Here is a 113,128-nt window from a genome sequence, read left to right as displayed (position 1 = left end):
CGAGCAAGTTCATCCATAGATTCTTTGTAGAGGTTAAAAAGCCTGAGGAGAACAAACTTCATGACAAGGCTCCTTTCACTGAGAGATATGGCATCGATTACGCACACGAATACGTTATCTGTGCAGAAAAATTGCTCGAGAGAGTTGAGAAAAGCATTTTAAAGGAGGGGGAAGAATATACGTATGCAGAGAGGGCCAGATTTTGCACTAAGGATCCCATAAAGGTTGATCAGCTATTTGAAGCCATAAGAAAGCTTAAGGAGGACAAATGCAGAAGAGATTGCTACGTTGGAATTTCAAGACCATGGGATCTGCTTAGCAACGACCCACCATGCCTTAGAGGTTATCAGTTTCTAAACAATAGAGGAAAACTTAGAGGAGTCTTTTACATGCGATCAAACGACGCTTATGGAGCGATGCACGCAAACATGTTTGGATTTGCTCTGCTTACAAAATACGTCGCCGAACTGACAGGTTTTAGCGATTACAGCTATGCTCACTTTGCAGTTGATGCCCACATTTACTCGGGATTCCTCGACTCTGTAAAAGAGATCCTTTATCCTGAGATGAAAAAGAAGGACAGAAAATTTTAGCTTCCAGCCTTTTTTGAAGCTTCCTCTACTTTCTTAAAGAAGTTGAGTAGAATTTTGCTCCTGACATCTGTCATCTCGCTTATATCGCTCTCAAAGATCCCGTGGACTATGAAGTAGTTTTCCTTCTGAAAAACGCCTACCTCAACAACCTTATGCCCTTCCTCTTCGATTGCTTTCCGCATTAGCTCAATACATGAGGGGTTAAATCTCTTGGCTTCTATGTAGGCAACGACTTCGTCTGTGATCGTTTCCCCATAGATCACGAGGGGATTGTTAAATAGGAAGAAGTTTGGAAGCTTCAGAATTCTACCAGTATGAACACTTGGAAGCCTTTCCCCATCGCCAACTTCTCTCAAAGTTGTTCTAAACCAGCCAATGTCAACAACGTCTCCCTTTATCACCGGGTTCACCATCACCTTTATTCTCGTATTTGGTCTTATGTGCTTCACTTTTCTGAAGATGAGTCCAGCGATAGCACTCGCTACATAGTCCTTAAGGACAAACGAGACTCCTAAAGCACTTACCAGCGTTACGAGGAGCTGGAAACTGTAGATATCTGGAGTTGTCACAAAGATAAAATTGCTGTGAATGCATAAAGAAGTTTTGGGCACCTTTAATACTATCAATTTATCCATTCAGCGGGATTCTTAAATCCACCATTGCGTTTGCTATAAGTTCCGCTAAGCCACATTCATGAATACGACACTTCTCTTCCACATTATATTTTTCAAATAGATCCCTCAGAGTTGATCTGCAGTTACTGCATGGAGCACATACGAACTTATTCACGTCAGAATTAATGGAATCTTCAAAAGCCCTGAGTATCTGGGAAAACTTAACTCTGGAAGAAATTTTGGTTCTAAATTCCGGAAAGTTTAGGGAATTTATTACGGCTAGTCCCCCACCACCACCACAACAGTAATTATAAATTCCGCTTGGCTCCATCTCTCTAAATTGTGGACAAATTTTTTGCAGAATTTTTCTCTGTGGTTCTACTATTCCCAAATTCCTAACAATGTTGCATGGGTCGTGCAAAGTGACAGGAAAATTGTTTTTTGTTGGATCAAGATTTAATTTTTTCTTTACCAGGTCCCACAATAGGGGGATACAGCTTTCTCGCGGTATTCTATAGTCTCGAGGTAGCATTCTATCTGCAAAAGCCATCAATGCCTTATGGGCGTGTCCACATTCACCAATGACGATTTTTTTGACTTCGAGTTTCATTGCTATTTCTGCATGTCTAAGTGCAATTCTTCCAAGCTGAATATCATCATACCATGCCCCATAGTTTACAGCATCGTAGCCAACCGATTCACTGCTCAGCGTCCATTCTAAACCTGCTTCTTCAAATATTACTGCAAAGGCCATTATGTTTTCAGTTCTGCTCAGATAATTGCCAGCATTGTGTATAAGCAGTATTTCAGATCCTTTTTCATCAACAGGTATTTTTATTCTTTTTCCTGTTACCTCAAAAATTTCATCCTCTATGAATTTAATAATGTCCCTGAATCCATCAGAAGTAAGTCCGGTCGAAGATCCATTTCGCAAATGCTTTACCGAGCCATGAGAATGCAATGCCTTTGGGGCAATTCCAAGCTCCTGGGCAAAAATCTTTCTTATTTCTCTCGCTATTAGTCCATTATCGATTCCAATCGGACAAAATTGCGTACAACGTCTGCAGAGATTGCACCTATATGCAAGTTCTGCCAACCTCAATAGGGTCTTTGCGTTAATTTCTATACCGCCAAAGAATTTCGATTTCAGCTTTCCCCTATAGCTATTTACAATTCTCCTGAAAACTTCGGAACGATAGGTTGGACGATAAATTTCATTCTTACCAGAAGCAAGATAGACGTGACAGGCTGATGAGCAGGATTTGCATCGAGTGCAGTATTCGAGTGAGAGAATAAGCGGGTAAAGAAAAGTCCAGTTTGCTTCCTTATCTAAAAGTTTTTGCAATCCATTCTTAAATTTTAAGATCAGTTCTCCCTCCTCTAATTCGTTTTTGGGTCTCCATTCAAGATCAATTGCAACGAAACCGTCGAGATCAAAGGCGTAATCCTTAGTTGTCAATGGTGAGCTCAAGCTTTCTGATATTGAATCGTAGGGCTTTGGAAGCTCAATTAATTCCTCAGGACTTAATTCAATTAGCAACCCCGCCCTCTTTGCGATATCAGAAATTCTAACTTCTTTTTTCATTTTCCCACTTTAAAGTTCGTCCATTTTAATTCCTCTTCCCAGCTTATATCAGGATTTAGATGATCTGCACACCACTTAACTCGAGACCTCTTTAGAGTTTCGCTTAGCCTTGGTTCGAGTCTTTCTGCAGATCTATTATCCCAGAGAACAAGATGAGTAAACCACACTGCAATGTAGTGAGTAATCCTTGTAAATGGTAGAATTAGAATGAGAATTGAAAAAGAAAGAAGGTGCAAAAATTCCAGCGGTGGGATTTCAGGGAGAGGGGATTGAGTTAACAACGCTTTTAGCACTGTTGCCATGTGGTCTAAGTCAACTTCAAAAAATGCCAAGATTCCAGAACTCGACATCAATATAACAAGAAAAAGAATGGTATAGTCTTCCATTGGAACGTAATTTCGAATTGGAGCTCGAAGCTTCCTTATTAGCAGATAATTGGCAAAAAAAGACATCAAAACCAATCCAAGAAAGCCCAAGATCGAAAAGATGAAAAAGCCCTCAAAGATTATCAGATTTCCTGTAAATACATAAAGACCTAATATAAAAATCCAAAGGATGTGAAGAAATATGCCCAAATGGAATACAAATGTTACAAACCAGTGTTTTGGCTGAAGCGACATTTTTTTTCTATTAAGAATAGCTATAGAAGCTATTGCTCTTAGAATTATAAAAAATCGCTTTCTATCTTTAATTTCTCCGCAATCTCGATGACTATGGAAATAAAAAGGATTCGGATAAAGTTCGCATCGCACATGAGTTCGATCCAAAAGTTTGGCAATTCGGTAAAATACTCCAATTATGAACACCAAACAGGAAATTGATACCAGTAGAGACAAAAACATCATCCTTTCCAATGAAAGGAGGTATAAAAATTTTTGTGAAATAGATTAACTGCCGAATTCATTCACAGACTGAATTATTAAAAAGAAAAATCTTAAATAGATGCTACTGTTTAAATTTAACGGGGAGGTTGATATAGATGAAAATACTGCACGAGTTTGTTCCAACAAGAAAATTTTTGAAGCTTGCAGAAGAAACTAAAGACCTTGTCGATGGCTGGAATGTAACTGACAGCGCTGCAGGAATGCCTGCACCAAGCGGAATTGCTGTTGGATGTGTTTTAAAGACGAAATATCCTGAAAAAATAGTTATACCTATATTCATTCTGCACTACAAAGGCCCTGTGGAAGTTGGAGGACTGGCATTGGCATCTGAGGCGGTAGGATTGGATGGAATTGTTTTGACCATGGGGGACATTCCCAAGTATGGTGAGCCAATAAAAATGCTCAAATCTTCAGAAGAGGCAAGAGATTTCCTGAGAAATACTGTGAAAATTAAGAATCTAAAGCTTGGATGTCTGATCTCCGCAAGAAAATCTGCCGATGAGCTTATAGAGCGAGTTAGAGCGCCATGGGATTTTATATTCTTCATGAGAACAGAAGAAAAAGTTTTACCTATGCTTGAAGAAGTTTCAAAAGAGTGCAGAAAATTGAAGAAGCCATTATATGCCTATTTCCTTGTCGGAACACCTAAAAATGCAGAGATTCTCAAGGTTATTGGCTGGCCAGTTACTGCAAAAATGGAAGATGTAGAGAAAGTTGCTGAAAAGCTGGATGGATTGGTGGACGGAATAATCGCAACTTGTGCAGGGGATGCTCAGGGAGACATCGAATTACTCAAGAAACTGCAAAAGTTTAGAGACTAATTTATTTTTAAAAATTTATTTAAATTAAGCATATAGAGGTTATCTGTGAAAGTTTTTAGTGAATTGGAAACTGATGATCTTAAGCTAAAAAATAGAATCGTTCGCTCAGCAACAGCGGAAGCTATGGCTGAAAACAGGTTCGTAACTCAGGAACTCATAGATCTCTACAAAAAACTGGCTGAAGGCGGAACAGGAATGATTATCACTGGTTTCATGTTTGTAAGCGATAATGGAAAAGCGATGCCAAAAATGACTGGAATTAGCAGGGATGAGTTTATAGAAGGTCTTAAAAGACTTGTATTCGAGGTAAAAAGAGTTGATAAGGACGTGTGCTTTGTGGCTCAAATAGCCCACGCAGGAAGGCAGACACTTATATCTCCCCCAGTTGCCCCATCCGCAGTTTACGATCCATCAATCGATGTGATGCCAAGAGAACTTACAAAAGAGGAAATCGAAAAAATAATAGAGGATTTCAAAAATGCCGTGCTCAGGGCTGAGAGGGCGGGATTTGATGCTGTTCAGCTACATTGCGCTCATGGTTATCTACTGAGTGAATTTCTATCGCCCCACACAAATAGAAGGAAAGACGAATATGGTGATGGAGTTAGAGTTGTCCTTGAAATTATCGAAAGAGTTAGAGAGAAAAGTAAAATCCCAATACTTGTTAAAATGAATGCACATGACTTCGTTCCTGGAGGTCTTGAGCTTCAAGATTCGATAAAGATTGCAAAAAGATTGAACGACTTTGTCAGCGCAATAGAGGTTAGTGGAGGTATGTATGAGTCTACTTACCATTACAGATACAATGTGGTTAGCCAGAAGGTGCAAAAAAGTGGTGAAGCATATTTTGCAAAGTTTGCAATTGAGATTAAAAAAGAAGTTTCTGTGCCTGTGATCGCTGTAGGCGGAATAAGGAGTATTGAAGTTGCTGAAAAGCTTCTCGAAAGCGTAGATTTGATTGCAATGTCGAGACCTCTGATTCGGGACCCTTATCTTCCAAGACACTGGATAAGGAGCGACTGTGTTTCATGCAATCGATGCCTAAACGCAGTTGCAATCGGTGAAAAATTGAGATGCTATAAAAATTATAATTTTTAAACATATATGTATAAATAAAAAAATTTTTATTTTCTTCTGCTCTGAATTTTTTGTGAAAGTTGTGCTCGGTGGAACGTTCGAACCTCTGCATGAAGGTCACAAAAAGCTCATCGACTGCGCAGTCCAGCTTGGTGGAAAAGATGTGGTCATCGGCATTACAAGTGATGAAATGGCAAGAAAAAGAGTTCGATGTGTTCTTCCCTTTGAAATAAGAGCCGAAAACGTGAGACAGTTTATTGTCAGAAAATATGGTTTTGAGCCAGAGATAGTCATGATATCCAATCCATTCGGAAAAACACTCGATAACGACTTCGAAGTGATTGTGGTTTCTCCAGAAACGCTTGAAATGGCTTTGAAAATAAATGAAAAGCGATTAGAGATGGGAAAAAAGGAAATAAAGATCATTAAAGTCGATTGGGTTCTTGCAGAAGACGGAAAGCCGATTTCAGCAACAAGAATAAAAAGAGGAGAAATCGACAGATACGGTAGAATGATCTGAGACCGAAAATTTATTTATTCCAATGTTAACGCGTATTATGCTGAAGTTTATTGGATCTAAAAAGTATTCAGTAATCACCGTATTTTCGTTGTGGATTTTAACCTTAATTTTCTCCCTACTCATCCTCTTTAGTTATACAGCTGCAAAAAACGCTTTTCAGACTGGATTCTACTTTTTGCCGTTTTTGTTGACTCTTGTGATGATTGTTGGGATCATTTTGATATCCAAACTCGATGTAGCCTCCAAAATGCATCCAGTATTGTGGATAATCCTTTTTCTGACCCTTTTTGGGATTTCCTGGTATTTTGCAGTAAACCGAAAACTTTTAGCTTCGGAAGAGATTGAATTCATCTTCAAATTCTCCCTCTTGTTTTCCACAATTCTAACAATTGCGACCTCTTTAATCGCATTGCTTATGAAAAAGCGAGTGAAAAACGCTTACGATTTACTCCAAGAACTTAAAAATAGAACCTGAATTAATCAAGGTTCAGAAAACTCGAATTTTTCCATCGGGAAATACTCCGTGATGTTAATCAGAATTTCCCCTTTGTGAATTATATGGTAGTTTCTTACTAAGAACATTGGTTTTGAAACTCCAAATTCCTTAGCGAGTTCGTTGTCAAAAATAATCTTTCCCCAGTTTATCTCTCGCCTAGCCTCAATGTTATGTTTCTTCAGGATTTTGCCTATTGGAATATCAGCACGCATTAGGTCTTCTCTAAAACTATTTTCGAGTCTTTTTAATGGTGTATATGAGATCGCTTTTGCATAAATTTCTCCATCTGCCTTCAGGTAAACAACTCTGTAATTAACATCGTCTCCTTCAGAAATTTTAAGAGATCTGGCAATATCAGCATTTGCAGGAATTATTTTCTGTTCAACGGTTTCAATTTCAACGTTTTTCTGCGTAAAGGCTTCGATTATCGTTGTAACGGACCCATCAGTTGTTAGCAGAATTCGGTGTATGGGATTCATAGCTCCTCTATTTCTTTTACTGGTTTCCCGTCTTTTGTTTCTGGAGCTAAATAATCAAGAAATCTCTGAAAAGACGTCCCTATCAGTCTAAAAGTTACCCGAATAGGCGAAAGAACTGCATTTTCTTCACAGAAATTTATTTTTGAAACTGTTGCTGTTTGTTTGTTCAGATATATTACTACTCTATTGCCCGACCTATTTTTTAGTAGCTCTGCTCTTGCGGTATCAAGTATTTTCTGTCTTCTTAAGAGGTCTCTAAACCTACCCAAATCTCTTGCAATCGCAAATAGTTTTCCATTCTCGATTCTAATCTTCGCATCCGGAAATAGTTTTTTAATCGCATTAACAACTTTCTCATCTTCTTCTGTTGGATGTATCTCCGTCTCTATTTCCACCTCCACACTGAGAAGTTTCTTTAAGATAGCTCTAACCTTCTCTTTAAATTCTTCAATGTCTCGGGTGTTCTCAATCGTAAAATCTGCTACTTCCATCGCTTCTCTCAGCCCCCAAGCCTCCTCTCTTCTATCTCTCTCTATTAGGTCCTCTATTTTAAAGACGTCATCGCTTCTCCCTCTTTGTAATGCTCTCCCAAATCTAATTTCCAATGGACACTCAATTGCTATTAAAATAAAGTCATCAAAAGCTCTCTTGAACGTCTCAACCTCTGCAATACCCCTTATACCATCTACAAGAACTACAGGACCAAGAGCCTTAATTTTAGGAATACATCTCTTTGCTATAGCATCCATTCCCTCTCTCTCCCTCAACTCACTCGCTATTTTTCCAAGATTTTTTGAATTCGGCTCTAATCCTCGATTAATGGCTTCCTCTCTTACCACATCTCCCATGGTTACTACGGGAATTCCAAATTCCTTTGCAACTTCTCCGGCTGTGCTTTTACCTGAGAGAGGATACCCAACAAAGGCTATGATCATAGCAAGGAAAGAAAATTGATAAGATATTTAAAACATCTTTTTTGAAACATCGCTACTTAGCCAATTGCAGAAGTTTTTTTATACCTGTGAAAGTAAAACTGAGCCGTGAAGGAAATCATAATGAAATACATTGCCATAAATTCTGCAAAATACGGAAAACCCGATGAAAAGGCTGTCATAGGCAAGGTAATCGCTGAAAATCCGGAGTTAAAATTAAAGATTAAGGAAGTGATTCAATTAGTAAAGGATTGCATAAGAGAGTTTGAGAGTTTAAGCGAGTTAGAAAGAAAAGAACTTATAAGCAAGTATTCTTCTGAGGAGAAGAAAAAAGAGGAAAAAGAACTGAAATTGCCTCCATTGCCAGAAGCGGAGGTTGGAAAAGTTGTAATGAGATTTGCTCCAAATCCCAACGGCCCACCCACACTTGGTTCTGCAAGAGGAATAATCATAAACGGGGAATACTGTAAGGAATACCGCGGCAAATACATATTGAGATTCGACGACACCGATCCAAAGACTAAAAGACCAATTTTGGAAGCATATGATTGGTATATAGAAGATTTTGAATGGCTTGGTTATAAACCGGATGAGATAATTTACGCATCAAAGCGAATATCTCTCTATTACGAGTATGCAAAAAAGCTGATTGAGCTGGGTGGAGCTTATACTTGTTTCTGCAAAAAAGAAGAATTCAAGAAATATCGCGATAATGGAATCCCCTGCCCTCACAGAAATTCAGCAGTCGAAGACAATTTGGAGGTCTGGGAAAAAATGCTTGAAGGTGCTTACAAAGAAGGAGAAGTCGTATTGAGAATCAAAACAGACATAACACATAAAGATCCTGCAGTAAGGGATTGGGTTGCTTTCAGGATCATTTATACACCCCACCCTTTAGTTGGAGATAAATACTGTGTTTATCCGATGCTTGACTTTGAATCAGCGATAGAGGACTATCTCTGCAAAACAACCCATATACTGAGAGGAAAGGATTTGCGCGATTCAGAGCTAAGACAGCGATATATTTATGAATACTTTGGCTGGAAGTATCCGATTACGATTCACTGGGGAAGGGTGAACGTTTTAGAGTTTGGAAAGTTATCAACTTCGCTTATAAGAAGAGAAATAGAAGCAGGGAATTACAGCGGATGGGATGATCCAAGATTGCCAACTGTAAGAGCTTTAAGGAGGCGTGGAATTACTGCAGAAGCTATAAGAAGATTCTATTTAGCTCTCGGGCTTAGCGAGAGTGAAGTAAATGTAAGTATGAGAAGTCTATATGCAGAAAACAGAAAAATCATAGACCCAATTGCGAATCGATATTTCTTTGTCTCAGAACCAGTTGAAATAGAAATTAGTGGGCTACCTGAAGAGAGAGTCGTTGAAATACCACTAAACCCAAATTCAAAAGAGAAAAGAAGGTTAATGGGTGAAAAGAGAGTTTTCATTGCCAAAGAAGACTTCGAAAAACTCAAAGGCGAAAATGTTAGATTAAAAGACTTTTGCAACGTTATTTTAAACGAAAAAGCTGAATTCGTCAGTTATGAACTTTTGGAAGCTAAAAAAGGAAAAAATATAATTCACTGGCTTCCAAAAAGTCAAACAAAGAAATGTAAGGTTATTGGAGAGAGAACATGGGAAGGATATGTCGAAAAAGGTGTGGAAAAGGAGTTGGGCAAGGTAGTGCAGTTCGAAAGATTTGGTTTCTGCAAAATCGAAAAGGTTAACGAAGAGGTAATTGCGATCTATACTCATGAGTGATGTCATTAGAGGATTTGCAAAAATTTAAAAATCTTCAGCCTTAATGGCTTCAAGCCCGGGTGGTGTAGTCCGGCCCAACATGTGGGCCTGTCGAGCCCACGCCCCGGGTTCAAATCCCGGCCCGGGCGCTATTAATAAAATTGAACACAAAAAGGCTTTTGATGTATTGGGCACAGCCATTTATTTTAATCGCCATCTTATGAGCCCCTATGAGAAAATTACACCGATACAGAGCTTTTACGACTTTAATACCTTCTTTAAGGCTTCAAGTCTTTTTATAGCATCATTTCACTCGCCTCTCCTTAGTAATCTGTATCTTATTACATTTTCATGAGAGTCTCAAGCTTTTTCTATTGACTTCAAAAACTCAAGACTTTTCTCGAGATCTTTAGAATCTGCAAAGTTCATGCTGAACTTCATGTTCTTCCAGAAGATCTCCAAGAGAGCGAATTTCGGTTTTAGCTTTTCAATTAGCCATTTAAGTAAGTTGGCATCGAGTTCACCAGTGCCCAAAGGTAAATGGTCTGACATCGTAGCAAAGCTGAAGTCGTGAACATGCAAGGCGATTATTCTGCTTCTGTATTTCTCTGCGAAATTCCTTAGGGCTTCTCTGTAGTCCTGCCCAAGACGATGGGAGTCGATTGCAAAGTGTCCGATGTCAAGGGTTAGCTTAACGTCTCCAAGCACGAATTCCTCCATGAAAAACTGATCGTTTTCCAAGCAAACCTCGAAACCCGCATTCTTGCTGTATTCGACGGCGAAATTTATCGCCTTTTCAATGTTTCTGATCCCGTCTTTGCGAACTTCTGGAAAGATGAAAGTTGGTGAGAAGTGCATCGCATGAAAGTTGAAATAAAGAGTTTCAAATTTCTCTGCAAATTTCAAGCAATTTTCAAGCACCTTCATCGATGCTCTAAATACTTCATCCCTCGGACAAGCGAGAAGCATGTCAAGGGGAGCATGGAAAGCGGGTTGAACTCCATAATCCTTTAAAGCCTTCTCAAGTTCATCTGCCCTTTCTGGAAATGGATAATCGAGGGATATTTCAAAGTAATCAAATCCCATATTAAGCAGTTCTTCAAATTTGGCTTCAAAAGGTCGATGCCCGAACCAGACAGAAGTGCCTATTTTCATCTATTCCCATACAGAAGTGATGTATATAGGTTTTTATTCGGTTTGTTCTTAAGTTAAGCTCAACTTAGTTAGCAAGGTTTTAATCAAGCTCATGGAAATTATTATGTATTTATATGTTTCCATTTATTTTATAAAATTTTTAACTTTTTCAGACTCGGCCCAAACCCTATCAAGTCTTGAAATAACCTCATCTATTCTCAAAACCTGTTTATGAACTTTCTCTCTAAGCTTATCGTCTGCAGAAAGTTCCATATAGGCGAAAATAGCTGCCAGTGGATTTCTTATTCCGTCAACGAGATATGCTATCTCATTTATGTTTCTTTGGAGCTGTTCTAATAGCCTTGTTTTTTCATCTTCAAGTCTTAACTTCTCTTTTACAAACTCAATGTCGCCCATTAGGGTTTTAATCAGCTCAAATTCACTCTCTCGAAGCCTTTCAGTGATAAAAAACAAGGCTCCAACTTCTGAGTTGATCTGAATAGGGTATACTATCACTTGCTTTTCCTTATGCTCCTGATAAAATCTGCAATCCTCAGAATGCTCTCTTACAATCTCTTTTCTCTCAATAGCTTTCCTGACGCATTCTCGATCTTTATCAAGTGTAAAAAAGCACTCTCCCAATTTATTCAATTCTCTAACTACATCTGAAATTACTTCTCCGAAATCTTTTCTCCTTACCATCTGCCTGTTAACTCTGTATATAACTCTCAAAAGCTCATTAAGCCTTGAAACTTCAGAAAATAAAGATCTTATCTCTTTTTCAGCTTCTCTTAACGGTGTTACATCGACTGCAATGTGGATGATCTTCTTCAGCTTACCATCTTCGAAAATTGGTGTAGTGGTGACAACAAAGCTCCCACCAAGAATGGGGACTTCCATTTCCCTTGTTTCTGTTTTTCCACTTTTTAGCATCGCATTCACTGGACAAAATTCTACTGGCTCATCTTTTCCGTGGAATACCTTATGGCATTTCAATCCCACGGGATCACTTATCCCGATTGCTTCAAGAAGCTCCTTTGTTTTTCTATTAGCGTAGATTATCTCAAAATTTGGAGATAAAACCAAAACAGGATTTCCTATAGACTCAAAGAGAACCCCAAGCTCGAGCTCAAGCATTTTTGAATGTTTTTCCAGCTCTATAGCCTGCATTCTTGTCCTTAAGAGGGCTTCAACCCTTTTCAGGAGTTCAGACTTCTGGATTGGGATCCTTATAACCTCATCTACAAGTCCCCAAACCTCTTCCTCAACTCTCTCCTTTGCTACGAGTAAAACTGGATGAAAAGTCCCAGAACGTATTTTTTCAACCTCTTCCATCTTCATTTTCAGCGTAAGTTCATCAATGATTAGCAGATCAAATTCTGCTTCGGAGATTTCATACTTTTCAGATAGAAATTCCTCCAAAAGCTTTCTATTTGCCTTACCAAAGATTTCAATTCTTATTTTTGGTTTCATTCCCTAAAATAAACATATTTTTATTCCTTCCTCCCCTATCTCCATCCTGTGCCAGCCAGGAACGAAATCACTGCCCCTTGTTTTCCTAACTGCAATTTTCAGTCCTTCTTCGTCTCTCTTTAACTCAACGATCCCATCCGCAATGAATTCCAGATCCTGATCTGGTGTCTCCTGAGTCGTTTCGGAGGTGAAAAGCACCGTCGCGCCGATGGAATTCAGAAATTTTATGAATGAAATGACCTGCCTTTTATGAACGAAGGCATTGGGCACGAGTCTTCTGAACTCCGATATTGAGTCTATGAATACCCTTTGAGGCTTTATTTCTTCCACTTTTCTCGTGGTCTCTTCAAAAATTCTCTCCCTCTCTACTTCGCCGGGATGAAATATGTCGTATGCACTTCTGTAATATTCAGAACTTGGAGTCAAATCCAGAAAGTCGATGCCCTCGATCTCGAGGAACAAATTTTTTGAGTTCTCCTTTATATATTCTGCACTCTCCGTAAGGGTTATGAAAAGAACCCTTTCACCTTTCTTTGCCCCCTCAATAAGGAATTGAAGCCCCAGAGTTGTTCTGCCAGTTCCACTTTCCCCTTTGATATAGTAAGCTCTTCCCTTGAGGAAACCGCCCATCATTAGTTTGTCAAGTCCTTCTATTCCCGTCGAAATTTTCATCATTTAATAATTGGAATAACTACTTAAAAAGATGTCGCAAAAATTTAAGTGGCTAATTCAACCCATTTTTAAATTATCTCGTCCCTATAACCGCCGCTCCAAGGGCTCCGATGATCTGCGGTTCTTCTGGAACTATAACTACCACACCAAGCTTTTCTTCAATTGCTCTCCTCACACCCAAATTCTTGGCAACACCGCCAGTGAGAACAACTTCTTTTCTGAGTCCAACTCTATTGACCATCGCCACAATTCTGCTCGCAATTGCATCGCAAACACCAGCGATTATGTTTTCAAGTTTCTCTCCAGCTGAAAGATAGCTTATAACCTCCGATTCTGCAAAAACGGTGCAAGTCGAGGATATCCGAACCTTATTCGTTGCTTTTAAGGCAAGACTGCCAATTTCTTCAATTTTCAACCCCAAAGCATTTGCCATCACTTCCACAAATCTCCCCGTTCCTGCAGCACATTTGTCGTTCATCACAAAATCCAAAACCTTTCCATTCTCAACTGCGATTACCTTGCTGTCCTGCCCGCCTATGTCTATCACGGTGCCTGTTTGTGGAATCAAAAAGCTTGCTCCAACTGCATGACAGCTGATCTCTGTGATCTTTTTGTCTGCAAAGCTTACCATGTTTCTGCCATATCCAGTTGCTACAATTCTGCTAATCTCGTCCTTTTTAACTCCTGCAGATCTCAGCGTTTCTTCAAAAATTTCCTTTGCGGTAGCTTCAAGATTTGGTTTTACCTTCATAATTTTGTAGCTCAAAATTTTGCTGTTGTTCAAAATGACACATTTCGCAGTAATCGAGCCAAGATCTATTCCTGCGGAAATCATAGCATCTCAAGAAAAGCCTCAAGTCTCGTCACAACTTGAGCCTCGCTGAAAACTCTCTCATCGACCATGTCCGCTTCAATGATCACCGATGGAACACTAAGCTTTTTCTGGATTTCATACTGCCCAAAAGAATAAGGCTTACAACTTCTGTTCGAGTGCATTACAACCCCGTCAACATCGTAAATCTCTATAAGGCGATTTATGATATCGACCATCATATCCATGCCGATGTTTAGATAAGAGACTGTGTAAACTTCTGCAATTCCAGAAATAACATCGCTACCCCTTACAACCTTAAATCCAGACCACGCATTTGTGTATGTATCTGCAACGAGACAGGCATTTCTTTTCTCAAAAAACTCTCCGAACCATTTAAGCCTATACCACACCGGAATATTGTCCCAAAGAAGCCTGATTTCTTCGTTATCAATTGCAGAAATTCCCTTCTTAACTCTTTCTTCAAGTTCTTGCTTCATTTCCTTATAAAAAGCGACTGCATGATCTGTTCCACGCAAACAAACGATTGGAGCCATATTCACGAATGCGTCAAAACAAGTCATTGGCGATGGTCTATTGCTTGCCATTCTAAGACATTCCGAATAAAGCTCAACCGCTTCCATTGATTTCAAAACTACATCTCTTAGCTTCGCATCATCAAGCTTTCTATCTGTTATCTTTTCCACAAATTTTATAAAATCGTATAGCTGCTCCTCAACGTATCTCAAATGATGTTCCTTTAGCTCCTTTCTGATAAAGGGCATGTCCAGAACGAATAATGGGACCTTGAAGATTCTGCTAAGCACCTGATACCACTTAACGACGGTATTGCAGATGTTATTGCAGGCAAATAGAAATGTGGGCTTTGGCAATCCGCCAATTGGACTTGTGCCAGCAAAAACACAACCAATGTCGCATCTCGCATAGGAGCAAAGATCCCTCGAAAATCCCTTTTTTTCTGCGAACTCGCAGTAATATCCACCGAATTTTGTCGCACCTATTAATGCACCGTGGTTTTCAGGATAAACTGGATAAACGTCAAAGGCATGCAACAATTCTACAGGGGCACCGCTCGTGATCCAAGCGTTGCAATCTGCCTGCATACCTGCCATGTAGTAGCCAGTCATCAGTTCCCGCATTTTTTCTGAGATCTCGAGCCTTCTCAATCAGATCACCTCCCTGAGAGCTTCTATTCTCGTGCGTATTTGCTCAGTCGAGACAACTGGAAATTCAAGCTCGATTAAAGCAACCTTTTTTCCCATTTGCTCCAGTTTTTCTTTAAGCTGTGGATAATCAAAGAAATGTGGTTCGCAGAACTTTACAAGCAAAAATACAACCGCATCGCAATCCTCAGCAAGCTTTAAAACGTAATCGAATCTTCTGTCGTTCGAGTAGTGCTTTGTCGGGCATGGAGACTTGTAGAAGTATTTTTCCGCAATGAACCTCAAAGCACTATCAAGATCTTCGGGTTCAAAGCTCGGATAATTGAATTCAAAAAATCTACTTCCTGTGCAAATGTCATCTTTTATGGAAAAACCCGCTTCCCGGAACAAATCGTAAACCTTTAGGTATGGACAAACACTACCAGTTATCAGGACTTTAGGCTTATTCCCCCATTTTTTGGCAGACTTCAATTTTTCGTCTACAAGCTTTATTGCATCTTTAACGTCGATCTGCTGAACTTTTATTACTGTCTCGTAATCGGGTGCCAATGTAAAAAGCTTTTTAAGTTTCTCTTCAAGCTCTCGATAAAGTTTGATGCTCTCCAGAAGACTCTCAAAGCTCACATCCCCTCCCCATTCCTTCAAAACTGCGAGGAATTCTTTTAGCTCTTTAACGTAATAATCAATATTTCCAATCTTAGTGGGAAACTCTATGTTATGAACTCTCTTCCCGACGAATTCAAAAATGTCTGTTAATCTCATGAGAGTGTCGCAACACCTTGTAAAAACGAATGCGTAAAAATCACCGTTCAAAGCGCACTCAAGTGCCCCTCTTGCCTGCGAGCAAGCATAGCTTTGAATGTATCCTGAGGCCAGTGTTATTGGACTTTCAGTGGCAAAAACTCGATATGGCAGGAATCCTGCTGAATGTATGATCTCCTTTGGAGTAAACGTGCAGAGATATCCGACCTTCACAGCAACGATTTATTTGAAAAATTTAAAAAATTTTCTACTTGCAAATTGTAATCTCAATTGTAGAAACGTTCATTTTCTTTCCATCTTGAGATTCAAGTTCCTCCGTGTCAATCTTGATCCCCTTAATCTTAAGTCCAGGAACGAATCTGTTCCTAACTATCTCCGCAACATCTACCGCCCTGCTTATCGCCCTACCACGAGCCTTAATAACAACCTCCTTCGCCCCTTCATTGAGCTGAGTTATTGTTGCAAGCACATAGTTCATCACTGGCTTTTTGCCTACCAAGACGACATTCTCAGCCATTCGATCACCCCCTAACGCAATGGACTCTCAAGATTTAAATCTTGCTCGAAAATAAATTTAAGTAATAAACATTAACAACTATTTTTTAACAACTGGAAAGCTCCTAAGCCAGTTTATGTCCGGCAAATACAATTTTCTAAGATCTTTTAGACCAATTCTAAGCATTGCAAGCCTACCAATTCCAAGACCCCATGCAAGCACTTTGCCTTTGATACCCAGTGGTTCTGTGACCTCTTTTCGGAAAACTCCTGCTCCGCCAAGCTCAATCCAGCCAAGTCCCTCCACGTAGACTTCGGGCTCAACGCTTGGCTCTGTGTACGGGAAATATCCTGGGCGGAAGCGAACGTCTTCGAAGCCCATCTTTGTAAAGAAAGTCTTAAGTAAGCCCAAGAGATGCTTGAAGCCAACATCTCTGTCAAGCACAACTCCTTCGAGTTGGTCAAATTCTGGAAGATGCGTTGCGTCAATGCTCTCTCTGCGATAAACCCTGTCGATGCAGAAAGCCTTTTGCGGTGGCTCTGGATTTTTTGCCAAGTATTTTATAGTTACTGCGGTCGTATGCGTTCTCAAAACCAACTGCTGAGCCTTCTTCAAATCCCAAACCCCTTTCCAGCCAGTAGATCCCGTGATCCAGCCATTCTCGTGGGTTTCCTTCACATTTGAAACTTTTTCGTAGTCAATTTCCTCATATCTGTCCAAGTAAAATGTATCCTGCATGTCCCTTGCGGGATGATCCTGGGGCTGGAAAAGGGCGTCGAAGTTCCAGAAGGCAAGCTGAACGTAATTGCCCTTGATCTCTTTGAACCCCATGTCTAAAAAGATCTTTCTGCACTCCCTGATAATTCTTTCGTAAGGATGGCTCTTACCACCATAGATTTCTGCAGAGGGGATTTTAATGTCGTATCTAATGAATTTCTTACTTCTCCAACTTCCAGTAATTATTTGCTCTGGTGTTAGATCAGAAATTGTCTCTTTAAAGTCGAATTCAACTTTTTTGAGAATTTTAACCTGAAAAGTCTTCTCTTCAACCTTTTCGATAAGCTTTCGCCTTTCAAGAAGTTTAAGCAATTCTCTGTCGATTTCCTCTCCTTTATCAACTCTCTCCAACGCCCTTTTTTCAGCCAATTCTGGCTTGCTAATTAGTCTTATTTTACCTCCTTTTAGTTCTAAAACATTCCTCCTTTTCAGCCATCCAACTGCGATCTGAAATTCATCCCCAAGTGCCGACTTCAGTCTTTCGACTTCATCGGTCTCAGAAAGCAATTTCAAAAGCTTCTCTTCTGGAAAACCCTCTTTGAGATACCTTCTTCCTTCTTCAGTAATTTTATATCTGATCTTTTTCACTTCAGATACTTCCAAAAATCCTTTTTCCTGCAAAAGAAAAACCGCCTTCATCACTGCATCTCTACTCATCTTTGTAAGGCTTGCAAGCTCATCTAAGCTGTAAACCTTTCCCACTTCCGCATTGCGCAGAACTTCTGCCTCGATCTTTGAAAGCATACTTGCAGTTTGCGAAAAGTTTTAAAGTATTTCTACTCAATTATTGAAGGTGATGTTATGGAAACTATTCCTGAATTGATTGAAAAGCTTAAAGGTGGAGAAATAAAAGCTTCTGAGCTCGTTGAAATCTATTTTGAAAAAATTAAGGAATTGAATCCGAAAATAAACGCATTTGTGACTTTAAATCCAAAAGCAGTTGAAGAAGCCAAAATGGCAAAAGATAAGCCTTTGGCGGGTTTGCCAATTGCTGTAAAGGACAACACGGACACTAAGGGAATAAGAACAACTTACGGCTCAAAACTGCTCGAGAACTATGTGCCAAAGGAAGATGCGGTTTTCGTAGAAAGACTGAAAAAAGCGGGGGCGGTTGTGATTGGCAAAACCAACATGCCTGAATTCGGGCTTATAGCCTACACCGACAACCCGCTATTTGGTGCAACAAGAAACCCATGGGATCTAAATAGGACAGTTGGCGGTTCAAGCGGTGGCAGTGCTGCTGCGGTTGCTGCGGGCATGGTTCCAGTTGCAACTGGGAACGATGGTGGAGGAAGCATAAGGATTCCTGCATCTTTCTGCTCTCTCTATGGGCTGAAGCCGACCACAGGCAGAATTCCATGGTATCCTCAAATGCCAGTGTTCGTTGGAATGGTAAGCGAGGGTTTTCTGACAAATTTTGTCGAAGATACTGCCTTTCTGCTCGATTTTGTCAAAGGCTTCGATCTGCGTGATGTTAACTCATTGCCCGATGATGGAAAAAGCTACTTTAAGAGCTTAAGCGATCCTGTGGATGGCGTTAGAATAGCTTTTTCACCGAATTTGGGCTACGCAACAGTTGATCCTGAAGTTGAGGAGGTTGTAAGGAAAGCGGTTTTCAAGCTTGAAAAGGTTGGAGAAGTTGAAGAAGTTGAAGTTAACACACCATGCCTCGAAATGGAGTTAACTTTGAAAGTCGTGCTCGAATTCACTTCATTTCTGGCGGATAAGATTGAAGAATGGAAAAAGGTCGCGTTTCCACCATATCTTGGATTTCTCGATATTGCACAATCTTTTAGCTATAGAGACTACATAAAAATCGAAGAAAGAAAAATGGAACTTTGGAAAGCTTTGCGTGAGATTTTCGAAAAATACGACTACCTTGTTACACCAACCACCGCAGTAAAGCCATTTGAACTCGGAAGGTTGAATCCAGAGGACATTGCTGGGCAACCCACAACCCCGATAGGCTGGATGCCCTTCACGTATCCATTCAACTTCACTGGGCTTCCAGCGGCATCAATTCCAGCGGGATTCAGCAAAGATGGTTTACCAATCGGAATGCAGATCATTGGCAGAAAATTCGACGACTTGGGTGTCCTCAGGATCTCGAAAGCTTTCCAAGATATAGCACCGTGGCAGAAAGTTAAGCCAAAGATCACCTGAGTTGGAGACGCATATCGTATTCGTAATAGGGAGCTACGATCTCAAATCCAAGCTTTCTGTATACGTGAATTGCTCTTTCATTTTTTCTTTCCGTCACGAGTGTGATCGCATTGAAACCTGCTTTCTTGCAAAACTCTATTATCAACTTCATCATCTCTTGTCCCAGCCCACGATTTTGATAATCCTGATGAATGAAAATCGTTAAATCAACCTCATTCTTTTCCGATGGAACTATTACGAGATGTCCAACAATCTTTCCATTTTTTTCAGCAACGATCGCAAATCCATTAGTTCCCAAATAATCTACCCAGCTTTTTATTGCCTCCTTATTTATGGGTGGCAATCCCAAACAGCGAAATTGAGGGTCATAGTTCAGATACATTTCAAGGAGTTTATCCCGATCCATAGAATGGTCATACTGTCTGATCGTGATTTCTTCGCCTTTTCGATCCTTCACCACTACGGTTTCAAATTTGGGTAGCTGAATTGTGAGTGCCACATATAAACTCTGTCAGCTTACTTATAATTTTTTCTAAAAATATTAATTCAAGTAGAATGATACAGTCCATTTGGTTACCGAAAAATTTAATTCTCCCCCTCAAAAATGTTCGCAATGTTCAAGTGTCATCTCTACAACTGGAATGATATTTGCCAGCTTTGCAAACAACTTGCAAAAAAGATCAGAGCGAATGGATACAAAGTTGACGTAATAGTCGCGGTTGCTCGTGGTGGTTGGGTTCCTGCAAGGATTCTTGCTGATCTTTTAGAAGTGAGAGAGTTATACAGTGTAAAGACGGAGCACTGGGGAATGGTTGCTACTATAACCGGCGAAGCGAAAATCACTCAACCACTTAATGTCAATCTCGAAGGAAAAAATGTTTTGATCGTTGACGACGTTGCAGACACAGGTGAGACGATAAAGATTGTAAAAGATCATGTAAAGAGTTTGCTGCCAAAAGAGATCAGAATAGCCGTAATTGATTATAAAAAGACTTCTAAGTTCATTCCCGATTATTATGCATCCGAAATGGAAGGGTGGAAATGGATTGTTTATCCTTGGAGTTTAAAAGAGGACGTTAAGGGATTAATTTCTGGAAAAGCAAAAAGTTTAGAGGAAGCTATTCGCATCCTTGAGGATTACGGCTTAAAGCTTAGCTATGAGGAGGTCAGAGAAATTATCGAAGAATGAAATAAAAAGAATAGTAAAGGTTGCAAAGGGTGAAGAAAAGGCGGATCTTGTTATAAAATCTGCCGAAATTGTAAATGTTCTAACTGAAGAGATCTACAACTCGGACATAGCAATCTGTGGTGACAGGATTGCTGGAATTGGAAAATACGATGGTTTAAGAGAAATCGATGCTAAGGGACTTTATGCAATTCCTGGACTGATAGATGCCCACACTCACATCGAGATGAGCCTTTTAACACTCTCGGAATTTGCAAGACTTGTTGTTCCACGCGGAAATACTTGCATTGTGGCAGATCCTCATGAAATTGCAAACGTTCTTGGAAAAAAGGGGATCGTTTATCTTCTTGAAGAAGCAAAAAACACTCCGATAAGATTCTACTGCATGATACCATCCTGTGTGCCTTCTTCACCACTTGAGACTCCTGGAGGCACTATTACGGCAGAAGACGTGGAAGAGCTTCTCAAGCTCGATAAAGTAATAGGACTTGCAGAGGTGATGAACTATCCCGGAGTTTTGAATTGCGAAGACGAATTGCTCGAGAAGATAGAGAGAGCAGAAATTGTTGATGGACACTGTCCAAAATTATCGGATAAGGCTCTAAATGCCTATGTCTCTGCCGGGATCATGTCAGACCATGAAAGCACTACTTTAGAAGAGGCAAAGGAAAAATTAAGACTTGGAATGAGAGTTATGGTAAGGGAAGGGTCTGCTGCGAAAAATCTCAGAAATTTGAAGACTATTCTTGGAAATAGAGCAGTAATGCTTGTCACCGATGGCGACAGAAGTGTTTTGGATTTGCTAAGCGAGGGATATCTCGACAGTGCCCTAAGGAAGGCTATTGCAGAAGGAGTTGATGAATTCAAGGCTCTTCAAGCTGTAACCATAAATCCTGCAGAGTATTTTGGCATAAATGCTGGTCTAATTGCTCCGGGGAGGTTTGCTGATATTGCTCTGGTTAAGGATCTGCGAAGACTTGAAGTGAAGAAGGTCTTTGTTGGGGGGAAAGAACCAGTATTCACAAGATTTGAGTATCCCGAAGATGCAAAGAAAACTGTAAAAGCCAAAAAGATCTCTGAATCAGACATAGCAATTCCCAACGGTTTGGCAAGGATCATAGAGATCATAGATGGCGAGATCATAACAGGAGAGGGCGTTGAGAACGTTGATGGGATCGAAGTGAGCAAAGATATTCTAAAGGCGGTAGTTGTTGAAAGGCACAGAGGAACAGGAAACGTTGGAAAAGCCTATGTCAGGGGTTTTGGATTGAAAAAGGGTGCTTTAGCTCAAAGCATTGCCCACGATGCCCACAACATCGTCGCAATCGGAGCGAGCGATGTGGAGATCTGCAAAGCGGTCAATAGGCTCATCGAAATTGGTGGGGGTATAGTTGTTTATGATAATGAATTTTACGAGTTACCTTTGAAAATTGCCGGGATTATGAGCGACGAAAAGGCTGAAATTGTTGCTGAAAGACTCAAAGAAATCGAAAAGAAATTGAGAAAATTGGGCTGTAAGCTAAAATCACCGATAATTACGCTGTCGTTTATAGCTTTACCAGTCATTCCGAAGCTTAAGCTCACAGATCTTGGGCTTGTTGATGTGGAGAAATTTGCAGTCGTGGAGCCAGTGATCAGGTCTTGAGATCTTTGTTCTTTCCGACCATCAGGGCCATTTTCTGATCAAAGGTCTCTTTTTCGGCCTTATAAAACACTCCCAGCGGGATTCGATCCACTTCTTTCATTCTTTGGAGTAGCTCAGATTCATTAGGAGGCGATTCAAGATAATAAATACGCTTCTCGAACCATTCCCTTGTCATCAAATCGTTGTAGGTAACGCATGGCTGTAAGATATCGACCACCGCAGAGCCCCTATGCAGGATTGCTTCCTTTATAATCTCTTTGAGTTCTTTCACATGGTAGGCAAAAGCTCTTGCTATGAATGCATAACCTGAGGCAAGCGCTAAAAGCAAAGGGTTGACAGCTTCATGAATATTTGCATAGTTCATGGCTCTCAATTTAACCCCTGAAGGTAAAGTTGGCCCGGCCTGTCCTTTTGTAAGCCCGTAAACTGCATTATCGTGAATTAAAACCTTAAGATCGATATTTCTCCTGCCCAAAGCAACAAAGTGCCCCGCTCCTATGCCAAGAATATCTCCGTCTCCTCCAGCTACTAAAACTGTAAGCCCGGGATTTGCAAGCTTTATCCCAGAAGCCACGGGAATTGCTCTACCATGGACTGTGTGAACATTACTACCACGAATATAATATACGATTCTCGAAGAACAACCAATTCCGCTGACAATTACGAGCTTCTTTGGATCTATTTTAAGCTCTGCCAAAGCTTTTCTCAATGCACTTAGAACACCATAATTCCCACAACCAGGACACCACTGAACCCATGCGTCTGTTTTGTAATCATACTCCTTCACTCATTATCACCTCTTTCTTTCCACTTAAGAAATCCTTGACTGCTTTTACGACTTCGTTCACGTAAATCGGTCTTGCATTTAGCTTTCTGACAATGCCATCTACTCTGCCCCTTAGCAGAAAAGAGAGCTGTCCGGCATTTGATTCGATACAGATTACTTTTCCGACCATCTCTTTAGAGAGATCTGGAAATGGATTTAGAATTCTGAGCTGGATAAATTTTGTAGAAACATCGAGCTCTTCAATTGCCTCCAATATCGCGTTCTTAGTTGAACCAAAGGAGACTAAAGTTATTTCTGCTTCTTTTTCTCCATAAACACAATAACTTTCTTTAGAAACGCTTTTTGCAAGCTTTTCAAACTTCCTAATTCTCTTTAGCATCATCTTTTCCCGATCAACAGGATCTTCGGTTGCAAATCCATATTCATCGTGCTCGAGACTACTAACAATCATCGTTGCTCTTCCAACTGGTAAAAATGGGCTTATCCCGTCTTCTGTAAGTTTGTAACGAAGATAACCTTCAGATTCTCCATTAAATTTTCTATTTGGCAAATTCCTGAAAGCGGTTTTATCAATCGCGGTTATGCTTGAAGCGATGAACTTGTCAAGCAAATGAATTACAGGAATCTGAAATTCCTCTGCAAGCTCAAAAGCTTTTATAGTGTCTTCAATAGCCTCCCTGTGATCTCCCGATGCGATGACCACTTTCTGAGTATCCCCATGCCCGGAAAAAATTGAATGAAGCAGATCCTGTTGAGATGTTCGAGTTGCAATTCCTGTGCTTGGCGAAGCCCTCATCCAGAGGGTTATGACTATTGGAATCTCTGCTTGGACTGCAAAACTTATCATTTCATTCATAAGGCTAAATCCTGGGCCACTGGTTGAAGTTGAAGCTCTTAAACCAGCAAGACTTGCTCCCAATGCCATGGCTATGGCAGAGATCTCGTCTTCAGCCTGAATCGTTATTGCTTTGCCATTTTTTTCGATATAAAGAGATTCGTCAGTCGCGGGAGTTATAGGGTAAAAGCTCAAAAACTCAAGCCCGGAAGAAATTTTTGCCATTGCAACCGCTTCATTTCCACTCAAAATTAGCTTATCCTCCTTTTTACCATCAGGCAACTCCTTTCTATCTAATTCTTCAACCTCTTTGATTGCCATCTCCATTGCCCTCAGATTAGTCTGAGAGTCAGTAAATTGCTTCTCTATAGCTTTTTTTATCGTTTCCTTGTCCAAGCCAAGAAGATAAAGCCCAACAGAAGTTCCCATTACATTCAGAACCCTTGATATTGACAAAGATTGCCCTCCAGCGATCAATTCTTTCAGCAAATCCTTCATCGAAATGGCAACTACTCTGATTTTGTAATTTGCCAAGATTTTTTCAAGAGTGAGATCGCCATGGGCTTGCTCAATTCTCTTCTTTAAACTTCTACTCATCGAAGGAATTTCTGAAACTTTCGTTTTCAGGCTGTGTTCGTCACAAACCAATAAAGCTCCATCTCCCAAATTTTGAAGGTGAGTAAAAATGCTCTCCGCATCGAGTGCAATGAGTGCATTCAGCGGCAATTTCAAAGCCTTGCCACCAACTCTTATGTGAAAATAGCTGTGAGCTCCAATAATGTTACTATGGAACTCTCTGCTACCGAAAACTTCGTAACCTTTTAAAACAAAAGCCCTTAAAGCAATCTGTCCTGCAGACTCGATTCCGCCTCCTTGAAAACCGCCGATTGCGAAGCTTAGATCAACCTTCATAGATTTCCTCTCTGTAGTCCTGATCAAGGAATGTCTTCCTGAAAATGCTGTGTTCCTTGCTTATGTGCTCTTTAACGTCTTCAAACTCAACGATGCTCCTACAAGTCTTACACCAATAGAATCCCTCTTCAAGTTTAAGCTCAACGAAGAGTCCACAAAAAGACTCGAAGAGACTCATTTCTTTCTTTTCGTAGCAGTAACCAACAAAAGAGTAAAAACTGTGCGGCGACCATTTGTTACAGTTAGCACATCTCTTCTCCTTCATAAACTAAAAGTTTCTTTTTATCTTAAAAGATTTATCCTGAAATCATTCATTCAGAAAACTGCGTAATTGTCCCTCTTCTTCTTGCCCTATCCAATGCCCAGACGAGGACTAAAAACAGGAAGAACAGAAGCAAGAAACTTAGGAGAAAACCAAAAAATGCTGGACTGCTTGAACTCGGTGGAAAGTTGTAAAAGCTTCTATAAAACTCCAAGAAATGCGTAAGTGGGATCATGTAGGCTACTTCTCGCACTCCGGGAGGCAACAAAGCTACTGGATAGTAAATTCCGCAGAGAAGCATGAAGATTGCCGTTAAAGTCCATGCAGCTACCTCTGCTCTATAACCAAATATCAAAAGTAAGGAGCAGGTTAAAGTCCCGATAATCATCGCACTCAAAAAGATCCCAAAAAGGAATAAAAGAACTCCTGCTGGCTGGATTAGCAAGTTAAGACCAAAAAGCAATTCGCTACAAATAACGAGTATCAGAAATGCAATAAATCCTCTCAGAACTCCGAATAGCCAAGCACCAAATAACATGTTAAAGATCGATATTGGTGTAACGAAGGTATAACGCAGACTTTTGCTCCATATGTCAAAAAGAAGAACATAGGCCACATCAAGCTGTGAAACCTGAAGAACGCTAAGCGTTACTGCACCAATCAGAATGAATGCCAAGTAATTCTCTTCAAGGTTCAGGTAGGCACCCATTAATCCTACGGACAGCAAGCCTATTACTGGCCAGAATAAAGTCTCAAAGAGAGTAAAGAAATTCCGTTTGGTTATTATAAAGTTTCGATATGTAAATCCCAAAGTCTTGTAAATTTCATTTCGCAAGTTCATTGAAGACATCCTCAAGATCGACTTCCTTTACTGATATGTTCTTTATCCTGCCAAACTTAGCAACCTCGCTTGCAATATCCCAGAGTCTGCTTTCAGCAGAATCAACATAGAAAGAGATTAGATTTCCATCCCTTTCAACCATGAAAACACCGTCAAGCTTTATCTCGGGCACTTTTGCATCGACTTCTATCGTTATTTTGTCCTTCATTTTCAGCATTCTTTTAAGCTCCTCCTTGGTTCCCTCAGCAACAATTTTTCCCCTATTTATGAAAGCAATTCGATCGCAAAGCATTTCCGCTTCGGACATGTAATGCGTTGTTAAAACAATTGTTATCCCAAGGTCTCTTTGCAGAGATTGTATTTTTTCTCTTAGCCTCTTTGCTACAGGCGGGTCAAGTCCCTTTGTTGGCTCGTCAAGAAAAACAAGCTCAGGATCATTCACAAAAGCTCTTGCTAAAATCAATTTTTGCTTGTTTCCCGTTGAGAGCCTGTTGAATTCCACATTCCTAAACTCCTCAAGCTCAAATTCTTTAATCAGTTGCTCAATTGCTTTTTTATCATTCAAGCCATATAAAAGTGAATAATACCTCAAATTCTCGTAAACCGTAAGACTCCAAATAAGGTTTGGATTTCCACTTGCAACATTGATTCTCTTTCTTATTTCTTTGAAATCCTTTACTGTGTCGTATCCGAGAACCTCAATTCTTCCCCTTGTTTGTCTAAGCAGAGTAGCCATTAAAGATATCAACGTTGTTTTACCAGCGCCATTTGGACCAAGAAGACCAAAAATCCTATTTTTTGGAATTTTAAGATTAATCCCACTCAGCGCAATTTTCTCGGAGAACAATGATCGATATACCATCCACACGTCCTCGCATACAATCGCATGCACATCAAAAAATTGCGAAAAGGGTTTAAATTTTTTGCAATCAGGCGATATCTCTCGATGTGTCCACCTGAACACCTTCTTCCACGTAAAATCTGAAGAACTCGTTTATCGGTTTTCCGCCTCTTATCTTTGGTAACGCAAATTTGGAAACTATCCTTTCTCCAATCCTCTCCGATTCAACATTTATGACGACATCAGAAAGGTCCAACACCTTGTAAACCACGGGAAGAGGATGCACATTTTTTATAAGGTAAACATAGACGACTTTTTCTGAATCCTTTGATATCGTGTAGAGCTTGTTAAGCAACCAGTCCTTTAATCCCCACTCAACATCCAAATTCAGGAAAAAAGATATGGAGTCCACTATTATTGCGGCATTCTTATCGCTACCATGATTCAGACTTTCAGAAACGAAGTCGAAAATTTCCTTGTTTCTATATCTGTCCTCCACTATGAACTGTCCATACTCGTTAAGGTAGTATTGCGAGAAAACATCTATAAAGCGAACATTTTTAGTGTCAAGTCTCATCAACTGCATATCTCTGAGGATAAATTTGGCCGGGCGATTCGTTGTGAGATATATACTATTGTTAACAGAAGCAAATTGATAAAGAAAAGCTTCAGGCATCGCAATTGGGTCTGCGTAAAGACACACAAAGCTTCCAGCGGGTAACCCGCCATCTAATCTCTTATCCAGAAGAGCTATACCTGTTGGAACAGCATTCTTTTTGAGGAGTAACTTCTGCTCCATCATTACTATCACTATTATATCATACCAGCTCCTGGTATTTAATTTTAACTGTTTTCAGATAATTTAATTGTATCGGTGCAGTTTATAGCAAATCTCTGCTGAAAATCTTTTAAATTATCCCGCTACATGAGTTTCATGAAAATAGCAGTAATTGGCGCTGGGCTTACAGGCTTAAGAGTTGCAAACGAGCTAAAGGAGTATGCAAAAATCAAAGTTTTTGAAAAAAATGAAATTGGGGGACTTTTATCGAGTTTTTGTAATGGTTACTGTATTGAGAAGTTTTACCACCACCTTTTTAGATCCGATTCGGAGCTTTTGAGAGTAATAAAAAAACTCGGACTAAGTTCAAAGCTCACATGGAAGACTGTAAAGGTCGGTTTTGCTGTTCATGACCGAATTTATTCGCTCAGCACCCCTCTTGAGATCCTGAAATATCCTCATATGTCTCTCTTGGACAAGCTCAGGCTTGCAATGTTCACAATGAGGAGTAAAAAACTAAATTATGAGGATTTTGACGACATTTCAGTTATCTCAGCTCTAAAGAAGAAATTTAGTGCTAATCTTTTAAATAATTTTTTTATGCCTATGCTAAAAGCCAAGTTTGGAGATAATGCTGAAAAAGTGAGCTACGCATGGCTTCTTGCAAGAGTTGCTATAAGGAGTAACAGAAAGCTCAAAGGAGAAGAAATTGGCTATCTAAGACATGGATTCTATCAGCTTATAGAAAAAATGACTGAGGATTTGGAAATCGTGACGGAAGCGAGTAAAATAAAGCTCGAAAGCAAATGGAATGTGAATGGTGAAGATTTTGATGCAGTTATTTTTACTGCACCACTCCCAGAGCTTGGTGAGTTTACAAAAAAGTTTGGATTGTCAGAAATAAGTTATCAGAGCTCTGTTTGCGCATTATTGTCTTTGAAAAGGAGTCTCTCGGATATTTATTGGGTTAACGTCGATAAGGCTAATTTTGGGGCAATAATTGAACACACCAACTTCATGCCATTTGAAGATTATGGTGAAAATCTAATCTATTTGGCAAGCTATTCCACACCAGATGGCTGGCTCTTTACTAAATCGGATTCTGAAATTCAGAAACTATTTTTTGGGGACTTAAGAAGATTTGGAATCACAGAAAGAGACGTCAATTGGATCAGAGTATTCAAAGCGAAATACAGCTCTCCCATTTACGAAAAAGGCTTTATCAGGAAAATTACTCCATATAGGGTTTACGATGGATTTTACATAGCTGGAATGACTTCAAAACCAAACTATCCAGAAAGAAGCATGAATGGAAGCCTTAAAGCAGGAAAAGAAGTTGCAGAACAGATAAAGAAGGATTTTGGGTTTGAAAAATCATAAAAACCTGGGTTTTAACTTGAGATATGAAACTTAGATTCAGGTTTGAAAGTGTGGAATGCACTGCAGAGCTCTACGAAGGTTTGGCTCCGGAAACAATCAAAGCAATAGCCAAGGTTCTACCCCTTGTAGCGTTCGCACATCGGTGGGGGGATGAGATCTACTTTGAAACCGGGATTGAGTGTAAAGTTGCAGAAAACAGCAGAGAAATAGTGGAAGTTGGTGATGTGGCTTATTGGATCCCCGGAAAAGCAATTTGTTTGTTCTTTGGAAAAACTCCAATTAGCGATGATAAAATCCGTCCTGCAAGTGCTGTAAACGTGATAGGCAAAATTCTCGAAGACTCCAGCAGATTGAAGAGGGTAAAAGAGGGAGAAAAAGTTTTTGTAGATATAATAAAATAAAAAATTAAAATTTATCTACCCTTGAACTTTGGCTTTTCTTTGCTGAAGAACGCAGATATACCCTCTTTCATGTCATCCGTTGCAAATGCAACACCGCAGGCTGTGCACTCCCATTCCATACCCACATCCATTGGGACTTCAGCACCCTTGTTGATGAGCCTCTTTATGAGTGCCATCGAAATCGGAGCACATCTCTCGACAATGTTCTTAGCATACTTCAGAACTTCTTCTTCGAACTTATCATCATCGAAGACTTTGTTTACGATGCCCCATCTTTCAGCTTCTTCAGCCGTGATCCTCTCACCAGTTAAAGCCAACTGCATTGCCCTGCTGATTCCTACAAGCTTCGCCAGTCTCTGAGTCCCGCTCCATCCGGGGATTATGCCCAGTCCCACTTCAGGCAATCCAAGAATTGCGGATCTCTTTGCAAGCCTGATATCGCAGTTCATTGCAATTTCAAATCCACCACCAAGTGCATAGCCATTGATTGCAGCAATTACAGGCTTTGGAATTTCTCCAAGCTTTCTGAATATTCTTTCGCCTTTTCTGTTGTGCTCCACGAAGTCGAACGGATGGAATATCGGAGACGACAAATCCGCTCCAGCAGAGAATGCCTTTGTTCCGGCACCCGTTAAGATGATTACTCTTGTCTGCTCATCGTTCCAGAGCATGGAGATTGCCTTATCAAGTTCTTCCAATAGTTCAACTGAAATCGTATTCAATCGCTCCGGTCTGTTCAATATCAGCTTCGTTATTCCGTCTCCGAGTCTCTCTATTTTTATCGTCTTAAACTCCCCAACCTGCTCAGTTTTTTCTTCTTTCTCCACCATCTGCTTCACCCTCTTCTCTTTTATTGTTTGTGCAGGCTCAAATATTTTCTTCCCAAACATGTTTGCAAGCTCATTTAGCCTATTTAACAGCTGATCCTCATCAAGCGATTTAACCAGCTCAAATGGTCCAAATGGACGATTTAAACCCAATTTCATGGCTTTATCAATATCTTCTGGGTCTGCAACACCCATCTCGACCAGCTTAACAGCCTCATTTATCTCAACCATTGTAAAGTCGAGTGGGCTGATCTTATCAGTTGCCTTGCTCAAATCTATCTCTGGCCTACCCTTACTCCAGTCATACCAGCCTACTCCAGTCTTCTTTCCAAGTTTGTTAGCTTTTACCATCTCTTCGAGGATTTTTGGTGGCTCATAATCGGGGCTGATAGTCCTCGCATAATACTTGCTTGCATGATAGAACACATCGACACCGGTGAAGTCCATCAATTCGAATGGACCCATTGGCAGACCCATTCTCTTAACTGCAGCGTCAACTTCCTCCGGTGTAGCGATTCCTTTTTCGATAATTGACATCAACAACGCTCCAGCAGGAGCTTGAACCCTGTTTACTATGAAGCCCGGAACGTCTTTGCGGACAATCACAGGCTCCTTTCCAATTTTCTTAACATATTCCACGCAGATTTTTACAGTTTCATCACTTGTCTTCTCTCCTTTTATGACTTCAACAAGTTTCATTAGAACTACCGGGTTAAAGAAGTGAAGTCCTATGAACTTGTCCTCCCTCTTTGTGGCTTTTGCAAGGTCCGTTATCCTCATTGTTGAAGTGTTGCTCGCAAATATGCACTCTGGCTTTGCAAGTTTGTCGCATTCAGCGAAAACCTGTGTTTTGATCTCAAAGACCTCTGGAACAGCTTCGATCACAAGATCTGCATCTCTTACCGCTTCAGCCAGATCCAGGGTAGGATGAATTCTTGCCAAAACGCTTTCTGCACTTTCAATCTTGCCCTTCTCTTGGAGTTTTGCGAGGCTCTGTTTAATTCTTTCCATCCCTCTATCGATGAACTCTTTCTTTATGTCCCTCATCCACACTTCATAGCCTGCTATTGCGCTAACTTCAGCAATTCCGTGGCCCATGTCCCCTGCACCAAGAACAGCTATCTTTTTGATTTCCATCCTACCACCGATATGAAACCAATAAGTCAATTAAAAAATCTTTCTATTCCTATCAATCCTATTGAATTTTTGCAAGAAAATTCTTTACGTTCTCCTCTACCTTTGAGTAATCATAACTGCACACAGCAACATTGCCTACCGGTGTTCCTTTAAGTTTCAAAGGATTGAAAGGCTCCCTTCCATTGTAAAATATGAGCGTATCACATTTGTATTCCTCTCCATTTACCTTAATCGAATTGATTCTTTCTGTTCCCATAATTTCGAGATCCTCCCCTGCCTCAACAAAATCAAATTCGTATCCCATCTCTTCGAGTTGCATTTCCATTAAATCAACAATAGCTTCCCGTTTACCTGCAATCAGAATCTTTTCTCCAAGTTTTTTATCTTCTGCAAGAATTCGAAGCGACTGGTCAAGTGTATAAATCCCGGACATTTTCTTCCTTAAAACATTTAGTCGAACCGGTGCTGAATCAACCGCCCCACTACAAAGAATTGCTCTTCTCGCTTCAAAACGTTTAAGCCCATTCTTTGAGTTAACAATCACGGGCTTTGATTTAATGACAGTTCCAAAGTCAACACTTATCTCTTTCTTTAATTCATTTATTTCCTCAATATATTTTGAATATCTCTCCGCAAAGCTACTAAGCCTTGAAAAAACCTCGAGTTCCCCACCAGGGCAACGCATATCAAATACAAGTATCTCAAATCCCTTTTCAAGGAGTTTCTTTGCACAGTGAAGTCCTGCGTATCCGGCGCCAATTACAACATAGTCTACAGAGACCATTTCTGATCACTCTATCAAAATATAGATTATCTCTGTATAAAATTATTTTGTCCGCAGAGATCAAAACTTATTAACTGCTCTCAGAAGCAGTAATGATGAAATTCATAACTTCAAACGAAGGTAAATTTAGAGAAGCAAAAAGCCTTGCCGAGAAGTTTTCAATTGAGATAGAATGGCTTAAAATGGAGTATGAAGAACCTCAGGGTTTAGAACTTGAGATAATAGCAAAAAGAAGTGCAGAACAGCTTGCAAAAGAGATAAAAGAGCCCTTCTTCATTGAGGACAGCGGACTTTTTATAGAAGCTCTTAATGGATTCCCCGGGCCATATTCAAGCTATGTTTTCAAAACAATCGGCAATAAGGGAATATTAAAGCTAATGACTGGAATTCCAAACAGAAAAGCATACTTTAAAGCAGTCGTTGCTTACTTTGACGGGACAAAAGTAATGACTTTTGAAGGAATTGTCGAAGGAGAGATAGCGACAGAAATTAGAGGCGATAAAGGCTTTGGATTTGATCCAATTTTTCTTTACGGCAATAAAACGTTTGCAGAAATGGGAGAAGAAAAAAATCTGGTATCTCACAGAAGAAGAGCACTCGAAAAGTTTTTTAGAACACTTAAAGGAATTTGATAAAAATTTTTAAAAAAGTCGTTTAAACGTTCAGTCCTCAGAAGAGGATTCAGACTCCTCTTCTTCTTCGCTCTTACTGCTCTCTCCAGTGCCCGTCTTGCTCTCTGTGCCCTTAGATGCAATTACATCGTCAATCCTCAGGATCATGATCGCAACTTCAGTAGCACCGCTGATTGCCTGCTTCTTGACCTTCAGCGGTTCCACAACGCCTGCTTCGAACATATCTGCCGGTTTTCCTTTGAATACGTCAACGCCATATCTGACTTTTCCTGCCTCATGCAATTTTCTAAGTTCTACAAGCATGTCAATGGGATCCAAACCTGCATTTTCTGCAAGAGACCTTGGAATTACTTCCAGCGCGGTTGCAAATGCCTCAATTGCGAGCTGTTCTCTACCGCCAATGCTTGGAGCCCACTGTTTGAGTCTAAGGCTTAGCTCCATTTCTGGTGCTCCACCACCAGCAACGATCTTACCACTCTCAACTGCAGCCTTTGTAACCTTTACAGCATCGGTCATGCTCCTCTCGACTTCATCCACAACGTGCTCGGTTCCACCTCTGATCAATATCGTTACAGCCTTTGGATTCTTGCAACCCTCAATGAAGACCATTTTCTCGTCGCCAACCTTTCTCTCCTCGACAAGCTCAGCTTCACCAAGATCTGCCGGGCTTATCTCTCTCAGATCTGTGAGAATCTTTGCTCCAGTTGCTTTTGCAATCTTTTCTATATCGCTCTGCTTCACTCTCCTTACTGCAAGAATTCCGGCCTTTGCCAGATAATACTGGGCAAGATCATCTATACCCTTCTGGCAGAACACAACATTTGCTCCCGCGTTTGCAATCTTGTCTACCATGTCTTTGAGCATCTTCTCCTCCTGTTCAATGAATCTCTGCAACTGTTCAGGATCAGTAATTCGGATTTCTGCGTCAGTTTCGGTCTCTTTTACTTCTAAGGAGGCTTTAAGGACTGCAATCTTTGCGTTCTTCACCCTCTTGGGCATTCCTGGATGAACTACTTCTTTGTCGATTACAATGCCTTCAATGAGCTGGGTGTCTTTAACGCTACCACCATAGCGTTTCTCGAGCTTTATATTGTCTTCATCAACCTTATAACCTGTCTCAGTCTTCTCAGCAACTCTCCTTATAGCTTTGACCACAAGATTTGCAAGATGATCCACCGCAACTTCTGCATGTTTGCCTGTTATTGCAGTCTTTGCAACTTTCTTTAGAATTTCTTCATCTTCAACATTTATCTGGATTGCAATATTTTCAAGCAGTTCCATTGCCTTGTTTGCAGCCATTCTGTATCCCCTTGCAATCACAGTCGGATGAATCTCCTGATCAAGAAGCTCTTCAGCCTTCTTCAGCAGTTCTCCCGCGATAACCACTGCAGTTGTTGTTCCATCTCCGACTTCGTTGTCCTGAGTCTTGGCGACTTCGATCACCATCTTTGCTGCTGGATGCTCTACGTCCATTTCCTTGAGGATTGTGACTCCGTCGTTTGTGATTGTTATATCTCCAAGGCTGTCAACCAGCATTTTATCCATTCCCTTTGGACCGAGAGTGCTTCTAACGGCTTCAGCAATTATTCTCGCAGCCGTAATGTTCATTCTCTGTGCATCTCTACCAACTGTTCTTTGAGTCCCCTCTTTAAGTATAAGCACGGGTGTTCCCTGAAGCACAGCCATTCAACCACCTCCTTACAGACTTTGGTGGATAGGTATTTCTATATAAAGTTTTCGGTTAGGTTTGTTAATGTAAATAAAAAACACAACATATATCAGAAGGATTATAGAAGCCACTAAGAGTGGTAGATCCGGACTTAAAACTGCCAAGTGGCTTCCTATAAATTTTCCTAACCCTGTAAAAACTTCCCAACCAATTTGAAAAGCTGATACGTAAAAACTCTTTTTATTACTTGAGTCGATCAATAAAGTTTCCAAACTGGAATCAGCAAATACTGCCACTGCATCACGAATTGTGTAAATTATCACAGCAATCCAAATCGCTGAGGCCATAGCAATCGATGTAAATAGAACGATCTGAACTAATATGGTCACCGTATGGAGTATTTTAGGATCTGTTCTCACAAATTTCAAAATGCTTAAGGTAGTAAGAGCGCTCATAAGCGAAGCCATGGAGAACATCATAGCCACATCTTTTTCTGATGCATTGTATTTCAGTATTAAATAAAAGTCGATATTATATGCCGACATCCCAATTGCGACGCCGAAGAAGAGTAAAGATTACTATGTTCAAATAAAGACTTGGAACACCTTTTACTTCAGAATTTATAGCAATTTTATTGGATTGAGAAATAAATTTCGGGTATATTATTCCTGCAAGAACTATTGCTAATACCAGTGGAATTAAAAAAACTCCTGTGAGTGTTAAAAAGACCAATAAAGATCCAATCGAAAACCCCAAAAGGTGAGAAGAATGGACTGCTGAGTATCTCCTGTAGTCTCCATCCAAGTTACTTGCTGCGAGCACTGAACTAACTCCATGTATGCCCGCGGATAACCCGAGAAGTAATGAAATTAACAAGAAGTCAGCGTGAGATAATGTCAATAAGGCAGTTGAGAGTGAAATAGCGGCGATGGGCATTAAAAGTTTTCCTCCACTATGGTTGTATAAAATACCTGAGATAAAGATTGACAAAACAGATGCCAAACTCGTAATCAGGGCTAATATGCCATATACTTCCTCGAGATCTCTTAAGATGATATGATAGGCATAGAGACTAATCATTATTCCCCAGCCGATTCCGAGGAGTATCTCAAATATGGAGAGAGTGACAACGTTTAGCATAAAAATCACCTCCCAATTTTGAAATGGCTTAAAATCTTCTACTAACTATCAAATTCCTCAGGATATATATACTTTATGGTATGAATAAAAATTGAAAAACCTTCAAAAAGCGTCTAAAATTCTATTTTAGCCCAATATTATCTTTTACGCTGGCAACTCCATTTAAAGCAATCTCGAAAAACCTCTCAAGAGGTAGTATTTTCTCGATCAGCTTAATACGGGATCTATCACAGCCCGCTGCAAAGCTTTTCTCCTTAAACTTCTTTTTTATCGTTTTAGTTGTTACTTCGGTAACCTTGCCATTCTTGACGAGAGCACAGGCAATTATGAGCCCAGATATGCTGTCGGAAGCTTGCAAAGCTATCTCAATCGGCTTCTCATAGTTTCCAAAAAGCATGTGGTTATGCCTTTTAACAATCTCAGCTATTTCGAAAATACCCTCCTTTTTAAGGATTTCCTCAGCTAAAATACCATGTTTGCTCATGTCTCCGTTGCATAGCTCGTAATCTATGTCGTGTAGCAATCCCACTTTCCACCACAGCTCCTGATCCTCTTTAAGCTCTTTTGCAACCTCTTGCATTATTCCAGCAACAGCAATACAATGCTTTATCAAATTTTCGTCTTTAACGTATTTCTTCAAAACATCGAGCATACTCAAATAGCGGTGATTATTTATATTTTCTTTAGCTCAACTACCATGCATTTTAAATCGAGAATTGCAAATCTACCCCAGTTCACGGGGCCGGGGTTTACAACGATTGGCTTATCGCTGTAGACACCAAAGCTTTCATGTACATGTCCAGTTAGTGCAATCTGAAAACGGTTTAGATGATTTCTGATTGCCTCGCTTCCAATATTTTCTCCGTAGTTTGTTCTGTCGAGAATTCCCTTTGCTGGGGAGTGTGAAACAAGAATGTTGAAATCTGAAAACTTGAAGCCTTTTATGATCTCCTCGTAGTCCTTTTCAGTGTATTCCGAGGGAGTGCCGAAGGGCGTTTTTAATGAACCCCCAATCCCGTGAATCGTAAAGTCATCTAAGCTCAAACTTTTGCCATGAATGAAATTTATTGCATTTAGCTCATAGCTCAGCATCTCTCGATGGTCGCAATTTCCATGGACTGCATAGCATTCTGGAGTGTATTTTGAGATTATTTCGTCTATCGCTACAACGTCTTGCTTTCTGAAGTGCGTTAAGTCTCCCGCTATAAGCAAAAAATCAAAATCCGTCTTTTTAAGGATCTCCTCGAGGTTCTTTGCGTTGGAGTGAATATCCGATAGTAATAGGAACTTCATACGACGAATACTTCGCCGTTCTTAGGAGCAAATGCGTCTACACCAATATTCTGCCTAATCCACTCCGTAAATTCTTCACACTTTTCGCCATGCATCGTGAATACAATCTCGGCTCCTTTGTCCACGGCAGCCTTTACGAATTCCTTAAGCTGTTTGTCATCCGCGTGAGCGGAGAAGTCATACTGCTCTACTTTCATTTTCAGCTTGACAATTCTCGTCCCCAGATTGATCATTCCATGCTTTAGAGCCATGTCCCCATTTGTACCCTCTACTTGATAGCCTGTTATGAGCAAACGAGACTTTGGATCATCGTAAATTCTTGAGATGTAGAAGATTGCTGGCCCGCCATTTAGCATTCCAGCAGTTGTCACAATCACTGCTGGCTCACGCAAAATGTCTTCTCTTTTTCTCCATTCGACCCATTCAGCATTCTTAAAAGCCTTTCTCAAAGCTTTAGGATCTTTTATATAATCCGGATATCTCTCCAACAGCTTAAAGACTTCCTTTCCAAGTCCATCTACGTAAGGAGTTATTCCATAACTTTCCAAGATCATTAGAACTTCCTGTGTTCTTCCAACTGCAAAGGCTGGAATAATTGCATGGCCTCCATGCTCAATAGTCTCCAAAACGCTTTCCACGAATTTTCTTTCAAGCTCTTTCCTATTTGGGTGCTCTACCCCATAATAAGTGCTTTCCACTATTAGGATATCGGTCTCTGGAAAGCTAAGATCTGCCTTCTCAAGTAGTCTCGTATCCTCGAGTTTTATGTCTCCAGAGTAAAGAATGCTGACGTCATCTCTGATATGAATTATAGCACTTCCCGGCACGTGCCCGGCGTTAAAGAATTCTACCTCAAAGCCGGAGACTTCAAAAGGTTCATTTAACCCTACCTCCACACAATTACTCTCAAACTGCCTCAATTCTTTTTTGGAGAAAGGAGGGGGTTGCATTACATTTATAGAGTCATGAAGCAGAACACTCGCCAGATCAACCGATGGTGGAGTTAAATAAACCCCTGGGTCATAATACATTAAATTCGGAGCAAATCCAACGTGATCTAAATGAGCATGAGAAACGAGAATTGCCTTCGGCGAGAATTCAAGCGGGTATTCTGGTGGGGAAGAGGGTTTTATTCCATAATCCAAGACTATAGAATCCACTGCCACAGCTGATCTTCCTACTTCTCCGCATCCACCTAGAAACTTAATCGTAGACACTCTATTTAATAGGCTGATTTGTAATATATCTCTTTCGTTTAATGTTGCTACCCCATTTTAAAATATTGCTAAGATGGAAAACTTTTTATATTGGATACAATATTAATTTTGTAAGCCAGAGGTGGTGGAATGAGAGAGAGTTGGGCTTCACGTGCGGGATTTGTTCTCGCTGCGATCGGCTCAGCTATAGGTCTTGGCAATATATGGCGTTTCAGCTATCTCGCACATGCAAACGGTGGAGGAGCATTTTTGATTCCATACTTCATAGCTCTCTTTGTTACAGGGATCAGCTTGCTGATGGTCGAATTTGCTCTCGGGCACAAGTTCAAGGCAAGTGCTCCAATGGCAATGAGGCAGATTGGAAGAAAATTCGAATGGATTGGCTGGTGGGCGGTGCTTTCAGCGTTCATAATCACAACCTATTACGTTGTCGTTATCGGCTGGGCTCTCGTATATTTCACGAAGTCCTTTACGCTCGCTTGGGGTGCGGATACAAAATCTTACTTCTTTGGGAACGTTTTACAGCTTTCAGACTCCCCATGGGTTATAAGCGGGTTTGCAATTGAAGTTCTTGTAGCAGTTGTGATTATCTGGCTCATTAACTGGTTCGTGGTATTCAGAGGGGTAAAGAAGGGCATAGAAAAGGCAAATCTGATCATGATGCCCCTGCTTTGGATCCTTGCAATAATCCTCGTGATCAGAGCCATAACGCTTCCGGGCGCTCTTGATGGCTTGGAATGGTATCTGAGACCTGACTTCTCAAAAATAGGAGACTACAAAATCTGGATCGCTGCATTCGGTCAGATCTTCTTCTCTCTAAGCCTTGCAATGGGTATAATGATTGCCTACGGTAGCTATTTGCCAGAAAAGAGCGATATTGCAAACAACTCGTTCATCGTGGGCTTGGCAGACAGTGCTTTTAGCTTCCTGATCGGCTTTGCGGTCTTTGGAACTCTCGGCTACATGGCATTCGCAACGCAGACGAGCGTTCAGGAAGTCGTAGCTGGAGGCGTTGGACTTGCTTTCATCGTGTTCCCGCAGGCTTTGAACCTCATTCCCGGATTGCCCCAGTTGGTTGCTGCGATCTTCTTCTTAACGCTGATTGTCGCTGGGCTGTCTTCTTCAATCTCACTCGTGGAATCGATTACTTCTTCACTTATAGACAAATTCAAGCTCAGCAGAACAAAAGCTGTAAACACAGTCTTTGTGCTTGGCTTTCTGGGTAGCCTGATTTTTACAACTACCGCTGGACTTTACTGGCTTGACATAATAGACCACTTCATAAACTACTACGGACTCGTGCTTGTAGCCTTACTTGAAGTCGTTGCTGTGGCTTGGTTCTTCAAGCTCTCTTCGCTAAGAGAGCACATAAACGCAATCTCCGACATAAAGATCGGGAGATGGTGGGACTGGGCTCTGAAATATGCTACAGTGCTCGTTCTTGCGGTGCTATTGATCTTGGACATCTGGGGCAATTTGCAGAAACCTTACGGCGACTACTCGATCGATGCTCTTACCGCAGGCATAGCGGTTATAATCGTTGGAATGCTCGTTTCAGCGTTGCTCACGCTAAGGAGGGGTAAAGATGTCGCTTGAAGCAATCGCCTTCGCAATCTTTGGCTTCCTCGTGCTCTACGGGGGGCTTGCTTACTTCCTCTATCGAGCTATGAAGTCCAAATCTAAAAGTTCTTAATTTTTTTAATTTAGGCTAAAAACTGCGATCTGGCATCGAGCCCAGCTCGAACCAAAGAACTTCGCAAAGCACTTCCAAACTGGTTTCCCAGTTTGGTAAGCTTTTAACTTAGCTCTTTAGCCTTTTGCCGGACTCGATCTTGCCTCGCAATATTATTGTAATCATCAAACTATATAAATCTTATGCTCAGCAGAATATTTGAAAAATTAAAGAGAAAGCAGTTCTTGGGCTACGTAGTAAGCTTTCGAATGCTTACAGCTTGGACATTCTTCTGGGGGTTCTTTGCCAATATGCACGTATCCGCATTCCAAACAAACCCAAACAGTGTCTTTTTCTCTCTTAAAAAACGTTCCTTTTTCAATTTCATTTAAAATTCTCTGGTATCTTTTCTCATGGTGCTCTTCCGCCTTGGCTATAGCCCTTAAGTTCTCGGCTATATCTTTATACCCCTCTTTTTCTGCTTCTTCCGCAAATTTGGGATACATTTCCGAATTTTCGTAGTGTTCCCCGCTTATGGCTGATCTTAAATTCTCCACAGTATTGCCGAGTGTTAAGTCCGCTTCCGCTTTGACTTCGATTGAGCTGGATTTTTTAAGCTTTTGAATGAGCTTGAAAAGCTGGCTCGCATGCTCCCGCTCATTTTCAGCAGTTTCCAAGAAAACTCTCTGCAGAAAAACGTAGCCTTCTTCCTTTGCGATTTTAGCATAGAATGTATAGCGGTTTCTTGCCATGCTTTCTCCGATGAAAGCCTTAACCAAATTCTCAATCGTAGCCATGATCAATCACTTTGCCATAATCCGTGAAGGTTGCAATACTCTCTGGCGGAAATTTTCTCCGCTTTGACACAGAACTCCGCTATAGGCTTATCCCCGGGCTTAAGATGCTTTCTGTAAACAAAACCGTCAGCGATTAGCTCGATCCACTCAATATAGTGCTTTTCCTCCATCGGATGTAAAACACTCCCCACTTTAACCGTGATCTTGTCTCCCGTTCTCTCAACAACGGGTAAATGCTTTTCTCTGCCCTCTTCAGCTTTCTTAACTTCTATGAGTTTCATTGGTCTTCCACAGCAAACAAGCTGTCCTTTTCCAGCGTGAACAAGCTCTACAATGTTTCCGCAAATTTCACACTTATAGATCTGGAGCAATTCAGTCATAAAGGATCACCAAAAATTAAATTAAAGCTTTTTGAAAGCAAACCACCAGTCGTAGCCTTCGATTTCGCCCTTCTTTATTTTCTCAAGCCTGTCCATTGCATCTTTGACGGTTCTCGCGGGAGGAATTATAACCTTGTCGCCTATTAGCTCATTGTTCGGCCAGTTAGCTGGGACAGCAACTTTGTTTGCGTCGCTGACCTGCAAAGCCTTCACCGCCCTGAGGATCTCATCCATGTTTCTGCCGATCTCCTGCGGATAGTAGATTATTAGCCTTACAACGCCGTTGGGATCAACAACGAAGACAGACCGAACCGTGTTCGTGCCCTTTGCTGAATGTATTAAGCCAAGTAGCTTCGAAACTTCGCCAACATCATCTGCGATGATCGGAAATTCTATGCTTACACCAAGCTTCTCCTTGATCCACTCAACCCACTTTATGTGGCTGAATGTCTGATCTATGCTTAACCCAATAAGCTCGCAGTTCAGCTTTCTGAACTGGTCATATCTCTTCTGAAATGCCACAAATTCGGTTGTGCAAACTGGTGTAAAGTCCGCTGGATGTGCAAACAAAACAAACCACTTTCCCTTATAGTTTTCAGGCAATTTCATGTCCCCATGGGTTGTTTTAACCACAACTTCTGGGAACTTCTCTCCTAACAAGATCATTCTCTCACCCAATAATTTGTGTATATTCTCAATATATAACTTTTTCTTTCGAATTTCGAACCATAACTTATTAAGTTATAGATCTAAAATTTTGATATGGACAGAAAAGATAAAGAAATCATTTTCAGCCTGTTAAAAGATGCAAGAATGCCGAAATTGAAGATTGCAGAAAAATTAGGCGTAAGTGAGACCGCAATAAGAAAGAGAATTGAGAGGCTTGAAAACCAGAGAATACTTATTGGCTATCGTGCTCTGGTAGATTACAAAAAAACTGGACTGCTTGCATCTTTTACAGGCATTGATGTTGAACCAGAACAAATGTGGAAAGTCATGAACACACTTAAGGATTTTGAAGAAATATTCAATCTATACCTAACTTCTGGTGATCACACAATTCTTGCGGAAATAATAACCGACTCCCTCGATAAAATGAACGAACTTCATGAAAGAATTGCTAAAATCAGTGGTGTAAAGAGGGTTTGCCCTGCAGTGATTCTCGAAGTCGTTAAGTAATTAAGTAAATACTTCATTTCTCTCAAGACATCTGGATAACTTTTGGCATAAAGAGACTAAATTCTCCTGCTTTTTTTCAAACTCTCTCAGGAGTCTTTCTCCCAAGCTACCATTTTCGATTCTATCGTTAACTATCTTTAGATATTTTCTCTCTTCCTCTTCAGCGTTCTCCCAAGCTTTTTTAAATAAAATCTTTAATTCATCCTTCAGTTCCGCTGTTCCGTAAGCTATTGCAGAATTTAGCCGACTTATAAGTTCTTCTCTAGGTATTTCCTCTATTTCAGCTCTCAAAACACCCATTATAAATGCTGAAAGTGCTACGTCACTTTTTATACACTCCTGCTCGTCCATAATCTTTATTTCGAGACAATTTCTTGAAAATCTAAAAATAACTCCTCTTGAATTCACCCATTCCCTGCAAAGCACGTAAGCGTCTCTTTTAGCAAGTTCTGCATAGATCCTCTTTAGTATTTGCTTATACTCTTTCAGACTGCTCACCTTTTCTGGAATCACTTCGTTGCAGATCAGCGGGATCTCCTTCTGGTTCAGTCGGTAGAAATGAACTCTTGTGTCAATAAAATAGTGCTTTCCTTCACAAAAAGGCGAAGCGGAGGCGATTGCAGTTAAATAAGGCAAAAGAATCCGTAGTTTGTTGTGCAGATCTATTGCCTCTTTTTCGTTGCTAAACGAGATATTTAGCTGGAAGCTCTGAATGTTGAGCCAGCCATGTTGTCTAATGTTAAAAATGCGATCATAGGTTTCATAAAGCCGTTTATCTCTATGATCCCACACCTTTGCCTCTTTCAAATTTAAAAGAGGATGCATTCCCAAACCAAGAAGTCTGTAGTTGTCAAGATAACTCAAAAGCTCCTCTAAGCCGTTTTGCATCACTTCTTCAAATTCTGACAAACTTTCGAACGGTTCATCAGCGCGAAGTTCTATTACGTGCTTCTGCAGTTCCTTTCCAACAAAAACATTGCCTATTTTTACCTCATTAACAATTCTGCCAGCGATCTTCTTTATGATCTGATCACTTATTGGCAGTGCATTGAAATTCTCGTCGTTTATGGAGAATTCGTGCTCTGGACCAATCATAGGTAGTAAAGCATAAGAGTCCCGATTATAACGGTTACGAATGTCAGTGGAACACCAACTTTAAGGTATTCTCCGAAGCTCAGATTTATGCCATATCTCTGTGCAATTTCAGCGACGATCAGATTTGCAACGCTTCCGAGCAAAGTCAGATTGCCCGCGAAGGTTGAAGCCATTGCAAGAATCAGCCAGAATTCGCCATCGAGCTTTGCAACTGGCAGAGCCATCATCACAAACGGCACATTGCTCACGAGATTGCTACCCGCTACCGTAACAAAACTTGCAAGGAAGTATGAAGCAAGATCCTTTTCTAAAGCCAGTGCTGAAACCAAATAGTGCCCGTAGTCTCGCTCGAATGCATGCATAATTATAAAGAGGTTGCAGAAAAATAAAAGAAGCCCGCCATCTACTTTTGCCAGCGCCTTTCGCGGATCGATTCCGCCAAACAGGAAGATCAATGCCGCTCCGAGTAATGCGGAGATCGAGATCGGATATACTTCCAGAATGAAGAGAATTAGAACAAAAATGAAAACTGCAAGGGTTTTATATGCCAATTTTCTGTCTAACTGGGTCTCTGTTCTCGTAACTTTGAAGTTTCTGAAATCTTTGCGGTAGATCAAGTAGATCAGCAAAAAGTTCGGAATCAAGCATATAGCACTGATCGGAGCAATGTTCTTGGCAAATTCAATAAAGCTCATTTTGGAGCTCATGCCAATCAGCATGTTTTGAGGATTTCCAACTATTGTTGAAGCACTCCCGATGTTTGCAGAAGTTGCAAGTGCAATTAGCAATGGTATTGGGTTAAGATTTGAAGCCATCGCTATTCTTACAACAACTGGAGTCATGAAAACACAGATCGTGTCATTAACGAAGAGAGCGGAAAGAAATGCGGAAGAGATGATCAGAATCGCAAGAAGTCTTTTACTGTTTTTCGAAACTGTAAGGATACGCATCGCAAGATAATCGAAGAAACCAGAGATGCCAAGGTAGGCAGTGAGAACCATCATTCCAAAAAGCAAAACGATCGTGTGGAAGTCTATTGCTCTTATAGCTTCATCAAAACTCATAAGTTCGAAAGCGAGGATCAGAGCAACGCCAATGGTTGAAGCTGCTGGACGAGAAAGGCTAAACCTCCCTATGTTCTGAATCGCTATGAGCACATACGTGAGCACGAAGATCAGCAGTGTTAGCAGTGGGTGGTCACCCTTTAAGTAAAAATGAACAGAATATATAAAAATATTTGCAATATATAATCATTATAATGCCGACTTGGGAAAGCTTCTTAAATTGTCAATACAACACAGAATACCGATGAGAAAACCGAGGGCCCTGACCAGCCGCGGGATGGAGCTCTCGCACATGCGAGCGATGACTATCCTTTCGCTCCCGCAGGGTACAATAGATTTTTTATCCACTAACTTTAAATTTTGCTGTGAAAGTTGCTGTAACCGGTAAACCAGGAATCGGAAAAACTACTCTCTGTCTAAAGGTTTACGAAACTCTAAAGGAGAAGTTCAGAATTTCTGGTTTTTTAACACAAGAAGAGAGAGTCGGAGGGGTAAGAACTGGTTTTAAGTTGATGGATCTCTCGAGTAAATCCGAGGCAAGACTTGCAAAAGTTGGAAAAGGAGAGATAACAGTAGGAAAATACGTAGTCCTGTTAGAAGAGTTTGAAAGTTTTCTCGAGAACCTCGATTTAAGTGGAGATTTAGTGATAATTGACGAAGTAGGGCCTATGGAATTGAAAAGCTCGAAATTTATTTTTATGATTCAGAACCTAATGAATAGAGAAAATCTTCTTTTTACTGTCCATTACAAATCAAACCACTGGCTCATTGAAAGAATAAAAAAGGAGTTTAGACTTTATACGATTGACGAGGCAAACAGAAATTTTGTCACGCAAGAAATCGTGAAGCTCTATGATCGTTGAAGGAAAAGCCAGAATAATAACCGATGGTATATTCTACAACCCAAGAATGAAGCTCTGCAGAGACATAGACATGCTTATTTTTTCGGAACTTAAAAAACATACAATTCTTGATGCTTTTTCTGCAACCGGAGTTCGGGGAATAAGAGCTATGCTTGAAGCTGAATGCGAAGTGGTTTTTAACGATGCAAATCCTAAGGCTGTAGAAATAATCCGAAAAAATCTCGAGCTAAATGGTTTATCAGCGGAAGTAAATTGTAAAGATGCCTGTATTTTAATGCGAGAGAAAAATTTCAGGCACATAGATATTGATCCATTCGGTAGCCCAGCAAACTACATTGAATCTGCCTGCATTTATGCAGAATTTCTGAGTGTCACTGCTACCGATCTTGAGGCTTTATGCTGTAAGAATTCCGCAGGACTTAGGAAGTATTCTGCATTTGTCTCAAAAACTGATACACCTCACGAAATCGGGCTTCGTGTTCTGCTGGGATACATAGCGAGGACTTCTGCAAGATACGAGAAGAGTATTGAACCGCTTATTGCATGGACAAAGGAGCACTACTACAGGGTTCATGTTAGACTCAAACGCTCAACCTCAGAATCGCTAAAAATGTTTGATAAAATTGGATTCATCGTTTTCTGTCCAAAGTGCCTGCGTAAAAGCGTTGTTGTGTTTAAAGAATTGCCAGATAAGAAATGCAAATGTGGAACAAAGGTATTTGCTCTCGGTCCTCTTTGGATTGGGGAATTAAAGAACCAAGACTTTGTTAATAAACTTGCAAACAAAGCAGACGGAGAGGCAAAAAAGCTTCTTGTTAAAATTGCGGAAGAAGAAGACATACCGTTATCCTACGATTTGCAGAAAATCTGCAGTAAACTGAAAAAATCAGTCCCCCCAACAAAAGATTTTGTTGCAAAGCTAAGGTCAGCAGGGTTTAAGGCATCGATGGCTCATTATTGTGGCCACTGTATAAAAACCAATGCAGAATTAGAAGAGTTGGAAAGCTTGCTCAACTACTAACTACAAAGATTTTTTATATCTTTTAGTTGTAAGGATTTCGATGATTGGTGTTGATATAGGTGGCTGTAACTTGGTTTCTGCGATTGTTTCCGATGAGATCTCGATATTTAAAAAACCCGCAAACTTAGGAATTGAAAGTTTACTCAAAGAAATAAAAGATCATCTTGGTAAGGAAAAAGTCGTTGTGGCGACTTCCTTGCCGATCAATTTGCTGGTATCAAGATATGAGGAGATGAAAACTCTTGTTCTACTTATTCCCGGGCCCGGTTTGAACTACTCCCAATACGGTTTCGTGTTGAAGGGTTACGTCAACCACAGAGGAGACGTGGTCGAAAAGATCGATGAGGCAGAAGTGAGGAGAATCCTCGAAAGGGAAAAGTTCCAGAACGTTGCAATAGCATCCAAGTTCTCGGTAAGAAATCCAGTGCTGGAAGAAGAAGTTAGAAAAATTGTTAGAGAAAAAGTTAGCGATAAGAGAATAGCGCTGAGCTATTTTGTTGGGGGCTTGAATTATCCCGCAAGGATTAACACCACGGTGATCAATGCAAAAATTAAGGAAATGGTGTGGGATTTAAGCGAGAGTATAAAAAAGATTTTAGGTGACTTTTATTACCTCAAGGGAGATGGGGCGATCTCAGGTTATCAGATGGTCGTGGAGAATCCATCAGAATTGTATGGCTCCACAGCAGTTGCCTCTGCATTCGGAGCAATGTTTTTGACTGGGGAGAAGAATGCGGTTGTTGTGAATATCGGTGGTATTTCAACTTCTCTCGTTAGAATTGAAAACGGCAATCCAATAATAATTGAAGGAGTTGAGATAGGTGGAAGAAAAACGCTGATAAGATGTGTCGATTCAATCTCTATTCCTTTAGGCGGAAATTCTATTGTTCAGAATGGAAAGCTAAAGCCAGAATGTGCTACTCCTTTGGCTTTTGGTGGAAGCAGCTTTACTCTTACAGATGCTCTCAACTGTGTTGGTTTTGAAATTGGTGAAAGCAGACGTTCAAAAGAAGCTGGAAAGGCCTTTATTTCTGAAGCGGTTGTTGAAAGCTTCGTTTCGATGGTTGCTGACAACATTAGAGCTATGGAGTGCAATAAAATAATCGGTGCCGGTTATCTCGCTCCCTATCTGATTCCAGAGATTGCAAAGAGGGCTCAAGTTGATTATGTTGTTCCAGAGCACAGTGAGGCGGTTTGTGCAATTGGTTCTGCAATTACTAAGGTTAGCTTAACGCTTCATGCAAGGTATGACACAGAAAAGGGTATTGCGATCTACAACGGAGTTCCAGAAAAATGCCCCTTCAGAACTGGTAGCATTCCGAAGGACGATGATTTAATTGAAACTGCAAGAAAAAAGGTTTTGGAAATTGCCAAAAGCCTTGGAGAAGAAGATGTCGGAGAGATAAAGCTCTTAGACTTTAACTCTTTTACCGTCGTTAAAGGTGGTATGAAAAGGGGAGTTATTGCGGACTTAACTTTACAAATCGAACCGGGAATAAAGTATGGAAGAGCTAAAGGAATTCTTTGATGCAATAGAGGAGCTTAAGGCGCTTTCTAAAGATGGGTGGGTCGTGGTTGTTGAGGGGATTAAAGACGTCAAATCTTTGCGTGAGATCGGAGTTGAGGGTGAAATTGTGATCTTCTCTGGATTTTCAAGCACAGCTGAGAGATTGAATGGCAAAAAGGTGATAATACTCACCGACTACGATTCTAAGGGATTTGACATCGAGAAAGGGCTTTTGAGAGCACTTTCAAGCTATGGGAACAAGCCAAATGTTGAACTTAAAAAGAAGATCTTTCGTTGCATCAAAAAGGACGTTACAAAGGTTGAGGAGCTGAACAATTTCATTAGGAGGGAGAGAAATGAACTATGAAGAAGTTATGAATGCGGTTATGGAAATCATAGTTAAAGCTCAGACTGAACTGCCTTCGGATGTAGTAAGTGCACTAAAAAAGGCTTATGAGTCTGAAGAGAGCGAAATTGCAAAAAGAAATCTTGAAGTGATCCTTGAGAACATCGAAATAGCAAAAAAATCGAAGCTTCCTATTTGCCAAGATACAGGAATTCCATTTTTCTTTGTTGAAATTGGCAGAGAGCTAAGCTTGGACTTTGATATCAAAAAAGCTATAGCAAATGCGGTTCGAAAGCTAACTCCAACTATTCTTCGCCCAAATGCTGTCCATCCGCTTACAAGAAAAAATTCAGGCGATAATACTGGCATCGGAGTTCCTGTTGTCAATCTTGACATTGTCGAAGGGGACAGACTTCGGATCGCTTACATGCCAAAGGGAGCAGGGAGTGAGAACATGTCCCAGCTTAGAATGTTCTTGCCAATGGAAGCGGATAAGATAAAGAAATTCGTTCTTGAAACCGTCGCAAGAGCTATGGGGATGCCGTGTCCACCAATAATCATCGGTTTGGGAATTGGAGGAAGCTTTGACGTTTCAGCAAAACTCGCAAAAAAAGCCTTGCTAAGAAGTCTTGACAGCATGAATGAATTTGAGCTTGAGATTCTCGAAGCGGTCAATTCCTTAGGAATAGGTCCTATGGGTCTTGGGGGGAAAACAACCGCTTTGGCTGTGCTTTCAGAACTGAACCACTGTCATACTGCTTCTCTGCCAGTCGCTGTTAACATCCAGTGCTGGGCAAATCGCAGGGCGGAGGTGATTCTGTGATCATTTCTACGGTTGACGAGAGCATACTGAAGCTTAAGGCTGGAGATATTGTTTATGTAAATGGTGAAATCTTAACTGCAAGAGATAAGGCCCATGCAAGAGCGGTTGAGATGCTTAAATCTAAGCAAGAGTTGCCCTTCAGCTTTAATCGCTCCATTGTTTACCATTGTGGTCCAATAATAAGCGGAAATCGAGTTATCTCCGCTGGACCAACTACTTCAGAAAGAATGAGCCCCTACGCTCCCAAAATCCTTGAGAGTGTTGATTTAATGGTAATGATCGGAAAAGGAGGTATGAGCAAAGAAGTCGTGAATGTGATGAAAGGCAAGGCGGTTTATCTTGCATTCACTGGAGGAGCGGGTGCTTTTGCGGCGAGCAAGATAAAGAAAATCAAAGGAGTTTTCTGGGAAGACTTAGGCATGGCTGAAGCGGTCTGGGTTTTCGAGGTTGAGAACTTCGGGCCGTGCGTTGTTGCAATAGATTCTAATGGCAACAATCTTTATGAGGAAGTTGAAAGAGAAGTTAAGTCAAGGTTATGATAATTTTGCATATTTCAGGGCACTGCATTGAGACTTCCGCAAAGAAAAAATACGAGGAACTGCTTTCTCATCTGCTCAGGCACGAAGATGAAGAAAAGGAAAAAGAGCTGGAATTTTTGATTGATTTTCTTAGGAATGCAGATTTTTCGGAGCTTAGGCGAAAAGGATTCGACGGCAGAGAAGAGATGACTGTGAGAGTAAAAAAAGAGAAGGGAAAATTTGTCGTTGAAAGGCTAAGTTAAAGCATAGGCGTAAACCTTAGAATATGCAACGTTGTTTGAATTGTCCACAGCAGCTATGTAGAATTCCACAGACTTCTTTACTTTAAGCTTTGCAACGTAAAGCTCTTCTGAGAGTCCGTAGCCACCTATGGGCTCTCTAACGTATCTTCTTCCAAGTTCCATGTCCTTATAGTTCCATTTTCCACTATCTTCTGAATATACGATCAATGCTCTGTGAATTGCGCTTCCTGAATCTTTTATTGTGGCAGACACGCTTATTTCATCCCCTTCAGTCTTAATATCGATAGAAATTATCTCGGGTGCTTTTGAATCGCCTAAGACATATAGCTTCTGGGAGCTTCTGTTGTCCGAGAAAATAGCGTAAATTGTGCCTTTTGAAACCGCTACCTTTGGTGTGAACACCTCGCTACCTTCGTGCTTTATTTCGAACAGTTTTTCAAGTCCACGCCACAATATGTAGATCTTGCCGTAGCTTTCAGTTTTAACTGGCAGAATTACGATGTTATCAGAAACAACAGGAAATCCCGGAAATTCCTTTGAACTGAGATTAAATGTTCCAATTAGATTTCCATCGAAATCAACGATCTGCAAATCGAAGGGCTCTTTTCCAATCGTTCTCGGGATATAGAGCGCGTAATCGCTTGCCGAGATTAGGGGGTTATAGTTGAGATCTTCTCCAGAACCAAAGTATTTCTTCCAGAGCTCTTTTCCCTCTTCAGAGAACGCATAAACGTAGCCCTGTTTTGAAACGAAGATCATTCCGTTTTTGTAAAGCGGTGCAGAATAGCCTTTCTCAATTTCCCAAAGAAGCTTCCCGTTCTGAAGCTCAAAGGCGTAAAGCTTGTTTGCAGAAACGAAAAGCTTTCCATTTCCAACTGCAAAGCCGTTAACCGTGCCATCTATTTTGGCTCTCCATTTCAGTTCTCCTTGCTGAGTAAAGCACATTACCCAAGGATCCAAGTAATCCGTTCCAATGCATACGAGATCGCTAACGATTAAGGCTGAAACGCTCCCTGCGATGTTGATTTCTTTATGCCATGCAATCTTGCCAGTTTCCTTTTCAAAGGCTATCAGCGAGAAGCCCTTTTTACCCGAAGTAGTTCCGACAAACAGGTAATCTCCAACCCCATAGGCTTTTATGTCCTTTTCGAGGGATTCATAGACATTGTAGCTCCAGACGAGCTCATCAGAGTAGGCGTAGACTCTATAGTTATCAACAAGGAAAACTAACTCCTCAACTACTGGAGTTGCAAGATCTCCTCGCAGGTTTGCACTGACATTAATGAGCTTTGCTACAGAAGGCTTTCTTGGGATTTCTGTAGTGTAGAAATCGCTTTTTTCTGTTCCCTTTACAAGTCTCCAAGGTTTAAGTTGGAGTAAATACTCACTTGGTATCTTTTCAATCTCCTTTAATGGCACAGTCTCTTTAAGCTTTTTTTCGGAAGGTGTCATCTCCGGAGTTGTCATCGGAGTTGTTGAAATCGGAGTCTCAGGGGTTTGGACTGGAGTTTCTGGTTTTGTTCCTTCCTGAACACAGCATGAAAGCAGAATCAAGATTGCTACAAGCAAAAACCATCGCATATGGCACATAGTTTATTTGTTATAAAAACTTTCTCATGAGCTCTGAATGCGTAAAGTTTAACATTAGCATTAAGACTGGATTTATGCTAACTCTAATTGGCTTAGGACTTTGCGATTACAAAGACGTTACATTCCGTGGCTACGAAGCAGTAAGAACTGCGGAAGAAGTCTATATAGACAGTTACACTTCAAAAATTTCTTCTTCGCTCGAAGAACTGCAGAGATTTTTTGGTAAGGAGATAAAGGAAGCCAAGAGAAGCGATTTAGAGGAGAAAAGTGGGTTAATAATTGAGAAAGCTAAGCAAAAAGATATTGCGATCCTCGTGCCTGGTGATCCGACAATTGCCACAACGCATATCTCGCTCGTGCTCGAAGCAAAGAAAGCGGGAGTTAAAACGAGAATCATAAACAATGCAAGCATTATTAATGCTGTTTGCTCGCTTACTGGGCTGCAGAATTATCGATTTGGCAAATCAGCTACGATAAGCTGGCAAAAATCCAGAGCTTTTATAGACACGATAAAGGCAAATCTAAGTATAGAAGCTCACACTTTGCTTTTTCTTGACTTAAATCCTCCAATGACGATAAAAGAAGCTGTGAATAGAATTTTAAGTTTTGAAAAAAGCTTTGAAGAGCACTTTGCTGTAGGCATTGCAAGAGCGGGAAGCGAAAATGCGGTCGTGAAGTGCGATTGCCTGAAAAAACTGCCCGAATTTGACTTTGGAGAACCGCTACACTCAATAGTTGTGCTCGCAAGGACACTTCACTTCATGGAATACGAATGCCTGAGACTCTTCGCTTCAGCTCCAGAAGAACTTAAAGAGTGGGTAAAATGAGGGAAAGAATTGGAATTTTAATGCTCCTTCTTGGGCTAATTTCGACGTTTTGGCTATGGTGGTATTATGGATAGGCTCAAGGAGATCAGGGAAAGATTTGGAGAGTTATTAGATGATGAAACTGCTGAAGAACTTGCAAAGTATTCTCCGAATGGACAGGAGTTTACAAAGATTGCGGAAATAACTCCCGGGAGGGTTAATATAAAAGGCAGAGTCAGTGGGATTGGGGATCCAGAGCTCGCTAACGAGCTCTATGTCTCAGACGACAGTGGAAGGGTTAGAGTTATGGTATGGGACAAAGAGATTTATTACAAAGCAGAAATTGGAATGAAAATCGAAATATACAACGGATACGCCAAAGAAGGAAAGAAGGGCATTGAGGTTCACGTGAACAAGTATTCGATTGTCAAATTTTTGGAATAAAAAAGGTGGGAATAGCAGTCACAATCGGAGCACCCGAATCTCTTAATCGGGAACAATTTAACCTTTTTAGCAAGCTCACACTCTTCAAGGTTAACAAGGATTGCTCCAATGACTTCGAAGACTTCTGATATGTAGTCTATATGCCATTTCTTCGTCTTCTTGCCAAAATGTCTCCTGACTCTGCTGATTCTCTCCGCACTGCCGACGTAGTAGTAGTATCCGGGCTCGAAATCAAAAAAGCCGAGCTTGCCAACTTCAATTCTCTGCCTACAGTGATTGTAGAGAATCACAATGTAGGATGCCACAAAAAAGGTTTAATAAAAAAATAAAAAATTTACTGCTTCTTCTTCTCCTCCTTCGGGGCAACTTCGAGCATCTTGTTGTAAATTTCGTCCTGTTGCTTCTCAAGCTGATCCAGAAGCTTCTTGAAGTTGTCGAAAACCTTCGCCTGAGAGTCCATGTAAAGCTGGATTGCCTTCTTCACACTTTCAAAGCTCTCTCCTGGCAGAAATTGTCGAAGATAGAACTCATACATGCTCACGTAGTTGTCCATGCTCACCTTTAGCAAATCCAGCGTTGTCTTTGCAATTCCGAAACCCATCTTGTAGAAACCCCTACCCGCTTCCATTAACTCCTTCATTTCCATACTTTTCACCTCCTTCTTTTACGATAATTACCTTTACAACATCTCCATCCTGAAGCCTGAGAGCGATTTTTTCCGCTTCAGGAATCGAAATTCTTCCGCCAGCCTGAATCTTAGCCCTGAAAACCGCGATATCTTTGCTCATTATGCTAAATCCTGAAATGAGTTTTATAGCTGAAGAGAGAGACTCGATGAATTCTCTTTGCCATTTCAGTGCATCTTCCCAGAATTTCTGAAAGTCTCCGAAACTCGGAACCATCTATTGGTATTTGCTACCAAAACTATATATAGTTTTCGGTAAAAAGTGGAAAAGTCTTTATAAGCATTTTTAAACCTTAAAATCCGCTTTTTGCATCTATGTAGCTTTTCAGATTCACTGAAGACGTCTAATCGCAATTTACAAAAATTAACACAACCTCTTAGCTCTTCTTTTTTGCAAATCTTTTCAAATCTGAAATTTCGATAAGTCATCTTCAAAGCCTCCAAACCAAAAAGCAGATAAAACGAATGTATAACTTATCTCAAGCGGGGGTTGCCGAGTGGCCAAAGGCGTGAGACTCAAGATCTCATCCCGTAGGGGTTCGAGGGTTCGAATCCCTCCCCCCGCATTATTGTTCAAAGTAAGACTTTTGAATTCCAAATGCAAAAGATGAAAGTTCTAAAATCCATAAATTCGAGATTGAAGGCCATTAGATCTCATTGAGATTGCAATTAAGGATTTTTCATTAGTTATTGCTAGATTGAAGGTTTTTGTTGCGTTCTTCGATCATTAAAGCCTTTGGAGTAGTTTGAACTTCTTGTTTGTATAGCTAAAGATTTGCCTGCGATAGTCTTACCCATGTAACTTTAATCTTTTTAAATTTAAAAAGTCTGCTGAAATAAATACCTACTTCATCAAAAGGATGATTCCTTAAAAAATACATTACATTAGATTAAATAAATTAATTAAATTTTTAATATTTCCTGAATCCCTTTCCCAGTAAGATAACTACCAATGAGAACCATAAAGAAGATAAAGAGCATTTTAATCAAAATTAAATACACTTCTGGATCAAACTCAGAACTTAAAATATTATTTGCTGTATTAAAGGAGAGAATGAGTATCACCACCCCTATAGGGATTGTCAAAAGACCACATAGCTCTGGATAATCCACTAAACTGACCCCTTTACTAGTTAGATAACCTCCTATCGCAAGCATTAGAATAAAAACCAGGATATTGGTAAAAAAGAAGTCAGCAAAGTCTATTGTGTTAGAAAAATCTGAATTAATTATGTTCTCAGCTCTCAAATATGATAAGATAAGTATAAAAAGTCCAGAAACGAGGAATATCCCCCCAATCACTCTTTGCTCCTTTCTGACCTCTCTCTTATGCTGAACTTTAATCCTCTCCCGACTTATAAGGCTAACTCCTTTGTTTGTTAAATAGCTACTAATACCAAACATAAAAACGAAAGCAAAAAATTTGGGCCAAGTTTTTTTTGCTTCTTGAAGAAAGACCTCATTCACTTTGACGAGTGAATGAATGAGTAGTAATACCCCAATTATTGCTATTAGTGCTCCAATAATGTCACGAAGGTTGATTTGTGCCTTTTCAAATTCTCTATGCTCTATTTCTTCAAACTTCTTAGTTTTGATCCTCTCATGTCTCCCCTTTTTGTAAACGCTAAAACCAAACACAAACGCTATCGCAACAATTAGCCCACACAGGGTTATGTAAACCAGCATAGGGGCATTTTTTCTAGAATACCAAGAAGAGTAGAGTTCATTGGACATCTTATTGGCATAATTAGTAACTTTGGATAGCTTGGAGCTTTGTTCAGAGAGCTCTCTAGAAAAAGATAAAGCCTGACCTTTGAGCGATTTTAGATAGTCGTTTAGATTTGCAATACGATTTGCAAATTCAGAAATTATACTACCAAGAACTGGAACATCAGAAGCAGATCTAACCGAATTCTCAGCTTTTGACAATAAGTCTATTAAGCTAGAAAGTTTTTTCGAAGTCTCCTCGGTTTTAGTTTTAAGTTCGCTAAATGCACTCAAACTTTTTCGAATGTCTGCCTGCAATTCGGGGGACAATTCACCTCCTGCTCTCAGAGTTTCAATACTACTTATAACTCTCGGAAGTGAAGTCTCAACGTCAGCCGATGCCTTTTTCCACGCGTTCAGCTCGCTGTTCAAAGATACAATAGCTTTTTCAAATGTTGAGATTTCTGGATAAGAGGACTTTATAACGTCCCAAGCGCATTTTTTACCAATCAAAAGTGTATCCACACAATAACTTTTTAAGGTATCTATAAAATTGACAATGGAGTTTGTTACTGAAGAAACAGGGGTAACAGCACTGTTTATTCTTCTTGATGTGCTCAAAATCTCATTTAGGGTGTCAATGTCAGAGGGTGAGAGTAGCAAGGCAGCATTTTTCCATGCAACTTGAGTTAGAATTGCTCTTGCAAGTTTTGAATCCTCCACCAGTTCTCCATTTAAAGAAATTATCTCGAGACCGCTTGCAAATGGAAGAAGATTATTAAATTTGATAACCTGATAATCTTGACCTTGGTAACTTACAGTGTCCACAACTTCTGTGCTAAGGTCTAATGGAATTCGATAACGCTCAACAACATCGGATCCCCACTGAGCGCTTGTAACACCTGTAACACCTAAGAGAAAATATAATAAAACCAAAATTCGCAGAGATTTCGAAAAAGACATTGATAAGGGCTTATTTACATGTTTAAATAGAGGTGCAAATTTCAATGCTACCACCTCTCCCCTTATTATTTCTTAAATAAATGTGGTTTATTAACTTTTCTAATTTTTAGAAAAAATTAACAAAACAAATTTTTCAGTATTTATCGACTTTTTCATTTAAAGTTAAAGCATAAAAACTTTTGAACTGAACACACATCACTTATACTACTCTACCAAGAGCTTTCTCAATCCTACTGACGATCTCTTCAAACGCCTTCGCAGTCTTGGAGCTAAAGTCAACAACGAAAGGCATTCCGCTGTCTGCTTCCTTCGCTATTTTCGGATCCATCGGTATTTCGCCAAGCAATGGAATTCCGAAGCTTTTAGCAATTCTTTTACCCGCTCCACCATTAAAAACTTCAATCCGTTCTCCGCATTTCGGACAGCTCAGATAGCTCATGTTCTCAACTATTCCAATAATCCGCATCTTTAGAAGCTCTGCAAACTTCACGGATTTCTTAACGACTTGCTCTGAAACTTCTGATGGAATTGTCACTATTATAACTCCATCCATGTCAGGCAAAAGCTGTGCAATGCTCAATGGCTCATCTCCAGTGCCCGGTGGTAGATCGATAAGCAGATAATCCAGTTCTCCCCAGTCAACTTCGCCAAGTAGCTGTCTTATTGCGGACATCTTTAGCGGACCTCTCCAGACAACTGGCGCCTCATCTGCGGGTAGCAAAAAGTCCATCGAAACGACCTTGATGTTCATCGGTCCAAGAACTGGAATGATCTCACCTTTTTCAGAAACCTGAAGTCTTCTTCCTTTAAGCCCGAGCATCTTCGGCACGCTTGGTCCGTGAACATCTGCATCAAGAATTCCTACTGAGTAGCCTTTCATTGCAAAAGCCATTGCAAGGTTAACAGTTACCGTGCTTTTTCCAACACCGCCCTTGCCACTTATCACCGCAATTTTATGCTTAATTTTGCCCATCCGCTCCTTTATCCTTTTATCCTGTTCTTCCATGAGCTTTCTTATGTCTTCCATGTTATCCATCCTTCTCTCTCAGTTCTTTAATCCTTCTCTCCACCCATAACAATTGTCCACGAAAGCTTGGAGAATCCAGAAGAAAAATTCTAAAATTAAATTCTTTCGAGAATCATTGCCATTCCCATTCCACCGCCAACGCAAAGCGTTGCCAATCCGTAGTCAACCGCTCTGCGTTGCATTTCGTTGATCAGAGTTGTAACGATTCTCGCCCCAGTTGCGCCGATCGGATGCCCTAAGGAGATCCCGCTTCCATTCACATTCGTTATACCCCAGTCGAGCTCGAGCTCCTTTATGCAAGCCAAAGCCTGTGCTGCAAAGGCTTCATTAAGCTCTACAAGCCCGATATCACTTAGCTTCATGTTTGCCTTTGCAAGGACTTTTCGCACCGCAACAATCGGTCCAAGACCCATATATGCGGGATCAATCGCAGCTGAGGCATAGGCAACGATTCTTGCCTTTGGCTCAAGTCCAAGAGCTTTTGCGGACTTCTCCTCAGCTATAAGCAAAGCTGAAGCCCCGTCGTTCACACCACTTGCATTTCCCGCTGTTACAGTTCCATTTTTCTTGAAAACTGGTGGAAGAGTTGCGAGTTTCTCAATGCTCGTGTCCCTCCTCGGATGCTCATCGATCTCGTGCCTGATTACTTCTTTCTTTTGCTTGATCTCAACAGGGACTATTTCATCCTTAAACTTACCTTCATCTATTGCCTTCACCGCCCTCATGTGGCTTTCGTAGGCAAGTCTGTCCTGTTCTTCCCTGCTTATTTCATAAAGCTCAGCGATGTTCTCAGCGGTGAAGCCCATGTGGTAGCCATAGAACTTCTCCCAGAGACCGTCGAATACCATCAGATCAAGGATCTCATCAACAGCATTTACAGACATCCTGTAGCCCCACCGAGCCTTTCGCAAAGCGTAAGGAGCGTTGCTCATGCTTTCCATTCCGCCAGCGATAACAAACTTCGCATTTCCAGAGTCGACGCTCTGTGAAGCCAAAGCGATCGCTTTAAGACCGCTCGCACACACCTTGTTCACAGTAAAAGCGGGCACTTCCTTTGGAACTCCAGCGTAGATCATTGCCTGCCTTGCAGGATTCTGCCCTTGTGATGCTTGCAAAACGTTCCCCATAATTACCTCGTCTATAGCCACTTCGATTCCATCGTAATCGAACGCCTTTTCAAGCTCTATTCTGCCCTTTGGAAGCTTATTCGGATAGAACTCAACCGATTCTTTTGTTGGAACTGGTTTAATTCCGAGCTTCTTCAGCAAACCCTTAATCGCAATTGCTCCCAGTTCGTAGGCTTGGAAGTCCTTTAGAATTCCACCAAATCTGCCTACGGGAGTTCTTACACCCCCGATGATAACTGCCATACTCAGTATTTATTTTGGAAGTTAAAAACTTTGTCATTCTTACCATTTTTCATGCTTAATCCTTTTTCTGACTTCGATAAGTTTAAAAATTAGCTAAGAAAGCGAAGATGTGCAGAGAAACATCGCAATCTATGGAAAAGGAGGAATAGGCAAGTCAACTGTTGCAAGTCATCTTGCGGTCTATTGGGGTCTCAAGGGCTATAGGGTAGCCCTTATTGGCTGTGATCCAAAAAGAGACACCACTCTGCTTTTGACTGGAAACAAAAGGGTGAAACCAGTTCTGCAGGCTTTAAAAAATAATGAAGCGGTTGAGCAATGTTTCGAAAAAGGCTACGCAGATGTCCTGTGCTTAGAGATTGGCGGTCCGGAGCCGGGTGTGGGTTGTGCGGGTAGAGGGCTTCTTTTGGCTTTCGAGCTCATCGACAGGCTTGGAGTTATAAGAGATGCTGAAATCGTGATCTACGATGTGCCCGGAGATGTTGTGTGCGGGGGCTTTGTTGTGCCAATGAAGCGTGGAAGCGAAGTCTACGTTGTGACTTCTGGCGAATATCTCTCGCTTTACGCAGCAAACAACATCTGCAATGGCACAAAAAATGCGGGAGCCAAATTTGGGGGTATAATTCTGAATTCAAAGTTCGATCTGGATTTTGAGAGCAGAATAGTCGAAGAATTTGCCAAAGCTGTAGGAACGAAGATAATAGGAGTCATTCCTTATCTTAGAAGGCTCAAAGAGTGTGAAATTGCAGGAAAAACCGTATTTCAGCTCCAAGGGAATTCTAAAGAAGCGGAAATCTTCCAAAATGTTGCCGAAAGAATCCTAAAGAATGAACCATCTGCGAAAATTTCAGGGCTTGAAGACGAGGATTTGATTGCAATTTTTGAGAAATTTTACCCCTCTTCGAGCTTTTCACAAACACAGAACTCACAGAAAGAGTAGGGGTTTTCTTGCTTTTCTTTTGCAGGGCAGTAGTATTTATTTCCAATCTGCTTAATCCTTAATCCCCCTGGAAAAATTATATTCGGTGAATGCACAGGCTTTTGTGCAATGAATATAAGATACGGCACAACAACCCTTGAGACTTTCAGAAATGCCTTTTCGTATTCATTTTCTGGAGATTTGTTAAGCCTTTCCATCAATTTTCTGTATTTGTCCTGGTCAATTTCCCCCTCAACCTCAGCAATTCTTATGAGCTCATAGAGATTTTCTGCAAAGTATCTAAATATCTCGTCTAACCAAGGCTTTCTATAACTGTCGGGAACAAATTTGAACTCCTCTTCCAAGTACTTCTTTCCAAGGACAAGATCGAGGTAAGAAATTGCCAAAGCTTCCTTTTTTAATGCATTTAGCAGTTCACTTTTTTGCACAAAACGGGTTTTAAAAAAGTATAAAAAATTTAGTGCGGTGGAATTACCGCATCTCTCTCGCCGTCTGGCATGAACTCTCTCAGAGCACCCTTTGCAATCATCTTCCTCGGCTCAGTCCAGTCGAACTTCAGCGAAGGATCTGCGAATGCAACCTTAACCAGTGGATTCACGCACCATGCATGCCTGCAGGCTGCGTGAGCAGCTGCGACGATACCTGCATATTCTCCGGTGTGCCCAACGTTCATTGCATAGTTTGGATAGTTCGGACCTCTAAGCTCCAATGGCAAGCCCTCGTCGCTTCTGTATGAGAAGCTGTTTGAAGCACCCATCTGATCCTGGGCATCGTAGCCGTAGAAGCCAAGTCTGCCCATGTGCTCCTTATGCAAGATCATTGACAGATACCAGCCATTAACTCCCGCTTGAGCATCTCCAGTTGCGATTGCAGCTCCAACGCCAGATGCTGCTGCAAGAACTGAAGCTCTCTGCGAACCACCGAAGTGTGTCTCCATGAGAGCTGGGAATCTCTCATACTGTTCAAGTCCATAGAGCGTAGCTTCGGTTGCAACATCCAAGATTGTGTCCATCGTCCTTGGAGCTTTTGCAAATCCTCCAAATTTCTTCTTTACATAGTCCGCGATGTAGTAGCAGAAGTCGTCGAGGATATCATCTGTATAAACGGCTGTTGCATACTGGGTGAATCCTACGCCTCCAGACATGTATATTCCGAACCAGAGCTGATCAAAGATCACTGAACCGATTGCGAGAGTTTCGAGAGCAACTCTAACTGGATCGTCGGGATACTTTCTGTTTGTCTGCACTATGTCTGCCAAGTAGCCAAATGGTAGTCCACCAGGCTCATTTGGACCTCTTGCCCTCCTCCATGGTGTCAGAGAAGACATCTGAATAACTTCGGCATGCTTTGCAGCATATGCGAACTCAGCAATCGCAGCTTCACCAGCCATCAACTTGTAAGATGCTATCATTGCCATGCTGATCTGCATCGCAGACCATCTCGAGATTGTGCCTCCATCAGCAGCTCTGCCAACGATGATTGGCACTCTCGTTACCTGATACAAAGACTTGCCAATTGCCTTCTTCAAAGCCTCAGCCTGTTCAGCTGGGAAAAGCTTATTGATGTCGATCAGGAATTTCTTGTCGATTTGATCCGCAAGCTCGTCATTGCCAGTGAATACCTTCACGTATGAGTCAGAAACAAGTGCAGGATGAATTTCGACCATGTGCTCCTGAACAACCGCACCTCCGGGCAATGCATGGTTAACAACTTCGAGATACTGGTTAATCGTTTCGGGAGTTACTTCCTTACCCAATCTCTTTTCAAGCAAGGCATGTGGGGCATCGAGACCGACGATCACAGTTCTCCTTATATCATCCCAGGCCTGCTGCATCGCAGCATTGTTTATGTAGTGCAGATCGTCGCCTTCACAGTATACATCAGTGCTTGAGATCTTATAGGGCATCAAAACTCTTTGCCCCACAGGAATTCCGCCAAGATGCATTTCTGGATTATAACCAGGAATTCCCCTCTCTTTTGCAATTTTTTGAGCCCACTCTACAAATTCCCTCTTTCTTGCGGACTGCTTCCAGCCATCGTAGATGTAAAATCTTGTGTGCTTCTCAGTTGGTTCTTCCTTGAATTTCTTTTTCAGAGCATCAATAAACAACTTCTTTTCAGCCATCTAAATCACCTCACACCTTTTCAGCTTTTTCAAGCTTAAATCCCGCAAAAGTTCTCAGCAAGTGGATCCTCTTTACCCAGTTGAGCAGTTCTGGATCATTTCTGGTTGAAACTCCGTCCACTCTGTAGATCGTTGTCATCTTCTTTAACTCCTCTTCTGGCAATGGCTTTCCTACCCTTACTGGAGTCTCCAATGGGACTCCAACCTGGTCTTTAACGTAGACCACTTCGCCAGTATTCTTGTCAAAGGTATACCTTCTGAGTGCATCAAACATCAATCCATTCTCATCAAGTCTGAGCGAATGGCCATGGACTGTAGCGCCTCTAACTCCAACTCTTGCTGGATCGAATACTTCAGTTTCAAGCAATTCCTTTGCAACAAGCTCGAGATCGCGTTCTCTCATTTCAAGTGGGGCTCTGCCTGAGAGTGTTCCGGGATCAACGCCTCTGTATCTCCAGAAGGCCATCCAGCTCCTCACGTATGGAGCAAGCGGTGCAAAGTAGACGGAGTCCGTGAACTGAATGTATCTGATTCTGTCTCCCGCCTTCGCTCCAGGAGTTGGCTCTACAAGCTCCCTAATTGGGCAAGCGGGTTCACCAAGTTCTTCAAGTGGTGGATGCACAGACTTATAAGCTTCTCCCGGCACCCTATGCCCAAGAAGTCTCACGACGTCCTCGTCAGAGATCGATCTCAGTTTTTTAAGCTCGTATCCGGGGTCCAAATATTTTCTTCTGTTCTCCGCAACGATTGTTTGCCCCGGATATGCGGGCTTATACTTTCCAGCCTTAACTTTTATCTCGCTCATACATTCACCTCTAAATGCGACTTAACTTTCATACAAATCTCATCGATTTTTTTTGGCGGGCAATTTTGCCCCCTAACAACGTCGGTAACTATCTCAACAACCTCTCCCAAGGTTTCGGGTTTTTCAGGGCTAATGACTCGCGTCTTCACACCCGCTTTCGCGAAATCTTCAAAGGTTACGGGACACTGGCACACAACGACAGCCTTAATTGGAACATACCTCAGTATTGCTTTCGCCTTTCCGACAACATGATGCTTGACATTTCCCAGATGGATTATTGCCAATTTATGCTTCGAAATCCTGTCGATTTCCTCGATTTTTAACCCGAAATGTGAACCATATCCCCCTCTCGACGCTGAAGCTCCTGGAGGGGCACTTGAGCCTGCATCGAGCACGAGAACACTGGGATTTATTCCCTCCCTTCTTAATCCAGCCGTGATCTCGCAAACAGGCTTTGTTACGTGTCTTGTGGAAGGAGACATCGATATAACGATCACATCGGATTTCTTTTCACCACAGTAACCCTCTGAAATTGTTCCGCGCTGAGCCAATCCGCCTCCTAAACCGATCCCCATCGCCTCTCTGCAATCAACAAACTGCGTCTGTCTGCCGATTTTCATTCTTCATCCTCTCTGCTTTCTCTCATCTGCATTATGTATGCCATCTTGTAGTCATGTAGTGTGGGCTGATCCTTTGTGAATTTGCCTATTCTTATTGAATACCCGAAAGGAAGCAAATTCTTGCAGATTTCATTGAGTTTATCTACAACTTTGTCAGGATCTTTCGCGCGAAGTATTAGTCTACTTATTGCCACAGATAGCTCCATCTCTTCGCCTTTAATTACAATTTTTTCTTTTACATCGCTTTTTACTCTTGGACCCTGAATGAGCACACCTTCAACTTCTTCTATTTCGGAAATTTTACTGAGCAGAGTTTCAGCTGTTTTTGTCCCCAAAAGTCTGTAAGGAAATATTTCTACCTCTTCCTTGGGAGAGGGTTGCATGATAGTTACACCGTCTTCTTAACCTCCGCAGCACCCTTTGCGACGTGCACTATTGGCTCCCTTAGCGCTGGGATTGTGCTGAAGACACGTCCAATGATACCAGCGATTCTGTCCGGGCTGTAGTAGACTGTTCCAGCATCTAATGCTATTGCAGCTGCGATTGCAGGAGCAACGAATCCCTTGCTGTGCCTCGTAACTATGTGGTTGCCATGGAACACTACTGGGCTTCCACCACCATAGATCGAGTGGCTGAAGAACGAGAACTCGACACCCAAACCAAGTGCCCTACCAAAGTCCACGGACGGCAATCCGGTTTGCCTCTCAAGCAGATCGTTGTAGTAGATCGTAACACCAGATATGCTTTGCATTGCTCTCTGGGCACCGCAGTTCACCATTGTCGCTGCAAGGAATCCAGCTGCAGCATAAGCATTCCACAAGGCGATATCATCGGTAGTATAAGTCACGTAGCCAGATGCACCCTTGCCATTGGGCTTAATGACCTTATCTTCAACAGCTCTCTCTACAAGGCTTGCAACAACAGTTCCAACTGATCCATTCTTTCCATTTGCCTTAACAAGCTCGTATACGAGATTGTTAGCGTTTAATCCCTGATAGGCAAGTCCAAGGAGATGCAATCTCTCAAAGGAGCCAATCGCATCGCCCATCTCGATCATTGCGGTCTGTTCAAAGATCGATGCCAAGCTTGCTGCATTCATTGCATTCTTTCTTGCAATTGTCGCTATATACGAAACTGGCACATTTCTCAATGCATACCCCAAGCCTTCATTCTGCTGGGGCACGGAAAGCAAAGACTGCACATTTGCACCCATCAGATCCATTGTTTGCGGATACCTGCCCCAGACTGCTGCCTTTACCATTGGTGCATCGAACATGTCTACCTTGAATATGTCGATGATTGCTTCAGTCACGGCAGCTGCGGTTGCTGTAATTGGTGCAGTATATTCGACTGCTTTCAGAACTCTTATTGTTGGAACTTTCACAAGGAGACTTCTGCCCTCGTCAAGGATCTGCACTTCGGTATCGTCGTCTTTCTTAACCTGCAATATGCTCTTTATCTTGTCTGCAATTGCTCCAGCATTGCCAACAACATCAAGCTTCAAAGACTTCCCAGGGATTATGCACTTCTCTCCACCTACCGCTCCAGTTTCCAAGGCCTTCTGAATTCCCTGCAAGTTCACCGCTACGGATCTCTGCACTGTCTTAATGATCCCTTCTATGGCAGGGTTCAGCAAGGGGCTAATCGCTTCGAGTGGCACTCCCGATTCAAGCAATTTCCCTTTGTCGTCATAAAGGTCTATTTTGTCCTTATATTTCATAAATCCACCCCCTTTTTTTCGATTTCACAACTCTTACTGCATTTCTAAAAATGCACACAAGTTTAAATATTTTCTCATTTTTTCCAGCCTTTAAATAGACTTTCATGTAAAATCGGGATTATTGTAATTTTATTTCAGTTTTAAATTTTAACAAGTCATTAACACCGAGATTTCAATTTTAAACTGCACCAAATATCCATGAAACCGAGATTTTTCCAAAAACCTTTTTAAGCTAAACCAGAATTTAAGCCAATGGCAACACCAAATCTCGATCAAATAATCTCTGAAGTAAGAAATTGGCCAGGATTAACGAGAAAAAAATTTGCAGGAAAGCTTGCTGAGCTCGTTGATGAATTCTTTGGAGAAGATGCTGGTTATTTCACTCTCGATGACTGGGAAATTGTATTTACAGTTGACGGTATCTGGCATAGAGTTCTCGAAGAAGACCTCTACTGGGGCGGATTCATCTCGATCCTCGTGAACGTGCACGATGTATACGCAATGGGCGCAAGAGCAAAGTATGCAGTCAATGTGCTCTCAGTTAGAGATCCCGCTTGCTTGGACAAAATAAAGAAAGGGATGTTTGATGCAGCAAAGAAGTATGACATCAAAATTTTAAAGGGACACGTTCATCCTGACGCACCATCTAATTCTGTAGAAGTTGCAATGATCGGTTTTGCGAAAAAAGGAACACTGATCAAATCAAATACTGCAAAAGAAGGAGACAGTATTATTGTGGCTGTTGATACTATTGGAGAACCACACAGAAAGCTGATTTACAACTTTGATTCCACGAAAAAAGATGCTAAGACAATAAGAAGACAGCTTGAATCGATGGTTTATCTCGCAGAAAAAAAGCTCGTAAATGCGGGTAAAGATCTCAGCAATGCGGGAATAATTGGCACTATTGCAATGATGTTGGAAGTTAGCAAAAAAGGTGCCGTGATCGATGTAGAGAGAATCCCAAAACCAGAAAACGTTGAAATAATTCAGTGGCTGAAAAGTTATCCTGCATGTGGTTTTTGTGTGACTTCTGATCGTCCTGAAGAGGTCATAGAGGTATTTAGATCACATGGTTTAAATGCTGGAGTTGTTGGAGAAGTTGACTCAAGCAGAGTCGTAAAATTGGCTTATAAAGGAGATCAAAAGACCTTCTTCGATTTCAGAAAGGAGAGCATTCTTGGGTTGATTTAATTCATTTTCTTTTATAATTCTTACACATTTCCAAGAATCTTCGAGGCATTCTTGGGTCGGAAAACAGCACATGCATGTAGCTCGCAAGACAGTTGTGTAGGATGATGCCATCTCTTTTTCCATCTATCCCATAACCTCTTTCAAGTTCATAAGCGTATTTCAAATCCTCTGCCGGATCAAGGTAGGAATAATGAAACTCATGACCAAGAATCGTGTCGTTTTTAAGTGAGACTACATTATCCCGTAAAACTTTTGCTCGAGTGTAACCCAGAAATCTTTTTGAAACGTCCAAAACCACATCTGCGGAGACTAAACCCACTCCTTCAAATTCTCTCCCATAGGCAATGATTCTACTACACAAAAACATAAGTCCTCCACATTCCGCATAACATGGACATTCATCTTCTATTTTCTTTTTTAAAGACCTCATAGTTGCTTTGTTAAACTCTCCTCCGTATATCTCGGGATACCCGCCACCAATCATGAAGCCGTCGATGTCTTCAAATGACTCGCTCTCGAGAGGACTAAAAAACTTCAGATTCGCTCCAAAAGATTTCAGATAGTTCAGATTCTGCGCATAATAGAAGTTAAAGCACTTATCAAATGCAATTGCCACATTTACATCAAATTCCTCATTCTTAGCTTCTTCATCGACTTCTGATAATTCTTCAGCTTCTTCAGCTATTCTTAAAAGTTCTTCAAGTTCCAATTTCTCCTCTACAACTTCAGACCACTTTTCTATCCTATTTTCAACTTCTTTTTCGATTTCTTTAACCGTAATAAGTCCAAGATGCCTCATTCCGATTTCGAGCTCCTTTTTTCTTGGAATGACACCCAAAACCTTTATCTTTGCTAGCTCTTCGACTGCTTTTTTTGCCTTTAACTCATGACTTTCACTTCTTGCTGAGTTCAATATAACTCCTTTAATGTTGGCATTAAAAAGCGAGACGAAACCTTTTGCAATTGCTGCTGAACCCATGTTTAATCCCCGAATGTCTATCGTGAGCAATATTGGAGCTTTCAGTATATTCGCCACAGAATAAGTGCTACCTTTCAGACTCAAAGGATCCGAAGAATCGTATAAACTTCTCACACCCTCTATTATTGCTATATCTGCCTCATTACAGTATTTCTCAAAGTCTCTCAAAATCGCTTCCTCGCTCATTAGCCAAGAATCAAGATTTACAGCCTTTCTGCCAGAAGCAAGACTTAGATACTGGGGATCTATAAAGTCTGGCCCTACTTTAAAAGTCTGAACTTTGTAACCCCTCTTCCTGAGTGCTCTTGAGATTCCGCATGTTAACATTGTTTTTCCACTGCTGCTGTTTGAAGCCGAGATTACTATTCTAGGGATCCGCATAATGCTCTTATTGCATTTCCCAAATGAGATTGCACAATCTCTCTCTTGCCAAGAACGTTTATGTGAGCGCCCTCCTCATTGACAGTTCTTTTATATCCCAGTTCTCTAAGCCTTGTCATTGTTCTCTCTCCAGAAGATACACCGACTGAATATTCAAATTTTGTTGGTTTTAAAGCTTGGGGTATTCCGAGAACAATTGCCGAAGTATAATCAAAGCTATCTGCTAATTCAAGCGCTTTGTCTGCGGAGTATGCGTATTCATCGAGAGATCCGCTGAAATAGTCAATCTCTACACCATTTTCGTTTAGTTGTTTTAGAATATTCTTCGCATCCTCTCTTACCTTTGGCAACCCTCTGCTGTCTTCAAGATTTGCTATCACGCCAAATTCTCCTCCAAACCTTTTTCTGGCACTGTTGATTGCAAGAATAATGTCCGCATATAGGTATGCTGTTTCTTTTTTTGCGTTAAGTATGACGAGCAAACCTTCCCTTAGTTTTTCAAGGATCTCACCAGCAACCTCTTTTACTTCATCACCTGAAGTGGGAGCAATATATCCGGGAATAGCAACACCACGTTCTTTTTCGACTTTGCTCGCCATTTTAAGGATTCTAATTTGCCTTTCAAGTTCCTCTTTGTCTATTATACCAAGCTTAAATGCGGATTCAACCACCCTTATCGCCCCTTCAGTGTTATCCCCGCATCCTGAAACGTTTGCACAAACAACCTTCGCCGGTATTCCTGCTTCAGACACCTCTGCTTCGATGTCTTCGCCTATGATTGTCGTGCAACAAGTTCCTACAACGCCGATTATCTCTGGCTTAAAATCGCTGTAAACCGCATCAAGCACTTCTAAAAGTTTCTGCTTTCCCCCGAGCACGACATCGAAATCGTTCATTGATGTTGTAAAGATCTTTACTCCATCTCTTTCAAGCAATCTCAAAGCCCTGAAATTGCATCCTGAAGGCCCATGCAAGATTATGTGCCTGCAATTAAGGTCTCTGAGTGTGTAGAGAGCCGCAGCTATCGGATTTGGCCTCGGATGGACTGCATATGGTAGGCTTTTAAGCTTCATTACTGAAAAATAAGATTATGGGATTATTAAACCTTGCTGAAAGCTTTTCTACCTCATTTTTACTTAATTTTTCAAAGAAAAGGCCATTGACCCCAAGTTCTATAAGCTTCTTCCCCAAGGCTCCACAAAGCAAGATCAAATCAATTTTTCTACTTTTTAGCTCATTTGATAGCCTATTTGTGTCTATTATTTCGCAAGTTGCCTTTTCAGATCCAGAAAGAACAACAACTAACGCATCAAAATATTTGCCTCGTTGAGATAGGGCTTGCTCTACTGCTGTCAATATCGCTGGCGCATTAATACCTCTATTGGAACAATCTACCAAAATTCCCCTCTCAGCCCTTTCTACAATTGCTCTTCCCTTTACTCCTTTAAACCCCATTAAAGACTTGCATACCTCATCAATTTCTAACTCCAAAGAAGCTGCCGCAGTTAAAGCAGCGAGAGCGTTGAGTATATGAAATCTACCAAAAAGAGAATCTTGAAGTCTAAATTCAAAAGATGAAGTTATTTTTTTACCAGAGATTGTTGAAAGACCATCTATCACACCTTCTACTTTATCACCGAGCTTTTCCACCCTAACCTCTTGTCCTCTTTCGATACCATAAATATTGGATGGGCCAAAAAATGCGTGAGAAAATTTTCTTGTCAGGTTATCCCCGTTCAACACAAGGATTCCGTTTTTCATGTTTATAGCCATTTGCAGTTTGCTGTTAAACGCATTTCTAAAAAAAGATGCTCTGTAATTTTCATAAATCCCTGTTAGAATTCCTATGTCCCCCGCTCCAGTCCCTCCAAGGGATATTTCAAAGATAGCGCTGTCAAAATCAAATTCCTGAGCAATTCTGTAAGCTCTCAAAGCATTTGCCGGGGTTATACTAAGACCTTTTGCGAGTGATTTCTCTCCTGAACTGTTAACAATCCTCGTGCTTAGACTGTCGTGGATTAGAACGGTTTTTCCGGAATCGGATAATATTTTTGAGAGCATGTTCGCAGTTGTGGTTTTCCCATTCGTCCCAGTTATTTCAATAATCCTAACTGAGCCCTTCAACTCTGAAAGTATTATCCCGACAGTTCTTGCATGGCTAATAACAGGAATTCCAAGCTCGAGTGCGGTTTTAAAAATCCTCATTTCAGGATCAGCATGCTGAACAACAATGACGTCAAAATCCTCTACATTTAGTTCTTTTTCTTCAGAAAAAACCTTAACTCCGATCGAGATCAATTTTTCAACTTCATCTTTTTTCAAAGTCCTGTGATTATCAAAAGCATAAACCTCACAGTCTCTTTTGATCAATTCTTCGCATATCACTTTTCCCCCATGGGTCATGTCTACAACAAGAGTTTTGCAATTAGTTAGAGGGCGCATGGAATGGCTAATCGCATAGAAATAAAAGATTTCTGATTTAGTCTAAATTAACCCTGAATTAGCTTGAAAATTCTTGCCCTTAGATTAATAAATTCCTTCGAAAATCTGTCACGCGGTCTTTCAATGTCTACATCAACTAAGTCGAGAAGTTTTGCTGGTCTTTTTGAAAGCACAGCTATTCTGTCCGCCATGTATACTGCCTCCTCGATGTTATGGGTTACATAAATAATCGTCTTTTTTGTTTCCTGCCATATTCTAACAAGCTCTGTTTGCATCAGGTTCCTTGTTTGTGCGTCGAGAGCACTTAAAGGCTCATCCATAAGCAGTATGTCTGGTTCACAGACAAGGGCTCTTGCAAGAGCGACTCTTTGCCTCATACCACCAGAAAGCTCATGCGGATATGAGTTCTCAAAGCCTTCAAGCCCTACCAACTTTATGAATTTCTTAGCTTTTTCTAAAGCCTCTTTCTTTGGAGTTTTTCTTATTTCAAGTCCAAACAAGATATTTCCAAGAACTGTTCTCCATGGGAATAAAGCATAATCCTGAAAAACCATTGCACGATCCTGTCCCGGGCCCGTGATACTTTTTCCCCGAAGCAGAATTTCTCCCTCATCCTGCTTTTCCAATCCAGCAATGATCCTAAGTAAAGTAGTTTTCCCACATCCACTTGGGCCAAGAATGCTTATAAACTCACCTTCTTTAACATCAAAGCTAACTCCGTCTATCACCAATAGCTTTTTTTCCTGACTGTTGAACCATTTCCTTATGTTTTTGATCTGTAGCAAGATCTCACTCAACCACGAATCCCCTCCTCCAACTCAGCAACCGATCTTCTGCAAGTCTGTAAATTCTGTCGAGTATTAAGCCGATAATCCCTATGGCAAGCATATAGGAAATCACGACATCAGGGGAATGGTAAAGTCTTGCAAGCTGTATTTTGTAGCCCAAACCAAATTGCGAGACACCAAAGAGCTCTGCTGCAACAACACACATCCATGCAACCCCAGAACCAACTCTTAATCCATTGAAGAATGCTGGCATCGAAGCGGGAATAATCACCTTTCTGAGCATTGTGCTGGTTTTCGTAGCTCCAAGCGTTAAAGCAGCTTCCACGTATTTTTTCTCCACCGAAGACACACCATACTTGGTGTTAAGCAATATTGGAAATACTGCCCCTATGAAGATTATGAATGCCGCAGCTGTGTGTGTTAGCTTGAGAAGCAATATGGCTATCGGAATCCAAGCTATGGGTGGTATCGGGCGAATAAGCTCTACGATCGGATAAATTAGTTTCTCCACAGTCTTGGACCACCCCGCAATAAGCCCAATGGAAAATCCAACAATAATAGCGGAAGCAAATCCGAGAGCATAGTGATAAATGCTGTATGCCATGTCTGTAAGCATTTGAAATCCACTATCCGCAAATTTCGGGTCTCCAAGGGTTAATTGGATAAAAGTTACAATAACCTTAGAAGGTGGAGCCAAGACAAATGGGTTGCTGATAAAGATCCAGTAGTAAGCTTCCCAAAGCACCAAAAAAATCCCAATTGAGAAAAAGAAAATAAAAAAGTCTTTGACCCTCATCAACTTAACCCTAATTCATTTTTCAGCTTTGGCACCAATTTCAAAGCCTCTTCGTAAAGGCTTGGATCCACAACATTTTCTGGAGTGACTCTGGCAGGGTTTCCAGAAGCGTCCTTCGTAATCTTGAGTTCATATTGGGCTTCACAAAGCATATCAAGACCCTTTATCCACTCTTTATTCCTCGGATCGGTTTGCAGATTTGTGCTCCCTGGGAAAGTATCCGCAACACGTTCATTTACATTCAGCCACTTTATAAGTATTTTCTTTATTTCCTCCTTGTTCTTTGGATCCTTCGCATACTCACTTGCAACAATGTGCAGAGCTAAAAACTTTACAGCAACTTCTCTATTTTCCCTCATGAAGTCCCCGCGCATTAAGACAACACAGCATGGGTGATTTGGCACTATTTCTGGTGAAGTTGCCACGATCTTTCCGTAACCCTCAATTTCTGCCACATAACCACTTGGATCTGGAGCAAATCCAAAATCTACTGCTTTAGCCTTTAGAGCCTCTCTTATTTCTTCAGGACCTCCAGATTTAACTTCCACTTTTGAGATTTCGACTCCACTGTCTTTTAGCCATTTCATGAGCATGGTATGCTGAATTGAACCTGGTGGAAATGTCATTACTTTCTTTCCCTCGAGAGACTTTGCACCTCTGTATTCTGCTTCAGGAATAATTGCAATTAGTGAAGAACCTTCTGTGTTTGCAACCGCAACGATTTTCGCATCAAAGCCTTTGGATAGCAACGAAAGAGGTGGTGCAGCACCAACATAAGCTACTGTATGCTCACCTGCAGCAAATGCTTCCATCTGTGGTGGTCCAGATGGAAATGGGGTTGTTTTAATTTTTGCTCCGAGCACTTTTTCGTCCCAACCCTTCTCAACGATAACAAACAAAGCTACATGATGCCAACTTGGCTGATAACTCACCTTTATTTCCTGTAATTTAGTTTCAGCTGGCTTTTGCTCCTGAGTTAGGCAAAAGGCAAATAACGCCAGAAAGGCCACTGTTGCAAACAGCAAATAAGTCCCCGCCTTCATCTCCATCACCTCTAAATAGAGCGGAAAAAGTCAATTTAACTTTTTCCATTTTAACCATATGTTTATCCTATTTAGGCTAATTTAAGTAATCAATGTTCCCTTTTGTGTAAATTTTAAGGATAAAAGAGAAAATTTTCCTAAAGAGGAAAAATTTTTAGTTTGTAACCCAGGAGTGTATTCGTGAATGTGGATGCTCTGATATCTTCGCTTATCATGAGCGAAAATTTTGGGGAAAAGCTTGAGGAAATAGTGAAGAAAAAATTAAAAATGAATATAAGGGAGTTTGCTAAAGAAGCTGGAATTCCACAAAGCACTCTTTATAAGCTTCTTTCAGGCGATAGAGAGCCTAATTTGACCACGTTGAGAAAAATTGTAAAAACAATAATGAAAATTTCGAAAGAGTCTGAGGACTTCATAGCTGTTATAGCCTCCAGATCCGCCCTGAATCAATTAACGAGCTATGAAGTTGAGATTGGAGCCAAAAAGGTAAAAGTAAGGGAATATCCCGCAAACTCATTTGACGAAGCGGTAGCTTCCGCAGTTAAAGCAGAAAGAGATGGTGCAAAATCGGTTGTTTGTGCACCAATATTGAGCCCAATTCTCGAGAAAATCCTGAGCGTTCCAATTGTTACTATTATCCCAAAAAACGATCTGATTGAGTCAATCAAAATCGCTGCAAAAAAGGGATTTTCACAAACTTAACCGACTCCACAACCGCCCCTATCTGCCTTTTCTATCATGCCCTCTTCTTCTGTTGTTGAACTAACTTCAATAGTTCCCGCAAATCTAAGCTCTAAATCAATTAGCCTCTTGATCATGTCCTCAGGAGAACCTATCCCCTCAAGCTTACCATTAAGCATTATCGCAACTCTATCGCATGTCAGCTTTGTGAACTGCATATCATGGGAGATTATTACTATGGTTGTCTTGAAGTCCCTCCTAACCCTATTGAGTGTCTTCGCAACCTCAACCTTTGTAAGAGGATCCATTGTTCCCGAAGGCTCATCCAAGATCAGAATTCTTGGCTCCCGAATCATCACCTGTGCCAGAGCTACTCTATGTCTCTGCCCCTCGCTAAGTTCGTCTGGAAACTTTGCGAGTATTGATTCCGCCTCTTCTTCCCTAAATCCAATGTTGGTAAGAATATCAAGAGCCCTTATTCTTGCAAACTCAGATGGTAAATCCAGGCTTATGCAATCTGTAAGATTATCAAGCACTGTTCTGTGAGGATAAAGACTGTATTCCTGATGCAACAAACCTATATAAGGAGTTGCTCTACCCCTGCCTGTAATTCCAGGAGTTCGCATGTCTACCCATTCATCGCCAATTCTAACGTAAACTTCACCACCAGTAACATCTACAATTCCTGCAATGATTCGGGAGAGCGTTGTTTTACCTGAACCGCTAGGACCAAGAATTCCAAATATTTCACCTTCTTTTACTTCGAAAGAGACGCCGTCCACAGCTTTAACCACTCCTCTGCTCACAGAGTAATAATATTTCCTAACATCCTTTAGCTTAAGAATGCTCTCTTCCAATTTGAATTGAGGCTTAAGCTCCTCGACACTTACCTGGGCAAGGAATTTCTGAATGAGCTCTTTTGGCTCTCCCTCTGCAATAATTTCACCATTTTGAAGCCAGACCACTCTATCGGAAAGCTCTTGTATGACTTCAGGAATGTGAGAAGTCAGGATAAGTGTTTTTTTAGCATTCTTAATGTATTTCCTTAATGCCTCGAGTATGATTCTCGTGTTTTCAGGGTCAAGAGTCCCTGTGGGTTCGTCTGCCAACAATATAACCGGGTCTATGGCTATTTGTCTTGCAAGTATTACCCTTTGTTTTTCTCCACCACTGAGATCTCTTGCAATCGTTAAAAGTCTGTGTCCAAGATTTACTGCTTTAAGAAATTCCATAGCTTTGTTTACAGCGTTGTTAGAATACCCTGCCTTTTCAATTATTTCAAGTCTCCTCGTTGCGCCAAATGGCATTTTTGACTCGCTTTCTGAGCTGATTATTGCCTCCATTACGTTTTCTAGTGCAGATTTTTCGCTAAAAAGGGCAAAAGTTCGTTGTAGCATAATTCCAACTCTTTTTCTAATAGCAGAAGCGAGTTCTTTGTCTTCAAGTTTCCAAATGTCTATCTCCTCTTTTTTCAACTTCCCTCCACATCTCGGACAACTCTGGCCATTCTTACTTGGCAGATCTACCCAGTAGCAATTATAACATACAGATAATATGTAAATAACCCTACCTTGTGTTGGCTGATAGTCCTTGTATCCTCTAATAAGATGAATAAGAACAGATTTTCCGCTACCGCTCACCCCAATAACGCCAAGAGTCTCTCCTTCTTTAATACTCAGATTGATATTTTTGAGAACAAAATTATCGTCAAATTTTTTTGAAACATCTTCAAGTCTGACAATTTCTTCAGCCAATTTTCTTCACCCCCAGTGCCAGGCTCAATTCACGTGGAAGTATTTATCTTTTGCTAAATTTTTACAGTCGCTTAAGTTATCGAAATTTAAAAGAGAGGGAAACAATCGAATGGGTTAAATACCAAGTTACAAAGATTCTGGAGATGAAAGTAAAAGTTAACGGCAAAGAAGTTGAAGTATCCCAAAATGCAACCGTTAAAGATGTGTTGGGCGACGAAGCACATCTTGTGGTTATAGTCAGAAAGATAAAGGATTACGAGAAACATTTCGACACCTTCAAGCTCAAGATTGGTAAGGAGAGTATAACTATCAAAATAGAGAATCAGGAACTATGGGAAGCAATTAAAGAGAAGCTTTCCGGAGTGGAAATTGTATGGAGAACTAAAAGGCTCCTTGCTTTTGGTCCTTTTTCTTGTGATCTTAAATGTTCTCAAGTTCAGCACGATTACGAGCCGGGAGAAGTTATTCTTAGCTTCGCCGGCGGAAATGCAGAGAGTGCGTATTTGATTTTCGCAATCACTCGCTATACTCTCAACCACTTTACAATAGGAGATGGAGTGATTGCAAGAGTTATAGAAGGATTTAAGGCACTCCGACTTCTTGAAATTGGTGAAAAAATAGAAAAAATTGAGCCTGTAGCTGGAAAAGAGGGTTTCAAGGGAATCAGAATTAGGGCCACCTTGGATCATCCGTTGATGGATGGCGACGAAATATACTCCCATGTAATGGTGAATTTGCTGAGCTCGACTCCTTATGCTTCTGAATATTCAATGAAAGTTTTTGAGAGAAATTCTTGGGTAGAAGAGGTTACAAACACGTATGTCAGATTTAAAGGCATAAAAGGTTTAAGTATCACTGAGGAAAACAACGAGAAGAGGTTGAGAGGTTCGGTAACTGTTAGGAGAAATGGAAAAAATGCCGGTTCAGTTTATGTTTATTTGAAAGATAGAATGCCGCATAAAGACCACTGTATAGTTGGTTTTGTCAACAATGGGCTTGAGCTTTTGGATGTAGCCCAAAAAGGAGACAGAGTAAAGATTATCACCAACCCCGTGAGAATCGATGTAGTTGGGTTGACACAGAAAGAAGCAGAATGTTTACTTGCACAGAAGGGTTTTAAACATATAAGGGAAGGAGATATAGAAGACGAAGCCATCGTTGTCTCCCAGATTCCAGAAACGACTTTTGAAGTTTTTTCGAGGGGAGAAGTCGTTACTTTCGGAGTTAAATCAAATAAAATAGTAAAAGTAAAAATTTTTGACGAATCAGCTCCAAAGACAGCACTTTATTTTAGAATTGCTACAGGCCTTATTAGTAAAAAGGTTGGAAAAATTCCCGTGTATTTTAAAACCAGAGATCTCGTTATTTTCAAACCAACAATCTCGTTTGAGGAACCCCTGATCCCTGAGAATTTACCAAGGGATTTGGTCAAGGCTGGAGAGATCGGGGTTACAAATATGTCAAGAAAGCATGCCGGACTGATTGGTGTTAGGTTTAGCGATAGCAAGGAGTTTGGACCTACTGCAGAACGTTTTGAGTCGACAAATCTCGTTGGTAAAATAGTGGAAAATTTTGAAGTCATAAAAGAATCCAAAGAAGGTTCAGAAATCTATATCATGGAGGTGCAAGAATGAAAGTTCGGTATCTCGTTTTATCTCCCCATGCTGGTATGAACCCCGAAGAACTCGTTTTCAGGATACTCGATTTGAATTTCGATGGAACAGTCAAGGAGACATGCTTTGGAGCAATTGTTGAGGGAGAGGAGAGAGAAGTTGATAGAATTGCTGAGACATTAAGAAAAGAATATTACTACATCTTTTCCAAGGAGAGAGGTTATCCCATAGGCGATAAAAGAATCTGCAGAGCCCAACGCGGAGGGGGAGCGAGAACAGGTTTTTATCAGATTGAATACGAGTTGGAGTTTTTACCGCTCATATCGGAAGCTATAAAGGATCTTAAATTCGAGAAAGCTAAAAAACCGAAGAATGTTATAGTGCATCCTATAAACAGCCTGATTTTAGCGGATCTAATTGAGAGATGTGGACACAAGCCCTTAACGATGATGTCAGAAATCGGAAAGCTCGTAAGGAACCCAGAGATCGATGCACCACCGAGAAACATAACCACAGATCACGTGGTTAAAGGTCTAAAGTATGCATCTATAGAAATGCCTTCTGGCATAAGGGGAAGGCTTGGAGTATGGGATGAGCTTATCGAGAATGCTGAGGCAGGTATAATTGCCAACTACGAATACGCATTCGGCTGTGCTGGCTGCACACATAATGATGTTCTGATCTACTTAATAAAAGCAAAGAAAATTCCTTATGTATGGCTTAACCTTCCAAAGACCCACGAAGAGGCAAAGGAATTTGTTGGCAAGATCTATGAATTTTTAAGCACTTTGGGGTGATGAGATGGTAAAAGTTGCTTTAATTTCATGCGGCGCGGAATACAGCGGTGTATACCATGAGATTGAAAGGGCAATTGAAATGGTTGGCGGAGAAGTCGTTATCCCGGAGACAGATCTTCAGGATGTTAAGGAAGTTGACGAGGAATTTGGGATTATTGTGAAAGGTGGGGATTTAAAGCTGATGATGGCAAGGGCAAAGTCGGTTGCTGAAGATCGATGTGATGCGGATGCGGCGTTTGTTGCAACATGCTTTAGATGCGCTGAAGGGGCTCTTGTTAGAAACGCGGTTAGGAAATATCTTCAGGATGCTCGAATTCCTGTTGTTGCATATTCCTTTACTGAGAGAAGCAAGGCTGGAAATTTCCTGCTCAGAATGGAAGCTCTTGTAAATATTGTCAGAAGAAAGCACTTGCTTGCGAGAACAAAACATGAAGGGCTAACTGTTGGTGTCGATTCAGGATCAACGACGACGAAGGTTGTGGTAATGAGAGATAATGAAATCATTGGTGCCGCTTGGCGTCCTACGGTTGACATAATAGAGACCGCAGACAAAGTGCTCGAAGAAGCTCTAAGAATGGCAGGGGTTAAGCTTTCAGAAGTTGAAGTTATTGGAACTTCTGGTTATGGCAGATTTTTGATAGGAAAGCATCTAAATGCAGGTATAATCCAAGATGAGATAACTGTGGGAGCAAAGGGTGCAACATTCCTTGCAGGTAAGCAGAAGGGCGATGCAACGATCCTTGACATCGGTGGGATGGATAACAAGGCAATCACTGCTCATGACAGCCTGCCAGACAGCTTTACTCTCGGTGGAATCTGTGCAGGCTCATCTGGAAGATTTTTGGAGACAACTGCAAGAAGACTTGGTGTCGATATTATGGAATTCGGTGAGATGGCAACAAGAGGAGATTACAGAAAAATAAAGATGAACTCCTACTGCATAGTCTTCGGAATGCAAGATCTTACCACTGCACTTGCAGGAGGAGCTAAGGCTGAAGACGTTGCCGCTGCAGCATGTCGGAGTGTTATAGACCAAATCGTTGAGCAACAGCTTCAAGAAATAACACTCAGAGCGCCCATAATAGAAGTTGGCGGAACTTCATTAATTAAAGGGCTTGTTAAGGCTGTTAGAGAGGCTCTTGGCATGGAGGTAATTGTTCCCAAATATTCGCAATTTGCAGTCGCCACTGGAATAGCTTTTGTCGCTTCAGGGGCGAGGGAGGAGAAGGGATATGAGATTAGTAGTAGAGTCGCCTGATGAAGAGGGTAGAATCGCTTACGAGAGGACTATAAACACGGTTCTTAGCGAATCAACGATAAGGGGGTCCATAAAGGGCGTGCGTGTTTATGCGGACCCCAAAGAACCTGTCTTTATTCTGATCCTACAGCTCGCTAAGTCGAGCGGAGTCATTAAATTTTCAGATGCGGTCGCACTGAAATTCGTAAAAGATGGTGTTATTGCGGTTTGTGAAAATGATAAATTTATGCCAGAGGTCTTGAGGATATTATGGGAAAAATTCGGGAATGAAAAAGTTGAGCAGTTGAGTAGATATGAGATCATGGTAAGGAATGGAATTAGTGACGAAATTCTCAACGCAATTGTTTATGATCCAGAAAAGGAACTTATGGCTGGTTTAATGGATTTAATTCTTCGGATAATTCCCGAAGGGTTTAGAATTCGCCGTTATATTCGAAAGGATAATCTTCTGGCTGTGATTGCGTCAGAAGACCCTATAAAAAGTGATTGGATCGAAAAAGCCATAAGAATGATGGAGGAGAGCATATGATACCACTAATCTTTAACGGAGGTGTTTACGGCCACCAAGAATTTGAAGAACTCGTTTATGACCTTGGTGGTTTTGTAATCCAAAAGAATTTTGCTCAAACAGAAGTAACAATATTCTTCATCGTTCCTGAAGAAGATCTGGATAGAGTAAAGGAGAAAGCTTTAGAATTAAAAGCTGAACTAAAAAACGCTCCTTTGGCTGGCTCGGAAATAGCGGTAGTGGTTCCAACAATTTCGATCTATCACTTGCCTCATCACTCATGTGATGTAGCGGAATATCTACGCAGAAAAGGGGCAAAGACCAACATGATTGGCTTGTCGAGAGGTGTCGGAAAAAGACTTGCAAGGCTTACCGCATTTGAGAGAGATCTAATAAATGAACATGACGTGGCAGTGTTCCTATTTGGAAATTTTAAAGAATGTATTAATAAAAAAATTAAAATGTTAAAAGAAATAACAGTTCCCGTTGTGGCTACGGGTTTCCCAAAGATAACAGCTCCAGAAGGAATAGAATACGTTCCAAATTTGGGTAGAATCGTCGGAAAATTCAGTAAAGAGAGCGATATCGAGCTTTTGGAGAATGTTGCAAAAGCTGTAGAGAGGATTGTCGATAAAAGGAGAAAACTATTCGATCGCTTTGAAGTCCCGCCGTATTATCTAAAAAGCGAAGTTGAAAACCAAATTCCAGAAATAAACGAGATTACTTCACCAGCACCAATCACAGTTAAGCTCAACGGCCTCAGAATTAAACTACCGTATGATAAGTTTGGAGATAAGATTAAAAACGTAAAAATTCTTGATTTTAAGCTTGGAGACATTTGTGAAGTTTTTCCTTCTGTGGTAGAAGGACACACGATCGTAAAATTTGCAGGAGTTTTCTAATTTTTCCGTTTTCATTATATCATGAAAAATGAGGTTCATATCTATATATAATGAATAATTTTACCTTGTGAAAAAAAAAAGAAAACATAATATATGGCGAAGTAGAGTTGCACCCCAGTTCCGGGAAGTTCCGGAACTAAGTGAATAAAAAGAGAATTTAACGGAGGGATAAAAATGGACGTAAGCACGGGATTGGGGCTTGTTGCACTTATGGGTGCAGCAGCTACCATTGCGGGAGCAGCAGAGGATCTTGAAAGTGATGTCGGTTCTCAGAGCAATCCAAACTCACAGGTTCAGTTAGCTCCACAGGTAGGAGTTCTGCACAGAATTTTCAACAAAGCAATTTCTGGAGAGCCACCCGCTTATGCCTTCTACTCGAGCATCGCCGCGACTGTTGCATGGATTTTAATGAACGCAAACTTCAACATAATCGCTGCATTTGCCATTGGAGCCTTTGTTGCGTCGATCTTCCATGGAATTTATGCAAGCACCGCCTACATGGGTAGACTTGCAAGCCAGCGCAGATATGGACAACCAATCTACTTGGACGTGATCTACAATCATCTACCGCCAATCATGGCTCATGGCTTTATTGCGACGTTCTGCATTCTCGGGCTCTCTTATATACTGTGGGCTTACTTTGAGCATCCGTTCCCGTTTGTGTTGCTTGCATTCATTTGGGGCATAACGGTTGGAGCAATTGGTTCCTCCACTGGAGACGTGCACTATGGTTCTGAGAGAGAGTATCAAAACAAACCATTCGGCGCGGGTCTGAATGCCGCACTCTCAGGCAAGATCGTTACCAAAGCAGAAATTGGAACAAGGAGCAGTATAGACAATGCATGGTTCTGTGCCAAGTTTGGTGGTCCAGCAACGGGAATAACGTTTGGTCTTATCGTATTCTTGGATAACTGGAGAACACTCGTTTTTGATGCGTTCTGGGCAATCATCGCTGGCTTTGTGATCGTTGCACTGCTGATCGTGGCAAATAGGCTTCTCGAAGTATGGGCAAGGAAAAATTATGGACCATATCCTGAGAAGCTTGCAATGCTTGAAGGAGGTGCTTAAAGATGGATCCAATAACAATCATTATCGGGCTTATAATTGCGGGTATTCTGATCGTCATCGGTGTTCACTTGATCCCAGTCGGTGGAGCGCCAGCTGCGATGGCAATGGCTACTGGAGTTGGAACAGGAACGGTTCAGCTCGCAACTGGAGCGGGTTTGACAGGCTTAGTTAGCGCGGGCTACATGTATCACTTCGCCGGAGTTCCAATGAGCTATGTTCTGTTGAGCGGTGCCATCGGAAGCATGCTCATGCTAGGCATTACGATGCTAATAGGAAACGTCATTTACATTCTTGGTGTCGGTGTTCCGCCAGTGTCTGCAAAGGTTAAGTTTGATCCGATAACAAAAGACAGACAGGACATCTATGTTTCTCCAGGCACAGAAGGACATGGAGTTCCAACAGTTTCGTTCGTTAGTGGAATCATCGGGGCATTCTTTGGAGGAATTGGAGGTGCTTTGACCTATGTGTTGCTTAACGAACTTGGCATATCGCCAGCAATTTCAGCTTTCATTGCGATAGGCTTCTTCTTGGCTAATGCGGTTCTTGCAGCATACAACATTGCGGGAACAATTGAGGGGTTCCATGATCCCAAGTTCAAGAGATTGCCAAAGGCTATTGTTTCAAGTCTGATCGTTTCGGGCTTCATAGCGGTAATTCTCGTTCTTAGCTCTGTTGGAGGTGTAAAGCTATGACCGTCTCCTCATGCAGTGCTAAAGCGGGAGCGGTGGAAGAGAAGAAAATCTCAAACAACCTTATTGCGGTCCTCGGGATCGTTGGATCGCTCGCTGGGATCTATGTCGCATCGATGTTCAACTTCTTGGCATTCGTTGGGGGAGTGGCAATAATCCTTGCGACACTCTGGGGCGCTAATGGAGTAAGAACTGTGGCTAAATACGGCATTGGCACTGGAGTCCCTTCGGTTGGTATGGTTGCCCTTGGTGGTGCGGTTGCAGCGGTATTTGTAGGGATTTACCTAACAAGTAAAACCGTTCTACTTGCACCTGTCGTTGCTCTTGTCCTTGCATTGCTCACGGGTTTGCTCATAGGCATTTCTGCAAGATACATTCTGAAGATGAACATCCCAGTAATGGTTAGATGCATGACAGAGATCTGCGGAGCGGGTGCTTTGCTGATCTTGGCTCATGTAACAACCATAACCGGATCATTCGAACTTTTCCACTTAAGAAGCATCTCAGAGACTGGCATAATAATGATGGTCTTTATAGTCGGAGCTCTTGGAATTCTTCACCCATACAATGCCTGTCTTGGAGCGGACGAAAGGCAAGGAAGAACTCTAAAGCTCGCTTTGGCGACTGGAAGCGCTCAGGTGGTCTTAGCAGGAATAGCTTCGCTTTACTTCATAGGGCTACCAGGATTTGTAACCTTGCTTTTCGGAACTCTTGCATGGTTCGTAACCTACAGCATCTTCGTGAAAACCTCGTTTGAGGAGGGGATTGTTTTCAACACAGGACTTATACCGGAGGTTGAGCATAAATGACGTTCGCAAAAATTTCTTCTGAACCGGGTTTAGTGCTCGACGCGGTTCGTGGTGTGCTCGGGGAGGAGAGAGAAGATCTGATCTTCTACCCGCTGTCTGATGTCGAAGAAGCGGTGAAGAAGCTCGAAGCGATTGCAGATGATCTCGTAAATTCTTTGGATCCACTGAAGAACTTCAAAGCCTCATATCCTGGAAGAGATAAAACGCTATACTATGCTGGCATGACAACAGGGGTATTCTATGGCCTTATTGTTGGGTTGATCATCGCATTTCTCATTGCATGGGTGATGTAATATGGTGAACAAAGTTGAGCCTGCTGCGGGATGGCCGAAGATTAAGGGAGAATACATGGTCGGCGATCCAAAGAGCTGTGTTGTCGTAGCAACTCTTGGAAGCCACTTGGATGAAAAGAAGCTCATTGAAGCTGGAGCAGGAATGGCTGGAATCTGCAAAACAGAGAACATAGGAATTGAAAAAATGGTTGCAAACATAGTTGCAAATCCAAACATAAGGTTCCTGATCCTCTGCGGAGCTGAAGTTACCGGGCATCTCACTGGAGATGCAATTGTAAAGTTACACAAAAATGGTGTAAAGAACAACAGAATCGTTGATGCAAAGGGAGCAATACCGTATATTGAAAATTTGCCAAATGAGGCAATAGAGAGATTCAGGAAGCAAGTAGAGATCGTTGAGATGATTGGTGTCGAAGATCTTTCAGCAATAATCTCAAAGATAAAAGAATGTATCTCAAAGGATCCCGGAGCTTATCCTGAACCACCAATGGTTGTGGAAATTAAGGAGGAGGCAAAAGAAGAGATCGCAGAAGGTGAAATTTACCCAGTGCCCGGTGAAATTGCAAACATCGAATCCTGGGTAAGAGACATTGAAGGTAAAGTCAAAGAAGTTGCTCTGCTAAACAAGTTCTCTGCAGGAGTCTATGCGGGCAGATTTCAGGGATTCTGGATTGGATTTACCCTGGCTATGTTTGTTCTTGGTTTATTAATGTGGAGGGTGGGCTTATGAGCGGATTTCCAAAGATCATGAAACCAAAAGCTTTGAAAATCGACGAAATTATAAACAGAACGGATTACAGTGCACAGCTAATTGCAAGAGCTCAGAAGCTCGAGTCAGGAATCAACATGGCAGGAATCACAGGGTTTGTTCTTGGACTCCTGATGGCTGTGCTTCTTGTTGTAATCCCATTGCTCTGGCTGGGGTGATCGAAAATGGATAAGAAAGAGAAGGAAATTCCGAGAGCTTATGTTGACACCGCTGAATACATGGCTCTATTAGAGAGAATAAAGAAGGTCGAAGAGAAAGTAGAATTTTTCCAGGCAGAAGTGACACAGCAGGTTGGAAAGAAAGTCGGTAGAGACATAGGAATACTCTATGGGCTTGTTTTTGCCCTGATTCTGGTAGTTATTTACCTTTTGCTGAAATCACCTTGGGGGTGAGAAAATGTTCAAATATGAAAAGGAGCAGAAGGTTTTTGAATTTGGAAAGATAAAGGTTGGCGGTCAGCCGGGCGAATATCCGCCAGTGCTTGTCGGAACAATCTTCTATAAGGGGCACAAGATCGTGAGCGATGACCACAAGGGAGTATTTGACAAGCAAAAGGCTGAAGAGCTATGGAAGATGCAACAGGAATTCTCTGATCTGACTGGGATCCCATGCATGCTCCAGATCGTTGGCGAGTCTGCAGAAGCTATGGAGAAGTATATTGAATGGTTCAGCAACATTGCAGACGCTCCATTCCTTATTGACTCAACGGATCCTAATGTGAGAATACATGGAGCCAAATTTGCAACTGAAATCGGTGTTCACAAAAGAGCGATTTACAATTCAATAAATCCAAGCTTGACTCCGCAAGAAGTTGAAGCTCTCAAGAACAGCAAGATCGACTCAGCCATTGTTCTTGCTTTCAACCCGACTGACAACACGGTAAAGGGCAGACTTGACATTTTGCAGAAGGGCGGTGCAGGATTGAGCAAGGGTTTGCTTGACATCGCAAACGAATGCGGAATTAAGAGAATCCTGATCGACGTCGCAGCTACACCGCTCGGAGCGGGGGCGGGAGCGACTTTCAAGGCGGTAATGGCAGTCAAGGCAAAACTTGGATTACCCGCTGGCGGTGCACCGCACAATATTCCTTCTGCATGGCCATGGATCAAGAAGCTGAAGAAGGAGAAGAAGGAGGTATTTCCACCAGCAGACATTGGCTCCAATTTGATCATGCAGATGCTTGGAGCCGACTTTCTGCTCTATGGTCCAATTGAGAATGCACCAATGATCTTCCCGAGCACAGCAATGGTCAGCATAATCGTGGCAGAAGCTGTTTCCGAACTCGGAATCTCTGTGCAAGCCGAGACCCATCCAATCAAAAGGCTTGTGTAAGGTGCAGGAATGAAAGACATTGTTGCTTTGCTCATAGGACACGGAAGCAAGCTCGAAGTTCAGAAAAAAATGATTGAAAGGCTTGCAGAGACTATAAGGAATAAAAAAATTTTTGCAGATGTATGCTACGCTTTCATGAACGTCAATAAGCCAACAATTCGGGAAGCTATGACCGAGATTGCGAGCAAAGGTTATAGAAAGGTCATAGCTATTCCCGTATTTCTTTCTGACGGCATTCACACGACTGAGGACATACCAAGAGAGCTCGGAATTGAAAATGGCATGCGAAAGGGCATAGTTGATTTCAACGGAGTGAAAGTTGAGCTATGGTATGCAAAAACCATAGGCTACGATGATAGAATTGCGGAAATACTCATTGAAAGGGGGAAGGAAGCGGTTGAGAATTCGGAGTAATTTTCCAGATATACTTATCTTTTTTGCAACCTTATTTTTGTGAGGTGATGAAATGAGTGAGGTTAAGGAAATTCCCAAATCTGAGTGGGCCTTGCAAAGATATCTGTATACTCGAGACATTTCGAGTGCTCCTGTGATCAATCTACTTTTGAAGCAAGTTGATGTTATCTACCAGCCAAGAGACGAAAAAGAAGTAATAGAAGTTTTAAGGATCGCTGAAAAGGAGGGAGCAACGGTAGTTCCAAGGGGAGCGGGCACTTCGGGTTATGGTGGCGTTTTACCCCCAAAAGATATAGCACTGTTTCGTCTCTCCAAGAGAAAGACGATAATGATTGATTTCACGAGGATGGACGATTTTGAAATTGATGAAGAAAAGCAAATTGTTGTATGCTCCCCGGGAGCGGTTTGGTGGGATATTGAGAAGAAGTTGAACAAGAAAAATCTTACGCTTAGAGTTTATCCAACAAGTGCTCCTTCTTCAACTGTTGCTGGATGGATCGCTCAAAACGGTTATGGGGTTGGAAGCCTCAAATACGGCGGGATTGCTGACAATGTTGAAAAGCTCAGGATTGTTGACTTCAATGGGGCAAAAGAGGTTGAAGGAAAAGATCTGAAGTATTATATCGGAATGGAAGGCATAACTGGACTAATAACGAAGGCATGGGTAAAAGTTAAGGAAATGGAAGATATGAAATACTACGGATTCCATGTTTCTGCTAAGGAAGCAAACAAGATCGTTTTCGCTGGCGAGCATTACGCAGGTCTTTTCCTCGATGCAGGCTACGTTAAGCTGAAAAACGAGGCTTTTGGCACAGAAATGCCAGAAAAGGATGTTTTGATGATAGCAACGACAGAAAAGCTTGACGGAGACGAAAGCCTTGGTGAAGAGATCTGGGAAAAGAGATTCTACCCTATGAGGGTTAGAAGACTTGGTCCTGGATTGGTTGCTGCTGAGAACGTCCTGCCAGCAGAATCGATTCCCGCTTATCTCAACAGGCTTAACAAGATGATAAAGAAACCACATGGTAGTGAAATCTGGTATTCAAAAGGTAAGAAAGGGGCGGTGCTGACATTCATACCCTCCGACGAGAGAAAGTTCATTGGCTACACAATGACTTGGCTAAACAGCATCCGAGCTCTGAAGACTGCGAAAAGAATGCGTGGTGTTCCTTATTCCACGGGCTTTTATCTTAGTTCTGAGGCAAAGCTTCTGCTTGGAGATGAGCTTGACGAGATTATGAGATTTAAGAGAACTGTCGATCCGAAAAATCAGCTAAATCCGGGTAAAGTTTTGCCTAAGGGGGCAATGGCTATGATGATGAAAATTGCTCAGAAGGTGATCCCATGAAGCTTGAAAAAGAGTTAAACGATATGGTAACAGCTTGTGCTCAGTGCTTCTACTGCAGAGTTTGTCCAGCTTTTCAAACATTGAAGTGGGAGAGCGTTTCGCCAAGAGGAAGAGTTTACATGCTAAAGGGACTGCTAAAGAAGAAGATTAAGCTCGAGCCACAGCTTGTAGAAGACTTTTACAAGTGCACCACCTGCGGGGCATGCGAGGAGCAATGTCAAACTGCGCTAAAGCTTGTAGAGCTCTGGGAAGCAGCAAGGCACGAGTTTGTTAAAGAAGGACTTGCACCACTTGCAGTTCACAAAAAGCTTAGAGAACTTGCACAGAAAACTGACAACCCCTACGGAGAGCCAAAAGAAAAGAGAGAGGAGTGGATTAAGGGCTACAAGTATGAAGACAAGGCAGAAATCATGTATTTTGCGGGATGCACAGGAAGCTTCAGAGCGGTTGAGCTTGCAAAGAACACTGTTGACTTATTCAATAAAGCGGGGCTTAAATTTGCATATGCGGGCAAGGATGAGTATTGCTGTGGATCGCCATTCCTCAGAACTGGGCAAAGAGATTTGGCTTACGAGTTATTCAAAAAGAACTATAATGAGTGGAAGAAGAGAGGTGTGAAGACAATCGTTTCAAGCTGTGCGGGATGCTACAGAACAATACTAATAGATTATCCAAAGATCGCAAAGGAGCTTGGCTTGGAGTGGAATTTCGAAGTTATGCACACATCACAGCTTGTGAACAAGCTAATAAAAGAGGGAAAGATTACTCCGCAGAAGTTGACAGCAAAGGTGACGTATCACGATCCATGCCACCTTGGAAGGCATACGAAAGTTTATGAGGAGCCAAGAGAAGTGATAAAGGCAATAGGTGCAGAATTGGTTGAAATGGAGAGGAATAGAGGAGAATCGTTCTGCTGTGGTTCTGGTGGAGGAGTAAAGTCGCAGTTCAAGGATCTTGCGGGAGCCATCGGCAAAAACAGGATTGAGGAGGCAAAGGAAACTGGCGCAGAGTATCTTATTTCCTGCTGTCCATTCTGCAAGTATCATCTCAAGCAGATGGCTGAAGAGCAGGGAATTCCAATAAAGGTGGTAGATCTCGTAGAAGTCGTTAACAACCTTGCAGTCAAAGGCGAATATAAAGGCAATGACATTCGCTGTGCTTAATTTTTATTTTTGGTGATCTAAATGGAGATTGCGGAGCTAAGAAGCAAGGCAAAGGAGCTGAGAGAAATTCTTGGTTTGAAAAGCTATGTAGTTGGAGTTAAAATCTCTCCGAAAAGGCTTGAGGTTAATGCCAAAAGGCTAAAGGGCTACAGATACTGTCAAGCTCTAATGCAGGCAAGAAAGGGCGAGCATGTGCTTCTTGGAAAAGAAGAAATTGGTTGTGCAGCATCTGCAGACATATTTGGATTTAAAGAGCTTCCAGAAGGTTTTAAGACTGGAGAGCATTCGCTCAAGATCGGAATTTCAAAGGAGCCTGAAGTTGGAGCAAAGATCTATGGAGATGTGGAAAAATTCTCCGCTGGAGAAGTTGAGGACCTATACTTGTTCCCGCTTGAAACCGCAATAATGGAGCCAGACGTTGTTATTGTTGAAGACCAGCCTGAGAAGCTAATGTGGATCATGCTTGCTTATGTTAACGCAATTAAGGGCGAAAGAGTTGAGCTCAACACAGCGGTTATGAGAGCAACTTGTTTGGATTGCACTGCAATTCCCTATAAAAGGCAAAAAATAAACCTCAGCTTTGGCTGTTTTGGCTGTAGAATGGCTACCGACATAGCAGACGACGAAGCTTTGCTCGGATTTCCATTCAAATTCTTTGAAGAGATTGCAGACTACGTGAAGCACTTCTCAAAGAATGCAATTCCAAGTGCAAGAGATAAAAAGGCTTATAAGGCACTTAAGGCTAAGGAAGGCTGAGAGAAATGAAAGAAGAGACGTGGGACAAAGTCGGAAGCAAATTTGCCCATCTGACCTCTGCTCACCCCTGCTACAGCCATGAGGCACATTTCAAGTTTGCACGAATTCACCTGCCTGTGGCGCCAAAATGCAACATCCAGTGTGGCTACTGCACAAGAAAGATTGACAAATGCGAATATCGCCCGGGAGTTTCTGCATGCATTGTGAATGCTGAAGAAGCTTTGAAGAGAGTTGAAGAAGCTCGAAAGAACTATCCGCTTAAGGTTGTTGGAATTGCTGGTCCTGGCGAAGTTCTCGCAAACGAAGAGTCCTTTAAGACTCTCAAGCTTGTTCACGAAAAATATCCCGAGCTTATTCTCTGCATAGCAACAAATGGACTTCTTTTGGCTGACAAAATTGAAGAGCTTAAGAGATTGAACGTCAAAACGGTCACGGTGACAGTCAATGCTCTCGATCCAGAGATTGGGGCAAAGATCTATGAATGGGTCGAATACAATGGTAAAAGGCTTAGTGGTGTTGAAGGGGCAAAGTTTTTGATCGAGAAACAGCTTGAAGGAATAAAAGCTTCAGCTGAAGCGGGAATGGCTGTGAAGGTGAACACAGTGTTAATTCCCGGGCTTAATGAAGGCGAGATTGAAAAGATTGCGATTGAGGCTAAGAAAAGAGGAGCTTTTATAATGAATATAATCCCCCTTATCCCGCTCCACAGCTTTAAGGACTGGAGAAAGCCAACTTGCGAAGAGCTTGAAAAGGCAAGGGAGGTTGCTTCAAAGCATTTAAGAGTTTTTAGACTTTGCAGACAGTGCAGGGCTGACGCATGCGGAATTCCGGGAAAGGAGAAAGCTGTGGGTAGCACCTACTTCCATGGTTAAATTATCTCTTTTATCCTCCAAGCCACGAATAGCCAAGAGTGAATATATCTCTCTGCACAGAAAGGTCAATGGAGCTTCAATGGAGGCAGGAAGTTTAACGTTATTTATCGTGGCATCTGTTGAAGTTGGAAATACCACCACGAAATGTATTATAACCGCCACAGATCTTACGAGCGGGAAAACATACCTCGTGAATAAAGTTGTAAAGCTTACGCGAGAGGTTAGAAAGCCAAGACTTGGTGAGACCATCTTTGGTGAGACTATTTTTGGAGTCCCGCTTACAAGGCAATCCATTGCTGAAATCGTGAGCGAATCCATAAAGGAAGCTTGCAATAAATCCGGAATAAACGTTTCTGAAATTGATTTTCTCGTTCGGTCTACTGGAGTAGTTGCACATTTTGAAAATCCAAGTGATATAGGAACTTTTATACAGGCTCTTGCGGATGGAAGCCTTTTAGCCGGAGTTCCGCCAGGCAAGATGGTTCCCGCGGTTACAAAGGATAACTTACCAGAAAAAATAAGGAAGTTCAGTCTCCTCGATAAGGTCTTTTTCGACGGTTCCGTTGCGGGTGTTATGCCTCCCAGAGGCTCAACAGGAGCTGAAATCGTAGCAAATGAGATGGAAGGTGAGCTATCAACTGCTGGAATCAAGGAAGGGGCAAAATGGACAGACGTTGATTTTAGAAATCCATGTATTTCCATGGATTTTGGCACAACTCTGAAAGGGAGGATTACAAACGACGATCTGCCTTACGCAAGAACCATAGGCAACTTTTGCGGTCTTGGCGGTGCCATAGCTGATGTCATAACCAAGGGATTTCTAAAAAACAAAGAAGTTTCAGCGATCGATCTTAAGCTATGTGAATACAGCATCAAAGATGAGGCCTTTGAATTTGCAGAAGAGATTCACCGCCACATCAGGATAGGTAAAGTTCCTGCAAACTGCAAGAGATACGGTAAAATACCTGTCAATGCAAGGGCTGCAGAGGATGCAGGGATCTTGCTTGTAGGATGTGATGTGGGCGATAACGGGAGCAATTTTAATGAGTTAGAAAAGATTGGAGCTGAGATCAGGGATCAAAACCTGCTCTTTGCAACGATCGACGTTGTAATGGCGAAGATTTTCAGAAGGATACTTGAAGTCATCCAAAGTGAGGGGTTCTTCATGGAAAATATGGCAATTGGAATTACTGGAAGAGCCGGTATAACAGGAAAGAAACCATGGCTTTTTCTTGAAGAGCTAAAAGACCTTGAATTATATAAAAAGCCTGAAAAAAATATTGTTTTCGTCGATGACGGATTAGCAAGGGGTGCTGCTGTTATGGCAAGGTGCATGAACGCCCTTGGCAATCCAAAGAATCCCATTGGAGGCTTAAGAAACGGCAAATGTGTGCTCAATGAAAGAATAAAGCTACAGTCGGGCTACTTCACTTCCTGAACCTTTCCATCGTCTACCTGAATTATTCTATCCGCAAGCTCTTTTACAAGCTCATGCTGATGACTTATAACGATTATAGTGGTTCTGTCTTTCAGGTTCATTTCCTTTAGGAAGTTTGCAACTTTTCTGAGCGTTACCGGATCAATGTCTCCGAAGGGTTCATCAAGAATTAATATCTTTGGTTTTGTTATCGAAGCTAAAGCAATACCAAGACGGACCGCTTCACCACCAGAAAGCTCATGACTTTGCCGATCTAAAATTTCTACTGGAAGATTAAGCCTCTCAAGAATCGGGTAAATCTTTGTGAGATCTTCCGAGCTCTCTGGGAATAGCTCCTTTATAATATCATACGGCAGTCCAAGTCTCCTCAACCTTATTTCTGCCTCCTCTCTGGGTAGATCTGTCATCCTGTAGATTGCATCGAATAGACTTTCGCTCATTCCGAGCTCTTCAGCTTTTTTCATTGCTTCTTCAACAGCACTTTCTCTTTTTATTCTAATCTTATATGCAATTAAGTCGCTAACCTTTGCCCAGAAGGGCAAGGCAAACTCCTGATGCAGTATGCCTATCTTTCTCCTGACCTCAACGTTCTTTCTCCCAAACTTGCTGAAATCAACCCATTTTCTTTCTGTTCTTATCATTACTCTACCTTCATCTGGAAGTTCAAGCCCACTAATAAGCCTTGCAAGAACTGTTTTACCACTACCACTTCTCCCAATAAAACCAACTATTTCGCCCCTTCGAATTGAAATCGAAACGTCTCTCAAATCGAGTGTCTGTCCACCAGGAACAACATAATACTTCTTTCTGACATTCTCAAGCCGAACTACCCCTCCACCAATCCTCTTCCGACCGTTAATCGGTTGTTCAAGTTCTGAAAGGAATTTCGAAATTATTTCTTCAGGAGTTCCATCATCAACGATCTTCCCTCTTTCAATCAAAACAACCCTCTTTGCCAGAGCTCTGTGAATTTCAGGCATATGAGAAGAGAAAATTACAGTAATTCCAAGCTCTTTGTTCACTTTTTTAATCATTTCTATCGCCTTTTGTCGTGTTTCGGGACATGTCATGGTTCCAAATTCATCTAAAAGCAAAACTGACGGTTTCTTGGCAATTTGTCTTGCCAGGATTAACCTTTGCTTTTCACCACCGCTGAGAATCTCAGCCCAGCACTCCGCTTTATGCTTCAAATCCACAATTTCCAGTAATTTCATCGCCTCTCTCTGCATTTCTTCATACAATACCGGATCCCATTCTGGTAGGATTTCTTCACCAAATTGGGTATAGGCTATGGCTCTAATCACGTTTTCAATGACTTTCTCAGACCACAAACCAAAAGAACGCTGTAGATGTATGGCAGTTTTCTCCATCACACTCCTGAATTCCCCTTTGCTCGATTGAGGAGTTAGCCGAATCCCATCGATCAAAACTTCTCCCTCGTCAAAACTCTCCGCACCTCTGAGAATTCTCAGCAGGGTTGTTTTTCCGCTACCGCTTTTGCCAAGTAATCCAACCAAATCCCCCTTCTCGACTGCAAAATGCTCTACTTCAAGAGCTCTTAGTGTTTTTCCACTGCTAAGCATGTAGTTTTTGACCAGATTTCGGACTTCGACAATCATATCTATCCCTATATCAATGGTTCTGGTTGGTTTTGGCTAAGATATGGAAGTGGCTTTGAGATTATAAGGATTCCATCCATATCCTTTGCCCTCTCAAGCAGAGCATATTTTCCAAATTCAGAAAGTGCGACAATTGGAATGGCTTCACCAGCCTGAGCCTTTATGATTCCCTTAAGATTCTCCCGCAAACTTCTTGAGGCGCAAAGAGTGATCAGATCAAAGTTCTTGGCATCTTCAGCGCTCCAATTGGCTCCAGTAGTGTGGACGGCGAATTTCAGGATTCTAACATTACTCCTTTTCTCAATCTCCACACATGCCTTTGCCTCTTCTGGCGTTGTAAGCGTGACCCCTATTTTACTGAAACCGCTCTCTACAGCGAAGGTTACACCCTTTATTTGGTTTATCTCCGCATTTTTGTTTATCACAAATCCCCCCTCTTTTTCGATTCTCTCTATTACCTCCTTGACTGGTGAAGTCTTTATTAGTCCTGAAATTCTTCCACCAAGCCCCTGAACGAGCTTGGGATTGGAAGTTACAACTGTCCCAGCACAGTCTGCAACGATTACAACCACATCAAGGAAACCACTTTTTAGACAGCTGTAAAAGATTTCAGAAGCGCCAAAGGTTGCAAAAACTCGATCGTCTAAAATCTTTCTATTTGCAGTAAAAAGTCCGAAGCTCTGGATTCTATAGTTGAGATTTTTCCAAACTTCCTCCTTAGTTATTCTTTCAATTCCATGAAGTTTCCTGAAAAGTGGACAATATCTCAGCTTTGGCTCTGAAATTTCAACTATTTTACCGTCTCTTACTACTGCTTTAGCCTTTCCGAGAAGTTCCATGACATGCTCGTCCAAACTACCACCCTACTCAAGCAGCAGTAATCCATAAAACAGAATTTTATCAGATGGAGACGTTAAAACTTCCAAGTCATATCCCGCATTCCTAACAGTCTGAAAAACGTCAATACCAGTTGCTTCCATTGCAGGCCTTACTTTATGCTGGAATTTGCAATAGCGTTTCGGATCTATATCGATTGTTTCGAGTTTTTCTGCAACACATGGATCGCAGTAAGGACAAGGCAGAGCATATAGAGCAAATGCTTTGTAGTAGCCAGAAGTGTATGCAAAGCGTTCCATTTCGAACATTGTATCATAAAATTCCCGCAATGTGTTCATTAGGTAGTGATGAATCCTTTCTGGAGGTTGAGAGTAATCAGGCTTTGCCTCGAATCTTGCAAGAATTGCAGAGCGATAGCATTTAAGCAACTTCCTTGTCTCCTCCACTGAAGGAACGAATGGTGGACAATTCAAATGCTTTCCAAAAGCTTTACAACCAAACATGCATTTCCATCTTACCCAATCCGAGACTACCACAGTATCGGTGGAGATTACCTTAAAATCCGGATGAATCTTTTTAAGTCCTTCAAGGAGTTCTTCAAAGCTTTTTTTCATATTCTTGTCTGAAACCCGGAATTGATAAAACTTGCTGAACTCGAAAGGCAAAAGATATATACAGAAAATCATGAGTTTAGCTATGAAAGTGCTCGGAATTTGTGGATCACCAAGAAAAGGTGCAAATACCGAATTCGCACTGAATTTTACACTAAACGAACTTAAAGAACTTGGTTTTGAAACCGAAAGAATTTCGCTGGCAGAAAAGGAAGTTAAGTTCTGCAACCACTGTGGTAAATGCTTAGAAGGAAAAGAATGCCCGATAAAAGATGATGCCAAGGAAGTGTTTGATAAAATGATCGCGGCAGATGCAATAATCATAGCTTCTCCAGTTTATTACGTAAGCGTCTCTGCTCAGGTAAAGGCGCTGTTTGATAGAAGTATAATGATTCGGGGAAAGCTTAAAGGAAAATTGGGTGGAGCAATTGCGGTAGGACAGGCAAGAAACGGTGGTCAGGAGATCGTTTGTGATCAGATACACCAGTGGATGCTAACGCATGAGATGAGGCTTGTTGCGATGAGATTTGGTGGAACTCTCGTTGGTTCCATGAAAGATCTTGAGGCAGTAAAAAGAGACGAATTCGGTCTTAATTCATGCAAAAATTTAGCCAAGAAAATTGCAGAAGCTTTGCGGTAGAAATAATATGTATCTGCATAAAAATATAAAAGAAAGGATAAAAAGAAAAAAAATTGCTATTGGGCTTTACAGATTCGATGAAACAAGCGAGGAGCGAATACTGAAAGCGGTAGAACTTGCCAAATTTGCAGATGTATTGGTAGTTGATAAAGGAGAAAAAACTGAAAAAGAGTTGTCAAGACTTGTCATCTCAGGAGAAGTTCATGCCATAGTTCGGGGAACCGCAAGAGCTTCAAAAATGCTTGAAATTCTAAGAAAGGACTATTCACCACTGAGAGTTGGAATTTTTGAAACGATAAGTGGGGTTCTTTTCCTTCTTTCTCCCGTTGGAGTTGATGAAGGCAAAACAATTTCGGAAAAATTAAAGCTAATTGAGTATTCAAAGCAAATAGCAGAAATGCTTGGAATCCCAAAGAAAGTAGCTGTGCTTGCTGGAGGAAGATATGGAGACATTGGAAGATACGAGCTTGTTGATCGATCTCTTGCTGAAGCAGAGCTCGTTGCAAAAGTTTCTGGAGGGGAGAACCTTGAAATAAGAATAGAGGATGCAGTTGAAAAAGGGATAGTAATTGCTCCAGATGGCATTTCGGGAAACCTTATTTTCAGATCTCTCTGCTATCTCGGGGGCGGAAAAGAGTATGGCGCAGTCTACTGCGGATTACCATACAGAATCGTAGACACAAGTAGAAATCAGAGCGCTGAAGGTTTTGCAAGAGCAATAGCAGTTGCAACTCTACTTTAAAACATAAATGGGCTCATCATGTCCCGGAATAATTATCTTTGAAATTTTTATTATCTTCTCCATGCTTTCCCTTGCCTTCTCGGCATTCGTATGAAGCCTCGGAATTAAACTCTTTAAATAATTGTCCTTTGTTGGAATTGCATCACCAGCAACAACTATCTCCTCAAAAACAACAGAGATGTGTCCATCGATGTGGCCCGGAGTTTCGATTACTTTTATTCTTTCGGAGATTTTTGAAGGACATGGCAGATAATCTGCAGAAGTTCGCCGAATTTCAAGAGGATGAGCAAATATCTTGCCAGAGAAAAGTTCATTTCCACCGCAGTGATCTGGATGGAGGTGTGTATTGATCACAATGTCTATATCAGAAGGTCTTAAGCCAAGTTCCGAAAGAGCTTGGACAATTTCTCCCTGATCAGTTGGTAAGCCCGTGTCAACTACCACGTAAATTTCATCCAGGATAAGACTAACTGAAGATGAGGCATATAAAATCTCTCCATCATCGCCAAACACCACCTTGCCTGGTTTTAGGAGATAGAAGTCTTTTGCAATTTTTAGCGTCATCCTTCTGACTTTGCATTTAGAGTATTAAAACACTTCTTTTAGACTTTAATATCCTCATAATGAAATTTTTCGTATAATTTGAAGACAGCCTCGAAAATTTTGCGAGTTTCAACACACAGAAAAGTTTAATAGTAGTTTATGTAAGAAAGTTTCGGTGATAGAATGAAAAGCCGCGGTAGTGTAAATATTTTTGGGAATAAAATAAAATGGAGGTGTTAAAATGAGAACTTCGGATGAATACAAGCAGGATCTTTTTAAAATGAAGCCAAATGTATACGTTAGAGGAAAAAAAGTTACAAGAGATTCTCCTGAGCTTGCTGGAGGGATAAATGTAATCTCAAAAACCTTTGATTTGGTGGACAACCCGGAATTTAGAGATTTGCTTGTGACACACTCCCATTTGACAGGTAGGAAAATAAACAGATTTACACACGTAAATCAGTCTGCTGAAGACTTGTTAAAGAAGCAAGAAATGATAAGAAAGTGTTGTAGAGTAACTGGAGGCTGTATTCAGCGTTGTATGGGCTGTGACGCGATTAACGGATTATCTGTTGCCACATTTGCCGCAGATCAGGAATTCGGAACAGACTATCATAAGAGGTTCCTTGAATACCTGAAAGAGTTCCAGAATAGAGATCTCGTCGCTGCATGTGCTCAGACAGACGTAAAAGGAGATAGAAGCAAAAGACCGCACGAACAAGACGATCCTGATATGTATGTTCGTGTTGTTGAAAAGAGAAGCGACGGAATCGTTGTTAGAGGTGCAAAGAACTGCATAACCATGGCTGCAGTAGCGGATGAGATAATCGTTGTACCAACGAGGGCGATGACTGAAAAAGATAAGGATTACAGCGTAGCTTTTGCAATTCCTGCTGACACAGAAGGAGTTAAGATTGTTGCAAGAACTGCCCACCACAGAGCTCCACCTGAATTGAATATGCCTTTTAATGAAATTGGCGACGATGAGAACATGATCATCTTCGACAACGTGTTTGTTCCATGGGATCGTGTGTTCATATGTGGAGAGCACAAACAGGCCACAATGGCAGCTCATCTCTTTGCTTTATTCCATAGACACAGCTACACAGGCTGTAAGCCGGCGGCAACGGATGTTAAGATGGGTTTCGGAGCCCTAATAGCGGAATACAACGGTGTTTATGACAGACATAACATAAGAGAGAAGCTTGTGGACCTTGCTGCTACTGCAGAACTCGTTTATGCTGCCGGTATTGCTTCTGCGGTAAAAGGAACAAAAACACCTGCCGGAACATTTATTCCAAACGAGATTTATGCAAATGTAGGCAGAAGACACGCTGGTCTTAACTACTACCACGATCTCGAAATCTTGGCAGAGCTTGCTGGCGGACTTCCAGCCTGCTTACCATTTGCTGAAGACTATCTAAATCCAGAAATAAGACCTTTAATTGAAAAATACATCAAGAGAAGAAGTGATGTTCCACCTGAGAAAGTTTATCGTTGCCTTTATGGAATTTCGAACATTCTTTGCTCCTCTCTCGGGGGAACAAGTGCAGTCGCAGGTGTTCATGGCGGTGGATCCCCTGTGATGGAGGACATTGCCATCTGGCGCTCCTACAACTTCGAAGAAATGAAAAAGATTGCAAAATACCTTGTAGGAATACGGGATTAAATCCCGTGATCTTTTATGTTTTTTGAAGATTTCGAGCCTGGAATGAGAGTAGAGACGGCAGGAAAAACAATAACTGAGGCAGACATAGTAAACTTCGCCGGAGTTAGTGGTGACTGGAACAGAATCCATCTTGACGAGGAATTTGCAAAAAAGACGATTTTTGGTAAAAGAATTGCACATGGCCTGTTGACTCTTGCCATCACGAGTGGGCTTATAACGAGGCTAAGACTAACAGAAGACAGCCTCATAGCGTTCTACGGCATAGATAAGCTTAGGTTCACAAAACCTGTTTTCATAGGAGATACCATAAGGGCGGTCGTGGAGGTTGAAGGGAAAGAGGACAAGGGGGACTACGGAGTTGTTGCCTTCAAGATTTCAACACTTAACCAGAACGAGGAAGTAGTGATGGTTGCAACTTTTAAAACGGCAGTTAAGAAAAAGAAATGACCGAAAAAATTGCAGATGGACTCTATAGGATAGAGATACCACTGCCAAGAAATCCACTAAAATTTCTAAATTCCTATGTAATTAGCGGAGAGAGGGCTTTGATCATAGACACGGGCTTTAATCTCGATATATGTTACGAAGAGATGCTCAAAGGGCTGAATGAGATCGGAGTTGATTTAAAAAAGGCTGAGATTTTTGTAACCCACTTGCATGCCGACCACATTGGCCTAGCAGGAAAACTGGGCGGAGAAGTTTACATAAGTGAAATAGACGCAGAGATTGCTGTTGAAGCTGCAGTTCACCCAGAACATTGGGAAAGAATTGCAGAATTCTACATAAAAAATGGATTTCCACAAAGTGAGGCTGAGAAGGTATCAAAAATCCATCCAGCAGTTAAATATAGCCCCAAGAGGGTTCAATTCAATTTTTTATACGAGGGTGATTTGCTGGAGTTTGGAAACTATTTGCTGGAAGTCATCCACACTCCTGGGCATACTCCAGGACATCTGTGCCTTTATGAACCAGAAAAGGGTATCCTATTCTCTGGTGATCACATCCTGTTCGACATTACACCAAATATTACGCACTGGGATACGCTTGAAGATGCTCTTGGAGATTATCTGAGAAGTCTTGACAAAGTCTATGGGCTCGAAGTCAACATGACTCTACCGGGGCACAGAAATTTCTATGGCGATCACAGAAAGAGAATTGATGAGCTTAAGGAACACCACAGAATAAGACTCAAAGAAGCTTTGAATGCTGTCAGAAATGGTTCAAGAACCGCATGGGAGGTAGCAAAACACATAACTTGGGATTTAAAATATGAAGACTGGAATGAGCTCCCTACGATGCAGAAATGGTTCGCAGTTGGCGAAACAATCGCTCATCTGAACTATCTTGAAAGAATTGGAAAGATACGGAAAGAGGTTTCAGATAAAATATACTATTCGGCCTAAATTACGCCTATTTCCTCAAGCATTCCTTCATTCAGGTCTTCAATTTTAGTGTCTGCGACAATTTTACCTCTTGACATCAAAATCACACGTTTGCATAGCTCTCTGATTATTTCAAGCTCGTGAGAAGTTATAACTATCGTCCCCTCGTATTTTTTCATCATTTCTGCAACTATTCGCCTCGTTTTGCCGTCCACATTTGCCGTTGGCTCATCGAGAAAGATTACTTCTGGTTTGTAAATCAACACACTCGCAATCTCCACTTTCTTTTTCTCTCCACCGCTCAGCCTGAAAGGAGGTTTTTGAAGCACCTCTACAAGATTAAAAGTTTTTGAATACTCTAAAAGCAGAGAACGCATTTCTTCCTCGCTCATTTCGAGCTGTCTTGGAACATAAAGAAGTTCATCTTTTACAGTTGGATTAAAAAGGAAATCGTCGGGATTCTGGAAAACAACACCTATTTTTCGTCTTATACTTTCGATGTTCTTTTTGTCGGGAATAATTCCAAATATTCTTACTTCTCCTTTTGTGGGTTTTAGCAAGCCCGAGAGAAGAAAAATCAGAGTTGACTTACCACTTCCATTTGGCCCAATGATCCCAATTCTTTCTCCAGCGAAGATGTCGATGTTGACATCCTTTACACCCAAGCTTCCGTCGGGATACACGTAGTCAAGATCCCTTGCACTTATTATTAGAGGACTATGCACCACAAGGCTATAAAGGTTGTAAGCGTTATATAAATAATCTCCAGCATTCCAAATTGAGATTTGCCTTTTAGGATTCTATCCCCCCTTGATGCCATAGCAAGCTGAACTCTCTCTGCTCTTTCAATGCTCCGCAGAAAGAATAGGCCGATAGCTTCGCCACCTTTTCTCCATACCTCCATGTGGCTTCCCTTTGCCACTCTTCTACTCTCTCTTGCAAGCAGAATGTTTATTATGTCCTGGAAAACTACCAAAATGTATCTATACGCAAGCCACAAACCATGGACAAAAATCTCTGGAACTTTAAATGAACGAAAAGCAGAACAGATCTCTGCAAAGCTTGTGCTCATTACAAGCATTTGAACTGCAATCAGGGCAATGAGCACCCTTAGAGTGAATAAAAATGGGTATTTTATGTCCTGAATAAGCAAAGGTGAGACCACTGTGAACGAGAAGAGAGAGAAAAGCCACACTCTTTTTAGAATACTTTTAAGGCTCAATCCAAGGGTAACAGAGATTGCAAGTAAAGAGAAGAGCAGGAAAAGCAATTTTTTCAGATCAAACGTCGAAACCGCAATAAGAACGAATAAAAAGGTGCTAAAAAGTTTAATTCTTGCGTCGATTGAATGAATTACGCCTCTGGACGAATACTCATGGAGGAAAAAATTTTGAAAATATGCTGAAGCATTTTTAAGCGTCTTTTCGAGAACTACGTGCATACTTCATTAAGTAAGCAAGTGCTAAAACGATTACAACGCCAATTGCTCCGCTAATCAGTGTTCCAGTGTATGGATCGAGTCCCGGGATTGTGTAGTCTGGAAGCAATCCCTCATATATTGGATTCTCTTCAAGCCCAAGCATCTCTGCAGCATTTTCCAGAGGCTCTGAATAACCCACCGCTTCAGCAAGGTAGGCAAAGATCGGTGAAACTGCAATTAAAACTGCTATCATGACAAAGGAAGCTTTACCCACTTCTTTCTTTTCAAGCAGATCCGCTCTGCGAGTGGCAAGATATCCGACAACTCCAGCAGTGATAACTCCTTCAACTATGCCAAGAATTGCATGCCAAAATCCCATTACTGGAACTGTTATGCTCAGCCCGTAAGCAAAGCTCGTCGAAAGACCAATTTCTAACCCAGCAAAGATTGCTGCGGTTGTAATTCCAAGCCAGCCAGCTAAGAAGGCTGCTAAAGTTCTGTTCTTATTTGAGATTAGCCGGTAAATATAGTAGCCCACAAAGACATTGACTATAGCCATGTTCCAAACATTGGCCCCCCAAGCCGTGATTCCACCGTCGTTAAAAACAAGCGTCTGAATTGTGAGCACAATTGCCATTGCCAAAGCTCCAGCATAGGGACCTAGTAGAATCCCGGCGAGAGATCCGCCAACGAAGTGTGCAGAAGTTCCTCCAGGAATAGGCCAGTTCAGCATCTGTGCAGCAAAGATTGCTGCGGAAAGAACTCCGAATAACGAAGTAAGCTTTTCCCCTCTTAGCCTATATATGGAGTAGCCTAAAACTACGATGGTCAGAACAAAGAATGTTCCTGCAATGCTTAGATCGAGATATCCATCGGGAATGTGCATAAATTTTTTCTGACTTTGAATTAATAAACTTTTTTGTTTTTGTTAACGGGTATTAAAAAAAGTTTTAATCGTAATAAAATTGAAAAGTAAAAAGATATTTATCTCCCCCGGCCCCCTTTTTACCTATGAAGCTCGTAACATGTGGACTTCCTTATGCAAATGGAAAGCTCCACATCGGTCATCTCCGAACTTATATTCCAGCAGATATTTATGTTCGCTACCTTAGAATGATGGGTGAAAAGGTCATTTTCATCTGTGGGAGCGACTGTCATGGAACACCGATAGTTGTGAATGCGGAAAAAGAAGGAATAGAACCACAAAAATTTATTGAAAAATACCATGAGCACTTTCAGAGAGTTTTCAACGCTTTGAACATTCATTTTGATTACTTTGGAAAAACAACGGACGAATACCACCATGAAAGAACAAAAGAATTTGTTAAGAAGCTTATAGAGAACGGATACGTCTACAAAAAAGAGATAGAACTTGCATACTGCGAGAAATGCGATAGATTTTTACCGGACAGATATGTGGAGGGAATTTGCCCCTATTGCAAAACCCCGGCAAGAGGCGATGAGTGTGATCAGGGCTGTGGTAGGCATCTTGAGCCTGGCGAGATTCTGGAACCGAGATGCAAGATCTGCGGAAATAAAGCTCAGTTTAGAAAACAGACACACTACTTTTTCAAGCTAACTGCTTTTCAGGAATTTCTTAAAGAATATCTTTCGAAGCTTTCCGGAACTGAAAATGCACTTAACTATGCAAGAGAATGGGTTGGAAACCTTAAAGATTGGTGTATAACGAGAAATCTTGAGTGGGGGGTCAGATTTCCGCTCGACGAAAGTCTTGTGCTTTACGTGTGGGTTGATGCTCCGATAGGATACATAAGCTTCACAGAGAAAGCAACAAAAGACTGGAGAGACATATGGCTTGAAGGGAAAGGCGAAATCGTGCACTTCATCGGCTTGGACATAGCTTATCATCACTGCATTTTCTGGCCGGCCATGTTAAAGGGTGCAGGCTATTCATTGCCTTCTGCAGTCGTTGCGAGCGGAATGGTTAAGATAGAGGGAAAAACGTTCTCGAAGAGCAGAGGATACGTTGTATGGGTAGAAGACGAGTATTTAAAGTGCGGTTTTAATCCAGATTATCTGAGATACTACATCATAAACTACACGAGCCACGATAAAGACCTCAACTTCTCTTGGGATGTTTTCAGGGATAAAGTAAATAATGAGATTATAGCCACACTTGGCAACTTCCTTTTCAGGATCCTTTCTTTTGCTTGGAAAAACTTTGGTAAAATTGAGATGGAAGTTGACGAAGAAATTCTAAAACAAATCAAAGCTACCAAAGAAAAGATCGTGGATGCTATAAAGAAATGGGAATTTAAGACGGCAAGTGATGCTTTGATGGAATTAGCAAGTTTTGGAAATGTTTACTTCCAGAATTCCAAGGCTTGGGAGCATTTGAAGTCTGATAAGGCAAAGGCTATGAAAGCAGTTGCAAATTGTCTACAAATTGCAAAAGCTTTGATTGTTCTGGGTTATCCAATAATGCCAAAGAGCATGGAAAAAGTTGCCTCTGCAATAGGGCTGAAACTCGAAGATTGCTCTATTGAAGACGCTCTTAAGGTAGAAAAGGAGCTCGAAATCAGAAAACCTGAATTACCCTTCAAGAAAATAGAGGACAATGACATTGAACCATTAAAAAGAACCCTCTTCGAAAGGTTCTCAGAAAAGAAAGAATCAGAGATTACAATTGAGGACTTCAAGAAAATCGATCTCAGAATCGGAAAAGTTGTGTCCGCAGAGAGAGTTGAGAAAAGCAAAAAGCTTCTGAAACTAATGGTCGACATTGGTAACGAAATTAGACAAATAGTAGCAGGAATTGCAGAAGATTACTCTCCCGAAGAGTTATGCGGAAAACTCGTGGTGGTTGTGGCAAATTTGAAACCCGCAAAGTTAATGGGGATTGAAAGCAGGGGAATGATTCTTGCAGTTGACGTTAACGGGAGAGCAATATTACTAACTCCAGAGAAAGAAGTTAAACCCGGTGAGAAAATCAAGTGAGGCTTTTATACAATAACAAAGACAAAAACTATTTTTTAATTACTAATTCGTTTTGAACATGATTTTTGAAAATTTTTGAAAGATAGAATTTTTTGTCAACTTCGAGAAAAACTTATTAAAGCGCTGGTTGAGTTCAATTAAATGAGCGAAAGAGAAGTTGAGCTTAAATACGTAATCCTCAGACCCCTTGGATACCCGTTGAAAGCAAGCTATGTAGAGTATCCGAGGGTAGATAATCCGAGAGTCTTTAACGCTTACGCAAAAGATCAATGGAGGGGGGAACTTGTTTACAAGGGAAAGCTGATGTTTGACATGAAAATGTTTCCAGATTTTGCATTTGAAGTCGTGGATGCTGTCCCTCCGTCAGGGTATATCTCAGATTCGACCAAGATCATAGTAGAATCTGAAACAAAGATTATAGAGACAGAGATTGTTAAAAATATAAGATTCTCGGATGTAGTAGGACAGGAAGAAGCAAAAAGAAAAGCCAAAGTTGTTCTTGAATATCTCAAAAACCCCAAAAAATTCGGAAAATGGGCACCAAAAAACATTCTATTCTATGGCCCACCAGGAACTGGAAAGACAATGCTCGCAAAGGCGATAGCAAATGAAGCCAATACACCTTTCATTTCAGTCAAGTCGACTAAGCTAATTGGCGAACATGTTGGTGACGGAGCAAGGAAGATCCACGAACTATATGATAGAGCAAGAGAACTCATGCCCTGTATAGTCTTTCTCGATGAATTTGATGCAATAGCTCTCGACAGAAGCTATCAGGACTTGCGTGGAGACGTATCCGAGATAGTCAATGCGTTATTAACGGAGCTTGATGGCATGCAAAGCAACGAGGGAATTTGCACAATTGCGGCGACTAACAGAATAGAGCTCCTGGATCTATCGATAAGAAGCAGATTTGAAGAAGAAATCGAATTCAGGCTTCCGAGCTTTGAGGATCGTGTTCAAATATTGAGAAATAACGTCAAAGACTTCCCAGTCGAGGTTAAGGCGAATCTTGAGCTGATTGCAGAACTTTCTGAAGGACTTAGCGGGAGAGATCTGGTTGAAAAGATCCTCAAGGCTTCGCTCCATAAGGTAATTGCAGAGGGAAAAGAAGTTATAGAGACCGTGGATTTGCTGAGCGCTATAGAAAGGCTCAAAATTTCTTCAAAACAACCTCCAAAACACATGTTTGTTTAAACCCTCCTCCCCCTCACTCGATCGATATCGAATTTCGCTCTCTCACTTATATGCATAACTGCCAAAGTTCCCGCCATTACTGGATCGCTGATAACAAGATCGCTAACTTCCGGCACACTTCCAAACATGCTGAGCGAGATAACTCTAATCCCGCTCTTCCTCAGTTTTTTAACTTCCTCTGCAATCTTCCCACCCATGAGACCGCCAGCAAGCACAAGAACTTCTGCTCTGTGAAGTCTTGAAACTGCCTTTACAGCTTCAGCAATCTCTTCTTCGCCGACAATTGGCATTGTATCAACGCTTATTCTTTCACCACGAAGATTATGCCTGTCTGCCTCGCTTATCGCCCCTATTGCGACTTGCGAAACAAGAGCTCCACCACCAAGAATGATCACTCTCTTGCCATACACTTGCTCGAATGGCTTCTCTTCTTCAAGCTCGAGTATGTATTCGAGCTCCCTGATCTTTTCAACCATTTTTTCAAAGTTTCCACCTTCGATCTCGAAGTAGATCAAAGCCTTTCCCTTGTGCTCTCCAAAACGCAAAGGAAAGCTTTGGGCATACTGAACATTTCCGCCTTCATCTGCTATGATCTTGGTTAGATCCCTTAAGACTCCGATCTTGTTCTCTGCAACGATTCTTAGCCCGCGCAACATCAGAACTTTGCCCCCGTTAGAGTTTTTGTCTCTAAAACTCCTTCAATAGCCCTTATCTTGTTAACGACTATATCGCTCAGTTCTTCAAAATCCCTAACTACGATCTTCGCAATGAGATCGTATTCTCCAAATAGTGGATATAGCTCCTCGACTTCCTTTATGCTCGCAATCCTGTCGTAGACCTTTCTCTCCTTCCCCGGGGCGATTTTTATCAGCACGAATCCAAGAGCCATGAGTTCAATATAGGTTTTGAAGATTTAAATCTTATTCCACCCGAGAAGAAGAAAGGCAAAATAATAATACTAAGTAACACGAATCATTAATTTTTTAATATAGTAAAAACCCAGCTGGGTATATAAAATAGTGCATACTAATTTTAAATTGAATAAATTGAGGTGAGAAAATGTTAATGAAAAAAGGGATTTTTGTAGACGAACTCAAGAATGTAGTTATAAAAATAGGTGAAATAGCGGAAGAAGAGGAGGAATGGGAAACTTTAGGACCAACACCTAAACCGGGGATTATAGAGCTTAGAAAATGGGATCACAAGTTGCTTGAACGCTACGAACCATTCTACGCTCCTATGCAGGATTTCTGCAATCTCTGCACCATGGGACCTTGCGATCTTTCATTCAACAAAAAAGGTGCCTGCGGAATTGATTTAAGAACTGCGAAAGCGAGGCTTGTAACGATCGCCTGTTGCATTGGCGCTTCTGCTCACACCGCACATGCAAGGCATCTTGTTGACCATCTCATCGAAGAGTTTGGCGAAGACTTACCAATTGATCTTGGTGGAGATGTGAACGTTGAAGCTCCTTTGATAAGAACCGTCGTAGGAATAAAACCGAAAACTCTTGGAGATCTGAGAAAAGCACTTGAATGGGCTGAAAAGGAGATAGTCAAGGTTTTACATTCGACGCACATTGGCAATGAGGAGAGCTTTGTGGATTACGAAAGCAAGGCGATGCATGTAAGCATGGCAGACCACGTTGGCATGGAAGTTGCGGACATTGCGCAAATTGTTGCATTTGGTTTCCCAAAGGCGAAGCCGGACACTGATTTAGTTCCAACGGGCTTTGGAATAGTTGACACAAAAAAGCCTGTGATCTGCGTTGTTGGGCACAACGTAATGTATTCCCGCCCAATCATCGACTATCTCGAGAGATCTGGAAGAATTGATGAGTTTGAAGTTGCGGGGCTTTGTTGCACCGCACACGACATGACAAGGTATAGAAGCAAGGCAAAGATCTTTGGCCCTATTAGCTATCAACTCCGCGTCATAAGAGCGGGATTGCCAGACGTTGTTGTTAGCGACGAGCAATGCATAAGGGCGGATTTGGTTGATGCATGTAGCAAAATGGGAATTCCGCTGATCGCAACAAGCGACGCTGCAGTTCGCGGATTACCTGATGTGAGCGATTGGAAAGTCGAAGATATAGTTGAAGTGCTTGTGAGCGGAAAGCTGAAAGGAGTTTTTCTACCAGTGCCTGAAAAGGTTGGAGAAGTCGCTCCTAAGGTTGCTGAAGAGATTTTCAAGAGAAATAAGGACAGAAAATACAAGTTCTTTGCAAGCGACGATGAATTAAAAGCTGAGATCGCGAAGTGCACGCAGTGCATGAGTTGCGTTTTCACGTGCCCGCACAATCTACGAATCGACATCGGTATGGCTCAGGCGCAGAAAACTGGTGATTTGAGCAAACTTGCAATTCTCGAGGAGCAATGCTTAGCCTGCGGTAAATGCGAACAAAGCTGTCCAAAGCAAATAAAGATCGTTAACGTGATAATGAGGAGCAACTTCGAAAAGCTCTATGCGAAAACTGGAAAGACAAGGGTTGGCAGAGGGCCAATTCAAGACACTGAGATTCGCAAGGTTGGACAGCCAATCGTTTTTGGGCAAATTCCCGGCGTAATCGCAGCGGTTGGGTGCATAAACTTCCCCGATGAGATGAAGTCCATTGTTGAAATTCTTGAGGAGTTCCTGAAGAGAAAATACATCGTCGTAACTTCTGGTTGCCATGCGATGGACATAGGGATGATAAAGGACGAAGAAGGAAAAACGCTCTATGAAAAGTATCCCGGAAACTTTGACGCGGGTTGCATAGTAAACGTAGGCAGTTGCGTGAGCAATGCACATATTGCGGGAGCGGCGATAAAGATTGCGAACATCTTCGCAATGAGACCTTTGCGTGGTAACTACGCTGAGATTGCGGACTACATTCTCAATCGCGTCGGTGCGGTTGGCTTCAGCTGGGGGCCATATAGCCATAAGGCTGCGAGCATTGCAACTGGATTCAACCGCCTTGGTGTTCCAGTGGTGGTTGGACCACATGGCACGAAATATCGCAGAGCCTACATAGGGAAGCCTTGGAAAAACGATAAGTGGTGGGTTTACGATATTAAGAGTGGGAAAAAGACATTCATAGAACCCGCACCGGATTCTCTGCTTGTAGCAGTTGAAACCAAAGAGGAGGCAATAGTCCAGCTTGCAAGGCTTTGCATCCGCCCCAACGATACTTCGATGGGTAGGCAGATTAAGTTAACGCATTACATTGAGCTCAGCAAGAAATACATGGGCGATTTGCCTGATGATTGGCACATCTATGTTAGAAGTGAGGCAGATCTGCCTTTGAAGATGCGAGAAGAACTTCTAAAGGTGCTCGAGGAACAGCACGGCTGGAAGATAGACTGGGATAAAAAGAAGATCGTTGAAGGACCGTTGCGAGGCTACGATGCAAGCTTCAATCCAACGATAGTCGAGGATGTGTTTGCAAAATACAGGAGGTGAGAGAATGATAAGCAAGGAAGAGAAGTTCCCGATTGCAAAGCGCTACAACGTCGCTGATGTGCAGGTTTCAAGAGACGCAACCGCAGTTAAGCCAGTAGTCGTTGCAAACCTCATAAAGAAGGCTAAGAATCCAGTGCTCGTAACTGGCGGGGCTTTGCTTAAAGAGCCAAAGCTCGTTGAAATCGCGGTTAAATTCTACGAAAAGGGAATTCCCGTGATTGCAACCGGCGGTTCAAGCAAACCGTTGATCGAAAAAGGTGTGAAACCTTTGTTCAAAACATACACCCTGCACCAAATAACTCAGTTCTTGCTCGACGAGGAGTTTAAACCGAATGGCAAAAACTTTGACGTCGTTTTGTTCTTGGGCTTCCTGCCTTATTACCTTTCGAGAATGCTCTCAGCGCTTAAGCATTTTTCGAGCATAACAACAATTGCGATCGACGAATTCTATCATCCGCATGCGAAGTTCAGCTTTACAAATCTGACGAAAGACAAGGAAATGCACTATGCGATGCTTGAAGAGATCTTGAGCAGAATATAATTCTAAAATTTTTTATAAAATTTACTTTTTGTTTTCCAGCATATAATTCCAAAGTCTGTCCTTTAAGTGGTGCAGATTTTTAACAGCCTTCCCCTTGCCTTTCATTTCCTCAGCGTTGCAAAGTGCTATGCCTACCGCAATTGGACTTTCTTTTCCTTCAACAGTAACATAGACGAAATCCCCCTCTTTTATTCTGCTGTCCGCAAACACAATGCCCGGTTTCATGACATCTGCGCCGTTCATTATAAACTCCAAAGCTCCCGAGTCTACAGTAATCCTGTATTTCTCGGGTTTGAGCTTTATTGCTCCGTAAACTGACACATAGTGTTTTCCGTGATATTCGATTAGCAAAGGCTCATTGTTAACGAGAATCAGATTGACTTCGCCAAATTCAAGTAAATCCATATCTCCTTCAACGCTTACACCCGACCTTTCAAAAACCTCTCTGGCTATCTCCTTTGCTTCCTTTTTTCTCAGCCTTCTTCTGTGCACATACTCCCTATTCCGGGAACTTTTAAAGCTTACGAAAACTTTCGATAAAAAATAAATAACGCAGACAAACTTAACCCGATGAGCTTGCCAAGCAAGGAAAACTTCTCAGAATGGTTCCACGAGATCATTCAGACCGCAGAAATTATGGATATAAGGTATCCAGTTAAAGGACTCTACGTCTGGTTCCCATTTGGTTTCAAGCTAAGACAGCTTGTTTACGGAAAGCTAAGGGAGATCATGGACAGGGAGCACAGCGAGGTCTACTTTCCCACTTTGATCCCCGAAACAGAACTTGGAAAAGAAGGGGAACATATAAAGGGTTTTGAAGACGAAGTTTACTGGGTCACACACGGTGGGAGTTCTCCACTCGACATTAAACTTGCCTTACGCCCAACGAGTGAGACCGCGATGTATCCGATGTTCAAGTTATGGATCAGAAATCACGCAGATCTGCCATTAAGGGTTTATCAGATCGTAAATACCTTCAGATATGAAACGAAGCATACAAGACCACTTATAAGACTCCGAGAGATTACATCGTTTAAGGAAGCCCATACTGCACATAAAAACTACGAAGAAGCGGAAGAACAGGTTAAAAAGGCTATAGGCTACTACAAAGAATTCTACGATTTCCTTGCAATTCCATACATGGTGATCCGCAGACCAGACTGGGACAAGTTTCCCGGGGCAGTTTATACGATCGCCTTCGACACAGTAATGCCAGACGGGAGGAGCTTGCAGATCGGCACGGTTCATCATCTTGGAGACAACTTTGCAAGAACCTTTGAAATAACCTATGAAGCGGTTGACGGCAATCACTACTTCGTTCACCAGACTTGCTACGGGATCTCAGAAAGATGTATAGCTTCGCTGATCAGCATTCACGGTGATGATCTTGGCCTGGTTTTGCCCTTCGAAGTCGCCCCTATTCAGATCGTTGTGATTCCAATACTTTACAAGGGGAAAGAGGGAGCAGTTCTAAAATTCTCTGAAGAGGTAATAGAAAAGATAAAAGGATTCAGATTTGTTTTTGACAAAGGAGAAGATAGACCGGGAGCAAAATACTACAAGTGGGAGCTTAAGGGAGTCCCAATACGCTTCGAAATTGGTCCAAAAGAAGCGGAAAGAAGGGAAATTGTGGTTTCGTTCAGAGATGAAAGGAGAAAATTCAGCATTCCGATTGAAGAAATCAATGAGCATAAGATCAGGCAATGGGCAGAAGATCTAAGACACAGACTTAGAAAAAAAGCAGTTGAGTCTATTTTATCGAAATTGAAGTTCATAGAAAATCTTTCTGAGCTTTCGGAAGTTGTTAAAAATTTCGTGTCAATTATGTATCTATGTAAAAGCAAAGATTGCGGTGAAGAAATAGAGAAGCATGGTGGAAAGCTTCTTGGTTGGTTAGAAGAAATTCCTGACTTCCTAAATTTAAGTAAGGAGGGGAAGTGTATCGTTTGCGGTGGTAACGCTTCCTTAGCTGTTTCTGCAAGAAGTTACTAAATTTATCTTAACAAAAAATACTAATTTTTTCGCTTTTAAGCCGAAAAAGGAGTGAAATTTTTGGATTTTGCCTTAAGATATAAAAATGTGCCTGAAATCTCCAATTCTGAACAATAGACGCCAGTTAATGTCAGGTTTGGGGATTAAAATTCAGTTTGAATTTAGCGAAAAATTTAAAAGTCAAGCGAACTCAAATCCTTCTTAGTTAGGATTGTGTAAACTTAACGAATCCTGTGCGTAAAATTCAATATTCGAAAAAAAGCCTGAAAATACCTTGAAATCAAAATTTGAAAAGGAGGTGAGCTCGATGGAGGGTGATGACTATGATAGTAGGCAGGCATATTATAGCAGAACTCTATGGAGTGAGGCCAGAGCTTATCTCAAAGGAAGAAATTGTTCGCGGGATAGTGGAGGAGGTGGTGGAGGAGGCTGGATTGAATAAAGTGGGTAGTGTTTACAAGCAGTTTAATCCCCACGGTGTTACTGGGATTGTTTTGATCTCTGAAAGCCACGTTTCTATACACACTTGGCCTGAATACGAGCTTGTTAATCTTGACGTTTTCACATGTGGCGACGCCACACGCGCAGAAAAAGCTTTTAAACTCTTTCTGGAGAAATTTAAACCAAAATCGTATAGACACTATATACTTGATAGGGGTTAGAAAATGGATAGAATAGAAAATCAGATACTCCAAAGCCTTTTGAAAGGAGAGATAAGTATTTACAAGCTCATAGACGAGCAAGACGCTTCTTTGCCGGAGTTTTTTGAAACCTTTGAAAATCTGAGATCTCAAGAAATTCTGAGAATTACAAATGGAAAGGTAAGACTAACGGAAAAAGGAAAGAATATTGCAAAAAATCTTTTAACCTCGGATACGAAATGTAAAGCCTGTGATGGGACTGGATACCAAATAGATCTGTTTTTTCGAAAAATACTCTCCGAATTTCTGGAAATAACCAAAAATCGTCCACCAGCAGTGGAGAAATTTGATCAAGGGTTTATAAGCGAGGAGGGAGTCATAAGAAGAATTGAATTTATTCACGAAAGGGGAGACATCTACGGATCCTTTTTTGTTGTCGGAGACGATGACTTATTCAGTCTTGCCATTGCGCTTACGGATTTGCCAAAAAGAGTTGTGGTAGTGGATATCGACGAAAGACTTGTGAATTTCATAAATTCTGTAGCCAAAGAACTCGGATTAAAAGTTGAAGCGCATATCTACGACGTTCAAAAAGCTTTTCCTGATAAATTCAGAAAGAAGTTTGACGTTTTTGTAACAGATCCAGTTGAAACCATTCCTGGAATAAAACTATTCTTATCAAGGGGAGCCTCAACTCTTAAGGGAGCTGGCAGTTCCGCCTACTTTGGCCTGACAACTCTTGAAGCCTCAAGAAAGAAATGGTTTGAGATCGAGAAGATGATCCTTGAAATGGGCTTTGTGATTACAGACATAAAAAGAAGGTTTAACGTTTATCCCGCAACCGAGAAAAGTTACTCCCAGTTTGAGGAGAAACTTCCAATTTTCAAGAAGCTGGGCGTTAAAACGGACTACGACTGGTATACGTCGAGTCTTTTCAGAATTGAAGCCATAAGTGAACCAAAACCGCTCGTGGAGGGTGAAATGATCATAGACGAGCACGTTTACAAAGACGACGAAAGCCTCGCAACTCCTTATTAGGAATCCACTGCAAAATATATATTTAGAACGAATACTCAAGATATGGAAATTCCAAACTTCATATTTCAGGCGACAGAAAATCTTGTAGAAAAACCATGGGGTGGTGAATGGATCTCATTGCTTAAGGGCTTCAGAAAGAAGGGGATTGGCGAATCCTGGGAGTTTTCTGCTCATCCCTCAAATCCCTCTCAAGTAATTCTAAAAGGAGGGACGGCGAAGCTTACAGAATTGTTCATTGAAGCAAAGAAGGAGATCCTTGGTGAACTTTCTGAAAAGTATACGAGTTTTCCAATACTCTTAAAGATCCTTGACGTTTCTGGAAAGCTTGATTTGCACGTTCACCCTTCAGCGAAGGTTGCAGAGAGCTTTGGAGAGAGTGAAAAAGAGAAGCAAAAAGCCTGGATCATGCTGAGCGGAACCGCTTTTATTGGCTTTTCAGAAGACCTCGATCAGGAGAAATTCGAAGAGATCTTGAGCGATGAGAAGCTGATCCTTGAAAAACTGAACAAATTCAACGCTGGAGCATACGACACATTTTTGATCCCCCCGGGAGTGCTACATTCTGCGGAGAATGCGAGAATCATCGAGATCTCGACAAATTCAGAACTAAGCTACAAATTCAATGAAGAAAAGGCTAAGAAAGCTATTAGGTTAAACAAAACTGAAGATTTCGAAATTAAGGGTAAAAAGGGCAAAATTGAAACAGAATTTTTCTCTGCAGAAGTTATTGAGGTTGCGGGAAGAGCGGATTTTACAATAAACACCTTTAACCTCTTGTTATGCCTTGAGGGCTACACAACGCTGAGAAGCGAAAAAGGGGTTGCGGATCTGCAAAAAGGATATTCATGCCTAATTCCCGCCTCTACTGGGAGTTATTCAATTCATAGCGAGAGGGCAAAAGTTTTAAGAGTTATACCGAAATGATAGCTTTAACCACCTAATAAAAATCGCTTAAAGCCCAAACTCCTCTATAAGCTCACGAATTTTTTGATATTTTTCAAGGAATTTGAATCCCTTGTCAGTAAGGGTATAGTATCTTCTGCCCTCTTCGTCATAGATTTCCCTAACAAAACCTTTTTCAATGAGCTCATTCATGTAGCGGTTGAAATTCTGCGTAGAGAGATTTGAAAATCTTAGCAGTGGTGTTGGGAGAATGGAATTGCCGTGTGAGACAATTATTCTTAGGATGTCATAGATTATCTCGAGTCTTTCCCGCTTCTCTTTCGTCATTTGCCCCACCTAAATCCTTCTCAGGATTCTGTAAGCAATGATCAGAAGAACAATGATAGAGAGAGCATATATAACGAATCTAAACTCGGGAAGAATCATTCTGAAAGACACGAGCAGATTTAAAACCCAGAAGACGAAGATCAAAGCGTAGAGGGGGTAAATTGTGATATTCGTAGTCTTCTTTTCTGCTTCCAGCTTTTTGTAGCTAAATGCGATGGCTATGAGAAGCAATACAAGCAGTGCGGGCTGAATCAGGAGAAACGAGGCGATTCTAAACACTGAAATAACTGCAAATACCAATGCAAGGCTATGGAGTAGGGCTTCGTTCCTTAGCAATTTGCTCAATCTCCAAGTTATACTGTAGATGAGATATAGAATTGATGCTGAACTCGAATAGCTCATGAAGGCAATGCTAAAAACCATCACTCCTCGA

122 protein-coding genes and 2 tRNA genes (2 of these 124 only partly in view) are annotated in these 113,128 nt (G+C 41.4%); 60 read left to right on the top strand and 64 right to left on the bottom strand.

Annotated features, from left to right (window positions below):
- Positions 1-593, top strand: the 3' end of a protein-coding gene (locus QXI54_01210) for a thymidylate synthase (GenBank protein MEM0301772.1). It extends 670 nt beyond the left edge of the window; only the last 593 of its 1,263 coding nucleotides appear in the window; its start codon lies off the left edge, out of view; it ends in the stop codon at positions 591-593.
- Here QXI54_01210 and QXI54_01205 read toward each other — a convergent pair.
- Genes QXI54_01205 through QXI54_01195 form a run of 3 tightly spaced genes read right to left on the bottom strand, consistent with a single transcriptional unit; the run spans position 590 to position 3,637 of the window.
- Positions 590-1,162 (bottom strand): hypothetical protein, encoded by a 573-nt coding sequence (locus QXI54_01205; GenBank protein ID MEM0301771.1) that lies wholly within the window; start codon positions 1,160-1,162, stop codon positions 590-592. The genes QXI54_01210 and QXI54_01205 overlap by 4 nt on opposite strands.
- Before the next feature lie 58 nt (positions 1,163-1,220).
- Positions 1,221-2,792: a (Fe-S)-binding protein gene (locus tag QXI54_01200; protein ID MEM0301770.1), complete on the bottom strand. Its 1,572-nt coding sequence runs from the start codon at positions 2,790-2,792 to the stop codon at positions 1,221-1,223.
- On the bottom strand, positions 2,789-3,637 hold the full coding sequence (locus tag QXI54_01195) for a hypothetical protein (protein MEM0301769.1): 849 nt from the start codon (positions 3,635-3,637) through the stop codon (positions 2,789-2,791). The genes QXI54_01200 and QXI54_01195 overlap by 4 nt, the downstream gene beginning before the upstream one ends.
- A 134-nt stretch (positions 3,638-3,771) precedes the next feature.
- Here QXI54_01195 and QXI54_01190 point away from each other — a divergent pair, with 134 nt between their 5' ends.
- From QXI54_01190 to QXI54_01180, 3 genes are read left to right on the top strand one after another with little or no spacing between them, the layout of a single operon-like run.
- Positions 3,772-4,497, top strand: a complete 726-nt coding sequence (locus QXI54_01190) for a hypothetical protein (GenBank protein ID MEM0301768.1) — start codon at positions 3,772-3,774, stop codon at positions 4,495-4,497.
- 45 nt (positions 4,498-4,542) lie between these two features.
- Complete coding sequence (locus tag QXI54_01185) at positions 4,543-5,595, top strand: NADH:flavin oxidoreductase (GenBank protein ID MEM0301767.1); 1,053 nt, start codon at positions 4,543-4,545, stop codon at positions 5,593-5,595.
- 52 nt (positions 5,596-5,647) lie between these two features.
- A complete protein-coding gene (locus QXI54_01180; GenBank protein MEM0301766.1) occupies positions 5,648-6,094 on the top strand; it encodes a phosphopantetheine adenylyltransferase in 447 nt (148 codons plus the stop codon).
- A 480-nt stretch (positions 6,095-6,574) separates the two neighbouring features.
- Here the strand turns inward: QXI54_01180 and QXI54_01175 are convergent, their stop codons facing one another.
- Together QXI54_01175 and QXI54_01170 are read right to left on the bottom strand one after the other, a co-directional pair.
- Positions 6,575-7,069, bottom strand: coding sequence for a chorismate pyruvate-lyase family protein (locus tag QXI54_01175; protein ID MEM0301765.1), 495 nt, complete (start codon positions 7,067-7,069; stop codon positions 6,575-6,577).
- Positions 7,066-8,004 (bottom strand): AAA family ATPase, encoded by a 939-nt coding sequence (locus QXI54_01170; GenBank protein ID MEM0301764.1) that lies wholly within the window; start codon positions 8,002-8,004, stop codon positions 7,066-7,068. Before QXI54_01170 ends, QXI54_01175 begins: the two co-directional genes overlap by 4 nt.
- Positions 8,005-8,109: 105 nt before the next feature.
- Here QXI54_01170 and QXI54_01165 point away from each other — a divergent pair, with 105 nt between their 5' ends.
- Both QXI54_01165 and QXI54_01160 read left to right on the top strand, forming a co-directional pair.
- Positions 8,110-9,762, top strand: a complete 1,653-nt coding sequence (locus QXI54_01165; protein ID MEM0301763.1) for a glutamate--tRNA ligase — start codon at positions 8,110-8,112, stop codon at positions 9,760-9,762.
- Between the two features lie 53 nt (positions 9,763-9,815).
- Positions 9,816-9,890, top strand: a tRNA-Asp gene (locus tag QXI54_01160).
- A 211-nt stretch (positions 9,891-10,101) separates the two neighbouring features.
- Here QXI54_01160 and QXI54_01155 read toward each other — a convergent pair.
- The 8 genes from QXI54_01155 to QXI54_01120 all read right to left on the bottom strand — a co-directional run bounded on the left by QXI54_01155 (position 10,102) and on the right by QXI54_01120 (position 17,794).
- A complete protein-coding gene (locus QXI54_01155; GenBank protein MEM0301762.1) occupies positions 10,102-10,896 on the bottom strand; it encodes a sugar phosphate isomerase/epimerase in 795 nt (264 codons plus the stop codon).
- A 123-nt stretch (positions 10,897-11,019) separates the two neighbouring features.
- The gene (locus QXI54_01150; protein ID MEM0301761.1) at positions 11,020-12,348 is read right to left on the bottom strand and encodes a PAS domain-containing protein; all 1,329 of its coding nucleotides are present in this window, start codon (positions 12,346-12,348) and stop codon (positions 11,020-11,022) included.
- Positions 12,349-12,351: 3 nt separating this feature from the next.
- Positions 12,352-13,020 (bottom strand): ATPase domain-containing protein, encoded by a 669-nt coding sequence (locus QXI54_01145; protein ID MEM0301760.1) that lies wholly within the window; start codon positions 13,018-13,020, stop codon positions 12,352-12,354.
- A 73-nt stretch (positions 13,021-13,093) separates the two neighbouring features.
- Positions 13,094-13,855, bottom strand: coding sequence for an acyl-CoA dehydratase activase (locus tag QXI54_01140; protein ID MEM0301759.1), 762 nt, complete (start codon positions 13,853-13,855; stop codon positions 13,094-13,096).
- Entirely contained in the window at positions 13,852-15,018 is a 1,167-nt protein-coding gene (locus tag QXI54_01135) for a 2-hydroxyacyl-CoA dehydratase subunit D (protein ID MEM0301758.1), read from the bottom strand. The genes QXI54_01140 and QXI54_01135 overlap by 4 nt, the downstream gene beginning before the upstream one ends.
- A complete protein-coding gene (locus QXI54_01130) occupies positions 15,019-15,990 on the bottom strand; it encodes a 2-hydroxyacyl-CoA dehydratase (protein ID MEM0301757.1) in 972 nt (323 codons plus the stop codon).
- A gap of 34 nt (positions 15,991-16,024) precedes the next feature.
- Entirely contained in the window at positions 16,025-16,294 is a 270-nt protein-coding gene (albA, locus tag QXI54_01125; protein MEM0301756.1) for a DNA-binding protein Alba, read from the bottom strand.
- Between the two features lie 78 nt (positions 16,295-16,372).
- Positions 16,373-17,794 carry a phenylalanine--tRNA ligase subunit alpha gene (locus tag QXI54_01120; protein ID MEM0301755.1) on the bottom strand — a complete coding sequence of 474 codons (1,422 nt, stop codon included), beginning with the start codon at positions 17,792-17,794 and terminating at the stop codon, positions 16,373-16,375.
- A 57-nt stretch (positions 17,795-17,851) separates the two neighbouring features.
- Here QXI54_01120 and QXI54_01115 point away from each other — a divergent pair, with 57 nt between their 5' ends.
- Positions 17,852-19,213 (top strand): amidase, encoded by a 1,362-nt coding sequence (locus QXI54_01115; protein MEM0301754.1) that lies wholly within the window; start codon positions 17,852-17,854, stop codon positions 19,211-19,213.
- On the opposite strand, the gene QXI54_01110 is transcribed toward QXI54_01115, so the two are convergent.
- Positions 19,206-19,712: a GNAT family N-acetyltransferase gene (locus QXI54_01110; GenBank protein ID MEM0301753.1), complete on the bottom strand. Its 507-nt coding sequence runs from the start codon at positions 19,710-19,712 to the stop codon at positions 19,206-19,208. The two genes, QXI54_01115 and QXI54_01110, sit on opposite strands and share 8 nt — an antisense overlap.
- A gap of 114 nt (positions 19,713-19,826) precedes the next feature.
- Between QXI54_01110 and QXI54_01105 the strand changes: the two genes are divergently transcribed.
- Entirely contained in the window at positions 19,827-20,402 is a 576-nt protein-coding gene (locus tag QXI54_01105; GenBank protein MEM0301752.1) for a phosphoribosyltransferase, read from the top strand.
- Positions 20,371-22,044 carry an adenine deaminase gene (gene ade / locus QXI54_01100; protein MEM0301751.1) on the top strand — a complete coding sequence of 558 codons (1,674 nt, stop codon included), beginning with the start codon at positions 20,371-20,373 and terminating at the stop codon, positions 22,042-22,044. The genes QXI54_01105 and ade overlap by 32 nt, the downstream gene beginning before the upstream one ends.
- Here the strand turns inward: ade and QXI54_01095 are convergent.
- From QXI54_01095 to QXI54_01070, 6 genes are read right to left on the bottom strand one after another with little or no spacing between them, the layout of a single operon-like run.
- Entirely contained in the window at positions 22,034-22,831 is a 798-nt protein-coding gene (locus QXI54_01095; GenBank protein MEM0301750.1) for a thiamine pyrophosphate-dependent enzyme, read from the bottom strand. The two genes, ade and QXI54_01095, sit on opposite strands and share 11 nt — an antisense overlap.
- Positions 22,818-24,578 carry a 2-oxoacid:acceptor oxidoreductase subunit alpha gene (locus QXI54_01090; GenBank protein MEM0301749.1) on the bottom strand — a complete coding sequence of 587 codons (1,761 nt, stop codon included), beginning with the start codon at positions 24,576-24,578 and terminating at the stop codon, positions 22,818-22,820. Before QXI54_01090 ends, QXI54_01095 begins: the two co-directional genes overlap by 14 nt.
- A complete protein-coding gene (locus tag QXI54_01085; GenBank protein MEM0301748.1) occupies positions 24,568-24,843 on the bottom strand; it encodes a hypothetical protein in 276 nt (91 codons plus the stop codon). Before QXI54_01085 ends, QXI54_01090 begins: the two co-directional genes overlap by 11 nt.
- 46 nt (positions 24,844-24,889) lie before the next feature.
- Complete coding sequence (locus QXI54_01080; GenBank protein MEM0301747.1) at positions 24,890-25,681, bottom strand: ABC transporter permease; 792 nt, start codon at positions 25,679-25,681, stop codon at positions 24,890-24,892.
- A complete protein-coding gene (locus tag QXI54_01075) occupies positions 25,665-26,573 on the bottom strand; it encodes an ABC transporter ATP-binding protein (GenBank protein ID MEM0301746.1) in 909 nt (302 codons plus the stop codon). Before QXI54_01075 ends, QXI54_01080 begins: the two co-directional genes overlap by 17 nt.
- Positions 26,574-26,610: 37 nt before the next feature.
- Entirely contained in the window at positions 26,611-27,324 is a 714-nt protein-coding gene (locus tag QXI54_01070; protein MEM0301745.1) for an RAD55 family ATPase, read from the bottom strand.
- A gap of 132 nt (positions 27,325-27,456) precedes the next feature.
- Between QXI54_01070 and QXI54_01065 the strand changes: the two genes are divergently transcribed.
- Together QXI54_01065 and QXI54_01060 are read left to right on the top strand one after the other, a co-directional pair.
- A complete protein-coding gene (locus QXI54_01065; protein ID MEM0301744.1) occupies positions 27,457-28,680 on the top strand; it encodes an NAD(P)/FAD-dependent oxidoreductase in 1,224 nt (407 codons plus the stop codon).
- A 23-nt stretch (positions 28,681-28,703) separates the two neighbouring features.
- The gene (locus QXI54_01060) at positions 28,704-29,081 is read left to right on the top strand and encodes a cyclophilin-like fold protein (GenBank protein ID MEM0301743.1); all 378 of its coding nucleotides are present in this window, start codon (positions 28,704-28,706) and stop codon (positions 29,079-29,081) included.
- Between the two features lie 11 nt (positions 29,082-29,092).
- Here QXI54_01060 and QXI54_01055 read toward each other — a convergent pair whose 3' ends face one another.
- On the bottom strand, positions 29,093-31,045 hold the full coding sequence (locus QXI54_01055) for a 3-hydroxyacyl-CoA dehydrogenase NAD-binding domain-containing protein (protein ID MEM0301742.1): 1,953 nt from the start codon (positions 31,043-31,045) through the stop codon (positions 29,093-29,095).
- Positions 31,046-31,103: 58 nt separating this feature from the next.
- On the bottom strand, positions 31,104-31,829 hold the full coding sequence (locus tag QXI54_01050; protein MEM0301741.1) for an FAD-dependent oxidoreductase: 726 nt from the start codon (positions 31,827-31,829) through the stop codon (positions 31,104-31,106).
- Positions 31,830-31,924: 95 nt separating this feature from the next.
- Between QXI54_01050 and QXI54_01045 the strand changes: the two genes are divergently transcribed.
- Positions 31,925-32,461 (top strand): XTP/dITP diphosphatase, encoded by a 537-nt coding sequence (locus QXI54_01045; protein ID MEM0301740.1) that lies wholly within the window; start codon positions 31,925-31,927, stop codon positions 32,459-32,461.
- Positions 32,462-32,491: 30 nt separating this feature from the next.
- Here QXI54_01045 and thsB read toward each other — a convergent pair whose 3' ends face one another.
- From thsB to QXI54_01020, 5 genes are all read right to left on the bottom strand, one after another.
- A complete protein-coding gene (thsB, locus tag QXI54_01040; protein ID MEM0301739.1) occupies positions 32,492-34,147 on the bottom strand; it encodes a thermosome subunit beta in 1,656 nt (551 codons plus the stop codon).
- Between the two features lie 514 nt (positions 34,148-34,661).
- Positions 34,662-35,270: a hypothetical protein gene (locus QXI54_01035; protein MEM0301738.1), complete on the bottom strand. Its 609-nt coding sequence runs from the start codon at positions 35,268-35,270 to the stop codon at positions 34,662-34,664.
- Positions 35,271-35,391: 121 nt separating this feature from the next.
- Complete coding sequence (locus QXI54_01030; protein MEM0301737.1) at positions 35,392-35,922, bottom strand: HDIG domain-containing protein; 531 nt, start codon at positions 35,920-35,922, stop codon at positions 35,392-35,394.
- A gap of 20 nt (positions 35,923-35,942) precedes the next feature.
- A complete protein-coding gene (locus QXI54_01025; protein MEM0301736.1) occupies positions 35,943-36,563 on the bottom strand; it encodes a metallophosphoesterase family protein in 621 nt (206 codons plus the stop codon).
- The gene (locus tag QXI54_01020) at positions 36,560-37,780 is read right to left on the bottom strand and encodes an MBL fold metallo-hydrolase (protein ID MEM0301735.1); all 1,221 of its coding nucleotides are present in this window, start codon (positions 37,778-37,780) and stop codon (positions 36,560-36,562) included. Before QXI54_01020 ends, QXI54_01025 begins: the two co-directional genes overlap by 4 nt.
- Positions 37,781-37,909: 129 nt before the next feature.
- On the opposite strand from QXI54_01020, the gene QXI54_01015 reads away from it, so the two are divergent.
- Together QXI54_01015 and QXI54_01010 are read left to right on the top strand one after the other, a co-directional pair.
- On the top strand, positions 37,910-39,376 hold the full coding sequence (locus QXI54_01015; GenBank protein MEM0301734.1) for a sodium-dependent transporter: 1,467 nt from the start codon (positions 37,910-37,912) through the stop codon (positions 39,374-39,376).
- Complete coding sequence (locus QXI54_01010; protein ID MEM0301733.1) at positions 39,366-39,473, top strand: MetS family NSS transporter small subunit; 108 nt, start codon at positions 39,366-39,368, stop codon at positions 39,471-39,473. The genes QXI54_01015 and QXI54_01010 overlap by 11 nt, the downstream gene beginning before the upstream one ends.
- Positions 39,474-39,679: 206 nt before the next feature.
- Here QXI54_01010 and QXI54_01005 read toward each other — a convergent pair whose 3' ends face one another.
- The 3 genes from QXI54_01005 to QXI54_00995 are packed head-to-tail and all read right to left on the bottom strand — an operon-like array spanning position 39,680 to position 41,307.
- Complete coding sequence (locus tag QXI54_01005; protein ID MEM0301732.1) at positions 39,680-40,249, bottom strand: rubrerythrin family protein; 570 nt, start codon at positions 40,247-40,249, stop codon at positions 39,680-39,682.
- A 2-nt stretch (positions 40,250-40,251) separates the two neighbouring features.
- Positions 40,252-40,629, bottom strand: coding sequence for a desulfoferrodoxin (locus tag QXI54_01000; protein ID MEM0301731.1), 378 nt, complete (start codon positions 40,627-40,629; stop codon positions 40,252-40,254).
- 21 nt (positions 40,630-40,650) lie between these two features.
- Positions 40,651-41,307, bottom strand: a complete 657-nt coding sequence (locus tag QXI54_00995) for a peroxiredoxin (protein MEM0301730.1) — start codon at positions 41,305-41,307, stop codon at positions 40,651-40,653.
- An 84-nt stretch (positions 41,308-41,391) separates the two neighbouring features.
- On the opposite strand from QXI54_00995, the gene QXI54_00990 reads away from it, so the two are divergent.
- On the top strand, positions 41,392-41,808 hold the full coding sequence (locus QXI54_00990; GenBank protein ID MEM0301729.1) for an Lrp/AsnC family transcriptional regulator: 417 nt from the start codon (positions 41,392-41,394) through the stop codon (positions 41,806-41,808).
- Here the strand turns inward: QXI54_00990 and QXI54_00985 are convergent, their stop codons facing one another.
- Both QXI54_00985 and QXI54_00980 read right to left on the bottom strand, forming a co-directional pair.
- The gene (locus QXI54_00985; protein MEM0301728.1) at positions 41,809-42,903 is read right to left on the bottom strand and encodes a glutamate-cysteine ligase family protein; all 1,095 of its coding nucleotides are present in this window, start codon (positions 42,901-42,903) and stop codon (positions 41,809-41,811) included.
- Positions 42,900-44,084 (bottom strand): anion transporter, encoded by a 1,185-nt coding sequence (locus QXI54_00980; GenBank protein ID MEM0301727.1) that lies wholly within the window; start codon positions 44,082-44,084, stop codon positions 42,900-42,902. The genes QXI54_00985 and QXI54_00980 overlap by 4 nt, the downstream gene beginning before the upstream one ends.
- Before the next feature lie 248 nt (positions 44,085-44,332).
- Here QXI54_00980 and QXI54_00975 point away from each other — a divergent pair, with 248 nt between their 5' ends.
- Genes QXI54_00975 through QXI54_00945 form a run of 7 tightly spaced genes read left to right on the top strand, consistent with a single transcriptional unit; the run spans position 44,333 to position 49,308 of the window.
- On the top strand, positions 44,333-44,830 hold the full coding sequence (locus tag QXI54_00975) for an NTPase (GenBank protein MEM0301726.1): 498 nt from the start codon (positions 44,333-44,335) through the stop codon (positions 44,828-44,830).
- Positions 44,820-45,851, top strand: coding sequence for a tRNA (guanine(10)-N(2))-dimethyltransferase (locus QXI54_00970; GenBank protein MEM0301725.1), 1,032 nt, complete (start codon positions 44,820-44,822; stop codon positions 45,849-45,851). Before QXI54_00975 ends, QXI54_00970 begins: the two co-directional genes overlap by 11 nt.
- 40 nt (positions 45,852-45,891) lie before the next feature.
- On the top strand, positions 45,892-47,379 hold the full coding sequence (locus QXI54_00965) for a hydantoinase/oxoprolinase family protein (GenBank protein MEM0301724.1): 1,488 nt from the start codon (positions 45,892-45,894) through the stop codon (positions 47,377-47,379).
- Positions 47,354-47,725: a hypothetical protein gene (locus tag QXI54_00960; protein ID MEM0301723.1), complete on the top strand. Its 372-nt coding sequence runs from the start codon at positions 47,354-47,356 to the stop codon at positions 47,723-47,725. Before QXI54_00965 ends, QXI54_00960 begins: the two co-directional genes overlap by 26 nt.
- Positions 47,715-48,527: a fumarate hydratase gene (locus QXI54_00955; GenBank protein ID MEM0301722.1), complete on the top strand. Its 813-nt coding sequence runs from the start codon at positions 47,715-47,717 to the stop codon at positions 48,525-48,527. Before QXI54_00960 ends, QXI54_00955 begins: the two co-directional genes overlap by 11 nt.
- Positions 48,524-49,066, top strand: coding sequence for a FumA C-terminus/TtdB family hydratase beta subunit (locus QXI54_00950; protein MEM0301721.1), 543 nt, complete (start codon positions 48,524-48,526; stop codon positions 49,064-49,066). Before QXI54_00955 ends, QXI54_00950 begins: the two co-directional genes overlap by 4 nt.
- Entirely contained in the window at positions 49,063-49,308 is a 246-nt protein-coding gene (locus QXI54_00945; GenBank protein MEM0301720.1) for a hypothetical protein, read from the top strand. The genes QXI54_00950 and QXI54_00945 overlap by 4 nt, the downstream gene beginning before the upstream one ends.
- Here the strand turns inward: QXI54_00945 and QXI54_00940 are convergent.
- On the bottom strand, positions 49,300-50,889 hold the full coding sequence (locus QXI54_00940) for a PQQ-binding-like beta-propeller repeat protein (protein MEM0301719.1): 1,590 nt from the start codon (positions 50,887-50,889) through the stop codon (positions 49,300-49,302). The genes QXI54_00945 and QXI54_00940 overlap by 9 nt on opposite strands.
- An 83-nt stretch (positions 50,890-50,972) precedes the next feature.
- Between QXI54_00940 and dph5 the strand changes: the two genes are divergently transcribed.
- On the top strand, positions 50,973-51,725 hold the full coding sequence (gene dph5, locus QXI54_00935) for a diphthine synthase (protein ID MEM0301718.1): 753 nt from the start codon (positions 50,973-50,975) through the stop codon (positions 51,723-51,725).
- 66 nt (positions 51,726-51,791) lie between these two features.
- The gene (locus QXI54_00930; GenBank protein MEM0301717.1) at positions 51,792-52,148 is read left to right on the top strand and encodes an OB-fold nucleic acid binding domain-containing protein; all 357 of its coding nucleotides are present in this window, start codon (positions 51,792-51,794) and stop codon (positions 52,146-52,148) included.
- On the opposite strand, the gene QXI54_00925 is transcribed toward QXI54_00930, so the two are convergent.
- Genes QXI54_00925 through QXI54_00915 form a run of 3 tightly spaced genes read right to left on the bottom strand, consistent with a single transcriptional unit; the run spans position 52,109 to position 53,050 of the window.
- Positions 52,109-52,453, bottom strand: coding sequence for a GIY-YIG nuclease family protein (locus QXI54_00925; protein ID MEM0301716.1), 345 nt, complete (start codon positions 52,451-52,453; stop codon positions 52,109-52,111). The genes QXI54_00930 and QXI54_00925 overlap by 40 nt on opposite strands.
- A 29-nt stretch (positions 52,454-52,482) precedes the next feature.
- A complete protein-coding gene (locus QXI54_00920; GenBank protein MEM0301715.1) occupies positions 52,483-52,794 on the bottom strand; it encodes a hypothetical protein in 312 nt (103 codons plus the stop codon).
- Positions 52,763-53,050, bottom strand: coding sequence for a hypothetical protein (locus QXI54_00915; protein MEM0301714.1), 288 nt, complete (start codon positions 53,048-53,050; stop codon positions 52,763-52,765). The genes QXI54_00920 and QXI54_00915 overlap by 32 nt, the downstream gene beginning before the upstream one ends.
- Before the next feature lie 266 nt (positions 53,051-53,316).
- Between QXI54_00915 and QXI54_00910 the strand changes: the two genes are divergently transcribed.
- Positions 53,317-53,399, top strand: a tRNA-Leu gene (locus QXI54_00910).
- A 337-nt stretch (positions 53,400-53,736) separates the two neighbouring features.
- Here QXI54_00910 and QXI54_00905 read toward each other — a convergent pair.
- The 3 genes from QXI54_00905 to QXI54_00895 form a co-directional block, all read right to left on the bottom strand.
- Positions 53,737-55,557, bottom strand: coding sequence for a hypothetical protein (locus tag QXI54_00905; GenBank protein ID MEM0301713.1), 1,821 nt, complete (start codon positions 55,555-55,557; stop codon positions 53,737-53,739).
- 145 nt (positions 55,558-55,702) lie between these two features.
- Positions 55,703-56,530, bottom strand: coding sequence for an Mrp/NBP35 family ATP-binding protein (locus tag QXI54_00900; protein ID MEM0301712.1), 828 nt, complete (start codon positions 56,528-56,530; stop codon positions 55,703-55,705).
- Between the two features lie 95 nt (positions 56,531-56,625).
- Positions 56,626-57,900 (bottom strand): acetyl-CoA C-acetyltransferase, encoded by a 1,275-nt coding sequence (locus tag QXI54_00895; protein ID MEM0301711.1) that lies wholly within the window; start codon positions 57,898-57,900, stop codon positions 56,626-56,628.
- Between the two features lie 109 nt (positions 57,901-58,009).
- Here QXI54_00895 and QXI54_00890 point away from each other — a divergent pair, with 109 nt between their 5' ends.
- Complete coding sequence (locus QXI54_00890) at positions 58,010-58,837, top strand: hypothetical protein (protein MEM0301710.1); 828 nt, start codon at positions 58,010-58,012, stop codon at positions 58,835-58,837.
- Here QXI54_00890 and QXI54_00885 read toward each other — a convergent pair.
- From QXI54_00885 to mcrB, 6 genes are read right to left on the bottom strand one after another with little or no spacing between them, the layout of a single operon-like run.
- Complete coding sequence (locus QXI54_00885; protein ID MEM0301709.1) at positions 58,789-59,265, bottom strand: DUF2115 family protein; 477 nt, start codon at positions 59,263-59,265, stop codon at positions 58,789-58,791. The genes QXI54_00890 and QXI54_00885 overlap by 49 nt on opposite strands.
- A 29-nt stretch (positions 59,266-59,294) precedes the next feature.
- The gene (gene mcrA, locus QXI54_00880) at positions 59,295-60,962 is read right to left on the bottom strand and encodes a coenzyme-B sulfoethylthiotransferase subunit alpha (protein MEM0301708.1); all 1,668 of its coding nucleotides are present in this window, start codon (positions 60,960-60,962) and stop codon (positions 59,295-59,297) included.
- Positions 60,963-60,972: 10 nt separating this feature from the next.
- Positions 60,973-61,767, bottom strand: coding sequence for a coenzyme-B sulfoethylthiotransferase subunit gamma (gene mcrG / locus QXI54_00875; protein MEM0301707.1), 795 nt, complete (start codon positions 61,765-61,767; stop codon positions 60,973-60,975).
- Positions 61,764-62,387 carry a methyl-coenzyme M reductase I operon protein C gene (gene mcrC, locus QXI54_00870; protein MEM0301706.1) on the bottom strand — a complete coding sequence of 208 codons (624 nt, stop codon included), beginning with the start codon at positions 62,385-62,387 and terminating at the stop codon, positions 61,764-61,766. Before mcrC ends, mcrG begins: the two co-directional genes overlap by 4 nt.
- A complete protein-coding gene (locus tag QXI54_00865; GenBank protein ID MEM0301705.1) occupies positions 62,384-62,770 on the bottom strand; it encodes a methyl-coenzyme M reductase operon protein D in 387 nt (128 codons plus the stop codon). Before QXI54_00865 ends, mcrC begins: the two co-directional genes overlap by 4 nt.
- A 5-nt stretch (positions 62,771-62,775) precedes the next feature.
- Positions 62,776-64,107 (bottom strand): coenzyme-B sulfoethylthiotransferase subunit beta, encoded by a 1,332-nt coding sequence (gene mcrB, locus QXI54_00860; GenBank protein ID MEM0301704.1) that lies wholly within the window; start codon positions 64,105-64,107, stop codon positions 62,776-62,778.
- Positions 64,108-64,359: 252 nt separating this feature from the next.
- Here mcrB and QXI54_00855 point away from each other — a divergent pair, with 252 nt between their 5' ends.
- Positions 64,360-65,301 (top strand): AIR synthase-related protein, encoded by a 942-nt coding sequence (locus QXI54_00855; protein ID MEM0301703.1) that lies wholly within the window; start codon positions 64,360-64,362, stop codon positions 65,299-65,301.
- A 1-nt stretch (position 65,302) separates the two neighbouring features.
- On the opposite strand, the gene QXI54_00850 is transcribed toward QXI54_00855, so the two are convergent.
- The 6 genes from QXI54_00850 to QXI54_00825 are packed head-to-tail and all read right to left on the bottom strand — an operon-like array spanning position 65,303 to position 71,736.
- Positions 65,303-66,661: a cobyrinate a,c-diamide synthase gene (locus QXI54_00850; protein MEM0301702.1), complete on the bottom strand. Its 1,359-nt coding sequence runs from the start codon at positions 66,659-66,661 to the stop codon at positions 65,303-65,305.
- Positions 66,643-67,734: a Ni-sirohydrochlorin a,c-diamide reductive cyclase catalytic subunit gene (gene cfbD, locus QXI54_00845; protein MEM0301701.1), complete on the bottom strand. Its 1,092-nt coding sequence runs from the start codon at positions 67,732-67,734 to the stop codon at positions 66,643-66,645. Before cfbD ends, QXI54_00850 begins: the two co-directional genes overlap by 19 nt.
- Positions 67,724-69,103, bottom strand: coding sequence for a coenzyme F430 synthase (cfbE, locus tag QXI54_00840; GenBank protein ID MEM0301700.1), 1,380 nt, complete (start codon positions 69,101-69,103; stop codon positions 67,724-67,726). Before cfbE ends, cfbD begins: the two co-directional genes overlap by 11 nt.
- A 47-nt stretch (positions 69,104-69,150) precedes the next feature.
- Positions 69,151-69,900 (bottom strand): ABC transporter ATP-binding protein, encoded by a 750-nt coding sequence (locus tag QXI54_00835; protein MEM0301699.1) that lies wholly within the window; start codon positions 69,898-69,900, stop codon positions 69,151-69,153.
- Positions 69,893-70,636: an ABC transporter permease gene (locus QXI54_00830; protein MEM0301698.1), complete on the bottom strand. Its 744-nt coding sequence runs from the start codon at positions 70,634-70,636 to the stop codon at positions 69,893-69,895. The genes QXI54_00835 and QXI54_00830 overlap by 8 nt, the downstream gene beginning before the upstream one ends.
- A gap of 50 nt (positions 70,637-70,686) precedes the next feature.
- Positions 70,687-71,736, bottom strand: coding sequence for an ABC transporter substrate-binding protein (locus QXI54_00825; GenBank protein MEM0301697.1), 1,050 nt, complete (start codon positions 71,734-71,736; stop codon positions 70,687-70,689).
- 174 nt (positions 71,737-71,910) lie between these two features.
- Here QXI54_00825 and QXI54_00820 point away from each other — a divergent pair, with 174 nt between their 5' ends.
- Positions 71,911-72,432 (top strand): helix-turn-helix domain-containing protein, encoded by a 522-nt coding sequence (locus QXI54_00820; GenBank protein ID MEM0301696.1) that lies wholly within the window; start codon positions 71,911-71,913, stop codon positions 72,430-72,432.
- Here QXI54_00820 and atwA read toward each other — a convergent pair.
- Positions 72,429-74,165, bottom strand: coding sequence for a methyl coenzyme M reductase system, component A2 (gene atwA, locus QXI54_00815; protein MEM0301695.1), 1,737 nt, complete (start codon positions 74,163-74,165; stop codon positions 72,429-72,431). The genes QXI54_00820 and atwA overlap by 4 nt on opposite strands.
- 143 nt (positions 74,166-74,308) lie before the next feature.
- Here atwA and QXI54_00810 point away from each other — a divergent pair, with 143 nt between their 5' ends.
- From QXI54_00810 to QXI54_00720, 19 genes are all read left to right on the top strand, one after another.
- Positions 74,309-75,799 carry a methanogenesis marker 3 protein gene (locus tag QXI54_00810; protein ID MEM0301694.1) on the top strand — a complete coding sequence of 497 codons (1,491 nt, stop codon included), beginning with the start codon at positions 74,309-74,311 and terminating at the stop codon, positions 75,797-75,799.
- Positions 75,796-76,575, top strand: a complete 780-nt coding sequence (locus QXI54_00805) for a methanogenesis marker 5 protein (protein ID MEM0301693.1) — start codon at positions 75,796-75,798, stop codon at positions 76,573-76,575. The genes QXI54_00810 and QXI54_00805 overlap by 4 nt, the downstream gene beginning before the upstream one ends.
- A 4-nt stretch (positions 76,576-76,579) precedes the next feature.
- Positions 76,580-77,833 (top strand): methanogenesis marker 15 protein, encoded by a 1,254-nt coding sequence (locus QXI54_00800; GenBank protein MEM0301692.1) that lies wholly within the window; start codon positions 76,580-76,582, stop codon positions 77,831-77,833.
- The gene (locus QXI54_00795) at positions 77,808-78,362 is read left to right on the top strand and encodes a methanogenesis marker 17 protein (GenBank protein ID MEM0301691.1); all 555 of its coding nucleotides are present in this window, start codon (positions 77,808-77,810) and stop codon (positions 78,360-78,362) included. The genes QXI54_00800 and QXI54_00795 overlap by 26 nt, the downstream gene beginning before the upstream one ends.
- Positions 78,359-79,243: a methanogenesis marker 7 protein gene (locus tag QXI54_00790; protein MEM0301690.1), complete on the top strand. Its 885-nt coding sequence runs from the start codon at positions 78,359-78,361 to the stop codon at positions 79,241-79,243. Before QXI54_00795 ends, QXI54_00790 begins: the two co-directional genes overlap by 4 nt.
- A 174-nt stretch (positions 79,244-79,417) precedes the next feature.
- Entirely contained in the window at positions 79,418-80,311 is an 894-nt protein-coding gene (gene mtrE / locus QXI54_00785; GenBank protein ID MEM0301689.1) for a tetrahydromethanopterin S-methyltransferase subunit E, read from the top strand.
- A 2-nt stretch (positions 80,312-80,313) separates the two neighbouring features.
- Complete coding sequence (mtrD, locus tag QXI54_00780) at positions 80,314-81,003, top strand: tetrahydromethanopterin S-methyltransferase subunit D (protein MEM0301688.1); 690 nt, start codon at positions 80,314-80,316, stop codon at positions 81,001-81,003.
- Entirely contained in the window at positions 81,000-81,809 is an 810-nt protein-coding gene (gene mtrC, locus QXI54_00775; GenBank protein ID MEM0301687.1) for a tetrahydromethanopterin S-methyltransferase subunit C, read from the top strand. The genes mtrD and mtrC overlap by 4 nt, the downstream gene beginning before the upstream one ends.
- Positions 81,806-82,102 (top strand): tetrahydromethanopterin S-methyltransferase subunit B, encoded by a 297-nt coding sequence (gene mtrB / locus QXI54_00770; protein MEM0301686.1) that lies wholly within the window; start codon positions 81,806-81,808, stop codon positions 82,100-82,102. Before mtrC ends, mtrB begins: the two co-directional genes overlap by 4 nt.
- A 1-nt stretch (position 82,103) precedes the next feature.
- Positions 82,104-82,832, top strand: a complete 729-nt coding sequence (gene mtrA / locus QXI54_00765; GenBank protein ID MEM0301685.1) for a tetrahydromethanopterin S-methyltransferase subunit A — start codon at positions 82,104-82,106, stop codon at positions 82,830-82,832.
- Positions 82,829-83,029 carry a tetrahydromethanopterin S-methyltransferase subunit F gene (locus tag QXI54_00760; GenBank protein ID MEM0301684.1) on the top strand — a complete coding sequence of 67 codons (201 nt, stop codon included), beginning with the start codon at positions 82,829-82,831 and terminating at the stop codon, positions 83,027-83,029. Before mtrA ends, QXI54_00760 begins: the two co-directional genes overlap by 4 nt.
- A 6-nt stretch (positions 83,030-83,035) precedes the next feature.
- Positions 83,036-83,263: a tetrahydromethanopterin S-methyltransferase subunit G gene (gene mtrG / locus QXI54_00755; GenBank protein MEM0301683.1), complete on the top strand. Its 228-nt coding sequence runs from the start codon at positions 83,036-83,038 to the stop codon at positions 83,261-83,263.
- A 4-nt stretch (positions 83,264-83,267) separates the two neighbouring features.
- Positions 83,268-84,203 carry a tetrahydromethanopterin S-methyltransferase subunit H gene (mtrH, locus tag QXI54_00750; protein MEM0301682.1) on the top strand — a complete coding sequence of 312 codons (936 nt, stop codon included), beginning with the start codon at positions 83,268-83,270 and terminating at the stop codon, positions 84,201-84,203.
- A gap of 9 nt (positions 84,204-84,212) precedes the next feature.
- Positions 84,213-84,617, top strand: a complete 405-nt coding sequence (gene cfbA, locus QXI54_00745; GenBank protein MEM0301681.1) for a sirohydrochlorin nickelochelatase — start codon at positions 84,213-84,215, stop codon at positions 84,615-84,617.
- A gap of 52 nt (positions 84,618-84,669) precedes the next feature.
- Complete coding sequence (locus QXI54_00740; protein MEM0301680.1) at positions 84,670-85,965, top strand: FAD-binding oxidoreductase; 1,296 nt, start codon at positions 84,670-84,672, stop codon at positions 85,963-85,965.
- The gene (locus QXI54_00735) at positions 85,962-87,128 is read left to right on the top strand and encodes a (Fe-S)-binding protein (protein ID MEM0301679.1); all 1,167 of its coding nucleotides are present in this window, start codon (positions 85,962-85,964) and stop codon (positions 87,126-87,128) included. Before QXI54_00740 ends, QXI54_00735 begins: the two co-directional genes overlap by 4 nt.
- Positions 87,129-87,149: 21 nt before the next feature.
- The gene (locus tag QXI54_00730) at positions 87,150-87,884 is read left to right on the top strand and encodes a DUF169 domain-containing protein (GenBank protein ID MEM0301678.1); all 735 of its coding nucleotides are present in this window, start codon (positions 87,150-87,152) and stop codon (positions 87,882-87,884) included.
- A gap of 5 nt (positions 87,885-87,889) precedes the next feature.
- Positions 87,890-88,756, top strand: coding sequence for a radical SAM protein (locus tag QXI54_00725; GenBank protein ID MEM0301677.1), 867 nt, complete (start codon positions 87,890-87,892; stop codon positions 88,754-88,756).
- A gap of 79 nt (positions 88,757-88,835) precedes the next feature.
- Entirely contained in the window at positions 88,836-90,194 is a 1,359-nt protein-coding gene (locus QXI54_00720; GenBank protein ID MEM0301676.1) for a methanogenesis marker 14 protein, read from the top strand.
- Here QXI54_00720 and QXI54_00715 read toward each other — a convergent pair.
- The 3 genes from QXI54_00715 to QXI54_00705 are packed head-to-tail and all read right to left on the bottom strand — an operon-like array spanning position 90,179 to position 93,264.
- Positions 90,179-91,813: an ATP-binding cassette domain-containing protein gene (locus QXI54_00715; protein ID MEM0301675.1), complete on the bottom strand. Its 1,635-nt coding sequence runs from the start codon at positions 91,811-91,813 to the stop codon at positions 90,179-90,181. The genes QXI54_00720 and QXI54_00715 overlap by 16 nt on opposite strands.
- 8 nt (positions 91,814-91,821) lie before the next feature.
- Complete coding sequence (locus QXI54_00710; GenBank protein MEM0301674.1) at positions 91,822-92,667, bottom strand: DUF2099 family protein; 846 nt, start codon at positions 92,665-92,667, stop codon at positions 91,822-91,824.
- Positions 92,668-92,676: 9 nt separating this feature from the next.
- Positions 92,677-93,264: a DUF2284 domain-containing protein gene (locus QXI54_00705; GenBank protein ID MEM0301673.1), complete on the bottom strand. Its 588-nt coding sequence runs from the start codon at positions 93,262-93,264 to the stop codon at positions 92,677-92,679.
- Between the two features lie 82 nt (positions 93,265-93,346).
- Between QXI54_00705 and QXI54_00700 the strand changes: the two genes are divergently transcribed.
- Positions 93,347-93,901: a flavodoxin family protein gene (locus QXI54_00700; GenBank protein ID MEM0301672.1), complete on the top strand. Its 555-nt coding sequence runs from the start codon at positions 93,347-93,349 to the stop codon at positions 93,899-93,901.
- A 7-nt stretch (positions 93,902-93,908) separates the two neighbouring features.
- Positions 93,909-94,643 (top strand): hypothetical protein, encoded by a 735-nt coding sequence (locus tag QXI54_00695; protein ID MEM0301671.1) that lies wholly within the window; start codon positions 93,909-93,911, stop codon positions 94,641-94,643.
- On the opposite strand, the gene QXI54_00690 is transcribed toward QXI54_00695, so the two are convergent.
- A complete protein-coding gene (locus QXI54_00690; GenBank protein MEM0301670.1) occupies positions 94,635-95,207 on the bottom strand; it encodes an MBL fold metallo-hydrolase in 573 nt (190 codons plus the stop codon). The genes QXI54_00695 and QXI54_00690 overlap by 9 nt on opposite strands.
- A gap of 220 nt (positions 95,208-95,427) precedes the next feature.
- Between QXI54_00690 and QXI54_00685 the strand changes: the two genes are divergently transcribed.
- The 3 genes from QXI54_00685 to QXI54_00675 are packed head-to-tail and all read left to right on the top strand — an operon-like array spanning position 95,428 to position 98,258.
- Positions 95,428-96,855 carry a 4-hydroxyphenylacetate 3-hydroxylase family protein gene (locus QXI54_00685; GenBank protein MEM0301669.1) on the top strand — a complete coding sequence of 476 codons (1,428 nt, stop codon included), beginning with the start codon at positions 95,428-95,430 and terminating at the stop codon, positions 96,853-96,855.
- A 42-nt stretch (positions 96,856-96,897) separates the two neighbouring features.
- Positions 96,898-97,302, top strand: a complete 405-nt coding sequence (locus tag QXI54_00680; GenBank protein ID MEM0301668.1) for a MaoC/PaaZ C-terminal domain-containing protein — start codon at positions 96,898-96,900, stop codon at positions 97,300-97,302.
- The gene (locus QXI54_00675) at positions 97,299-98,258 is read left to right on the top strand and encodes an MBL fold metallo-hydrolase (GenBank protein ID MEM0301667.1); all 960 of its coding nucleotides are present in this window, start codon (positions 97,299-97,301) and stop codon (positions 98,256-98,258) included. Before QXI54_00680 ends, QXI54_00675 begins: the two co-directional genes overlap by 4 nt.
- Here the strand turns inward: QXI54_00675 and QXI54_00670 are convergent.
- The 3 genes from QXI54_00670 to QXI54_00660 are packed head-to-tail and all read right to left on the bottom strand — an operon-like array spanning position 98,255 to position 100,543.
- The gene (locus QXI54_00670) at positions 98,255-98,962 is read right to left on the bottom strand and encodes an energy-coupling factor ABC transporter ATP-binding protein (protein MEM0301666.1); all 708 of its coding nucleotides are present in this window, start codon (positions 98,960-98,962) and stop codon (positions 98,255-98,257) included. The genes QXI54_00675 and QXI54_00670 overlap by 4 nt on opposite strands.
- The gene (cbiQ, locus tag QXI54_00665) at positions 98,947-99,678 is read right to left on the bottom strand and encodes a cobalt ECF transporter T component CbiQ (protein MEM0301665.1); all 732 of its coding nucleotides are present in this window, start codon (positions 99,676-99,678) and stop codon (positions 98,947-98,949) included. Before cbiQ ends, QXI54_00670 begins: the two co-directional genes overlap by 16 nt.
- Positions 99,650-100,543 carry an energy-coupling factor ABC transporter permease gene (locus tag QXI54_00660; GenBank protein MEM0301664.1) on the bottom strand — a complete coding sequence of 298 codons (894 nt, stop codon included), beginning with the start codon at positions 100,541-100,543 and terminating at the stop codon, positions 99,650-99,652. Before QXI54_00660 ends, cbiQ begins: the two co-directional genes overlap by 29 nt.
- Before the next feature lie 125 nt (positions 100,544-100,668).
- Here QXI54_00660 and metG point away from each other — a divergent pair, with 125 nt between their 5' ends.
- A complete protein-coding gene (gene metG / locus QXI54_00655; GenBank protein MEM0301663.1) occupies positions 100,669-102,615 on the top strand; it encodes a methionine--tRNA ligase in 1,947 nt (648 codons plus the stop codon).
- A 141-nt stretch (positions 102,616-102,756) separates the two neighbouring features.
- Complete coding sequence (locus tag QXI54_00650) at positions 102,757-103,812, top strand: AAA family ATPase (protein MEM0301662.1); 1,056 nt, start codon at positions 102,757-102,759, stop codon at positions 103,810-103,812.
- On the opposite strand, the gene QXI54_00645 is transcribed toward QXI54_00650, so the two are convergent.
- Together QXI54_00645 and QXI54_00640 are read right to left on the bottom strand one after the other, a co-directional pair.
- Positions 103,809-104,468, bottom strand: a complete 660-nt coding sequence (locus tag QXI54_00645) for a DUF5612 domain-containing protein (GenBank protein MEM0301661.1) — start codon at positions 104,466-104,468, stop codon at positions 103,809-103,811. The genes QXI54_00650 and QXI54_00645 overlap by 4 nt on opposite strands.
- The gene (locus QXI54_00640) at positions 104,468-104,701 is read right to left on the bottom strand and encodes an Lrp/AsnC ligand binding domain-containing protein (GenBank protein MEM0301660.1); all 234 of its coding nucleotides are present in this window, start codon (positions 104,699-104,701) and stop codon (positions 104,468-104,470) included. The genes QXI54_00645 and QXI54_00640 overlap by 1 nt, the downstream gene beginning before the upstream one ends.
- 176 nt (positions 104,702-104,877) lie before the next feature.
- Here QXI54_00640 and cdhA point away from each other — a divergent pair, with 176 nt between their 5' ends.
- Both cdhA and cdhB read left to right on the top strand, forming a co-directional pair.
- Positions 104,878-107,253 (top strand): CO dehydrogenase/acetyl-CoA synthase complex subunit alpha, encoded by a 2,376-nt coding sequence (gene cdhA / locus QXI54_00635; protein ID MEM0301659.1) that lies wholly within the window; start codon positions 104,878-104,880, stop codon positions 107,251-107,253.
- Positions 107,254-107,257: 4 nt separating this feature from the next.
- On the top strand, positions 107,258-107,794 hold the full coding sequence (gene cdhB / locus QXI54_00630) for a CO dehydrogenase/acetyl-CoA synthase complex subunit epsilon (GenBank protein ID MEM0301658.1): 537 nt from the start codon (positions 107,258-107,260) through the stop codon (positions 107,792-107,794).
- A 21-nt stretch (positions 107,795-107,815) separates the two neighbouring features.
- Here the strand turns inward: cdhB and QXI54_00625 are convergent, their stop codons facing one another.
- On the bottom strand, positions 107,816-108,286 hold the full coding sequence (locus tag QXI54_00625; GenBank protein ID MEM0301657.1) for a PUA domain-containing protein: 471 nt from the start codon (positions 108,284-108,286) through the stop codon (positions 107,816-107,818).
- A gap of 78 nt (positions 108,287-108,364) precedes the next feature.
- On the opposite strand from QXI54_00625, the gene proS reads away from it, so the two are divergent.
- From proS to QXI54_00605, 4 genes are all read left to right on the top strand, one after another.
- Positions 108,365-109,786, top strand: coding sequence for a proline--tRNA ligase (gene proS, locus QXI54_00620; GenBank protein MEM0301656.1), 1,422 nt, complete (start codon positions 108,365-108,367; stop codon positions 109,784-109,786).
- A 317-nt stretch (positions 109,787-110,103) separates the two neighbouring features.
- On the top strand, positions 110,104-110,448 hold the full coding sequence (gene speD / locus QXI54_00615; GenBank protein ID MEM0301655.1) for an adenosylmethionine decarboxylase: 345 nt from the start codon (positions 110,104-110,106) through the stop codon (positions 110,446-110,448).
- Positions 110,449-110,451: 3 nt separating this feature from the next.
- Positions 110,452-111,465 carry a bis-aminopropyl spermidine synthase family protein gene (locus tag QXI54_00610; GenBank protein MEM0301654.1) on the top strand — a complete coding sequence of 338 codons (1,014 nt, stop codon included), beginning with the start codon at positions 110,452-110,454 and terminating at the stop codon, positions 111,463-111,465.
- Positions 111,466-111,507: 42 nt separating this feature from the next.
- A complete protein-coding gene (locus QXI54_00605) occupies positions 111,508-112,389 on the top strand; it encodes a type I phosphomannose isomerase catalytic subunit (GenBank protein ID MEM0301653.1) in 882 nt (293 codons plus the stop codon).
- Between the two features lie 27 nt (positions 112,390-112,416).
- Here the strand turns inward: QXI54_00605 and QXI54_00600 are convergent, their stop codons facing one another.
- Both QXI54_00600 and QXI54_00595 read right to left on the bottom strand, forming a co-directional pair.
- Positions 112,417-112,695 (bottom strand): winged helix-turn-helix domain-containing protein, encoded by a 279-nt coding sequence (locus QXI54_00600; protein MEM0301652.1) that lies wholly within the window; start codon positions 112,693-112,695, stop codon positions 112,417-112,419.
- A 9-nt stretch (positions 112,696-112,704) separates the two neighbouring features.
- Positions 112,705-113,128, bottom strand: partial view of a hypothetical protein gene (locus tag QXI54_00595; GenBank protein MEM0301651.1) — the 3' portion only. It continues 254 nt past the right edge of the window; the window shows 424 of its 678 coding nt (coding positions 255-678); its start codon lies off the right edge, out of view; it ends in the stop codon at positions 112,705-112,707.

This window comes from Archaeoglobaceae archaeon (genome assembly GCA_038734275.1).
Lineage (GTDB): Archaea > Halobacteriota > Archaeoglobi > Archaeoglobales > Archaeoglobaceae > WYZ-LMO2.
This window is presented reverse-complemented; position numbering and strand designations above follow the sequence as displayed.

What these genes read in the sequence shown, in the direction of transcription:
- QXI54_00715 (MEM0301675.1), bottom strand. Translation starts at nt 91,813, where the DNA reads ATGATTGTCGAAGTCCGAAATCTGGTCAAAAACTACATGCTTAGCAGT.
- QXI54_00850 (MEM0301702.1), bottom strand. Translation starts at nt 66,661, where the DNA reads ATGCGGATCCCTAGAATAGTAATCTCGGCTTCAAACAGCAGCAGTGGA.
- QXI54_00735 (MEM0301679.1), top strand. Translation starts at nt 85,962, where the DNA reads ATGAAGCTTGAAAAAGAGTTAAACGATATGGTAACAGCTTGTGCTCAG.
- thsB (MEM0301739.1), bottom strand. Translation starts at nt 34,147, where the DNA reads ATGGCTGTGCTTCAGGGAACACCCGTGCTTATACTTAAAGAGGGGACT.
- QXI54_01105 (MEM0301752.1), top strand. Translation starts at nt 19,827, where the DNA reads ATGTTCAAGTGTCATCTCTACAACTGGAATGATATTTGCCAGCTTTGC.
- QXI54_01005 (MEM0301732.1), bottom strand. Translation starts at nt 40,249, where the DNA reads ATGGCTACGATTGAGAATTTGGTTAAGGCTTTCATCGGAGAAAGCATG.
- QXI54_00725 (MEM0301677.1), top strand. Translation starts at nt 87,890, where the DNA reads ATGAAAGAAGAGACGTGGGACAAAGTCGGAAGCAAATTTGCCCATCTG.
- QXI54_00900 (MEM0301712.1), bottom strand. Translation starts at nt 56,530, where the DNA reads ATGGAAGACATAAGAAAGCTCATGGAAGAACAGGATAAAAGGATAAAG.
- QXI54_00800 (MEM0301692.1), top strand. Translation starts at nt 76,580, where the DNA reads ATGGTAAAAGTTGCTTTAATTTCATGCGGCGCGGAATACAGCGGTGTA.
- proS (MEM0301656.1), top strand. Translation starts at nt 108,365, where the DNA reads ATGAGCTTGCCAAGCAAGGAAAACTTCTCAGAATGGTTCCACGAGATC.
- ade (MEM0301751.1), top strand. Translation starts at nt 20,371, where the DNA reads ATGAGGAGGTCAGAGAAATTATCGAAGAATGAAATAAAAAGAATAGTA.
- mcrG (MEM0301707.1), bottom strand. Translation starts at nt 61,767, where the DNA reads ATGAGCGAGATAAAAGTTAAGGCTGGAAAGTATAAGCCCGCATATCCG.
- QXI54_00740 (MEM0301680.1), top strand. Translation starts at nt 84,670, where the DNA reads ATGAGTGAGGTTAAGGAAATTCCCAAATCTGAGTGGGCCTTGCAAAGA.
- QXI54_00945 (MEM0301720.1), top strand. Translation starts at nt 49,063, where the DNA reads ATGATAATTTTGCATATTTCAGGGCACTGCATTGAGACTTCCGCAAAG.
- QXI54_00640 (MEM0301660.1), bottom strand. Translation starts at nt 104,701, where the DNA reads ATGGCTCTTGGATTCGTGCTGATAAAAATCGCCCCGGGGAAGGAGAGA.
- QXI54_00760 (MEM0301684.1), top strand. Translation starts at nt 82,829, where the DNA reads ATGAGCGGATTTCCAAAGATCATGAAACCAAAAGCTTTGAAAATCGAC.
- mcrC (MEM0301706.1), bottom strand. Translation starts at nt 62,387, where the DNA reads ATGAAAATCGGCAGACAGACGCAGTTTGTTGATTGCAGAGAGGCGATG.
- QXI54_01070 (MEM0301745.1), bottom strand. Translation starts at nt 27,324, where the DNA reads ATGATGGAGCAGAAGTTACTCCTCAAAAAGAATGCTGTTCCAACAGGT.
- QXI54_01085 (MEM0301748.1), bottom strand. Translation starts at nt 24,843, where the DNA reads ATGAAGGAGAAGAGATGTGCTAACTGTAACAAATGGTCGCCGCACAGT.
- QXI54_01080 (MEM0301747.1), bottom strand. Translation starts at nt 25,681, where the DNA reads ATGAACTTGCGAAATGAAATTTACAAGACTTTGGGATTTACATATCGA.
- QXI54_00920 (MEM0301715.1), bottom strand. Translation starts at nt 52,794, where the DNA reads ATGGAAATGAAGGAGTTAATGGAAGCGGGTAGGGGTTTCTACAAGATG.
- QXI54_00695 (MEM0301671.1), top strand. Translation starts at nt 93,909, where the DNA reads ATGTATCTGCATAAAAATATAAAAGAAAGGATAAAAAGAAAAAAAATT.
- QXI54_01025 (MEM0301736.1), bottom strand. Translation starts at nt 36,563, where the DNA reads ATGAAGTTCCTATTACTATCGGATATTCACTCCAACGCAAAGAACCTC.
- QXI54_00605 (MEM0301653.1), top strand. Translation starts at nt 111,508, where the DNA reads ATGGAAATTCCAAACTTCATATTTCAGGCGACAGAAAATCTTGTAGAA.
- QXI54_00645 (MEM0301661.1), bottom strand. Translation starts at nt 104,468, where the DNA reads ATGTTGCGCGGGCTAAGAATCGTTGCAGAGAACAAGATCGGAGTCTTA.
- QXI54_00940 (MEM0301719.1), bottom strand. Translation starts at nt 50,889, where the DNA reads ATGCGATGGTTTTTGCTTGTAGCAATCTTGATTCTGCTTTCATGCTGT.
- QXI54_00600 (MEM0301652.1), bottom strand. Translation starts at nt 112,695, where the DNA reads ATGACGAAAGAGAAGCGGGAAAGACTCGAGATAATCTATGACATCCTA.
- QXI54_01060 (MEM0301743.1), top strand. Translation starts at nt 28,704, where the DNA reads ATGAAACTTAGATTCAGGTTTGAAAGTGTGGAATGCACTGCAGAGCTC.
- mcrB (MEM0301704.1), bottom strand. Translation starts at nt 64,107, where the DNA reads ATGAAATATAAGGACAAAATAGACCTTTATGACGACAAAGGGAAATTG.
- albA (MEM0301756.1), bottom strand. Translation starts at nt 16,294, where the DNA reads ATGGCTGAGAATGTCGTCTTGGTAGGCAAAAAGCCAGTGATGAACTAT.
- QXI54_01030 (MEM0301737.1), bottom strand. Translation starts at nt 35,922, where the DNA reads ATGCTCGATGTTTTGAAGAAATACGTTAAAGACGAAAATTTGATAAAG.
- QXI54_01010 (MEM0301733.1), top strand. Translation starts at nt 39,366, where the DNA reads ATGTCGCTTGAAGCAATCGCCTTCGCAATCTTTGGCTTCCTCGTGCTC.
- QXI54_00825 (MEM0301697.1), bottom strand. Translation starts at nt 71,736, where the DNA reads ATGGAGATGAAGGCGGGGACTTATTTGCTGTTTGCAACAGTGGCCTTT.
- QXI54_00930 (MEM0301717.1), top strand. Translation starts at nt 51,792, where the DNA reads ATGGATAGGCTCAAGGAGATCAGGGAAAGATTTGGAGAGTTATTAGAT.
- QXI54_00805 (MEM0301693.1), top strand. Translation starts at nt 75,796, where the DNA reads ATGAAAGTTCGGTATCTCGTTTTATCTCCCCATGCTGGTATGAACCCC.
- QXI54_00955 (MEM0301722.1), top strand. Translation starts at nt 47,715, where the DNA reads ATGAACTATGAAGAAGTTATGAATGCGGTTATGGAAATCATAGTTAAA.
- QXI54_01035 (MEM0301738.1), bottom strand. Translation starts at nt 35,270, where the DNA reads ATGCTAAACGTTGTCACTCTCTCCATATTTGAGATACTCCTCGGAATC.
- QXI54_01000 (MEM0301731.1), bottom strand. Translation starts at nt 40,629, where the DNA reads ATGACTGAATTGCTCCAGATCTATAAGTGTGAAATTTGCGGAAACATT.
- QXI54_00685 (MEM0301669.1), top strand. Translation starts at nt 95,428, where the DNA reads ATGAGAACTTCGGATGAATACAAGCAGGATCTTTTTAAAATGAAGCCA.
- QXI54_00865 (MEM0301705.1), bottom strand. Translation starts at nt 62,770, where the DNA reads ATGCAACCCTCTCCCAAGGAAGAGGTAGAAATATTTCCTTACAGACTT.
- QXI54_00790 (MEM0301690.1), top strand. Translation starts at nt 78,359, where the DNA reads ATGATACCACTAATCTTTAACGGAGGTGTTTACGGCCACCAAGAATTT.
- speD (MEM0301655.1), top strand. Translation starts at nt 110,104, where the DNA reads ATGACTATGATAGTAGGCAGGCATATTATAGCAGAACTCTATGGAGTG.
- QXI54_01150 (MEM0301761.1), bottom strand. Translation starts at nt 12,348, where the DNA reads ATGAAACCAAAAATAAGAATTGAAATCTTTGGTAAGGCAAATAGAAAG.
- QXI54_01120 (MEM0301755.1), bottom strand. Translation starts at nt 17,794, where the DNA reads ATGCTTTCAAAGATCGAGGCAGAAGTTCTGCGCAATGCGGAAGTGGGA.
- dph5 (MEM0301718.1), top strand. Translation starts at nt 50,973, where the DNA reads ATGCTAACTCTAATTGGCTTAGGACTTTGCGATTACAAAGACGTTACA.
- QXI54_01155 (MEM0301762.1), bottom strand. Translation starts at nt 10,896, where the DNA reads ATGAAAATAGGCACTTCTGTCTGGTTCGGGCATCGACCTTTTGAAGCC.
- mtrA (MEM0301685.1), top strand. Translation starts at nt 82,104, where the DNA reads ATGGTGAACAAAGTTGAGCCTGCTGCGGGATGGCCGAAGATTAAGGGA.
- mtrH (MEM0301682.1), top strand. Translation starts at nt 83,268, where the DNA reads ATGTTCAAATATGAAAAGGAGCAGAAGGTTTTTGAATTTGGAAAGATA.
- cdhB (MEM0301658.1), top strand. Translation starts at nt 107,258, where the DNA reads ATGATAAGCAAGGAAGAGAAGTTCCCGATTGCAAAGCGCTACAACGTC.
- QXI54_01065 (MEM0301744.1), top strand. Translation starts at nt 27,457, where the DNA reads ATGAAAATAGCAGTAATTGGCGCTGGGCTTACAGGCTTAAGAGTTGCA.
- QXI54_01015 (MEM0301734.1), top strand. Translation starts at nt 37,910, where the DNA reads ATGAGAGAGAGTTGGGCTTCACGTGCGGGATTTGTTCTCGCTGCGATC.
- QXI54_01090 (MEM0301749.1), bottom strand. Translation starts at nt 24,578, where the DNA reads ATGAAGGTTGATCTAAGCTTCGCAATCGGCGGTTTTCAAGGAGGCGGA.
- mtrD (MEM0301688.1), top strand. Translation starts at nt 80,314, where the DNA reads ATGGATCCAATAACAATCATTATCGGGCTTATAATTGCGGGTATTCTG.
- mtrE (MEM0301689.1), top strand. Translation starts at nt 79,418, where the DNA reads ATGGACGTAAGCACGGGATTGGGGCTTGTTGCACTTATGGGTGCAGCA.
- QXI54_01175 (MEM0301765.1), bottom strand. Translation starts at nt 7,069, where the DNA reads ATGAATCCCATACACCGAATTCTGCTAACAACTGATGGGTCCGTTACA.
- QXI54_00795 (MEM0301691.1), top strand. Translation starts at nt 77,808, where the DNA reads ATGAGATTAGTAGTAGAGTCGCCTGATGAAGAGGGTAGAATCGCTTAC.
- QXI54_01195 (MEM0301769.1), bottom strand. Translation starts at nt 3,637, where the DNA reads ATGATGTTTTTGTCTCTACTGGTATCAATTTCCTGTTTGGTGTTCATA.
- QXI54_01145 (MEM0301760.1), bottom strand. Translation starts at nt 13,020, where the DNA reads ATGAAAATTTCGACGGGAATAGAAGGACTTGACAAACTAATGATGGGC.
- QXI54_00990 (MEM0301729.1), top strand. Translation starts at nt 41,392, where the DNA reads ATGGACAGAAAAGATAAAGAAATCATTTTCAGCCTGTTAAAAGATGCA.
- QXI54_00680 (MEM0301668.1), top strand. Translation starts at nt 96,898, where the DNA reads ATGAGAGTAGAGACGGCAGGAAAAACAATAACTGAGGCAGACATAGTA.
- cbiQ (MEM0301665.1), bottom strand. Translation starts at nt 99,678, where the DNA reads ATGCACGTAGTTCTCGAAAAGACGCTTAAAAATGCTTCAGCATATTTT.
- mtrG (MEM0301683.1), top strand. Translation starts at nt 83,036, where the DNA reads ATGGATAAGAAAGAGAAGGAAATTCCGAGAGCTTATGTTGACACCGCT.
- QXI54_00855 (MEM0301703.1), top strand. Translation starts at nt 64,360, where the DNA reads ATGGCAACACCAAATCTCGATCAAATAATCTCTGAAGTAAGAAATTGG.
- QXI54_00650 (MEM0301662.1), top strand. Translation starts at nt 102,757, where the DNA reads ATGAGCGAAAGAGAAGTTGAGCTTAAATACGTAATCCTCAGACCCCTT.
- QXI54_01190 (MEM0301768.1), top strand. Translation starts at nt 3,772, where the DNA reads ATGAAAATACTGCACGAGTTTGTTCCAACAAGAAAATTTTTGAAGCTT.
- QXI54_00810 (MEM0301694.1), top strand. Translation starts at nt 74,309, where the DNA reads ATGAAAGTAAAAGTTAACGGCAAAGAAGTTGAAGTATCCCAAAATGCA.
- cdhA (MEM0301659.1), top strand. Translation starts at nt 104,878, where the DNA reads ATGAAAAAAGGGATTTTTGTAGACGAACTCAAGAATGTAGTTATAAAA.
- QXI54_01140 (MEM0301759.1), bottom strand. Translation starts at nt 13,855, where the DNA reads ATGATTTCCGCAGGAATAGATCTTGGCTCGATTACTGCGAAATGTGTC.
- QXI54_01200 (MEM0301770.1), bottom strand. Translation starts at nt 2,792, where the DNA reads ATGAAAAAAGAAGTTAGAATTTCTGATATCGCAAAGAGGGCGGGGTTG.
- QXI54_01045 (MEM0301740.1), top strand. Translation starts at nt 31,925, where the DNA reads ATGAAATTCATAACTTCAAACGAAGGTAAATTTAGAGAAGCAAAAAGC.
- QXI54_00965 (MEM0301724.1), top strand. Translation starts at nt 45,892, where the DNA reads ATGATTGGTGTTGATATAGGTGGCTGTAACTTGGTTTCTGCGATTGTT.
- metG (MEM0301663.1), top strand. Translation starts at nt 100,669, where the DNA reads ATGAAGCTCGTAACATGTGGACTTCCTTATGCAAATGGAAAGCTCCAC.
- mtrC (MEM0301687.1), top strand. Translation starts at nt 81,000, where the DNA reads ATGACCGTCTCCTCATGCAGTGCTAAAGCGGGAGCGGTGGAAGAGAAG.
- cfbE (MEM0301700.1), bottom strand. Translation starts at nt 69,103, where the DNA reads ATGCGCCCTCTAACTAATTGCAAAACTCTTGTTGTAGACATGACCCAT.
- mcrA (MEM0301708.1), bottom strand. Translation starts at nt 60,962, where the DNA reads ATGGCTGAAAAGAAGTTGTTTATTGATGCTCTGAAAAAGAAATTCAAG.
- QXI54_00970 (MEM0301725.1), top strand. Translation starts at nt 44,820, where the DNA reads ATGATCGTTGAAGGAAAAGCCAGAATAATAACCGATGGTATATTCTAC.
- QXI54_00610 (MEM0301654.1), top strand. Translation starts at nt 110,452, where the DNA reads ATGGATAGAATAGAAAATCAGATACTCCAAAGCCTTTTGAAAGGAGAG.
- QXI54_01050 (MEM0301741.1), bottom strand. Translation starts at nt 31,829, where the DNA reads ATGGTCTCTGTAGACTATGTTGTAATTGGCGCCGGATACGCAGGACTT.
- QXI54_00705 (MEM0301673.1), bottom strand. Translation starts at nt 93,264, where the DNA reads ATGAAAAAAAGCTTTGAAGAACTCCTTGAAGGACTTAAAAAGATTCAT.
- QXI54_00915 (MEM0301714.1), bottom strand. Translation starts at nt 53,050, where the DNA reads ATGGTTCCGAGTTTCGGAGACTTTCAGAAATTCTGGGAAGATGCACTG.
- QXI54_00730 (MEM0301678.1), top strand. Translation starts at nt 87,150, where the DNA reads ATGGAGATTGCGGAGCTAAGAAGCAAGGCAAAGGAGCTGAGAGAAATT.
- QXI54_01170 (MEM0301764.1), bottom strand. Translation starts at nt 8,004, where the DNA reads ATGATCATAGCCTTTGTTGGGTATCCTCTCTCAGGTAAAAGCACAGCC.
- QXI54_00720 (MEM0301676.1), top strand. Translation starts at nt 88,836, where the DNA reads ATGGAGGCAGGAAGTTTAACGTTATTTATCGTGGCATCTGTTGAAGTT.
- QXI54_00675 (MEM0301667.1), top strand. Translation starts at nt 97,299, where the DNA reads ATGACCGAAAAAATTGCAGATGGACTCTATAGGATAGAGATACCACTG.
- QXI54_00895 (MEM0301711.1), bottom strand. Translation starts at nt 57,900, where the DNA reads ATGGCAGTTATCATCGGGGGTGTAAGAACTCCCGTAGGCAGATTTGGT.
- QXI54_01055 (MEM0301742.1), bottom strand. Translation starts at nt 31,045, where the DNA reads ATGGAAATCAAAAAGATAGCTGTTCTTGGTGCAGGGGACATGGGCCAC.
- cfbD (MEM0301701.1), bottom strand. Translation starts at nt 67,734, where the DNA reads ATGAAGCTTAAAAGCCTACCATATGCAGTCCATCCGAGGCCAAATCCG.
- QXI54_00960 (MEM0301723.1), top strand. Translation starts at nt 47,354, where the DNA reads ATGGAAGAGCTAAAGGAATTCTTTGATGCAATAGAGGAGCTTAAGGCG.
- QXI54_00690 (MEM0301670.1), bottom strand. Translation starts at nt 95,207, where the DNA reads ATGACGCTAAAAATTGCAAAAGACTTCTATCTCCTAAAACCAGGCAAG.
- QXI54_00660 (MEM0301664.1), bottom strand. Translation starts at nt 100,543, where the DNA reads ATGCACATTCCCGATGGATATCTCGATCTAAGCATTGCAGGAACATTC.
- QXI54_00985 (MEM0301728.1), bottom strand. Translation starts at nt 42,903, where the DNA reads ATGATTGGTCCAGAGCACGAATTCTCCATAAACGACGAGAATTTCAAT.
- mtrB (MEM0301686.1), top strand. Translation starts at nt 81,806, where the DNA reads ATGACGTTCGCAAAAATTTCTTCTGAACCGGGTTTAGTGCTCGACGCG.
- QXI54_00700 (MEM0301672.1), top strand. Translation starts at nt 93,347, where the DNA reads ATGAAAGTGCTCGGAATTTGTGGATCACCAAGAAAAGGTGCAAATACC.
- cfbA (MEM0301681.1), top strand. Translation starts at nt 84,213, where the DNA reads ATGAAAGACATTGTTGCTTTGCTCATAGGACACGGAAGCAAGCTCGAA.
- QXI54_01115 (MEM0301754.1), top strand. Translation starts at nt 17,852, where the DNA reads ATGGAAACTATTCCTGAATTGATTGAAAAGCTTAAAGGTGGAGAAATA.